Here is a 98,666-nt window from a genome sequence, read left to right on the forward strand (position 1 = left end):
GTGGTGCTCTACCACTCCTGCCACTAGTACTGTGCAGCACCAGTCACGCACGCTGACGGTAGGGCTGTGTTCGACCCCATTTCGCCGACGAGTAAGATGCCACCTCCGCGTGCTGAAAGAGAGTCGGTCCATTTGCCGCAGCGTCCCTCCTGACTTGCAGTTGCACTTGGGACGCTGCCTGGCCAAAGCTAGGTACTCTGGGGAAAGAGATAGTGCTGGTCGATGCGGGATGGGCACAGACAGCGGAGGGGGAGAGACCGAGAGGGTTCCTCCCCGCGCGTCATACCTGGCACTCTACTGAGCCTGAGGTCGTACGGCATCTGAGCTGAAGAGCATCTGTAACCCTTCTGCCATGGTTGGATGGGCGAGAATCGCGTCGAGGATCATGGTGTAGGGCTGCTTTGCCAGCATCGCAAGCTGAACAACAGACATGACCTCACCTGCGTGCATGCCGAACGCAGTGAAGCCGAGAATCGTATCGTCTTCAGCGACAAGGGCCTTCATAAAGCCACGCGGCTCGACGACAGCCTGGGCTCGCAAGACTGCTGACATCGGCACCTTGAAAAGCCGGTAGATCAAACCTCGTGATGCAGCTTCGCGTTCGCTCAGGCCCACTCTGGCGAGCTCCGGCTCAAGAAATAGACAGAAAGGCACCAGTCGGTCGGTCGTGACGCGAGCGCCACCAACTAGTTGTGCCCGGAATACGCGATAGTCATCCTTGCCGACATGCGTGAACTTTGGACTTCCTGCCACATCGCCCACTGCCCAGATTCCGGGAGCCGTTGTTTCCAGACTTTCGTTAACGCGTATGTACCCCTCTTCCGTTAACTCTACCCCTGCCTGCTCCAGGCCAAGTTCCTCAGTATTGGGGCGCCGACCGGCAGCAACAAGAATATGCGTGCCCTCGATCGTCTCTGTTTGACCATCTCTAACCACAACCATGTTGACGTGATCACCCGACCGGCCGTCGACTCGAACGACTCTAGAGTTTAGCGACATAACGATTCCCTCTTCTTCGAAAAGGGCAGCGATCGCTTCACTCACGTCCGGGTCTTCCTGATGCAACAAACGCCCGTGATGCTCGACGACCGTCACCGCGCTGCCGAGGCGACGCATGGCATGCGCGAACTCTAGGCCTACATAGCCCCCGCCAAAAATGATCAGGTGCTCTGGGAGATTCTCCAGCTCCAGCAGCTCAACATGAGTGAGGGGGTGGGACTCGCGCAATCCCGGGGTATCACCAACAAACGCGCGAGAGCCTGTCCCGATGAGAATGCGCTCACCTTGAAGCCTCCTTGTGGTGCCATCAGGCTGAGTGATCTCAACCGTTTTCGGCCCAGCGAAACGCCCCGTGCCAAGAATGAGCTCCGCGCCGGTCTTATTGAAGAGCTCGAGGTGGGCCTGAACCTGCTTCGCGACCATCGCCCGTTTGCGCTCGCGCACGCCAACCATGCTCACTGCGAAGTGTTCGGCAGACATGCCGAAGTCGACTAACTTCCTCGCATAGCCAGCAACCTGCGCACTGTAGATCACGTTTTTTGAAGGTAAGCAAGCGATGTTTGGGCACGCTCCGCCGATGTACTGGCGCTCGATCACCGCCACACGCTGGCCCCGGCTGGCGAACTCCCAAGCTGCCAGCTTGGATCCCTCGCCAGAGCCAAGAATGACTAGGTCGAATTGCTCGGTATTGCTCTCTTCGCTGGTTCCCATTCTGCTTTCCTCACGCATGTGCACTCGAGCAGCAAGTGCCGATGTCGCCGGTTTCCGATTCAACGCGAAAGCTCGTGTAGAGCCGCTCGCATCGGAGCCTCGCAGATGCCGCTTCGCTCCAAAGCAACTCACTCCGCTCGACCTCGAGAGCCTTGCACTCCATGCCTATGCGGATGAGTAATGGAACCCCTCGGGGTGAAAGTCAGACGCGCGACTCCTAGCGCTGTCATTGCAGCTGGTTGCATCTGCAAAGACGTGCATGTCCCGTGACACGTCCATTCGGTCGCAAGAACACGGACGGCCTTGATCGCCGTCCGTCGCTGATGTCCGAATCTGTTCGTGCCCTTCTGGAGGATGTTTGGATTGTTCTAGGCCACTACTTTGTCGTAGAACGAGTGAATATGCTCAGCGATGTAAGCCAGGCAGTCTTCCGTAGCGAAGTGACCGGCAGCTAACCGGTGCATTTCAGCCTTTGGTAGATCTTGCAAGTACGCCTCGCCGCCCTCGGGTGTGAAGAAGATATCTCCCTGCCCCCAGAAGATGATGGTCTTTGGCTGCTGCTTCTTCAAGAACTGCTGCCACTTGGGATACAAGGTGACATTGTTGCGATAGTCGTAAAAGAGATCAAGCTGGAGTTGACGCCCATGAGTCCGCTGCAACGTGTGGAAATAGTCCATGTTCCATGTGTCAGGACTGATGAGAGCGGGATTTGTGGAGCCCCCAAGATAGGTCGCTTTCACTGTGTCCAATGCAAGTAAACTCGCTGCCCCTTGCTCGGTCTCCTCATTACGGTCGACCCAGAGCGCATTCCGTAGACCGCCCCATGCAGCACTGAAGCCGATCTCGTAGGCGTTCGTGTTCTGGATTATCAACCACTCCAATGCGTTAGGATTCTTCGTCATGATCCGAAAGCCGACTGGGCCGCCATAGTCCTGGATGTAAAGGCCATACTGCTGAAAGCCTTTTGCCTTCAGAAAGGCCTCAGTAATTTCGGCCAGCTTGTCGAACGTGTAAGGAAAGACGGCTGGGTCGGGAGTGTCACTGTTTCCGAAGCCAGGGTAATCGGGCGCTATGACGTGAAAGCGAGAAGCGAGCGCCGGTATGAGCTCACGGAACTGGTGCGACGATGCCGGCCAGCCGTGCAGCAGAACGATCTTAGGACTGGAAGGATCGCCTGCTTCCCTGTAAGCGATGTTCAGACCGTCCACGGAGATCGAACCAAAGGTGACTGTGCTGGCGAGAAGAGCTGGAGTGTGAATAGCGCTCATAGAACCTCTTAACGTGCAGGGTGGCCGGACGTGTCGTCCGGCTTGTGTAGGGTTTCCCAGGTGATTGACTTCACTATGGCTGAAGTGGCGACGACGTTCGTCCTGCGTTGGGGTGGACGGTTAGAACACTCGGATGAGGCTCCAGTTCTCAATGCACTTGGAAGGCCCGCACCGACGCGCTGCTGGCGCCGGGGAACAATTCCACCAACTGCACAGCAGACCAGGCGTCTTTGTAGGTTGCATCAAGTCACTTTCGGCTGCCTTTAGCGAACTGCTGAGCCAATACCCTGCCGCGAATCATTGGACCACTCGTCAACCTGCGCACCTGAGGCGCCCAATCAGGATACGGATCGCGATACATCGATAAAAGTGAAAACTATAAATTGGAATGGTTACCTAGGCTCAACTGTCGCCTCTGCTGGAAACTTCCGAGCACTAGAGCCGGCCGAAGGCGCCTTGCCACATCATCATCTCCGCTTGCTCTCGGCGGCGCTTCGGGATAGTGGGCGAGGCGTTCATATCGTTCGTCTTTCTGGGGAGCAGTGACAATTCCTGAGTTGATCGCAGCCCGTCGCCCCGAGGATAAGTTGGGCACCCGAGAAGCCAAAAGAGGCGACGCCCTATGGGTCCTCGATGCATGGATGTTCGAAGTGACTGCAGAATCTCCTCCGGCGCATAGGAAGCTTCGAGTCTCTGGAGCAGATAAAGACAGATGCGTAACGCTCGACCGATATGTCCCCTTCACGAAATCCATGAGAGATGCATGCGCAGCTCTGCACAGGCGATCCTCGGTTCTTTGATCCCCTTTTAGAACGCATATACATAAGCACAACTTTAGGATTCTGCGAGAATTATGAACTTTTATTCCCGCCTCCCGTGGTTTAGCCTCGGCCCTGATATCAAGCACGCTGCATTGCGGGACTGTTGGGGGCAGGTCTGATGACCGGTGCCAGGAACGGCGGGAGTTCAGAGGGAGAAGCAATGACTTCACCAATAGATACGGTCCGCGAATTCTACGCGGCGATAGCAGCTGGCGACGTTGAAAAGATGACCGGACTGATGACAACAGACATCGAGTGGATCTCTGTCTTTGACTTCGACGTCCAGAGCAGGGGTCCTGACGAGGTGATGAGAAGGTCTTTGCTCCACTCATGCAAGAGGGGGAAAGCTTCTCGCCAGCTCCTTCGGAGTTTTATGCAGAGGGGTCGACCGTGGTGTCGTTGGGTCATTTCACATGTGTATACCGTGCCACCGGCAGACGTGCCGACTTGCCTTACGCGCATGTATGAAACGTCCAGAACGGGAAATCGAACGGCATCGCCAATACATTGATACGTTGGCGCTGGAAGAGATCAGACGCTCAAGCGCGTATGGCTCAGCCTCCCGACACAAGTAGCTTTCCTGATGAGATGTCTGCACCGCGGCATTGCTGGAAGAGAGGAAGGTCAGTGAATCGCATCCCACAATGCATGACGGCCGCGGCGCTCCTCACCAGCACTGCGCAGGGCCTCTCGCTGCCTTCGACCAACGCAACGACCTCGTTCCACAAAACGGTCGTGGATGGTGTTCAGGTCTTCTACAGGGAGGCCGGTCCGGTTGATGCCGCAACCATCCTGCTACTACACGGCTTTCCATCGTCATCACGCGAGTTCGATACGCTCATTCCCCTGCTTGCGGTCCACTATCATGTGATCGCCCCGGACTACCCTGGCTTCGGGCTGAGTGACTCACCCCCAGCCAGCGCCTACGTATATACGTTTGATCACCTGGCCCACACGATGAACGCCCTTCTGGACAAGCTCAGGATTTCGCGGTGCACGATGTATCTTCACGATTACGGAGCGCCCATCGGGTTCCGCATGATCATGGCGCGACCGGCGCGCTTGCAGAGGCTGATCGTGCAGAACGGCAACATTTATCGAGCCGGCCTTGGCGCCAAATGGGCAAAGATCGCGGAGTACTGGGCCGACCCGAAGGCTCATCCTGAGGTGCTGGATGCTTTCCTTTCCTACGAGGCCACCCGAGAGCGGCATGTCGCCGGTACAGCGCACCTGGAGCGTTATAACCCCGACACATGGAACGACGAGTACGCCAGTTTGTCGCGTCCCGGGCAGCGTGATGTCCAGGGAGTTCTACTCTACGACTACTGGACCAATTTAGCTTCTTACCCCAAATGGCAGAGTTGGCTTCGTGAGCATCAGCCGCCCACCCTGGTCGTCTGGGGCGAGAACGATCCGTCGTTTATAGCCGCCGGCGCGGAAGCCTTCCGGCAGGATTTGCCGGGCGCAAGCATCCATCGTTTACAAGCAGGCCACTTCGCTCTTGACGAGCAAACAGACCATATTGCTCAGACGATTCTTCAGTTCATGGCCGAACACCCACAGGAGTGCATCAGTCCCAGCCAAATGCCGTCACGGCCTGTGCGGCCTGCCGCTGGGCACATCCACCTATCTGGAACTCACTCGCACCTACCGTTGGAGTGAAGACAAAACATGACTGAGCCCGTTGAGACCGTGCGCAGTTTCTATCAGAAACTCAAGGCCGGGGATGCTCCCGGCGCCCTCGCATTGATGGCCCCAGACATCGAATGGATCACGATGTGGCACTACAAGGTGAATGGGCGCGGGCCGGAACGCGTAGCCGAAGGCCTGTTCAAGCCGTTAATGGCGGAATGGACCCGCTTTGCACTCGAGCCCACTGAGTTCATCGCCGACGGCGACACCGTCATTTCACTCGGTAATTTCACTGGCGTGCATGGGACGACGGGCAAGCGCGCAGACGCTCGCTATGCGCACGTCTGGACGGTTAAGGATGGCCTTGTAACACGCTTTCGCCAGTACATAGATACTTTGGCGATCGCCGAGGCACGACAGACATGAACCGGCCGCCCTTACCACCGTTCGACGAGCATACAGCGCCGCAAAAGGTGCGTGCGGCAGAAGATGCGTGGAACTCTCGAGATCCGGCGGCAGTTGTGCTCGCCTATACCCCGGACTGCCGCTGGAGAAACCGGACAAAGCTTCCCGTACGGCCGTGCAGAGATCGAAGCTTTTCTGATTCGCAAATGGCGGCGTGAACTTGACTACCGACTCATCAAGGAGCTCTGGGGCTCCGCAGAAACCGTATGGCTGTGCGCTTTGCTTATGAGTACCACGACGACGGCGGGCAGTGGTTCAGGGCTTACGGGATTGAGAATTGGCAATTCGATGCAGCAGGCCTGATGGAAGTGCGATGTGCCAGCATCAATGAACATCCGATCGCTGAAACGGAACGCAAGTTCCACTGGATGCTCGGCCGACGGCCCGAAGATCACCCTGGGCTGACCGATCTCGGCCTCTGACGTTTTCTGCGCTCACTCGGATCATGACCGGGAGGAGTGACGTGAGTCGTTTGCTCTACATACAGTCGTCGCCGCGGAGCACGCACTCGAAATCAAACCAGATTGCCCAAGCGTATTTATCTGCATCGCGAGAGAACAATCCAGATCTGAACGTTGATGTGCTCTCAGTTTGGAACACTGATCTACCCGTATTCGACGGCGATAAGGTTGGAGCAAAGATTGCCGTCATGCAGGGCAAGCAACCTACTGCGGCAGAGAAGACAGCTTGGGATCAGATTGTTGAGATTGCCAATCGTTTCATCGCGGCAGATCGGTACCTATTGGCCGTTCCCATGTGGAACGGCGGTATTCCTTATCCGCTCAAGCACTACATCGACGTGATCCATCAACCCGGCCTGCTTTGGGGCTTGCAGCCAAATTCGGGCTACTTCGGTTTGCTCAAGAACAAGCATGCGACGCTGGTCCTTACCGCAGGTGCTTACTCGCCTTCATCGCCTTCATCCGCTTTCGGTTTGGATCATCACTCTACCTATCTGCGGGCCTGGCTCAACCAAGCGGGTGTGACTGAAATTGACGAAGTGCGCTTCGAGCCGACGCTGCTTACCGCCGATCCAGCAGGCGACCTCGAGCGAGCGAAAGGTGAGGCCGTAGCTCTCGCAGCTGTTCACGGACGGTTCTAACGTAACCGGCAGTGATCATCCGATATCCGACGCGCAGGCTGACTTGAGCAAGTCCGGAGAGGGCCTGAGCGTCTCCAGTGCTTTGCGAGAGCGAAAGGCAAGAGAGCGGCCCCGGACGAGTCCGGGGCCGTTTGCCGCCTCGGTCATGCTGCCTTCTCTTTCGTAGGCCCCTCTTGCCCGTCCCGTTCCTGCCAACGGACTTCGGCTTGGCTGGTTCCTTTGCTCTTGAGTTGCAAGCCTTCGGAGCCGGCGGCTCGAAGACAGCGGCCGCTTGCGCCAGTAAATCCGGATCGTTCTCGCGCGGCGTGTCGGTATGCCCGGTGAAGACAAGGCGCAGTGCGAACTGCGTCAGCTTCCTCGTTCGGCAAGTCGGCGAGAGTAGAAACCAGAACCTCTTCTGCGGGTCTGCTGGTGGTTTCGTCCTCTGCGGCATAGAACGCCGAAGCCTCCTCAGCGAAGTCGTATGGGTCGAGGTTGATCAGAGCGGCGAGAAAGACGCGCAACTGCGGACCGGTAACGTCGCTGGGGCCTGTGCGAGGATGCGCTCGAAGGTGTCCTGCCGTACCTTGCGACCTTCTGCGCGGCGGGCTTGTTCGGCCTCGTACTCCAGCTACTGGCGTTCCCACTCGGCTCTGCGCTCCTGTTCGGGCCGCTGCTGTTCAGCTTCGCACTTGGCCATGCGTTGCGCGTGTTCTGCCTCCCGCTGCGCTGCTTCTTCTTCGGTCTCCTGCTCTGGTGCGGGCGCCATCACAGGCTGCGGTTGTTCATCTTCCTGCGCAATCCCGGCAGCCCCGCGGTGATCGTGGACGGGCAGTCGGGCTCGATGCATACAGTTGACGATTTCCGGCATGTTTGCCGAACACGATGATGGCGGGTCTGCTGTGAATGCACGGCGGCTCGGCATCCGGGTTGTCGGGCGTGTCGAGTTCCCAATACCGGTGTTTCTGCAACGCACCGGGACGCTGCTCCTTCGGTGCTCGCCACGCCGTCTCGATCATGACAATCTCGGGTCGGCGGCAATTTCGCGGCGATGCGGGCTGATACCTTGGCATGGAAACAGGGGGCGTCGAGGCATTATGTGGAATCAGGGCAACTGGCAAGTATTTCCGCCGGCTCGCCACCGCCAAGCTCATCGCCTGAAGCGTGGCAACTTCTTCGCCATACCAAGAAGAGTCAGTTGATAAGCTTTATACATGCAAACGAACAATGCCCGCTCCGTTGTCTTCCGGATTGTCGCGGTCATTTGTTCATTTTGGCTGGTGCGTATCTTGCAGTCGTAGTAGCACTCGGAGCGCTGAGTTTTTGGTACGTCCTTTGCTTTTGTGCTCTGCCGATGGGGGGCGTTCTCTGGGCCTGGCGACCCCGAATCGCAGCTGCCCTAAGCCTTGGCCCACTGATCGCCGTTGCCGCGTTACTTCCGTATCTGTCCGGGGTATGGCTCGCCTCTGGAATCACTGGCTTAGCGACTGCTCTGCTGTGCGTGATCATTACCGCAAAAAACGATCAGAGCGTACGTGTTGCCCTAGCGATTTCTCTGAGCTTTTCTGTGTGCATCCTTTCTTATCGACCGGCTCTTCACGAGTAAGGTATTGATCAGGTCGTACCAAGTGAATATCGCTTTGGACGGAAATGCTCCCTGGGGCACCGTAGACCCCGAATGGTCTGGTGATGTGAAGCCAATCGTTCTCTATTGTCGAGCGGGAGAGTCCTACTGCTACGTGGCGTTTAATTCCAATGAACTTCGCCACCAGCTAGCAAATAAAGACGGCAGAGCTGTCCAGATTTACCTTGGGCAGATGACGACGGAGAATCCCCAGCGCAATGTGATCGGCATTCGCGTGATGTACGAAGGCGGTGTCGGCCGTCCATCGCGCTCCGGCAATCGGCCGTGTCGTAAGGCTTGGCGGAAGGGCGGCTTTGTCGTCGATGAGTGCTAGTCCGCATCCGCTTTGAACCATCATTTGCATGTCCGCGGGCGTCGCTGCTAAGCAGCTCGCCTCAGGGCGAATCCCGATCTCAAGCAGCATTTCCATCAGCCGATGGTATGCAGCTGGATGATTCTCCGGATCCCGGAACACTTTCCGTCTGCCCGCCAGATCTGATGGCTGCACCTCGCGTGCAGCTGCCAGCAGATCGTTCGACTTCATGCAGACCACCAGTGGATCGGACGCGAGGTGCGAAACCACCCATTTCGGCCCCATGGCAGGTAAGTGCAGAATGGCTGCATCGAGCGAGTTCTCTTCCATCCTGGTCATGAGTCGGATCGATGACCACCGGTCATCTGCATCGGACTGTCCGGGAAGAGTCGAGCTACGAGTGACGTAAGGTTTCAACGGCACTCGGGTTGATAAAGGTCGATAAACCTATCCGAAGGACGGGCACCTCGCCCCTGTTCATCGCCCGTGCTACGTTCACCACCTCGTTCCGCAGGTCCAGTGCTTCCTGGGCGTAGGCGTACAGAATCTGACCTGCGGGCGTCAGACTGGTCCCTTCCCGACGGCGCACAAATGTCTGGACTCCAAGCCCTTCTTCGAGCGCGATAATCTGCTGACTCAGTGTCGGTTGAGCTAGAAAAACGCGCTCGGAAGCGCGTGTGAAGTTGGCCGTCTCCGCGATAGCCACGATGAACTTGAGCAGCCTAAATTCAAGAAGGTCAGACACGATTTGAGCCCCCAACGGGCGAGCTGATCCGCTCAGCCGCTCCCTGCACCGGCCATGTGGAAATCCGGTACAGACACGAGAGTCCCTTGCACAATCAAGACTGTCAATCGGGCACCCCTCGGTACCCGTCTGCTGACGCAACGCAAGGTCAGCCGTTGGAAACAGCAATGGTGTTATCGGTTCAAAGTCTTGGACAAGTACGCGAGAGCAAGGAGGCTTGTGGGAGAGTCAGAGCGAAAGAGTGATCAGCTTTGGAGAAGCACATGAGAGCTCAGCGAGCCTCAAGGGTGATGAGCGGCCCTTCCGTTGATCATGCTGGTGCGCGGTGTGAGTGACGGCTTGTGTCTGTGCACGGTCGGAGGGAGGCTATATGCCGGAGTTCAAGGACAACAGCGGAAAAAGCCATCGGCACGAATCAAGATTGCCCCAGAAGCCAAGCTCCTCGTGAGCCGAGAGGAGGCAGCGCAATTGCTTTCAATCAGCCAGCGTGGTCTCGACTACCTCATCGCAAACAAGCGGCTCGCTACCAGAAGAATCGGCGGACAGGTGTTGGTGCCGGTCGCGGCGCTTCGAAGTACGTGAATGGAGACCATCCCGAGCACATCGTCGCTTGAGGGCTCTTGGTCCTAGATGATGTGTCTGCGGCAGTGGCTGTTCTGGTGGATGTTCGCTTTCCACTTCGCTGCATCTCACTGCGACTGCCTGCAAACACGACCAAACGAGAAGCAGCGAGCGTCAGCAGGCGTCCGAAACGATTGCAAGCATGCATCTCAAAAACCGGGTCAACGTAGGTAGCTACTGCGCGATCCATTCGCTTGACCGCCGCCAGCTTGTCTCGATCTCCGGAACGCTGAGCAGTCCGTGCCCGTCCCGGCAGACGAGGTGAGTGCCATTGCTGTCCAGGAAATTCCAGGAGGGCCGTCCTACGCGCATTGGTGCGGAGAGCGATCGCAGACAGCGACGACAGCGCGTGTCTTGATCGTCGAAGCTCCAGCGCAACCCGAGTAAGGCGAAGATGGTACAGACCTGCGGCTGCAGGATCTCTGCTGTGAAGGGATGCGCGGCATACAGGAAGTGCGTGAGATCGAGACTGAGCAGGTACGCGAGGATCTGGAGCAGTACGAGCTTTCCGCTGAAGAAGAGATGTGCTCGCCAGCGGAGCCTCTGGGCATGTGGCGCCGCGTGTTCGGTCACCCGTGCGGCTATCGCGAACCCGACAATGGTGGTGAGCGTCGCCTCGACCAGAAAGCGGGACGACTGCACGACAAGGAATCTGAGCATCGCGTGCAGATCGCTGAAATAAGGGAGCAAGGGGACAAGTGCCGCGAAAGACAGGGCAGTCAGGGCCAGGAGGCAGAGCACTGCTGTGCCAGCAGAGGCTCGACGCCAACTCTCGTGGCGAAGCCAGACAGCATCGCGTATCAAGCCCGGATACAAATCGACGGCAGAATGCGCAGCGCCGGACCTGGGATGATGGCGGTGCCAGAGCTCAGCCTGCCAGCAACGGAGCCAGTCTGGCTGCTCACTCGCGGGCACGAGGGGAAGAACTGAATGCAGGAGAAAGCGATCCACGCGCGGCAGCGCCGAGGGCAAAGAACTGGTCATGCCTTCTTCTCCATCACGAGACGGGCGAGCAGGGGGTACCGTTCTGCGGCTCTTACAGCGAGCGCCTTACCGGAACTAGTGATGCGGTAATACCGACGAGCAGGCCGCGCTGCCTGTGTCGCCTCATCTTCGGGCTCCCAGTCGGATTGCGCCAGTCCGTCACGTTCCAGGCGGCGCAACGCGGGGTAGACGGTGCCACTGGGCAGACCGGTGACCTCCATGACCTCGAAGCCAAAACGGTAGCCGAGATTGAGGGCTCTTAGGATCAGCGCGGCTGTGTGCGAGAGACGAGGATTGGGATTCGACATCTGGCTATATAGTATGCTACCAGAGAGTAGAAGACTACATAGCCATGCTCGAACTTCGGAACGTCTCTAAGAGCTACCGCAGCATCCCCGCCGTCGACAATGTCAGCTTCCTGCTCAAGCCTGGCGAGGTACTGGGCTATCTGGGGCCGAACGGCGCGGGCAAGTCCACGACGGTCAAGATGGTCATCGGTATGATCCGACCCACCCGAGGCAAGGTTCTCTTCGAGGGTCATGACATCCATCAAGATCTTCCGAAGTATCGCTCCGCCCTGGGGTATGTGCCGGAAGAGGCTCAGGTGTACACGCATCTCTCCGGCCTGGAATACCTGCAACTTGTGGGCCGATTGCGCGGCATGCAGGAGAAGCGGCTTGGGGAGAAAGCCCGCACTCTGCTGCAGCTACTGTCGCTGGAACCAGCCCAGCATTCGCTGCTCTCCGAATATTCCAAAGGGATGAAGCAGCGTGTCCTGATCGCCTCCGCGCTGCTGCACGATCCGCAGATCCTGGTCTTCGACGAGCCATTGTCTGGTCTCGATGCGACCTCAGCGCGCCTGTTCAAAGATCTCGTCGCCCTGTTGGCGCGGGAGGGCAAGGCAGTCCTTTACATCTCTCACGTGCTCGAAGTGGTGGAGCGAGTCTGCGAACGAGTGATCGTCCTGTCGAAGGGGCATGTTGTCGCTGACGCGAGCCCGCAGGACCTGGTCCGCGTCATGGCCCTGCCGGATCTCGAGAGCGTCTTCGCGCAGCTTGTGCAACAGACAGACACGAGCCACGTCGCACAACAGATCGTGGACGCCATGCGAAGGTGATATGCGGGCATCCTTGCGAATCAGCAGAATTCTCCTATCGCACTTCTTTCGGAGATTCTTCGACAATGACACCTTGCACATCGATGGAGACACGACCACTACGATTGCTCGAGCGCTCGCGGTAGTGATCGCTCCGGGTCTGCTCGTGGCGTTCTTCCTGCAGACCCTGTATTCGGTGTCTCCGGGGCGGAGTCTTCTGGGACGAATGGAGGACCAGTACTTCTTCGTGCTGGAATCGTTCGTCGTCATGGCAGCGGTCGTGATCTTCCAATGGGAGATGCTGTTTCCGGATAGGATCGACCTCCTGGTGCTCACACCTCTCCCGCTGCAGCGGGGACAACTGCTCGCGTCCAAAGCCTCTGCACTTATTTGCTTCCTGTCGCTGTTTCTGTTTGCGACAAACGCCTTCGGTGCGCTCATCTACTCCGCCATCTGCCGTGCTCCGCTACCTCGGCAACTGCTTGCACACTCAATCGCGGTCGCGATGGCCGGGGTGTTCTCTTCCTGTGCTGTCCTTGCCATCGTTGGTGTCCTCCGTCTGTTGCTTTCAGACAGACTCTTCCGTCTCGCGACGCCAGCTCTTCAAGCGCTACTCACAACCGGTTTAGCTCTGCTTGTCATCCAGTACGCCCGCTACGGAGAGTCCATTGATGTGCTGCTCACCTCCGGGTCAAGCATGGCTGCGTGGGTGCCTACGCTGTGGTTCCTCGCCGTCTACGACCGGGTTCTCTACGGGAATTCAGTCCTGGCATCCGTCCCATCCTTGAGCGCCATCGCATGCCTTGCAACGGCCGCAAGCCTTATTCTCGTCATCCTTCTGTACCCGATGGCGTGGACGCGTATGCACAAGATGTCAGTCGAAGGAGTCACGAGCCGGCCAAGGCAGTCCTCTCCTCTTCCACAACGTCTCATTCATCTCACGATCAGGCGACCAGCAGAGAGAGCGATGTTCCACTTCATCGGACAGACGATCCGCAGGAGCGCTCGGTACCAGATTTACCTGGCGATGTACGGAGGCGCTGGCTTATCCCTCGCGACTGCCTGCGCCTTTGTCCTCAAGACATCTCGCACGAGCGTTGCCCCAGTGGTGTCTACCTTCGGCAAGCATGCGGTCGTGCCACTGCTGATCTTCTGGGCGACTGCTGGTATCTGCACGGCCTTCTCGTTTCCGACGACTCTGCCGGCCAGATGGGTGTTCAGAGTCTCTGGCGCCGACTCACGCGACCTGGTGAACGCGGGCTGGACATGGGCACTGGCCATCTCGTCACTCGTCTGGAGCTTGTATCTGTTCACGTTGGCAGGCGTTGGCTGGACGAAGCCTGCTCTCACTGTTCAGATTGTGTCTGGTGTGTGCCTAGGCATTCTTTCAAACGACGCGTTCTTCCTGTCGAGACGAGTTCCGCTGATCGAGCCGCGACTGCCCGGCCGCTCCAACTTCGTGCCGCTTCTGACGCTCTATGTCGGTATCCTGACGCCGGCCGTGTTCTTCGTCGTCTGGTGGCAAATGCGAATGGAACACAATCTATGGCTGCTGCTGCCGCTTCTCGCTGGAACCATCACTCTGCATGCCGCGTTCCGCCTGACCCGCAGAGCACCAATGGAGCAGGAAGAAGAGATGGAAGGCTATGAAGGTGAGTTCCAGTTGCTGAACCTGAGTTAGCTGTTGAGTGGCGGCACGCCGTGGTGCCTTCGCCCCGCTGAAGCCTTGGTCGGATTTCAAAATAGCGTAGAGAAAGCAAAGCGGGCTAGATCACTCGGCGCGCAAAGCCATGGCTGGATCGCGACGGATTGTTGTCAGTTGCGATTGGGGCCGTCGCGGGCATTGTCGTGGCGTTCGGATCAGGGCGAGTGGTGAGGAGTCTGCTCTTCGAGGTTAGCCCGTATGATCGGCTGCCGAGTGCGGGCGCCGTCGGTCTGCTGCTTGCGATAGGTGCGATCGCGTGTCTGCTGCCAGCCCACCGAGCGGCAGCAGTAGAACCGATGCGTGCGCTGCGAACGGAATAACATCGCGAGGCGAAGCTGATGGACACGCGACGCCACCCGCCAAGAGAAGGTTCTCCTCCGAATCCTTCCAGAAGGAAGCCAGGCGCCTATAGCATGAGCGTTAAAGAAGTGCGGCATCATACGAAGACGGCGCCCGCAATAACGACACGCGATCGAACGGACTGGCTCGCAACGCTGATGTAAACGAATTCGGATTTCGACGCATATTGGGGTTAGGGCGCAAATCCGCCCGATGCAGGTCGTAGAGGTTCGACTACGTTCCGGCACCACACAATAGTTCTCGGCGGGCGCGCCGAATCCACAAACTCCTTGAGCGCGTAGGCGGACATCTGCGCTGACCAGTTCTCGATCTTCCTGCATCCAGACATCTGGAGGGATGAAATCATCCGCACTGCACCAGAGCCTTGGTAAACCCTTCTACAGAACCGCTTGTCTGAAGGAGACAGCCGGAGCGTTTGAAAGGCAGTTGGATTCTGAATTGACCATGCAGACACCAGAAATCAAAACCGCGGGGCGATCCCGATTCAGTCTGTTTGTGTTTACAGTCGGATGCCTCATCTTCCTGTTCGTGCCTCTGCGCCATTTTCACGAGACGCTGTTGCGGGGTGTCGATTTCAAAACCGTCTACAGCAGTTCGAAGTGCCTGTTGGACCGGTGTGATCCTTACGACTCCCCTGCCCTGGTGAACGAATACGGCCGCGGCCAGGGTGATCGCTCTGCCGGAGCCGACCTGAGCGCGTTCGCCCGGTACCAGGCTCTCTATCCCCCCTCAACACTCTTCTGGATGCTGCCCTTCGCATCGCTACCCTTCCAGGTATCGCTGCTGCTGTGGATGCTCCTGAATGGTGCGGCCTTCGTGACAGCAGCGTCGCTGGTTGCACATCTGTGCCTGGAGAACGGCAACGCGCTCTCGCTCGTACTGCTTGGCCTGTTTGTCGCGACAAGCACACTGCTGCTCAGCACGGCCCAGCCCTCCGCGCTGGCAATCAGCCTATGCACGATTGGCGTGTGGTGCCTGCTCAAGGACCGGCGACCCCTCCTGGGTGTGGTCTGCTTCGCGCTCAGCCTCGCATTGAAGCCTCAACTCGGCGGTCTTGTCTCTCTCTACTTTCTGTTCGCCGGCGGCGTCGCTCGTCGCCGCGCTCTCCAGATTCTCGGCACGGCTGCCCTGCTCTGCGTGCCCGGTGTCCTCTGGATCTCCGTGATACCTGCAGCCGCCCATTGGCCGCAACACCTCGCGGCCAATATCGCGGGCAGTTCCGTTCCCGGCGCGATCAACGATCCCGGACCGACTAGCTATAACTCGCTACTCGTGACGGATCTGCAATCCGTCATCGCCGTGTTTGACAGCAATCGTGTGCAATACAACCTGATCGCGTGGGCGCTGGTAGGGAGTCTGCTGCTGGTGTGGGCGTTTGTTGCCGTGCGTGCTCAGCCCTCCCGAAAGAAAGATTTGCTCGGGGTCGCCACCATTGCTTGCCTGTCTCTCCTGCCGGTCTACCACCGACATTACGACGTCAGGCTGCTGCTGCTAACGTTCCCCGCGTGCGCGCTTCTCCTGCTCGAGGGTGGCGCTGCAGGGTGGGTTGCGGCGGCGGTGTCTCTGATGCTCATTGGCTGCTCGCACCCGAGCTTCATTCGCGACCATCTCCACCTTCACCAGGAAACCCTGGGGCACTGGTCGACGGTGTTCCTGCTTCGCACATCACCGCTGGTCGTCTCGGTTTGCGCACTTTTCTATCTGGCAATGTTTGTCAGGACGATGCGCGCACCGGCATCGGCTGACATCCACAACACTCCTTAGCGCTGGCAGTCCGTCAGCGGGCCGAAGCTTCAAGCTCGCGCGGAAAAGAGCCCGCATCGAGCGGCTCACCTGTTTCAGAGACTGTCTCAAACGACAGTGAGTCGTGCCGGATCTCAACGAGAATGAAATCACGCTGCGTGTCGACTGCAGCATCCTCATCGGGCGAGGGCCTCAGGTCGTGCTTTTCAAGCTTCCCTGAGTTGCCGCAGATGAAGAAGTGAATGCCCTGCTGCGGCTTCAGGCGCTCGTACATGTGCTCGTGGCCGGAGAAGACGACATTGACCTTGTACTGGACGAACAGCGGCATCAGGTGCGATCGCAGGTCCAGGTCCGGGCCATGCATCTTGCCGCTGTTGAACAGCGGGTGATGGAAGAAGCAGACCTTCCATCGCGCCTTGGAGTCATGCAGCTGCTGCTCCAGCCACGTCAGTTGCGCTGGGTCCATGTAGTTGCTGTCCAGCGCGAAGAACTGCACGTCATCCTGGATGAAGGTGTAGTAGCGGCTGTCGCCCATGTGGAAGGGCTGGTAGACGCGCTCGACGGTTGGGTTGTCGTGATTGCCCAGCGTGGCGTAGAAAGCCACCCCCGCGTTGAGCAGCGTCGCGTAGGGCTTCTCAAACTTGACCGCGAAATCCTTCTGCTTGTCGCCACCGTAGATGTTGTCGCCGAGCATGAGCACGAATCTGTAACCCACCCGTGCACGATAACGCTCCATCTGAGCGGCGACCTTGTATTCGGGTGGCTCTCCCGTCCCGGTGTCGCCAATGACGGCAAAGCGCACCGACCCCGGCTCGAGCGGCAGGCGAACCTGCGGCGGAGCGTCGCCGGAGCCAGCGGCAGCGCTGCCCAAGGCCAATGCAAGCAGCAGGAGGAGGCCACGACGCCGACATACGCTCAACGCGGACTCCCGCTGCCGGAGCTCAACGCACCCGGGAGATAGTCGATCACAGTATCGGCATCCTCATCGCGCAGCACCAGGCTGCTGCCGACAATCCGATACTCCATACCTCGAGGCAGTCGCGGGAGGTTCAGCAGGAGGCTCGGTGGCGTGGACTGCAGGGGCACATTGTCGGGATACTTCGCATCGATGGTGAGCGCGATGTCCGCAACAGGTTCTGCGTGCCGCAGGCTGGTGCGGATGCGCTTGCCCTGCGGCCCGTCGAGTGTGGTGGCCATCAACTGTGTAAACATGGCGGCGACATCAGGCGTGAATATCTGGCCCTGCTTGGCGCCAGTGCGCGCACTGCGTATGCCATTCGCGAGTTGCAGCCTCTGCTCGTGAATCTGGTGAACAGAGCGGCTCGGCTGGATGCGATCACGCAGATCGTGAGTCACGCTCAGGTAGTGCGTCACGTTCTCCTCGAAGTGTTGCAGCGGCGACGACTGGCCAGCGACAGCAAGCCATGCGAACAGCGCGACTGCCAATCCGCTAAGGCTTCGCAACCCGCTCTTCTTCCTGCGGCGCGACGAGTTGCTCAAGCGACTCCTGGATGACTTCTTTGACGGCCTTTTTCACGATCGACTTGGCTTCGTTCTGCACGAGTTCGGGATCGATCTTTTCCGGGTTCGCCTTCGCCAACTTGCTTACCACTTTATCGAGCGCAGGTTCGACCGCCTTCACAATCTTCTTTTTGGTTTTCGCGGGAAGCTCGACTGCAAGCGCTGCCGTGGGAAACTCTGCCTCAGCCACCTTCCAATCCTCTTCAAAGATGCGAATCATCTCCGACACCACGCTTCGGTCGCGCGCGATGATGCCTACTTCGCGGCGGGCATCCAGTTCCAATTGACGCAGGCTTTGGCTGCCAACGAAGGCCTGCTGTCCATCGCGCAAGATCGTGCGTGTGTGCAGGCGCATGCGTTCGAACTTGCGCACTTCAAGTCCCTTTGAACGTCGCGCTACACCTCCCAGGATGCGGACACGCACGCCATCCGCCTGACGCTGCTGCAAGAGACGAAGCATCTGCCGGTCCGAAACCTTCAGGTCGTAGATCAGCAGTTCGCTTTTCGCTCCGGCGATGAAGGCCGCCAGTACGTCGCGTGCATTCACCGGGCTGACGACCAGGTCCTCCAGTTCGCTCTTGTAGTTCTGCCGCTTGGTGTCTGCCTCGAAGAGGCGAATTGCTTCCTTCACCAGCGCGCGATTGCGCGTGATGATGCCGAAGCTGCGGCTACGCTCGATATCCAGGTGCGTCCAGTTGAAGCCCAGCAGGTACAAATCCTTGTGATCCACAATCATCATCTTGCCGTGATAGCGGACCAGGTCGTCCGCAGTGCGGGCCACCGTGATGCCACGTTCAAGAAAGCGCATCTCGAGCTCGCGCAGGTGATCTTCCCCACCACGATTCGTGAAGGCGATGAGCGCGTGCACGAACACGCCACGTTCCACCGCCTCGGCCAGCGCCTTCTCCACCTCTTTGCGGTCGAAGCGAAAGATGGCGATCTCGATCGACTTTTTCGCCTTCTGGATCCCCTTGAGGATGGGCCCAACGCCTGCACCGGGCTGGACGAGCAGTTTCATGCATTCACTCGATAATGGGTTGAGACTGGCCTGAACAACGGGAATGAGATGCTGCCTTGAGTTTTTCAGGTGCTTGCTTTCGGGAACTTACATCTAACGCGTTCATGTTCAAGCTGCCGTTCATGGCATTGTTTTCCGTTCTCCCCCTATTTGCACAACAGCAGCCGAAGAGCGTGCTGTGGCAAGCGCCCAGCTATGTTGCCACTCGCAACCTGACCTATGGGATAGGCGGTGAAGCCGATGCGCCGGCAGGCCGCGTGCAGTTCACGAAGGAAGATCGTCACGGCAACAGTCCGAAGTTCGACGCGCGCGACGAACAGGGACGCAAGTGGAAGGTGAAGCTTGGCACAGAGGCACGGAGCGAGACAGCGGCGACGCGCCTGCTCTGGTCCGTCGGCTACTTCACTGACGAGGACTATTACTTGCCGAGGCTCGATGTGGACGGGCTGCCCGAGCTCAAGCGCGGCAGGCAGTTTCAGCACGGCACCGAGGTTAGCGGAGCGCGTCTGGAGCTTGAGGCGAAGGGCGAGAAGCGCACTGATCACTGGCATTGGCGCAAAAATCCGTTCACTGGCACACGCGAGCTGAATGGGCTGCGAGTGATGATGTGTCTGGTGAACAACTGGGATCTGAAGGACGAGAACAACACCATCCGACCTGAGCCGAAGAAGGATACCGACGTGTATCTGGTGGGCGACCTGGGGGCGACCTTCGGCAAGCCGGGCCGGAGCTGGACCAGCGACATGTCGAAGGACAATCCGCAGGACTTCCAGCGCGCCAAGTTCATCACGAAAAAGACCGACAGCTATGTCGATTTCAACATCGCGCAGCATCCTCCGCTGCTGTACGCGTTGAATATCGTGAAGCCGTGGCGCTACTGGCAGTTCTATCGCCTGCGCTGGGTCGGCAAACACATTCCGCGGGAGGACGTGCGGTGGATCGCTTCCCTGCTGGGCCAGCTGTCTGATCAGCAAATGCACCAGGCATTCGAGTCTGCCGGCTATAACCCCGAGGAGACTGCCGCGCTGGTCGAGACGATCAAGACGCGCATCGCCCTGCTTCGGGACCTGTAAGTCAGGCGGTCGTCATCTCCGCCGGGAATTGTGATTCGCTGAGCGCCGCGTACACACCACCCAGTTGCATTAACTGATCGTGTGTACCGCGCTCAACGATGCCTCCATCCTGCACGACGAGAATCTGGTCCGCGCGGCGAACGGTTGCGAGGCGATGCGCGATCACGATGCAGGTCTTACCCTTGATCAGCCGCTCGATCGCCTCGAAGACCAGCTTCTCTGAAAGTGCATCGAGACCGGACGTCGGCTCGTCGAGGATGAGGATGGGCGAATTGCGAATGATCGCGCGCGCGATCGCCAACCGCTGCCGCTGACCACCGGAGAGTGTCATGCCGCGCTCGCCGATCTGCGTGTCATAGCCATCCGGCATCTGGTCGATAAACTCGCTGGCATTGGCCAGCTCCGCAGCGCGCACCACCTCGGCCCGCGTCGCATTTGGCTTTCCGTAGGCGATGTTCTCGGCAACTGTTGAGTGAAACAGGATGCAATCCTGGAGCACCCAGCTGATCTGGCCGCGCAGGGAAGCCTGCGTGAAGCGGCGAATGTCCGTGCCGTCGATCTTCACGACACCGTCTGTCGGATCGTAGAAGCGCGAGATCAGGTTGACGATTGTCGTTTTACCCGCGCCAGTCGGGCCGACGAGCGCAACCATGGTGCCCGGCTGGATCTCAAGCGAGACATCTTTCAGCACGGCCTGTTGATCTTCATACTGGAACGAGACCTGCTCGAGCTCGATGCGCCCCTGGAATGCTGGGGCCCGTCGCGCTCCGCGTAGATCCACAACTTCATTTCTCGCCTGCAGCACCTCGTTGATGCGCTCGTAGCCGACTGCCGCTTTCGAGTAGGAGTCTGTCATCTTCGAAAGGTCCTGCATCGGCTTGTACATCTTGCCGAGGTAGGCTAGGAACACGATCAGCGAACCGGTGGTGAGACTGCCCTGCAGCACCAGTCGCGCTCCGAACCAGAGCACCATGGCCGTGCCGATGGCCACGATCACCTGCACCATGGGCTGCAGCTTCGCCTTCAGTGCGCGTGCGCTGAGGGCGACCTCCACCGTCTCTTCGCTACGCGCCTCCAGCCGGCGCACTTCGTGCTCTTCGCGTGCAAAGGCCTTCACGATGCGCACGGAGGTGATCGCCTCTTCAAGCACGGAGACGACTTCACCTTCCTTCTTGCGTACAGCGCGCGAGGCCTTCTTGATGCTGCGCGTATAGCTGAAGACAATCAGGAACAGCACGGGCGCGACCGTGAGCGCGATCAGGGTGAAGCGCCAGTTCAGGTAAAGCATCACGGCGACCATGCCGCACAACGTGATGGCGTCGACGAGGCTGCTCAGCAGGCCGGAGGTGATGAAGGTCTGCACCGAATCGATGTCGTCGGTGATGCGGCTGATCAGATCGCCGGTCCGCACCTCGGTGTAAAAGGCAAGCGACATGCGCTGGATGTGCGCATAGAGCGTGCGGCGCAGGTCATGTGCGATCCACTGGCCGACACTGGTCGTCAGGTACTTCTCGCCATAGGTGCAGATCGCATCGAACACTGCGATGACGAGCACTGCGGCGCAGGCGATGTATAGGATCGACATCTTGCCCGAGCCCGCAACCAGGTGTGCGAGCGCGGGGGGCCAGATGGTGGCGTTCTTCGATCGAAGCACCTGGTCGAGGACGAGCTTGATCGGCCAGGGCTCAAGCAGGTTCGCGGCACCTTCGCCAATCACGGCGAGCAGGCCGAGCGAGAGCGCAGCCTTATGCGGCGCGAGAAGACGACGGAGCGTCAGCCGTTTTTGAGCGGCAGATTGCACGATCCTTGGATGCCGGCTTACGAGTAGCGGCGGACGGAATCGGCGCTATCTCGCAGGACCAAACGTCAGGCACAGCCCACTCGCCCGCGGCAGCGTAAGCCGGTACTCACCACCCTCCATTCGCCCCGGGTTTGCAATTGTCGTTATCTCGGCGCTGCGGCTGTCCAGGCCGGGCGCGCGCAGTGCCTGCACCTCGGCTGGCGCGCTCCCATTCGCAACCTTCAGGCGAAGATCTAGGTCGCGCGTGGCGTCCTTGTTGAGCAGCACGATGCGCGTCGCGCCACTGGGCAGCCGGCCGGCATAGCCGGTTGCGTCCACGCCGCCAGCCTGGAGCTGCGAGGTGAGCGTGTCCTGGTAGAGAGTGGCATCGCTGAGCAGGCCGGCAAACTTCAGTCCGTAGGCGACCGGCTCGAGCGTGTACTCCGAGCCAAAGGTCGCGATCGGTGTGTAGAAGGGGTGAGGATGCGTGGCGATCTCCGCTGGGGTCTTGCCCTCCTGCGCGAGCAGCGCATCACCGGGCAACGAGCCTCCGACAGAATTTGCGACGGACTTGCCCGTTCCCCCGTGCAGGTTCACGCCAGAGTAGTTGTTGCTCGCCAGCAGAAGCGCGTAGTCGGCGGCCCACAGCGCGGCGGCGAATACGTCGGACACGCCAGGCTTGCCCCCGCGATAGCAGGTGTTGCCCTCTGTCATCCGCACCCGCACGCCCATGCGGCGGGCGGCGCCGGTCGCCGTATCGGCCGTCCGTTGCACCTTGGCCATGGTCTCTGGTTTGAGCAGGTTGGGGATGCTCACCTCCGGGTTCGTCGCCGGGCCACCGAAGTAGTAGTGGTGCGACAGCGTGGTGAGGTGCGGCGGATTCTTGATCGAAGGCCAGAGATCCGCAATCTGCGGAAGCCAGTCCACCTGCGCCGCAACATCCGGGATGCCGAACTTCGCGTCAGGTACGCGAGCGGCGATCGCCCGTGCAATGCCAAGCCACTCCTCCAGGTACGTTTTCGGCGACCATGTCTTCGGATCACGCAGGTGGCGTGAGAACAGGTCAACCTCGTTGCCGATCTGGAAGTATTGCAGGCGCGAGCCCAGCGTCTTCGCGACGAACACGGCCTCGTCGGCCGCACGCTCCGGTGTATTCGTGCCCATACCGATGCCATACAGGCAGGTCCAGCCGGCGGCTTCGAGGAACGCGGCGAGGTTGCGGACGGCCTCTGGTGTAACCGCGTAGTACTTGGCCTGGGGCTCACCTTCGACCTCACGCGTCTTCGGGTGTTCAGGCTCTGGCGTGGCGGGTGTCGCCTGCCACCAGGCGAACTCGCTGGTGTTGCCGCCCAGCCGCAGCACGCCATTCGTAGCCAGGGCACGGCACTGCTCGATCAACCCGGTGTTCTGCGCTGAGAAAAACGAAGGATCCGTCAGTTGCTGTACTTCGTACGACAGGCCGATGAAGTCTGCCGGCATATGCGGTCCGTTGCCAGGCGCTGGCAGTCTGAGCGAGACCTGCTCGGTCTCGGCCGGAAGTTGGGTTGCGGCAAGTGACAGAGCGGCAGTGGCGAGAAAGGAGCGGCGAGTGATCGTGTCCATGGCGCTAGCCAGTGTACGCGCGAAGCGGCGCTGCCGGAGCGATCAAGGCCGTGTGGTCGCGCCTCCGCCGGAGTACAGCTGAAACGCGCCCCAATAGAGCGGTTTACGAAAGACGCCGCGCGAGTGCAGCATTTTGAGCTTCGCCGCGCGCAGAGCCGCGTCCGGTGGCTCTCCCTGCTGCAGTTGATCGTAGAGGCTGCCCATAAGCTGAGGCGTGGAGACGTCGCTGACATCCCACAACGCGCCGATCACGTTGCTTGCACCAGCACGAAGGAACGCCCAGGACAATCCCACCAATCCCTCACCGGCATAGCTGCGCACGCCGGAGCCCTGGCAGGCCGAGAGCGTCACCAGTTGTGCGTGGATGGGGCGGTTCAGGATCGCGCGCGCATCCAGCCTCTCCGCACTGCCGCCAACCTGCGGCCCGGCAGGAGGCGAAAGGATCACGGCCGATTCGAGCGGCGTGGATTCATTTGCAACCGCATGTGCAACGAAATGGATGTACCTGTATTGCGACGGTGCGGCACCAGCGTAAGCAGCCGGCGTGGCCTGTGCGCCGGTGAGCAGCAATCGAGCCGCTGGCTCGAAGTGCGCGGCTACGTCACGGACCTCTTCGGGCGCATTCGGCAAGGGCGACAAGGTTGCCGCGGTGTACACCGGATTGCCGATCAGCAACAGCTGCTTTGTATCGGCGGCTTTGTCAGCCGACGCGGCCCGGCTCAGCAGATCGAGCGAGGCGGCCTGTGTCAGCGTGACGTCCTCGATCCAATAATGGGTGGGCTGATCCTGCGTCAACAGCGTCTCGAAGTTGAGCCCGGAGAGCGCCTCGTCGGTAAGGACCGCCACGCGGGCGCCGTGCGGCAGCATGCGACGCGCGGGCGCAACCAGCGTGTCATAAAGCGCGCGAGCGGTCGTGTCCTGCTCCCCTGCGAGGTCATGCGCGGCAAGGATGCCGCGTCTGTGCCGCTCCAGCAGAGAGACTATCTCTGCCCGGGCGGGGAGCGTGTAAAGCTGCAGGTGGCCGCCGTCCACGGCCCATAACCAGGAGTGCTGCGAACCGAGCGCATAGACAAGCAGCGTGCTGTGCAGGCGACGCGCGAGGACGCGGGGGTCAATGGCAGGTGTGGCCTGTTTCCCCGCCGCCATGCGGAGTCCTTCCCGCAACGTCTCGGCACGTCCCTGGTCGAGCACATTCAGTGCCTCGCCGTCGCGATGCGCCGCGATCAGCGACTGTACGTAGTCGAGGTACAGATCGCGTCCCGTCGTGAAGAACGGTAACCGCGTGTCATCGCTGTGGAGCGATGCACGCTCGGCAAGGTAGGTGGCGATCGCCCGCCGGTACCACAGGCGAGCCGCGTCGGGGTCGTTTGCCTGCTGCGAAACCTGCGCCAGGCTGTGCTCTGCCTGCGAGCGCAGCGACGGCCACTGGGTGGCATCGTGGTCGATGGCGAGCAGCAGCTTGGTCGCTGACCGGGGATCCCCGCGGGCCGCCAGCCATTGCGCGTGCAGCAAGGAGGCCACCATGGAATCGAAGGTGTTGCCGCGCACTGAGGCAAGTTGGGCGGCCTCGGCGATGGGAGCCGCAGCCGCATTGAGATCGCCTGACTCAAGAAGCAGCGAGGCGAGCGCCACATCGAGATCGCCGATACGCTCGTTGTTCTGGAGGCTCCTGGCGAGCGCCAGTGCGCGGTTGTAGAACGACCGCGCCCGATCCAGGTTTCCGAGGCTGTGCTCGCACATCCCCAGATTGTTCAGCAACTGAACCTCGTCGATGGGGGACCCGATCCGCGCGGCTTCCTCGGCCGCCTGCTCGGTCTTGACTCGTGCCTGCTCCACATCGCCGATCTGGTACGCTGCCCAGCCGCTGTTGCCAAGCGACTTCTCCAGGAATTGCCGGGCACCCATCGATCGGGCCAGTGCAGAGGCCGCGTCTGAGTGCTCAAGCGCATCTTCGAAGTGCTCCTGTTCGAGCGCGACCTTCGAAAGATTCACCTCGGCACGCATCGCGAGGAACGGATCCTTGGCTTCGCGCGCTGCTTCAAGGCCACTGGCGAAGAACTTTTGCGCATCGTTCAAGTGCTCCGTCTCGAACGCGATCGACCCCCTCGCCTGCAGGAGATCCGCACGCACGTTAGGCATCGAATCAGCGCGATTGCGATCGCAGATGGCCTGGGCGGCGGCCACGCTCCGAGTCGCTTCCGCAGTCTTCTCCTGCAGCGCATAGCTGCTGGACAGAAGAATCAAGCGCTGCGCCTCGATCTGGTCTGGCAGACTGCCATAGGTCCAGCCCGTGAGCAGGGCGACCGCATCTGCCGGCTTGCCGCGGTAGAGAGAGACCCGCGCCTGTTCCAGGCGGAAGCGCGCGGCCCACGCTGGCTGCCTGTGCACAAAGGCCGCCTGCGCGCGCTCGGCCTCGGACTGGGCAGCCGCAAGATTTCCGGTAAGGAACAGAATCCGCAGCTCCTGATACTGCTCTTCGGGAGCTGGTATACGGCGACAACCAGCCCCGGCAAGCAGCAGGCAGAGCGCTAGGGAGCTCCAAGCCCATTGGTGTGTGCCGTGCTTACGGTGATCGTTCCATCGCCGATGCAGCCCATCTCGGCTCGCAGCATCGTCAGGCGGTACGTGCCCTGATCGAAGATCAGCTCCCCAAGAATGAGGTCGCCGAAGTCGGGCACGTGCACCACGTGGCCAAAGCTCATGTTGGGCTTTTGCACGGTGACCTGGTTCACCAGAGAGCAAAGCAGATATCCCCGTTCCTCGGATACCTGACCGGAAGCGAGCCACCCATAGCGATACGCTAGCCAGTCCGGCGCACCGGGGGCGTTGGTCATCCTGTTGCAGTGATCTGCTGCTCTGCGCAGCATTTCGGGGTGGCGCGACAAGCATATCGCAGGCTTCCCGGGTTCCTGCTGCACATTCAGCACGTCGAGGTTCACCTCGGCCTCAACCGGAACACCGTTCACGCGCAGGTTAACGAACTGCGATCCGGTGATCGCGACAGTGGGGACGTAGCCCTCCTGCGGATGCCTGGCCGAGAGTTGCGCAACGATCCGATCGGCCGTGACCACTTCCATGATGTTCAGGCCTTCGACTACGGCCGTGACCAGCGTGGTCCAGGGACCGGCCCCGGTCTCATCTGTGCCCGCCACATGTGTGTAGGACGTCGTCGTCGAGACGATGTGGTCGATGCCGAATCCGGCAGTGCGGGCAGTGCTGTAGCCGCCCGCCCCCGAGAGCGAAACCGAGGTCGGCGCTGTGATCATCTGCTGGTAGGGCTGCTTCAGTGTGCCGCCGATGGCGTTGGCGTCCGCGTGGTAGTGGAACACGCGCTGTTTCGTGGTCTTCATTGCTGCTCCCCGGACTAAGATCTAGTAGTGCGTAGCCCTGTCACTCTGGATCGTGATCTGGAAGGGGTACCGCGCTACCTCTGTCTCCGGCCCACCTGCTGCCGATTGCGCGCGAACCACCAGCGTGTTCAGCCCTGCGTGCACCTTGTCCACCGGCACACGCAGCGAGACCGTGTTCTCGACACGCGTGGTCGGCACCGGGATCGTCCACTCGGCCGCTCCTGTTGGCCCAAGCAGTGAACAGAGATAGATCGCCGTGCCCTCTCGGGCAGGGATGTCGACGGCCAGCACGATCGAGCCTGCGCCCGGAGCGACAATCGCGGGAACACCGTCGCCGCGCGCGTTCGCATTTGCGAGCACGAGCGTGTTCAGCAACTCGGGCGAGTCCAGCTGCGCGACCTGCCGATGCAGGTGGGGCAGCAGAACCGTGCTCTGGTACAGCATCACGAGGAGGGCAGCGGCCAGGGCAGGAACGACCACCCAGGGCCCGAACCGCCGGTTGCGCCAGGACGGGCTGGGCGCGGCAGCCGGTTCCTGGACCACGCGCCTGCCGGCGTCGAGAAGCATGCGGCCGGCTGCCAGATCCTCAGCACAAAGGGTGCACTCGAAGTAGTGCTCTTCAAAAGCAGTCCGCGTCTCCTCTGTCATCTCCTCGAGGAGATATCTCTCAACCGCCATCTCGCGGATCGCCTCGTCGTGCGTCATTCCTGCTCCCTTACGTGGATAGTGTCAGCACGAGCGGTTTCGTTTCCGCTGTGTTACAGCCGTCAACGGCGCACTGCTTCGCGTTTGTTGTATTGGTCCCGGAACGATTGCTTGGCGCGGTGCAGCAGGACCCGAATGTAATCGCGGCTCACGCCGAGTTCCCGGCAGACCTCGTCCTTCTCGCGCTCCTGCAGAAACATTGCCTGGAGGACGCGACGGTCCCGGTTGGGCAGTCCGGCCAGCACCTCACGCACCACCTGCACCGTTTCCGCGGTGATGACCTGGGTAAGCGCGTCCGGTCGCGGCTCCACAAAGCGTTCCGGGGCATGCTCGTCAAGCGGCTCGATGCGATCTGCCTTGCGGTACTGCTCCGACACCACGTTGTTGCAGATCGAGTTCACGACCGCGCCGAGGCGATCTGGCTGCCGTAGACCGCCATCACTGCGCAGCAGCGTCAGGCAACGGGCAAAGGTCTCCTGGCAGACATCATCGATGGCCTCGCTCGAATGGAAGCGGGAGCGCAGCTTGAGCCGGATGAGTTCGCGGAAGTACCGGAAGAAATGTGCCTCGGTCTCTTCGTCTCCCGAGCGGAGTCTCTCGACGTAAGCGTGATCAAACGTCTGGAAATCCAAGTGACCCCTGTCCTGAGCCCTTTGCGGAAAGTGCGACAAGTCTACACGTGGCTGTTTGCTGGCCGGGAGGCATTCGGTGACGGGCAATGCCATGCCGGGACGGCGCTACTCCTCACCAGAAAAACTTTGCCTGAAACGAAATCAGCGGCTGGATCACTACATGCACAGAACACGCAAAGTTCGAGGGCCTCGATGCGCAAGGCAGGTTGTTTATGACGCCTGACGCACCGGCTCGCGATCCACCGGAACGCTGCAGTCACTGGAACATCTCCCTGGGACGGTTGGGTATGGAAATCTCCGCAACAGAACGGAATGCTGGCAAAACACCTGTGGTTCCTGCCGCCACCCCGCCGGCACGCATGACGCTGTGCTCGCTTCGCATCGTGCCGGTGCGCAGCCCGCATTTCCAGGAACGGCGCTATGTGGTCGAGGTAAGCACCACCAGTCGGGCGCGCGAACTGCGGGTGTATCGCACGCTCGACCAGTTGCTGAATGCGGTCGAACAACTCGGCCTGCCAGAGATCGTGTTTCGGGATCTCACCAGCCAATTGCTTGAGACCGGCTCGTGCAACCTACTGAACATCCTGATCTGAGCACTTACCGCTGTCTCTGTGGGCGAAGGGGGCCCGGGTTATGTCCGAATCGATGATCGCTCTTCTTGTGACTGCCGCCTGCATCGGTCTGCTGATTGGGTGGGTTCCCTGCATCGACCGGCTCATGCGTTTCCGTCCCACTGGGGCGGAGCGCCGCGAATTCCAGCGTGCACCGCGAGAGCGGGTCATGGTCACGGACGAGGAGGTGCGGCAGCTGCTGCGGCGCAAGCCGTTCCTTCCCTATGCGGACATGGCTGCGACCACCCAGACTATGCGCGATCCCGCCCTGTTCACACCCTCCGAAACCGGTCCGAGACCCACGCGGAGCGATTCGCTCTGATACTCGTCTACCAGCGATAGATCTGCAGCTTGTCGGTGTAGATCGTCTCCGCACCGCTGGTCTTCAGCGCGCCGTCGATCTGGAAGTTCAGGAGCAGGACACCGTGCGCCCAGCCGAGGCTCAGCGCGGAGTTCCCCGTCGCATTCTGAAAGTCGGTGTAGACGCCGTCCACGCCGACCCAGTCGTAGGTCACGTTACCGGCGGCATCACGGTGGCTGGCGATCTGGATATGGCGCCAGGTGTTCGCCGCCCACTTCTGCGGATTGCAGGGGATGTTAGACGCGTACCAGTGCGTGCCGCCGTTCGCGACCTCTGTGTACTCCCAGGTCTTTGAATAGCTTGAGCACTGGGTGCCGAAGATGACCGTCCTGCCGTCGGCCAACACCTGGTTCATATCCATTTCTAAGTTGCCAAGTTGCGCCGGATCGGCGACGTAGACATACGCGTCGTAGATGAAATGCGTGGAAACGGTGTCGTTTGCGAAGGACAGGTGATAGATCTCCCCCCCGTATCCGGAGTAATTCATCGCGTATTGCCGCGCTGCGCCGTCGGGCGAAAGACCGGTGATGGGATAGACGGTAGAACCCTGCGAACTGCCCGGGGTCCCAGGGTCGTGATTCCACTGCCAATTCGGTGAAGCATCGAGAGCGCCGGAGGAGACGGCGTTCGCGGGAATGCGGGACGGTGCGACCGGCGTGACCGGAGGCGGCGCCACCAGCGCGACCGGCAGCGTTTTGCTCGCGCTAGAGTCAGCCGCACTGGTGGCGGTCACCGTGATTGTCGACGGGCTGGGCAGAGTTGGCGGCGGCGTATAGAGGCCAGACCCGGAGATCGCGCCATCCGCCAGCGTGCCACCCTGGACCCCGTTCACACTCCACACCACACTTTTGTTGGTCGAACCGCCCACGGTGGCACTGTACTGGGCCGTCTTGCCCAAGGTAACGCTGGCTGGCCCAGTGAGACTGATCGTGACCGGAACGGGCACCGGGGCGGCTGGTGGGGCTGGCGCTGGAGGAACGAGCACGACCGCGAGACTCTGGGACTTCGAGGAATCGGCAACGCTGGTTGCACCGATCTGCACCGTGCCCGGCTGGGGCAGCGTCTTGGGCGCGGTGTAGACCCCTGCGCTCGTGATGGTGCCGTAAGCTGCTGTGCCACCCTGATTGCCGTTCACCGTCCAGATCAGACCAGGATTCGAGCTGCCGGAGACCACAGCCGTGTACTTGGCTGTGGCGCCAAGCAGAACCGATGTCGATCCGGTGAGGGTGACGGTCACGGGCGGTGGAACAGGGGCCTGCACTGGTGCGGGCGCGACCACTGGCGTGATCAGGGCAACAGCGAGCGTCTGCGCCTTGGTCGCATCGGCGATGCTGGTCGCGGTGATCCGGATCTCCCCGGGCTGTGCCGTGCTCACTGGCGCAACGTAGAGGCCATCGCTGCCGATGGTGCCCACATCGGGACTGCCGCCAGGGATGCCGTTCACGCTCCACTGAACCGTCGTCTCGGATGTGCCAGTTACGTTGGCGGCATATTGCGAGCTGGTGCCCAGCGTCACGCTGGTCGGACCCGAGAGAGTCAGCGCGACCACTGGCGCGGCTATGGGAGGGGCAGCCGGCGCTACCAGGCCGACAGCGATGCTCTGCGACGTACTGCTGTCAGCGTGGCTCGTGGCGGTGATTGCGACGGTGCTTGCGCCCGGTGCAGCCTCGGGCGCTACATAGACGCCGGCTTCATCGATGGTGCCCGCAGCGGCCGAGCCGCCTCTGACTCCGTTGACGCTCCAGGCGACCTGCGTGTCACTGCTGCCGGTCACGGTTGCAGCGTACTGCTGACGAGTACCGAGGGTAACGCTGGCGGGCCCGCTCACCGCAATCGCGACTGAAGCAGTCGTGCTGGTGGTGCTGACGTTGGTCTCGCCAGTGGTCTTGGCTGCGTTCATGACAAGTCCGCAGCCCGACATTGAGAGCGCGAGTGTGGCGCTCAGGAGTGATGCGGCGAGAGTCCGGTGGAAGGAGCGCATGCGCTGTCCTCAGTTCGCAGAGGAATGGGCGAACATAGAGCGCGATCACGCGCACTACCGCAAGACCTGGACTGAGGAGAAAGCGCTACAGGAGACGAACCTCGAGCGTCTAACGCGCTACTGAGGGGCTGATCCGGTAGTCTTTTTGTAATGTGCGGAGTTCCGAAATGGCATTCCACTTCGGTCGCGCAAGATGGCTGGAACGGTATCTTGACGATGTCGGTGTAACTCGGCGTAGAGCTGCAGCAGAGAGGCTGCTGCTATTAGCGCCCTCGCATCGAGACGAGTTACTTAGGTGGCACTTGAGTGAGGACTCTGTCTCGGCCTGTTAGAGAAATGAGCCGCGAACCGGCCTCTGGCACCTCAGTGGCAGGACAAAGCGGGTTCGCCAGGATCGTATGGCGGATCCACCGGGGCGTTATGCGACAAAGCTGGCCGGGGACACAACCCCGGAGGCCGTCCCTGCTCTCTAAGTGGCGGAGCTAAGGTGTCCCTTGCCGCTGAGGCTGGAGCCCGCGGACTTTGCTGAACTGGAGTGACTTTCGTTTTCATGCTGCGCTTCTGCCCTCGTTTTTCGCATTCTTCGCCCGCAAGAGTGTCGCGCCTGGCTGCGCTGGCCAGTGTTGCCGTGACGCTTCTTGCCCTCGCGCCGCGGGCGCTCGCCGTGACGTGCACCACGCAGGCCGAGATGAAGGAGCCGCAGCGGACGGCACTGGTCGCTGCAGCGCGTTCACTAGCCACCAAGACGCAGGCCGGCGATGCGAATGCGGTGCAGGCAGCCACCATTCCCAGCGTGGCGGCACACTTCGACCGGCTCGCGGCCACCATCCAGTCGCTCGCTCCGGACCTGAAGGGCGCGACCCTGAACGTGACCTCAGTCTTTGACCTGGACGGCAAGGATCTGCAGGCGACCGATGACACGGCGCAGTTCTTCTGCGGCGAGGCAGCCAACGGACCGCATGTGATCTTCAACATTCCACGGCTGCCCGCCGGTCACTTCGCCTTTGTGATCGTCGAAGCCACCGGGGTGCCGAAGCCGCAGCGTCTATCCATGCTGCTTGAAGAGAGCGGCACCGCGGGCGCGTCCAACTGGCAGCTCGCGGGTTTCTTCCCGCGACCGCTGCTGGCCGCTGGCCACGATGGTCTGTGGTACTGGGAGAAGGCGCGCGACTACACCAAGGCGGGTCAGCCCTGGACAGCGTTCTTCTACTACCAGACGGCCATCTACCTGCTGTTGCCTGCCGACTTCGTCGACAGCAATCACTTCGACAAGCTGGTGCAGGAGCAGACGACCGCAACACCGCCGGGCCTGCCAGGCAGTCAGCCCATGACCGTGCAGGTGGACGGTACTCCTGTGTCCATCACCAACATTCACACGGACAGCAGCCTTGGCGGCTATGACCTGGTGGTGAACTACGACGCGGCAGACGTCAGCAACCCCGTGGCTGCCCGCGCTCACACGGTGGCGTTGATGAAGTCACTGCTGGCGCTGCACCCGGAGTGGAAGAACGCGTTCCACGGACTCTGGGTCTTTGCGCATGCACCCAATCAGCCGCCCTTCTCTCTCGAACTCGCGATGCCTGACATCGCGACGCAGTCATAATCATGCGGCGCACGTATTTGCTACTGACACTGCTTCCTATGCACTCGACTCACTCCATGCCGGAATCAAACAAGCGCGGCTCTGACCGAACGCGCCGCGCTCTTGCCTCTCTGCTTCTCCTCGCGTTTGCTATTGCTCCCGGGGCAGTTGGGACAGCCCATGCACAGGCCAACACACCGGCTCCGGCTGCGCCGGGTGCTGCTGCGACCACCACCTCGAGTCCTGCGGCCATGCCGCAGCGCGACCTCACCAAGCCCCAGACCCAGCCCAACCTCGCAGTCGATACCGACCCGATCCTCTCGCTCGATCCGGACGTGAAGCAGGCCGCTCCAGAAGCGGTGCAGATCGAAAGGGGCTCCGGCGACAAGGCCGGCGGCCAGAAGCAGGCGCAGGGATTCGTGCTGCGCGCGGACGTCGATGAGGTGCTGCTGAACTGCACGGTGATCGACGACAAGGGCCGGCTGGTGACTAACCTCGATCGCACCGACTTCAAGATCTATGAGGACGGCGCGCCACAGAGCATCAGTTCGTTCCAGCACCACGATGTGCCCGTCTCGCTTGGCATCCTGGTCGACAACTCGGGATCGATGCGCGACAAGCGATCCGCGATCAACGATGCGGCACTGCACCTGGTGCGTGCGTCCAATCCGGCCGACTCTGCCTTCGTTGTGAACTTTTCGGACCAGGCCTACATCGACCAGGAGTTCACGTCCGACATCGGGCAGTTGGAGCGCGGGCTGTCGCACATCGACTCGCGCGGCGGCACGGCCATGTATGACGCTGTCGTTGCATCGGCAAACGAAATGGCGCGACATGCCAAGCAGCAGAAGCAGGTGTTGCTTATCATTACGGACGGCGGCGACAACGCCTCCCGGCTGAACCTGGTGCAGGCAGTCCATCGCGTGCAGAGGCTCGAAGGCCCGGTGGTATACACAATCGGCCTGCTCTACGAAGACCTGACTAAGGAGGAGGAGGCGCGCGCGCGTCACGATCTCGAAACCCTTGCGCTCGAGACGGGCGGTGTCGCGTACTTCCCCAAGTCGCTCGATCAGGTGGATGACATTGCGGCGCAGGTGGCACGCGACATTCGCAACCAGTACACGCTCGGCTACCACTCGACCAAATCAGCCAGCCTGGGCGGCTATCGTACGGTGCATGTCGAAGCCGTGCAGGGCAAACACAGCCGTCTGGTCGTCCGCACCCGCAAGGGCTACTACCCGAAGCAGTTACAGGCATCGCAGACTGCGCAAGCCGCGACGCCGCAGGATCCGGCAGCAGCACAGCCAGCCGCTGCGAATCAACCACCAGCCCCTGCAGCCGCGCAGCCCTCGGCGGCAAAGCAGCCCACACCGCAGCCGTCTCCACATCCGTAGATCTGGAAACAAGAATCGAAACGCAATAAGGGGACGAGAATTCAATCTCGTCCCCCTTGTTGTTTATGTATCTGGCGCGTTACCAGATGCCTTTGTCGCTGCCAGTGACCTTCATGCCGACGAACGCGGCCGTTGCCAGCCAGGGCAGCAGGCCGAGCCGCGCGCTGTTGTTCAGATCGCCCTGCCGAATCAGCCCGCTCAGCTGGGTGCTATAGAGGGCGGCAGACTGCGGCAGGATCGGCACCCGCAGGAAGCCGCGCGCGTAGTAAGCCTCTGCGCCGCCGAATCGTGCAGCCGTGAGCACGGATTGTGGAAGGTCCAGCCCCACGCCGCGGTACTGCTTCACGTAGTCAGACACGATCACGAGATAGGTCGCCGTACCCTCCCAGATGCCCGCTGCACTCGCCGCCTGGTACAAGTCGTCATAGTTGATCGCGCCGGTCTCGATCAGCTCACCGGAATCCACGATGTCGCACAGGCGGAAGTAGAAGTGCCGGTACATGCGCTGCAGAGTCGAGATGAGCAGGCGATCGGAGACGGCGGGGACCCGGAACTCGTGTCCGTCAATCGTCACGGCGCGTGAGCGCTTGCCGATGCCGGCGGCAATGCGGGTCTGCTCGCCCGTCTGACCCAGACGGCCGACGTGAATCTCGACCGCCTCCGGCAGGCCGGGAATGACGAAGTTCCACTTGCGCGCGAGGCGATCGCCCCAGCTGCGCTCGGAGATCTCTGCGCCAAACTTGCTTTGCATCAGCGTAAGCACCTGCTGGGGCGTCGCACTGGTGTACAGGTCGAGATCGCTGCCGAGATCGGGCCAGTGGTCGAGCGACTTGATGACCGTCACCTCATACCCGGCCTCAGCGAAGCCGCGGCAGATGCCGTGCAGGTGGGGTACTGCATTCTGCGTGCGCGCCTGCTCGCGGGCGATCGCCTCGGCAGCCCAGGCGGCGCGTGTCGAGTCTCCCGCGCCGCGCGCCATCGTCTCGAAGACCTCCAGCCCGCGGATGATGACGTGATTCAGATCAGCCAGCGTGGCCAGGTCATCGAACTGCTCGCGCGTGAGGCGGGTGACCGTCGCCTCAAGATCCGCCAATGCGGCCGTGCCGACCACCGGGGGAAAGAGGAGGCGCGAAAGAAGAACCATGGAGTCACGGGTGGGAAATGGTTGAGCAGTCTGGGGCACGAGTGGAGTTCCTTACCTGGAGTGTGGGGGAGCTTGAGGCGTGGAGGCCGGCGGCACAGGCATGCTCGGCGGCGGCGGATTGGGTGTCGAGGCCGGTGGCTCGGCAGGTGGAGCGGTCTCGTCGCGGTGCTTCAATTCGAGCGACTCGGGCGCAGGCGGCTTGAGGTCGGGTGAGCGATCAGCCGCAGGAGCATTCGCATCCACCGGCGTGCCGTCACGATGCTTCAACTGAATGTCTTCGGGGCTCGGCTCGACGCCAGACTGGCGCTGCTCGCGCACGCGGTCGATCTCGCGCCCCACCAGGTCATCGCTGTCGCCAGCCACGGCGAGCAGGTGCTTGCCCTCCGCATCCGGGCGGCTTGCGAGACCAACGCGCGCGTTAGCATTCTCCGCGCTCTGGGCCTTGCGGTAGAAGAAATGCGCAGTCTCCGTGTCGCCATCGCGCTCAGCGACATAGCCGAGATTGTTCAGAGCGAAGGCGCTCTGCGGATCGAGCGAGTAGGCCTTCAGGAAATCCTGCCGCGCCTCGCTCCAGTCATTACGGTTCGTTGCCGACACACCCTTCACATTCAGCAGTGCTGCCTGGGCCTCGGGCGTCGTGGCGCTGCGCAGGCGCTTTTCCAGCTTCTGCGCACTCTGCGCAGCCATTTGATCCACCGGCTTGCCGCGCCAGGAGCGATCGAGCGTGACGACGATGGGCTCGGCGGAGTGCGACGCGGCGGCCGCCTGGTAGCTCTGCAGCGCGCCGTCATAATCGCCAGTGGTCTCCTTCGCAACGCCGAGATTGTTGAGCGTGAACGGATTCTTCGGATCGAGAGCGAGCGCCTTCTGAAGCAGCAGTGTGGCCTCGGTGGCGCGCCCATCCGAGAGCAGATGGATCGCCTCCACGTTCATGTGGTTCACGCGCATCGGCGCATCCTTGAGGTTGCTGACCGCATATTCGATCGGCTTGCCTTCAAGCTGCTTCATGTTCGCGCGATCGATAATGGCGGTGCTGCCCTGCTCCGATGCGAGTTGATAGAACTTGAGTGCGCGGTCGAGCTGTCCCTGCAACTCGGCGATGTAGCCCAGGTTGTTGAGCGTGAACGGATCAGCCGGGTCGTAGAGGTAAGCCTTGAGGAAGAGCGCCTCGGCCTTCTCATACTGCTGGTGGCGTACCGCGTCCACGCCCTCACGGTTGAGCCGCTGCACCATCGTGAGCTCGCTGCGCCGCGGAAGGGTGAAGCGAAGATCGCGCGCCCAGAGTGATGGCGCCACGCCTCCCAACATGGTGAAACCAGCGACAACCGCTGCGACCGCTAACCTTCGTGTACGCCCTGCTACCATCCTCAGTCACACCCTCTCGCAGTGGTTCAGTGCCCGCTCGCGCGAGCTGTCCTACTCAGCTTCTTCAAACGAATACTGCTTGGATGCAGACTCGGGCCTTTGTGGAGCCCCCTAAGTGCGGAACCAAGGGTAACCTTCCACCGCCGTCCCGCATCTCTCTGCGGGCACACACTGACTGGAGTCCTCTCTTCTATGGGTCTATTGCTGACCGTTACTCTGCTGGGCGGCCTTGCGCCTGCCCAGACTTCTGCCGCCACCCACGTTGAGCCGCCCAAGCCGGCCAGAACACACACGCGCCAGGATGACCTTCTTGCTGTTCCGTCCGGCAAGTCAACCGTGATTGGCGGCACCATCGCCGCAGTCGACCCCATCAGCGACCGGCTCACGCTCCGCGTCTACGGCTCGAAGCCCATGAAGGTCTTCTACGACGAGCGGACCGAGATCTATCGCGACGGAGCGAAGGTGAATCTGCGGGATCTTAAACCCAACCTGCGCGCCTCGGTCGAGACCATGCTCGACGGCACCACGGTGTTCGCGCGCAGCATCCACCTGCTGACGCAGGCGCCCGAAGGTGAAGCACGCGGACAGGTGGTGAGCTTCGATGCCGGTACACGGCAGCTCACGATTACAGAAGGGCTGTCACGGCAGTCGCTACGCCTGTCTGTTCCAGCCGAGGCGCACGTCATGCGTGAAGGCCAAGCGGCCACAAACGGCGCGACCAGCGCGACACCGAGCGATCTCGTCAAGGGAGCGCTGATCCGCGCAAGCTTTCGTTCGGACACCAAGGGCGGCGGCATTGCCGACCAGATCGCGATCCTTGCTCTTCCCGGCTCGACACTTACCTTCGAAGGAAACCTGGCTCACCTCGACCTGCACAGCAAAGTGCTGGTGGTAGCAGACGGAGCCGACGACCAGAGCTACAAAATCACCTTCGACCCGGCAAGCTTCCCGATCGCCAAGCAGTTGCATGAAGGCCAGCGCGTGAGGGTTAAAGCGGAGTTCGACGGCAGTGGCTACCAGGCCCGCGACATAGCAATCGAATAGCCACTGCGATTCGAATAGCGCTGCGATTCACGATGAGAGAACAGGCGAGTGCGTGCAGGCTGCACTCGCCTGTTCTGTTTGCGCGGCTACCAGGAACCGTTCTGCGGTGCGGAAACACAACAGCGCGCCGCGAGAGTGACGCGGCGCGCTGCTGATAGGACGAGCGTGGGAGCTACTGCATCGCGTCCGGCTTGCAGGGATCGTAACCCAGGGTTTGCGGCGTCACCGGAGCCGGCGGCGCGGGCGGTGTGGCCCACGGCGTCCCGGTGAAGTCGAAGAAGTCGAGCAGGTCAGGCTGCGCAGCATCGCGGGCCGTGAGTGGCGAGCTGGAGTCGCCAATGAAGCGCTTCTCGACGAAACGGATCACAGCGGTGTGGTCCATCGGGTAGTTGGAGACGTAGTGCTTGCGGGTGAAGGGCGAGATGACCATGTTCGGGACGCGGAAGCCAAGCTGAGCGGCGAAGCCCTGCGTGGCTGCAGCATCGCCCGAGTTGGCGCCCGGTGCGTCCGAACGCAGATCGCAGTTCGTCGTGGCCGGGGTTGTGGCGGGCACACATGGGCGGTAGCTGTCCGGGTTCACGGCAATACCGGAGATATCGGGCGCCGTGGCCTTGAACAGCGGGCTGAAGTCATTGGAGTGACCCGGCACCGGCGGAACGTGATCGTACGGACCGCCGCCCTCGTCATAGGCGAGGAAGAAGACCGAATCCTTCCAGGACGAGCTGCCCATGAGTGAATTGACGATGTTTGCGACCTGGGCCTGTCCGCTCAGAATCGACTGACCGGAGCCCGGGTGCTCGTCGCTCCTGCCGTAACCGGCTTCGATGAAGCCGAAGCTGGGCAACGTGCCGTTCTTCAGATCCGTGAAGTACTGGTCGATCGGCGCAATGTGGTTGGGATCGATACAGAACGAGTTCGAAGTATCGCCTACCGTGCTCGATGGCTTCGTGGAGCCCGTGCACTGCGCGTGGTTCGGATTACCGTACAGATACTGATACGAATACGACAGTGTGGAGAAACTGGTGGCCGGGTAGGCTGCGGTGCCGGTGCAGTCATCCTGGTTTGCGCAGAGCCCGTTGGTCACCGTGTAGTAGATCTTCCACGACACGCCAGCCTTGTCGAGCCGCGCGAAGATGTTGTCGATGTTGAGCTGCGGCAGCTTGTCATCCGAGCCCGGATCGTAGACCAGGCCCTGCGTGGTGCCGCCGGTGAAGGTAGCAATGCGGTTGGGGATGCTCTTGCTCGACATGGGCGAGAACCACCGGTTCGACACGGCGAACTGCGACGCCATGTAGTAGTAGTAGTTCAGGAAGCCCTGGTCGTAGTAGCCCATCACCCGTTGACCGGTGGTGTCGCTGAAGGTGCCCGAGCAGCTCTTGCTCGCGACGCAGCTCTTCGCGAATCCCTCCGCGTCGTGCACGAAGCCGTCCATCAGGATCGGCCGCGACGTAAGGAAGTCGTAGCGGTTCACATCGCCATAGCTTTCCAGCCAGGACGAGCTGACGTCGTCGATGCAGGTCGTCGCAAACTTAAAGGGCTTGTACGACGTGCCCTCGTCCGTCTGATTGCTGATGGTCTGCAGCTTGTCGTCGATGCCGTCGATGTCGTACTCCTTACCGTCGTCGCCGATGCTGAAGCCGTTCGATTTGCGATAGGGGTTCAACATCCCGAAGTAGTTATCAAAAGAGTGATTCTCCTGCAGCATGAAGAGCACGTGATCGACCGACTGGAGGCTTCCGGGAGCGTTGACGGTGACCGTCGCACTCGCCGTCGCATTGCCGCCCGCAGCGGTCGCGGTCGCCGTGTAGGTGGTGGTCGCCTTCGGTGTCACCGACTGGGTTCCGCCACTCGGCTGAAGGGTGTAGCTCGAGCCGTCCGACCCGGCGATCGTGACCTGCGTTGCATTGGTCGCCGTTACGGTGAGGCTGGACGCATTGCCGGAGGTGACCGAGGCGGGGCTCGCCGTGATCGCGACGGTGGCGTGCGCTGCCGCATTCACTGTGACGACAGTGCTTGCCGTCGCGGAGCCGCCCGGGCCGCTCGCCGTTGCCTGGTAGCTCGTCGTCGTGGTCGGGCTGACCGCCTGCGTGCCGCCGGCGCCGGGCAGCGTATAGGTGGTGCCGTCTGTTCCGGTGAGCACGACCTGCGTAGCGTTCGTCGCGGTCACGGTCAAGGTGGTGGAGCTGCCGTCATTGATCGTGCCGGGGTTCGAGGTGATCGTGACCGTGGGTACGGCTGGTGGTGGCGCAGCCGTCACCGTGACGACCGCGGTGGCCATTACGTTGCCGCCGGCTCCAGTGGCGCTCGCCGTGTAGGTCGTCGTGGTGGTAGGAGTGACAATCTGCGTACCGCCATTCGCCGCGATGTTGTAGCTCGACCCATCGGACCCGGTGATCACCAGCTTGGTTGCGTTCGTGGCGGCAACGGTCAGCGTCGAGCTCGTGCCGGCAACGATGGAGGTCGGATTTGCCGTGAGGGTTACGGTGGGGGCAGGTGGCGGGCCCTGTGCGTTGACCGTCACAATGACATTGGCGGAGGCGTTGCCACCCGTACCGGTGGCCTTGGCGGTGTAGGTGGTCGTCGCAGCCGGAGTGACGACCTGTGTGCCGCCGGTGGCCGCCAAAGTATATGTTGTGTTGTCCGAGCCGGTGACGGTCACCTGCGTCGCGTTTGCAGCGGAGATGGTGAGCGTCGACGAGCTGCCGGCATTCACGGTCATCGGAGCAGCAGAGATGGTGACCGTAGGCGCGGTGGGCGCGGGCGTCGACGACACGGTCACCGTGGCGGTTGCGGTGATGCTGCCGCCGGCGCCGGTGGCGGTTGCCGTGTAGGTCGTGGTCGCGGGGGGCGTGACCGATTGCGTGCCGCCAGTGGGAGACAGCGTGTAAGTGCTGCCATCCGAGCCAGTGAGAGCGACCTGCGTGGCATTGGTCGCGGTCACGGTGAGGGTTGAGGCGGCGCCTGGCGCGACCGAGGTGGGATTGGCGACGACAGTGACGGTCGGCGCACCCGCGGAGATTGCGGCAACCGTGACAGTGGTGGTCGCGGTGACCTGTTTACTAGCGCTGGTGGCGGTGGCCGTGTACACGGTGGTCGCCTTGGGAGAGACGCTCTGAGTGCCGCCGCTGGCGGACATGTTGTAGGTCGAGCCGTCCGAGCCGGTGACCATGACGGTGGTCGCCTTGGTTGCCACCACTGTCAGCATGGCGGAGCCGCCGGGCTGGATGCTGGTCGCACTCGTCGAGATGAGCACAGTGGGGACGGTGGTCGGATCCGCTCCCCTGTTCTCTGTGACGCCGCAACCTGCGATGGCCAGAAAGGCCAGGCTCAGCATCAGAACAACGCAGGTGGTTAGATAGCGGTAGGCTCTTGGCACAAGTGCGGTCGCGTTCATCTCTCGTATCCCTCCCAGTCAAGGTGAGCCAAGCGGCTCGAAGTGCAGCAAGGGTGAAACAGCGAGAGGTGACCGGCGCTCCCGTTCATGCGGGCTCGCCCTCGCCTTGTTCTCTCCGCGCCTTAGGCAGCAAGATGCGACGCAGTGCGGATACGTTCGTCTATGGTGTGGAAGCCGACCGTCGCCGACCGCCTTCCACACCCGTTTGTTTCCCCACATCAGCGCCTCTGCCGACTCAGACAAAGAGCGCTATTGAACCTCGTAGGACGCTTCTCCATCGATCCCAGGTGTCTGGTTTAGACGAGAGGATCGATCAGATCGACAGCCGGCGCCCTTTCTGTTGACTCAAGCCGATGCCGCTCGCCTGCTCTCTCGGGCAACGAGCCATCGGAGCGAGAGAAGAGAGCACGGAGCGGGACCGCCGACCGGCCCTGGGCTCCGCTGAGCTCCTTTTTGCGCATGTTCAGCTCAAACCAGCGGAGATAGTTGCGGACTACGCTGCCGATGGTCATTTCGAGACCCGCGACATAATTCTGTCGGCCCATGCTGCGCTGCAGCTCAGGCGAGCCGAGGACGCTGGTCAACTGGCTGGCCAGGTCCGAGGCATCGCCTACCTTATAGAAGCGAACGGCCATGTCTTCGTCTGCCGCCATGTCGCGGAAGTCGCCGATATCTGCGCACACAATGGGCACACCGTACTCGCAGGCCTGGTGTGCTGGGCCGCTCGACCCGGTCGCCGAGTCATAGGGCAGAACCAGGGCAGAGGTGGTGCGGAAGAGCTCGGGAATGTCCTCCTCAGCCACGTAACCCCGGAACTCGATGGGCAGGTGCGCCGGCTGAGCTTCGCGGATCGACTCCCAATACCCGGCGCGGGTGTGGTGATTGGCGCCGGCGATGATGAGTCGCGCATTCGGAATCTTTTTGAGCACCTCGGGGAAGGCCGCCATCAGGGTTTCGAGCCGTTTGTAGGTGCCCCAGTGGCCGATCGCAAGGATGCGATGATCCGGGTTACCGCGCCGAGTGAAATCGGGCGGCGTGGGGTTCGAGGCGAAGGTGCCGTGCCGCCCGAGCAGAACATTCTGCACCGAATACTTGTCGACCAGCACCTTCCGGTAGCCAGGCAGCAGCACGGAAACGGAGTTGGCCTTGAGCAGCGCCTTGGTCGTGATGTCGGTGCCGAGGCGGAAGATGCGCTCGTGCTTGACGCCCGCCGCCGCGAAGTCGACGTGCTCGATGACATGGTGCAGCGTGACGTGCGTGAAGAAGCCGGCAGCGCGCACCAGCGCAGGCGTCGAAAGACCGGCAAACGCCGCGACCGGATTTGCCGGCGTGCCAAAGCTCGAGAACACGAGATTGAACCAGACCACGTCCGGCTTCAGCCGCCGGATGGTCTGCAGCAACCGCCACGGCGTGGACATGCTGCCGAACTTCCAGCAGCGGATCACGTTGAAGCCCTCGAGCTCCGGCTGTTCGGTCACCTTGATGGTTTGGCCCGTTTCGTCGGTCGCGAACTCGTAATCGGTCAGTTCGTCGGCGAGGATCGTCAGTTCAACGTCTGGATGGCGCTCCAGCTCGCGGGCGATGTGAAAGGCATATTCGTTGAGCTGACGTCCGCTCGGAGGAAAGGTCGCGACTAAGCATATCTTCATAGTTCTTGCCTTCAAAACAGGCTAATGCTGAAGTAAGGTCTCAACTGTTGTGCGTGCGGCCCGGAGAAGTTGTAAAAAGTCTCCTCTTCGATGCCGGCTGAGAAGCGGATGGGATAGGCCAGCGGCACTTCCCTCCCCTGGTCGTTGAATTCACGCCGGAACGGCATGGCGTAGGACACGGCGACACCATTCTGAATCGCGTCGTAAACATGGAAGCCGCGTGTGTTGTTCCAGGCGCTGGACACCTGCACACGCCAGCTGGGAGCGGGTGAGAAGTCGACCACGCCGGCCGGTCGGAGCGCCTGCGCGATGCCGGAGCGCGTGTCGACCTTGCGCCATGCGCGCAGATCCTCGAGGACGGCGCGCACATTGACGGTTGTCCCAAAACGGCGGTTCAGCCCGATGTAGGACGAGGTGTAGTAGTTCTCGAACTTCTGCGGGTTGAACTGCTGATCGTTCGCCGCCCAGCCGGTGATCAGGCTGGTCTTGCCCCACGGCGCGCCGACACGGAAGTCGATGGCCCCGACCAGTCCACGCGAGTGCAGGTTCAGATCGGTGAATGGACCGGACTCGCGCAGCACATAGCCGCTGGCGGAGACGGCGTTAAAGAACGAGCTGGTTGACGCGTAGGTGAAGACGCGGAACAGGTTCTGGTTCAGCGCCTTGGGTGCGACCGCATCACGCCGGATCGTCGCCTGGACACCACTGTTGAACGTGATCACGTTGCGGCCGAAGTGCATGGTCGGGTTCAGCCCGAAGTTGAACGAGTAATCGGTCGTGTTGCGGTTGGAGATCGAATTCGTCGCCGGCACGAAGATCTGCCCGCGCGCGTTCCGTACCTGGAAGAAGCCGCTTGCCGTTGGCAGGCCGCTCAGGTGCAGGTGATAGGCGGCCGTCCCCTCCGTCTGGAGCGAGGAGCGCGGCGATGGCAAGAGAGCCGTATCCGTGATGGGCACCGGGGTGAGCGCGTCGAGCTTCGAGTCGAGCACATAGACGGTGGTGTCCTCGAAGATGCCGGAGACAGCAACGTCCGAGAGCAGACTGACGCGCGGTGTCACGCGGAGGCCCTCATCGGCGCCGGCCGCGAGCAGGTTCTGCTCGGCAGTCTGGTCTTCGCCCGCCGCATCTGCTGCCTGCGCGAATGCAGTCAGCGCCTGAGCGTTCTCATGCTGCTGGCGATAGACGTTGGCCTGCGTGAGCAGGAACTGGTAGTCAGGATCGGAGCCCGCCTCGCGCGAGATGCTGGCCAGTTCGCCCTGCGCACGCGCTGTGTCGCCGAGTGCGATGTAGTTGTTCGCCCGGCCAAGGCGCACGGTCTGCTCGGGTGCACCGGTGGCGAGAGCGCGATCGAGGTAATCCTGCGAGAGCTGGTAGTCGTGCAGGCTGCGGAACAGGTCGGCGACCTGGATCAGTTGCTCGCCGCTCGCAGGCACTGTCTCGCCGGCTTCGGCCTCCATCAGGCCGAGTGCGATCTGGCGGCGCGCCTCCTCGGCGTGCCCCTGATCGACCAGCAGGTGCGAAATCGCGAGTCGCACGCCGACGCGGTCGCTGCCCGGCAGCAGCAGCGCCTTGCGATACCGGCCGAGCGCACCGTTCTCATCGCCGATCCGGGTGAGCGCGGCGCCGGTCGAGAGGTAGATACCCGCTTCGCCCGAGACCTCCTGGTGCGGCTTCTTGGGCAGCATGGGCGCATAGCGCTCGGCGAGATCGACGTTGTGCATCGTCTGCTCGCGGTCGTTGAGCTCGGCGTAGCTGCGCGCCAGCAGCGCATAGGTATTGGCGTCCGTCGGGTTGTTCTTGGCGGCGATGTTCAGCTCGGTGATCGCGTCGCGATAGTTGCGCGCGGAGAAGAGCACACCGGCGAGCGCGGAGTGCACGGTTGCATCCTCAGGATTGAACTTGAGCGCGAGCCGGTACTCCGTCGCCGCCTTGGTGAGCTGGTGCCGCTGGCCCCAGGCGGTGCCGCGAATCAGGTGAAGCGCTTCGGAGTCGCCGAGCGACGCTTCGGCGAGTTGGGACTGCTTCAGCGCAAGCTGCGGCCGCTTCAGGTCGAGATCGGCGTAAGCGAGGCCCAGGTGGGCTTCCCCGTTGTTCGGCTCACGTTTGAGCGCTGCTTCGAAGTCTCGCGCCGCTGGTTCCGGCTCGCCGAGGTCGTGCAGCACGTAGCCGCGGTTGACATAGGCGGTCACGACATCGGGGTCGCGATCGAGCGCCTCGGTGAAGTCCTGCCGTGCCGCTTCGAGCTCGCCATTGTGCTTGTGCACGTACCCGGCGAGCAAGGGGATGTCCGGCTCCTTCTGGAGCACATCGTTATAGCGGGAGGTAAGGCGCAGCAGGTCGTCGTAGCGCTTCAGGTTCAGGTAGTCGTAGCCCAGATAAACGACGACGTCGCGATCCTTCGGCAGGTCCTGGATCACACGCTCCCCGCGTTCAGCCGACTGCTGGTAGTCGCCGCGGAAGGCAAGGTACCGCTCTTCCTCGCGGAGCACCTGCGGCTCGTCCTGCATGTCCGGCGTGACACGTTTCGCCCAGATCCCGGCCACATCGAGGGTATGCGCCTCAATGCCGGCGTTCATGCCGCCCGCCATGATGAGCGCGTTCTTCGGCGCCAGTTGATAGGCGTGGGTGTAGTTGGCCTCGGCACGGGCGAAGTCGCGGCGCGCGGTGTAGAGATCGCCCAGCGCCAGGTAGGGGACGTAGAAATTGGGATAGGTGTCGGCGAGCCGGTGGAAGTACCTCTCTGCATCCTGATCGCGGCCCGCGGCACGTGAGGCATAGCCGAGCGAGATGAGCGCGTAGCGATTCTTCGCGTCGACATCGAGAATGCGGTTGTAGGCGAGGATGGCCTGGTCCGGGTGCCCCTGCTTGACCAGCAGATCGCCGTCGAGCTGCAGGGTGGCCGGATCCTTCGGATTGATCGCGAGCGCCTCGTCCACATCCTGCTTGGCGCGGCCCAGGTCGCCCAGGTGCATTTCGATCGAAGAACGCAGGCGGAGAAGGGGCAGCCGCGCCGGTCCCTGTTCATCGAGCGCACCGATCTGGGTGTGGGCGATGTCGAGCTGCTCCCGGGAAGCGGCGGTCTGCTTCAACGACTGGTACAGCTCCGCCAGGTCCATGTGAATCTGGATGCCGTAAAGGGGCTCCTCGGCAGGCGGGGCGGGCAAAACAGTGAGCACTTTTCGGTACTCTCGTACCGCATCGGGAACCCGATCCTCGATCCGGGCGATCTCCCCGCGGATGGCGTGGAGCCGGTAATACTCGGGATCGAGCCGCTCGGCGCGGGTCAGGTAAGTACCTGCCCCGTCGATGGAGCCCGCGGCGACCTGGGCCTGGGCGGCGGAGAGCTGCAGCCCCAGATCCTTCGGGTCCCCATCGGCTGCCTTGCTGTAGAGCCGCGCTGCCTCGGAGAGCCGGCCAGTGAGCTGGTTGACGTACGCGAGTTCGGCGAGCACGTCGGGGTGCGGGTTGCGAATCGACTGAAGCGCCGTGATCGCGTCGGGGTAGTTGCCCGTTTCAATGTAGAAGCCAGCCAGCGAGCGTTCCACATCCGGATTGCCCGGAGCGCGGCGGCGCGCCAGGTCGAGGTAGTGATTGGCCTGATCGAATTGTTTGAGCCGCTGATACGCAATCGCGAGCAGCACCTCAGCGCGGGTGCTTGGCTCCTTTGCCTCGGCACGGCGGAAGTAATCGATCGCGCCGGTGGGATTGCCGCCCTTGAGGATCATCTCGCCAAGCAGCAGCGCATCATCGACGCGGCCCGGATCGGCGGCCAGCACCTCCCGGAGGAGCCGCTGCGCTTCATCGGTGCGGCCCATCAGGTTGTCGGTCTGCGCTAGGCCGGACATCGCATCCGCAGAGCCCGGCTTCAGGCGCAGTCCACGGCTGTAGGACTCGGCCGAGAGCGCGAGCTGCCCGTTCAGTCGTGCGGCATAGCCAAGCAGGATCCAGAGCTGCGGATCGTTGGGCGAGGCCTGCGCGGCGCGCTGCGCAAACACGACCGCCTCACCGCGCTTGCCCTGCTTGAGCGCGAGTTCGGCCGCACGGGCCAGTCGCGCGTCCTGAATGTTCGACCCCCAGCCCAGCGAGGGCTGAGTCGCCGGCGCCGGCTTGCCCGGGCGTGCCGGGGCGGGAGTCTTCTGCGACGGGCCACCAAGCTGGTACGTTTGCGCGTGTGCGAGCGCGGCGGTGGCGACAATAAAAAGAAGGCTGGCGCGACGGCTCCAGCGGGCAGATTTAGACTTCAAGGGAATCACCCAACAATGGCATATCCATAGAGCTTTGTAATATTGCGTTCCTTGGATGCGCCCTTCCGAGGAGGAGTTCGCTCCAAATCCACAAGTTTCCGTGATGCGATGCATCCCCGAAGCGACGTTTGCCCTCTGAGTAGAGGCAGTGCCCCTCCCCCGAGACCGTGAACCGACACTCCACCCAGGAGGCGGTTGCCCCGGCGCAAGGGGCAGGACCCGGGAAGCGACTGTTTCACTGCGCGCCTCGGACCAGCGGTTTTGCAATCCACTGGCCAATTTGACGTGATTTGGTGAGGAACCTTGGACAGAGCTAGTTCAATCGGGAGTTGGAAACGTCCAATCCCGCTCAGCCTGATTCTACTTACGGCCTGCCTGGTGCATCTGCCGTTGCTCCTGATGCGGCTGCCACTGCGCTCCTACGACACGAACTTTCACATCTTCTTCGCGTCGCATTACGTGCAGCACTGGTTCGATCCCTGGAATGTGAAGTGGTACGCGGGCTTCTCGCAGACCACGTATCCACCACTGCCTCAGCAGTGGATCGCTATGCTGTCGCACCTGATGGGGCTCGACATGGCCTACATGGCCGTGCAGTTCGTCTCCATTCTGCTACTTGCGGTTGGCATGTATCGCTTTGCACGTCTCTGGGTAGATGAGCGGCCGGCCTCGTTCGCTGCACTCGCTGCGGTTCTTGTCGGATCCGAGAGCTTCCTGGTGTACGCCGCCGGTCAGCTGTCGACCACATCAGCCGCCCCGATCTACCTCAATGCGCTGCCTTACCTCTACAGGTGGGTACGTTCGGGCAGCTGGCGATCGTTCTTCAAAGGGCTTGCTCTGTTTGCCGCAGCAGCCGCGGCCCACCACGCGACTCTGCTCTTCGGCTCCGTCTTCTTTGCAGCGCCCGTGCTGGTGCTGGCGTTCCTCGATCGTGATCCGGAGGAGCGCTCCTCAGTCGCTCCGTTCCTCCTGCGTACGGTCGCCATCGCGGTCACCGTCGGTGCCACGATCACCGTTGTGCTACTGCCCTTCTGGATTGCACTGATCAAGAATCCGGTCACACAGACCCCGATCCCGCACGCCAGCCGCGCGAATTACCTGCTCAGCCCGCATTGGGGCATGAATTACTTCGTCGTCCCCTATGGCGCGCTCATTCTGGCGCTGCCCTTCATCATCCTGCGCGGCTCGAGCGTGGTGCGTCTGCGTCCCCTGCTATTCGGCTTCTGGGTCGCCGCCCTGATCGGGGTTGGCGGGACTACGCCGGTGGGTCGCATCCTGCTGGGCCGCGCGTTTGAAGTGCTCACGATGGAGCGCTTCAGCTATTGGGCGACACTGCTCGCACTGCCCTTCGTCGGGCTGCTGGCGAGCGAGCTGATCGATCGCTTCCGCATCAAGGCAGTTGTCGGGTTGGCGCTGCTCGGGGTGCTGAGCTGCGCACTCGCCGTCGCCTGGCTCAGCTACTACCCGGCGGATGCCGCCGACTTCAAGGTGGACTCGGTGGCCGGGTGGCTCAATCGCGATGGCCATGATCGCTATCGCTATGTCACGCTCGGTTTCGGCAACAAGATCTCGCGCCTCGCGCTTGAGACGGACGCCAGCAGCGTCGACGGCGAGTGGAACTCTGGCCGTACGCTGCCAGAGTTGACCGCAAACGGCGCGGGCGTGCTGACCAACACAAAGTACTTCGGTCGTCCGGGTCTCGACGCCCTGCGCGCGATCCTTTATCACGCGGACCACTACGGCCTGAAGTGGGTGCTGGTGCGCGATCCTTATTACGATCCGCTCCTCACCTTTGCCGGCTTCCGGCGGGTGGACGATCTGGAAGACAAGACGATCGTGATCTGGAGCAAGGAAGGCGCGCCGCCTGCTACCCCGGTGAACACGCAACTGATTCCGCCGCACTGGCAGGGGCTGATGTGGGGCACGCTGCCGTTCGGCAGTAGCCTGCTCGCCATCCTGGTGCTGTTCCTGTTGCCGGAGCGCACGGCTCGCGAAGATCTGCGCGACAGCCGTATGGAAGAGCCGGTCGGCACCGAAATCGGAGCCGAGAAGGTGGCGCTATGAAGAGCGGACGTCTTCTCGCACTCTCGATCACCGTTGCGACGATCCTGCTGGTAGCCATCGGCACGCTCCATCCGAATGCATCGGCCGTGGCGCTCGCCGATGCCGGCACCTCGAGCCTGCTGCGGCCCTCCTCGACGCCCGAGGCGGCCGTCGACAACCTGGCGCGGGAGATCGGCCAGCTTCACTGGGCCCAGGCCTACAACAGCCTCGCCAATAAGGGCGAGTTCGCTGAAGCCGACCTGATTCGCGATGTGCAGGGCAGCCACCTCAGCCTGCGCAGCTATGCGACACTTGACCACTTCGACGTGCGTCCCATTCACGCCACAGCGACGGATGCCGATGTGCAACTGAACCTGCGCTGGTCGACCGTGGTCGGCAGCTTCACCGACAGCAAGACGCTGCACGTGGTTCGCGCAGGCGACCGCTGGGCGGCGGAGTGGCCGCTGGTGAAAGAGACACGACTGCCTCCACAGGTCATCCCGGTGAACTACCTGCGCTGGGACGTGATCTATCGTGGACCCGAGGATGACTGGGGCGCGCAGGATGTCGAGTCGCCGCATGTGCGGATCATCGATATGCATCCGGTCGAACGCGGCGATGGCGTGCTGATCATGGGCGAACTGCTCAATGAGGACGTGGTGCCTGCGTATGTTGCGGTGAAGGCGACGCTGGTGGGCAAGAACAAGGCCGTGCTCGGCACGGAGGACAGCTTCGACAAGATCAACCACGTGCTGCTGCCCAAGCAAGTGACACCGTTCCTGATGACCTTCCCCGGGATTGCGCTCGACCAGGTGGGCAGTGTACGGATGGAGCCGGCTTCATCGCTGATCGCGGCCTCGGCCGATCCAGTGATTGCGATCCAGGATCAGCAGTGGCATGCCGGCCCCGGTGCATCGCTGACCGGCAAGCTGCTCGACCAGGGTGGTCAGGTCGTCAATGTGGCACACGTGCTCGCGACGTTCTATGACCAGAACGGTCAACTGGTGTGGGTGGCGGACCACTACATGGATCGCGCGCTCATGCCGCAGACCCCAGCGGACTTCGCCATCACCGTGCCTCCGGACGTGGCGCGCCAGGTCAACAATGAACGCGTGATTGCGGCGTCCTACACGTCGGGTGGTTTGCAATGACCGGACGGCAGGCAGGGTTCGCTCTGATCGCATCGCTGGCTGCCGCGGCATTTGCGCATGCGCAAAGCACGTCGATGATGGTGCCGAAAGAGGTGGTTGCGGGCAAGCCGTTCACCATCCAGACCAGCGGAAGCGGCCCGGCGACGCTCTACATCACCGGGTTTGGACAGGCGCTGCGCCAGCCGGTGCAACTCGGTGAGCCGGCAGCAATTGCAGCTGACGCGCTGCACAATGCAGGCCGCTACGTCGCGCTGCTCTCGGCAGGCGGCACGGTGGAGAAAGCCACGCTCGACGTCACTCCGGGGCCGAAGGTCGCTCAGGTGAGTTTTCTGGCGAAGCCGTCGCGCCTGCCCGTTGGTTTGCACGGAGGAATCACGGGGGCCGTGTATCTCTTCGACTCGTATCAGAATCTAATCACGCAACCGGAGACGGTGGCCTTTCAACTGCGCGGTGGCTCTGGCGGTGGGCCTGCGCGTACGGCGACAACCCGCTATGGATCGGCCTGGACGCAGATGGACTCAGCAGCCAAAGAGGGTACGGTGCAGTTTGTGGCGCGCGCGGGGGACGTCGCCAGCACGCGCATCATCCAGGAGGTGCCGGGCGATCCTTGCGGACTGCATGTGAGCGCGCGGCCGGCGGCGGGGGACAAGGTTCAACTGCAAACCGATCCTCTGCGTGATTGCACGGGAAACCCCGTGCCGGACGGCACCATTGTGACCTTTACGGAAGCGTACGGGCCACGGCAGACGACAGTCGATGTGCCACTGAAGCACGGCATCGCGGAGACGGTGCTGCCCGCCTACCCGGGCGCGAAGATCTCCGCCGCTGCTGGCGTGGTGCTGGGTAACGAGATTCGCTGGGGGCGGCCATGATCGCCTGGAGCTCGCGCCGCGCATTCTTTCCTGTAATTGCCGGAGCCATTGTTCTGAGCGCCGGCTTCAGTGCCATTGCAGAGACACCGACCGTCAAGGTCGAACCATTTTCTCTGCAGGGTCCGCGTGAATTGAATGAACAGACGCGCGCCGCCGTGCTGCGGGACTACGTGGAATCGTGGCAGAGCCTTGCGGGCGCGTTTGAGAGCAACCGGCCGGCGTTGCTCGATCGCGACTTTGTGGGTACGGCGCGGGAGAAGCTGGGCGGTACCATCCGCGAGCAGACGGCTGCGGGACTGACCACGCGCTACGTCGATCATGCCCATGATGTACAGATTGTGTTTTATTCGCCCGAAGGGCTGTCGGTTGAGCTCATCGACACGGTGGATTACGACGTCGAAGTGCGCGACCAGGGCAAGCTCATCGGATCTGAACCGGTGCATGGCCGCTACACTGTGGTTATGACGCCGTCGGAAGTGCGCTGGAGAGTGCGGGTGTTCCAAGCCGACACCGGCGCGCAGTAAGAGCAAAGTTTGAGGCAACGGTTTCGCAAGAATCAGCCTCTTTGTTGTTGCAACAACTGAATTTTTCTTGCGGTGGGAAGTTGTGGGGATGGTTTCAGGGGAGGTGTCAATGATTTCTGTGGTTGTTCCTATCTATAACGAAGAAGAACTGGTCGAACGGTTCCACGAAGCGGTGTCGAATGCGATGGAGGGCATCGACGAGGATTGGGAAGTTGTCTATGTAAATGACGGTTCCCGGGATCGCTCGCTCGAGATTCTCAAAGGCCTGCAGATGGCCGATCCGCACGTCGTGGTCGTCGAACTATCTCGCAACTGGGGCCACATGGGCGCGATCTCTGCGGGTCTCGAGACGGCGCGCGGCGATGCCACCATCCTGATGGATGGCGACTTCCAGGACCCTCCCGAGGTGCTTCCGCAGCTGGTGGAAGCCTGGCGCGACGGCGCCGAGGTTGTGGTGGCTGTCCGCCGCAGCCGCCAGGAGAGCCGCAAGATGCTGGCCGCTCTCTTCCCGCTTTTCTACCGCGTGCTCGGGGCGATCTCAGATTATCCGATTCCGCTGAACGCCGGCATCTTCGGCCTGCTCAACCGCCAGGCGGTCGACTCCATCAATGCTCTGCGCGAGCGCAACCGCTACCTCCCCGGATTGCGCGCGTGGGTCGGCTATCGCAATGCAGTGGTCTACTACGATCGGCATGATCGCGCGGCCGGAGACGGCAAGCTTTCATTCGTCAGCCGGATCAAGTACGCCATGGACGCGATCTGCAGCTTCAGCTACAAGCCGCTGCGGCTTGCGTTCGCGCTGTCCTGCTTCTCGATGATGATCGCCGTCCTGCTGGGTCTTGGCACGATACTGACCAGCGGCTCGATAGGCACGATGACTCTGCTGCTGGCCGCGGCAGTCTTCGTAGTCGGCGCGATGATGCTGCTCTGCCTTGGCGTGCTCGGCGAATACCTGGGCCGTGTCTACGACGAGGTTCGGGCTCGTCCGCTGTCGCTGATCAGCCACGTCTACTCGGCCGAGCAGCCGGTGCGCGGCACACTCGAGGAGATGGAGCCTGCGGAGCGGTTCGGCGTGCGGGTCGCTTAGACGCATTCCGCTGCAAACGACCCTATCCCGTCCTCCTTCACGAAAAGCCGCGCCCGATGGGCGCGGCTTTTCTCTTTCCGGTGGCTGGAGTCCTGAAGTCTAGTGCAACTGCGGCAGTGCCGTGTTCCCAGGGCAGCCCGCCGGGCCTCCGGGCTCGATTGCCGTACCCTCTTCGTAGTCGTTCCAGGTCTCGATGAGCAGGTAGGGGCTGTAGTTCTGCGCAGAGGCATCGCGCCACAGCTTAAGCGTATCGGCAATGGTCTGACCGCAGCGCGCGGAGATGTGACGATTGAGTCCCCAGCCAGCCTTGCTGTCATCGAAGCTGGCCCATGCACCACCGATCGCCAGCTTGTCCGGATGTTTGCTTGCCATGGTGCCGTAGAACTCGCGCAGGTAGCTGTCGCCCCAGTGGCTTCCGTCCGCAGCCCAGCCGCCCTGGCCCGGGCTCACCCATGCGTAGTAGCCATCGATCGCCGGAGCATAGGCGTCGGGCGGGTACTCGTCGATCAGCACTGGCGGGTGCTCCCAGCGGTTCACGTCGGTGCGTACCCGATTCCAATCGATGTGGCGGCCCTTGGGAAAGATGAAGATGACGGGGCGCCCCTCAAAGGTGAGATACGCAGCACGTCCAGGCGCGTCGTTTGCCAGGTAGGTCTTATGGAAGAGCTTGAAGTCTTCGATCGCTTCGTCGGTGGCTCCATCCTCCTGGTCCGGCTCGTCGTACATCATGGCGATGTGAAAGTCCTGCCGCCCGGCTGCGCTCTGCATGAGGGCATAGCTGCGATCGATGAAGGGCTCGCGGTATCCGTACCAGTCCACAACAAAGCCCGAGATGCCCAGGCGCTTTGCCTGGTCGATCTGGTGGCGAATCACTGCCTCGTCATGCGAGGAGTAGTCGACCTTGATGTGCCGGGGATGGCCGAACCAGGCCTCGTAAACGGCGAGGGTCTGCGGGGGTGGCCCGGAGCGCCGCTGCGGCATCTCACTCGCGTGCGTTTGGGTGTGGAAACAACCTTGCAGAGCAGTCACGAACAAGAGGAAGAGGATCGGGAGCGTAGAGAGCATAGTTGGGGGTGTGTTTACAGTCTGTTGAATTTTCGGGCCTCCCAAAGACCGGGAGAGACATCTCAGTTGCAGCACAAAAGCCCTTTGATCCGCAGGCTGTTTGGGGCCAGCGACAGAGTCCGAGGGGATGTCCCGCGCCAGTTAGCGAACGGTTGCGCCTGTCGGCAGGCGCTGTGCTGAGTTGTGCTTGAAGAGGTGACATCTGACAACGTCGGTGAAAAGCAGTATGCCAGAGACGAAGACCCTGCAGGCGCGATTGCTCTCCGGGAGTCTGGTTCTTCTGCTGGGGTCCGGGCTCGCGGCCGCTCTGAACTTCATCTACAACATGGCTGTGGCCCGGTTCCTTGGGCCGGTCGCGTACGGCCATGCCACGGCCGTGTACACGCTGCTCATCCTGATCTCTGCTGTCACGCTTTCCTTCCAGATCGTTCCGGCCAAGGTGGTCGCGCAGCAGGGCACGGCGGCGGCCAAGGGAGCCGTGTACCGCGACTTCCATCGCGGTGCGTGGGCCGGTGGCATCGCCGTGGCCACGGCAATGGTGGTCTTTCGCACGACCATTGCGCACTATCTTCGTCTGCCCAGCCCGCTGCTGGTTGAACTCATCGCTCTCGGCGCGGCTGTTTACGTGCCGTTGGGGAGCCGGCGCGGTTACATCCAGGGCGCGCATGGGTTCCGTAAGCTATCCACCAACCTGGTCATCGAAGGCGTCGCGCGACTCGCCGGCTCCGTGCTGGCGATCTGGGCCGGATGGGGAGTCATTGGGGTCGTCGGCGCGAATACGGCAGCGATCGCGGTTGCGTACCTCGCCGCCATGCCAAAGCTGCCGCCGACTGTGCCGCACCAGCTCGGCTTGCGATATGCGCTGCGCGAATCCATGCAGGCGATTGTGTTCTTCGCCGGGCAGGTGCTGATCAACAACTGCGACATTGTCCTGGTAAAGCACTTTTTCACCCCGGCCATGGCTGGGCTGTATGCCGCGATCGCCATGGTAGGCCGCGTGATTTTTGCGTTCTCGCAAGCGGTGGTGAACAGCATGTTCCCGCTCGTCGCCGGTGTGGGCGACGAGGAGCGACGCGACCTCAAGGTCATCGCTACGTCGCTGCTGCTTGTTCTCTCGATTGGCTCGATCGTGGCATTGGTTCTCCGCCTAGCGCCGGCGTCCATCTGGGCATTGTTCTTCGGCCCGGGATTCACCGTGGCTGGCAAGTTCGGCCTGCCCTACCTGCTCTCGATGTACGCCATCACCACGACGATCTACTGCCTGAGCGTGGTCATGATCACCTACGAGATGTCGTACAAGATCGCGAACACCAGTTGGATCCAGCTCGGATTTGCGGGCGCGGTGGTGTTTGGAATCATCCTGTTTCACGGCTCGCTGCGGCAGGTCATTCTAGTGCAGCTGGTGTTGATGGCCGTCCTCTTCCTGTTCGTTGCGTTTCCCTTCCTGCTGGGTTCTCTGCTCAGCTCGCGCCGGGTCCGCTTCACCGGAACAGGGCGTCCACTGCGCATCCTGCAGCGTGTGCCCGAAGAAGAGGTCGTAGCGACGTTCCTGAAAAGTGAGTTCGACCGGCCCATCTACCATGAGTACCAAGACATGCTGGGCGACATCGTTCATCATCCCGACCTCAGCAATGCGGATGAAAACGCCAAGCGGCGCGCCCTGCTCTTTATTCGACATTTCGCGCTCTGGAAGGAGCTGCCACCGGATACGGAGTGGTACGAAGTCGAGATCCTCGATGCGGATCTGGATCGCATCCGCGTCTTTCCGCGTGCGCAGTGGCGCAAACTGGCACCGCGCTCATTCTGGATTCGGGAGGTTGCAGAGCGGATTCGCCGGCAGCAGGAAGTGAGCCCAGGTGCGTTCGAGGTGAAGCTCTCAGCGATCGGGTCGCGGCTTGCGGAGAATGACGATCTTGGTTCAGTGCTGCTGATTGGGGTGAACAATCGGGAGCCCTTGACCATCCTGGACGGCAATCACCGGCTGACCGCCTCCATGCTGACTGCCCCGCCGACCACACGAAGTCTGCGCTTCCTGTGTGGTCTTTCGCCGCACATGAACGAGTGCTGCTGGTACGCCACCAACCTTTCAACACTCTATCGATATGGCAGGAACGTCTTGAAGCACATCGTGCATGACCACGAAGCGGAATTAGAACGGCTCCTTCAGCGTGCCAGCTAACGATTTCCTGCATCTAAGCTGTAGCCTGCCGGAACGGCGTTCTTCTCCGCTGAGAGATGCGTCCGGGCCACGCAAACCGGAACGAACGGTCATCAGATAGGAGAGATATGACGACACGTCGTGTAGTGGTAGCAAAAATTCCAGACCGCGTCACCAACGAGAGTGCGCGGTCCTTCTGTGCCGAGGTGGAGGGATCGATGGAGGCGGACCGGCCTTGTCTGGTCCTGGACTGCTCCGCGATCACGCTCCTCGATCAGCGAACTACCTTTATGCTCGTGTGCTGTCTCGAGTCAGCGATGAAGCGCAACGGTGACGTGCGCCTGGCGGGTGTGTCGGCTGAATCGAAGGCGATGTTGGCCAGGATCAACATCCTGCGGCTGTTTGAGGATTTCGCCACCGTGGATGAGGCGATCAGCAGCTACGAGCGGCGTCCACTCGACCCGCTCTCCGAGACAGGAAGCTTCGAGAATGTCGCATCCGCACCGGAGTCGATCGCGTGAGTGTGACCTGCCGCCAAGACACGAAGAGAACGCTACGAGAAGCCTGCTTTCGCGCGACCGCGCTGTGCGTCCTGATGGGTCTCACCCTGCAGGCCACCACCCCAAATCTCGCTGCTCAGCAACCGACCCCGACGACACAGCAGGAGACGTCCCCCCAACAGCCTGCTCCTGCAGCGCCAACTCCTGCGATCACGGGCAATGCTGCACCGATGCCCGAGGCGCCGGATGCAAGTGTCGCACCGCCCGCGCCAACAAGCAGCAGCGCCGCCGAGCCGCAACAGAATCCTTCCGGGCAGTCTCCGGTAGGCACTGCGGCAGCTCCCGCTGAAAAGGGCGTCGGCATCGCAGCATCCCGACCCGCCGGGGCGGTAATCGCTCCCGCGAAGCAGAGGCGCACCCGCGCGCTGGCAGTGCGCGTCGGACTGCTGGTCGGCGCAGCTGTAGCCGTCGGAACCGTGGTGGGTCTGAGCGAAGCCAGCCCCAGCCGCCCACACTAATCCCGGAGCTCAAGTTATGACTAACTTCGATCGGCCAAAACCCTGCTTCGTCAGCTTCTCCGGCATGGATGGCGCTGGCAAGAGTACACAGATCGAGTATTTGCGCCGTGAGCTCAGCGAACGCGGGCTGCGTGTTTCGCTTGTAACGTTCTGGGATGATGTCGCCCGCCTGACGCAACTGCGTGAGGTCAGCGGGCACAAGCTGTTCGGCGGCGACAAAGGCGTGGGTTCGCCCGAGGCGCCAAAGAACCGCAGAGACAAAAACGTGCGCTCCTGGCCGATGTCGTTAGTGCGGTGCTTCCTCTACTTCGTGGACGCGGTTTCGTTGCGCTCTGTCGTCCGCCGCTCACTTCTTTCGAATGCTGATGTCGTCATCTTTGACCGCTACGCTTATGACGAACTCGTGAATCTGAACCTGCGCAATCCACTGGCTCGGCTCTACGCGCGATTGATTCTCGCATTTGTCCCTCGGCCAGATGTGAGCTACATCCTCGACGCGGACCCTGTGGCTGCGCGCGCGCGCAAGCCTGAGTACCCGGTGGAATTTCTTCACCTCTGTCGAGCGTCCTACGCTGCTCTTTCACGTGTCGCTGGTGGACTTACAGTTGTTTCGCCCATGCCTGTCGCGGATGTTCGACGGGAAGTTCTCGCTAAGATAGCACCGGTGCTGCCGGAAGTCATCAGCCTGGCTCGGTAATTGCTTCAGCTTTTCCCTCCCCCAGTTTTCGTATGACCAACACTCGACGAGCCGTTCACCCGTCGATGCAAAAGTTGCGCCTATGCTTTGTTCTTGAACGGGACCGCGCGACGCAGGCAATTTCTTATTGGTTGCCCTATAGGCAACTAAAGAAGTGGCTTTGTGCATTCTTACTCACCGCATTCGTTTGTTCACGGTCTGGGGCAAGGTCAATGAGGAAGTTCTGGTTCGCTCTCGCTATCGGTTTGCTATTTGCACTTCCTGGCTTTGCCAGCGTCACGGTGACTAGCCCTGCCGCTAGCTCCACGGTGACCTCTCCGGTTCACTACGTCGCCTCAGCCACGACATCGACCTGCGCCAGCGGCGTCGCGTCCATGGGCATTTACATCAACAACTCGCTCACTTACGTAGTAAATGGCACGTCGCTGAATACAAGTCTTACCTTCGCAAACGGGAGCTATGACACTGTCGTCGAGGAGTGGGACCACTGCGGTGGCGCGTCGTACGTGCACGTGCCGATCACAGTCTCGACGGGCACGAACCCCGGCGGGGGGGCGCCCGGGGTGACAGTTGCAACTCCGGCGCCGAACAGCACGGTGACATCGCCGGTGACTTACCAAGCGACGGCCAGTACGAACACTTGTGCCAGTGGCGTCGCGTCGATGGGCATTTACGTCAACAACAATCTGGTCTATGTCGTGAATGGCTCATCGCTGAACACGCAGCTTTCGCTCGCTCCAGGCGCTGAGCACACAGTGGTCGAAGAATGGGATCACTGCGGAGGCGCCGCTTACACCACGATCAATCTCACCGTTGCGAGCAGCACGACGACGGCTCCGACAGTGACAATCAGTGCGAGCCCTGCCTCGATCAATGCTGGCGCTAGCTCCACTCTGAGTGTCTCCGCCACCAACGCGAGCAGCGTGACCCTGACCGGCTCTGATGGAAGCAGCTACACACTGAGCGGAACCGGCGGCACACAAACGGTCACCCCGAGCACGACGACTACCTACACCGCGGACGCTTCGGGCTCAGGCGGCAGCGCAACTGCCAGCACGACCGTCACAGTGGCGGCGGCCAGCGGGCCGAACCCCATCAATCATGTGATCTTCATGCTGCAAGAGAATCACTCGTTCGATAACTACTTCGGCATGTTGAATCCTTATCGCTCAGCAAACGGATACACCGTGAGTGAGGATGGGCACACGTACACAGTCGATGGCATCGATGACAAATTGAATACAACGAACGTCACGGATGAAGGCGTGTCGATTCCGTTGTTCAAGTTGCGGAGCACCTGTGTGGACGACATGAGTTCGGCATGGCTCGAGAGCTATGGCGATGTGAACCGCTACAACTTCCTCACCTCCCGGCCCATTCTGATGGACGGTTTCGTCCACAACGCGGAAGGCTTCGCCAAGAACTGTAACGCGAGCGGCACCTGCTCGGGTGCGTTCACCGATACGGAAGGTAAGCGCGCAATGGGCTACTACGATCAGGGATTCCTGAACTACGACTACTATATGGCGTCGCAGTTTGCTGTGTCGGATCGCTGGTTCTCACCTGTGTCTAGCAAGAGCATCCCAAATCGCATCGCCACCTTCACGGGCGGCACGACTCAGGGCCTCGTCTTCGATCCCGGCACGAACGATCACCTGCCGCAGCTCGGGATTGAGACGATCTTCCAGGAGCTTGATAACGCAGGTGTGTCGTGGAAGATCTACTACTCCGCAACACAGGGCTTCTGCACTGCGGGGAGCGCGTGCGGTTCTGGCTCGAGTAATTATCCCGCAACAACATTCCTGACCTTCTCGTATGCCAACCGATACTTCTACGCGAACTCGTCCGGCGCGGCTTGCACCGGCACGACGAGAGCGTCAAGCGTGGTGGGTGATACGTCGAACTCCTTCTGCATCGATCCGAATCACATCGCACCGGTTGGGAACTATCTCAATGACGCGAAGAACGGCACATTGCCCAGCTTCAGCTTCATCGAGTCCGGGTCTGGGTTGAATGACGAGCATCCTGGCTCGGGCAATTCGGTGCTCACCGGTCAGTCTGAAGTGGCGAAGCTGGTCAACGCATTGATGACTAGCCCGTCCTGGAAAGACTCGGCCTTCTTCCTCGCCTATGACGAGGGAGGTGGCCCCTACGACCACGTGCCGCCGGTTGCCGGGCACTCCAACGACAAGACCAGCGCATCGTTTGGGACGCTGCCGGACATCTCGAGCATCGCAGTGAATGCCGACAGTTACCAGCCCTGCCTGCCCAGTGGCGGAACACCGACTGTGCACTGCGACCTCACGCCGTCACTCCCCGGCGCACACTCTGGAGATGCAACGACGGCCTACGGTTTCCGCGCTCAACTCGGCTTCCGCGTGCCCAACTTTGTCGTGTCCCCGTTCGCGCGGCGTCACTACGTGTCACACATTCCGATGGATCATACAGCCATCATCCGCTTCGTTGAGAACCGGTTTATCGGCAGCTCTGCACATCTGACTGCACGGGACGCAGCGCAGCCAAACCTGCTGGACTTCTTCGACTTCAACAACGCACCATGGGCGACCCCGCCGACGCCACCCGCGCCGGTTACGCCTGCCTCGCTGGGCTACAACTCCTGCACGCCCGCCAGTTTGTAACTGCTATTTGCACGACTGGCGCTTCAGGCCGGCTCATTGCCGGCCTGTTTCTTTCTGGAGCGTCGGATGTGTGCTGCTCACGAGCACTGCGGCCGAGACAGAGACCTGCGCAGACGGCGAAGGCGTCCCTATAGAACGCTGCAGTTTATTGTGCCTCGGGCCTGTGCGTGGGCCGCCCCGCTCTTGAGCAGGGCGGATTTACTTTCGATTCGGCGGCGGCGGCTGACTCTTTTGTGTCGCGGAGCCAGGTGCGACATCAGCGGCGACGTCTCGAGTAGCCTGAGCGGTCATTCCATGTCGGGGCATGCCACATCCAGGGCACGACTCCGTGATCTTCTTAATCTCCGCCCCACAGCAAGAGCAAAAGGCAGCCATATCCCATCCATCAGCGCTGAAGTACGGCAGCACATACCATCGCAGTTTTCCTGTTATGCGTACCGTTGATCTTTGGATTGCAACGCCTCGGCCGCCGATTCACTTTGTGCTGAAGGGTGCAGTCGTGAGCCCGCTGGAAAGCAGCGTGCCTACTTCCCTGATGGCAGCAACCATCCACGAGTGAGGTAGTCGCTGAGCGTAATCGTAATCAGTATAAGCAGCCAGAAGATGCCCACTGCCGCACTGACCCGCACGAGCTTCGAGTCGAAGAGCACCTCCATGAAGAAGAGCCCGATCAGCGCAGCCTTCGTTGAAGCGATTAGCACCGCGACCGGCAGACTGAGCCCGCCCAGGTCCACAAGTCCGAGCAGTGAGGTCAGCAGCGTGAGGCAGAGAAGGCCACCCCAGGTGAGCAGCAAGGTTCGCGTCCTGGTCTGGTGCATGCTCATTTCAAGTGAGCTCCCGGGATGTAGAAGATGGCGAAGAGAAAGACCCAGACGATATCGATGAAGTGCCAGTACAGACCAGCGACGGAGATGGGCGTGGAATAGTCGCCGTCCAAGGATCCGAAGAAGATGCGGTATCCCAACGTTCCCAGCAGGCCGAGCCCGATCATCATGTGTAGCGCATGCAGGCCGGTCATGATGAAGTAGAAGACGAAGAACATTTGCACGGGGCCAGCCATCTGCCCAGCTTCGTGGAAATTCAGTCCCGGTACCTTCGCATCGCGATAGTGCAGGTAGTACTCGGTAAACTTCATGCCGAGGAAGATGACGCCGAGCAGCATCGTTGTGATCAGCATTCCGAGGCAGCGGATCATACGGCCGACCTTAGCGCTCTCGACCGCAAGCGCCATGGTGAGACTGCTGCAGATCAGCGTGGCCGTATTCACCGCACCGATGAGGTACTCCATCTCGCTGCTTCCCTTCGTAAACTCGGAGGGGTACCAGACGCGATAAACTGTATAGGCCGTGAAGAGTGCTCCGAACAGCAACGCCTCCGTGAGTAGGAAGATCCACATGCCGAATGTGGCGGTGTCACGCTGCTGCTCCGGGTTGTTGAACTGCTCGCGTAAGGCGAGTTGAGGAGTGCTAGCCAAGACCGAGCTCCTCCTTTTGCGCTGCGAAGTCGTAGGCCTTCCAGGTCACCACTGGTGTCGCTTCGAAGTTGTGCTTCGGAGGCGGTGACGGTGTCTTCCATTCAAGGCCTGTTGTGCGCCATGGATTAGCCGGTGCCGGCGCACCGTACTTCCACGACCAGATCAGGTAGAGCAACGGAACCACATAACCGACGCCCAGAATCGATGCGCCTGCCGTGGACAACACGTTCAGGTCATGGAACTCCGGTGGGTAGGCAGCATAGCGACGCGGCATGCCGAGATACCCGAGCACGAATTGGGGGAAGAACGTCAGGTTGAACCCGATGAAGACAGTCAGCGCGCAGAGTTTGGCGATGAACTCCGGATACATCCTGCCGCTGATCTTGGGCCACCAGTAGTGGATGCCTCCAAGGAATGCCATCACGGATCCGCCGACCATGATGTAGTGGAAATGGGCGACCACGAAATACGTATCCGTCACATGCACGTCAAGCCCGAGCGCCGCGAGAAATAGTCCGGTCATACCGCCGATGGTGAACAGTCCCACAAAACCGATGGCGTAGAGCATCGGCGTGGAGAGTTCGATTGAGCCGCGGTACATCGTTGCTGTCCAGTTGAAGACCTTGATTGCGGAAGGCACGGCGACGAAGTAGCTGAGCAATGAGAAGGCCATGCCAGAATACAGCGACATGCCTGCCACAAACATGTGGTGGCCCCAGACCAAAAACGATAGAACCGCGAGCGCGACGCTCGAGTAAGCCACTGCCTTGTAGCCGAACAGCGGCTTGCGAGAGAAGGTCGGAATGATTTCACTGACGACCGCCATCGCTGGCAGCACCATGATGTAGACGGCTGGGTGCGAGTAGAACCAGAAGAGGTGCTGGAAGAGGATTGGATCGCCACCCAGGGCTGGGTCGAAAATACCGACTTTGGCTATGCGTTCAACAGCGACCATAAGCAGGGTGATGGCGAGAACCGGTGTGGCAAGCACCAGAATCACGCTCGTCGCATACATGGACCATATGAAGATGGGTAAGCGGAACCATGTGAGGCCGGGTGCGCGCATGCGGTGCACCGTAGCGATGAAGTTCAGCCCGGTCAGAATCGAAGAAAATCCGTTGATGAAGATGCCGATTGCCGCAGCCGTCACATAGGTGACCGAGTAGGTGGTGCTGAAGGGCGTGTAAAAGGTCCATCCGGTGTCTACGCCTCCGCGCGCCAAGGCGTAGATCGTGACCGTGCCGCCGAGCATGAACAGGTACCAGCTCAGCAGGTTGATGCGGGGAAATGCCAGATCTTTCGCGCCGATCACCAGAGGCAGCATGAAGTTCCCAAGCGTGTTCGGAATGGATGGGATCAGAAAGAACCACACCATAATGATCCCGTGCATGGTGAACAGCTTGTTGTAGGTCTCTGGATCTACGATCAATCCGTTAGGCGTTAGCAGTTGCAGGCGCATCAGTAGCGCAAAGGCGCCGCCTACAAAGAAAAAGAAGGTGATCGAGAAGACATAAAGCAGACCGATGCGCTTGTGGTCGGTGGTCAGCAGCCAGGACAGGATGCCAGTCTCTTCTTCGAGATAGTTCTTCTTCACATGGACCGCAAGCGCTTTCGTCACCATCAGTGCACCCCTGGCTTGATACCGTTCGGCTCCCGCGAACCGGCGGGTGGCGGTTCTGGATCATTCACGTACTCGGGCGAGCCTTGGGTGGCTCCCGTCGTGGGTGGAGCGGTGGGCTCAGAACCGATGGCCTTGATGTAGGCGATGAGCGCGATGACATCGTCCTCGGAGATCTGTCCCTGGTAGGTCGGCATCAGGTCCTGGTAGCCTTCGACAATCTGCGCCTTCGGCTCAAGGATCGACTGTCGCAAGTAGGTGTCATCTGCCTTCACTGCCCCGCCTCCGGCTAGACTGACGGTCTCGCCGTACAACCCGATCAGACTCGGTGCGCGCCCGTGACCCGAGTAGTGGTGGCAGTTGCTGCATGCGTACTGGTGGAAGAGCTTCTCTCCTGTAGAGGCCAGTGAGCCCTCGGCAGCGCCATGATCGAGCCACGCTCGGTATTCCTCGGGGGAGAGCGCGTAGATCCAGCCGGTCATCTGCGAATGGTTGGTGCCGCAGTACTCAGCGCAGAAGAGGTGATAGATGCCGGGCTTGGTCGCACGAAACCAGATCGTTGTGTAGCGCTTCGGCAGAACGTCCTGCTTGATGCGAAACGCGGGCACATAAAAGCTATGAATGACATCTTCCGAGATCATGTCGAGTCGGATGGAACGGCCTACTGGCACATGCAGTGTGTTGATCTCGCGCTGTCCGTCCATATGCTGCAGCTTCCACATCCACTGCTTGGCGACGACGTACACGTCTTCGGCATTGTCGGGTGGCCTTTCAATCTGGAAGTAGAGCTTCACGCCGTAATAGAACATGCCCATGAAGATCAGGAATGGCAGCACGATCCAGGTAACTTCGGCGGGTATGTTCAATGCGGTCTGGGCCGGTAGTTCATTCGGTGAGCGCCGGCGATATCTCCATGCCGAGTAGATAAGGAACGCGGCGATAGCGAACCCGACGGTGCCCGTGATCGCCACCATGACCCAGAAGAACAGGTTGTAGTTCGGGGCGATGGAGCTCTGGAAAACGATGGCGAGCAGCAGCATCAATGTGTCTCCCCAGGGTCCTTCGCACGATAACGGCGCAGGTCGGTACGAAAGAGGAGCGTGAAGCCAATCGCCATGAGAACGAGCGTCAGGATACCGGCCCCGTGCAGTAGGTTGAGCACGGTCGCGCCATACTTACCTGTCGTCGGGTCGTAGTGATAGCAGAACAGAAGCACCTCTGCCACTGGCGAACTGATACGGTGCTCGGATGACTCAACCAGACCGAGACGCAGGTCCTTGGGCTCGTATTCGACACCATAGAAGTAGCGTGACAGCTTGCCCTCAGGCGTAAGCAGCATGATGCCGCTGGCGTGCAGGAACATCTTTGTCGCCGGATCGTAGCGGTAGTGAAAGCCGATAGCATCCGTGAGCGCGTGAATGGATTCCGGTGACCCCGTCAGGAAGTGCCATCCCGCACTGGAGGCGTGGGGGCTGTAGTCCTGAACGTAGAACTGCTGCTTGGCAAGAGCCTCCTGCGGAGTCTCTGCCGGATTGAAGCTGAACGCGACAAACTCAAAGTCTTTACCGGGCTTGAGAGAGAGAGGTCGCAATCCTGCGATGACGCCGCTCAGGATCTGACTGCAGAGCATCGGGCAGGTGTAGTAGACCGGGACCAGCACCACCGGGCGTTTGCCGAAGTAGTCGCGCAGATGAACGGCTCTTCCGTGCTCATCCGTGAATGGCAGGTCGAGCGGGACTGCCGCATTCAGTCGCTGCGTGATGCCGATGTCGTGCAGTTGGCTCGGCAGCCGCGCGGGGCTGGGCGCGCCCGGCTGTGCCATGACCAGCATTGGTGTGCAGAGGACAACGAGCAACAGCCACTTCATCGCGGTTCCACCTGTGCGCGGCTTTCGAATCCCGTCAGCGGATCGCCCTGCCGCGGCATGTAGTAGAGATTCGGCGGAGGTGTCGGTGCCGGTGGAATGCCACGCTGTGCCGTCAACTCGATAGCTCGATCGATTGGGATGTTCACTGTTCCTTTCGTCCGATCTGCCCAGCTATAGGTGTGCAGGGCGTGATCCTCCGCTGCTCGCATTTCTGCCAGATCGTGCGGCGGGTCGCTTTGCAGACGCGGCTCTGGCGGCAGCTGACGGCCATAGGGTGCGGTCATCGCGTAGGGTCCGCGCACGGCGATTGCGCGCTCACGCGCGAAGCGATGAAACATGAGTAACAGGACGAGCCCCGCGGCACAGAGGAACGCGCCGATAGCAACTCCCGTCCACACCACGCCTTTGGCGTTGATGTCAGTGTGTTCGTAGCGGACTGTGTCCCGCTTCAGTTCCATGACGCGCCTCGCAAGCTCACCCGCCCTCGCTCGAGATCAGGCTGCATGCTTCAAAGCCTCCTTAAGATTGACCGCATGTTCCGGCAGCAACGGCCGCTGCCGCAGCTGCCAAAGAAATCCGCCGACCCAGAGACATCCAAAGCCCAAGGGCAGCACGAACTGCAACCAGTGCAGTTGCAGTCCCTGTGGATAGAGGTCGGGCATGACGACCCAGTACAGATTGACCAGCCGCATCACAAGCAGCAGTGCCACTACTCCGGTCAACAGGCCCGGCTTCTGCTTCAGGTTCTTCGAGAGCAGCAGCAGGAAGGGCACGATGAACTCAAGCAGGATCAGAGCGGCGCCGACTGCCTTCCACGATCCATGCCAACGCGCGAGATACCATGGAATCTCGCCCTTCAGATTGCCAGACCACACGATCAGTAACTGCGAAAAGGCAAAATAGGCCCAGAGCATCACAAACATGAGCAGGAGCTTGCCCAGGTCCGAGACGATCTTTGGGCTGGCGAAGCGCTGGAGCGGGCTGAAGCGGGCCAGTAGTGCGATCGAGCAGATCGCCAGGCTGATCGCCGTCATCCCCTCCCCCGCAACAAACAGGAAGCCCCACATCGTGGAGTACCAGTCGCTGAAGATCGACTCCGCCCAGTCCACGGATGAGAAGGTGACGGTGAACACGTAGAGGATCAGTCCGATGGGGCTGATGCGCTCAAACTTCTCCTGCTGACTTCCCTGTTCGTCCTCGCGTACCGACCAGCGATTCAGGATGTAGGTTAGCCCAATCCAGATGGCAAAGTAGAGCACCGCGCGGATGGTAAAGAAAGGGGCATTCATGTAGCCGGCGCGATGGCGAAGCACATCGTCAGCCGCCACAATCTGCGGATGTGACCAGGGATAGAGCGCATGCAAACCGAAGAGGAGTGGCACGAAAAGAACGGCAAGACCCGGAAGAGTACGCGTGGCCGCCTCGAAGATACGGCGTGTGACGACGCCCCAGGCTCCGCCAGTCATGTATTGCGTCATGAGCAGCCCGAGGGAACCGAGCGCGATGCCGAGGAAGAACAGGTAACTGACCAGATAGGAGCGGAAGAACTGTGCAGAGTTGAAGAGTCCGCCGATGCCCGCAAGTACCGCAAGGATGACGCCAGCCAGCAAGGCACGCCGCTCCCACAGACGCACTTGCTGCGTCAGCTCGGCACCGGGATCGAAGCGGTGGCTCATCGCACCTGCTCCAAGGCGGCGCGGTTCGCCGGCGGCACATCGGCTACGGTGGCGTTCCGGCTCAGTTGCAGCGCCCGGACATACGCAACAATCGCCCACCGATCCGATACATCAATCTGATTTTGGTAGCTCATCATGGCGCCGTATCCATGCGTGATGACCTGGAAGAGATAGCCTGGAGGCGCCTGGCGCAGGCGATCGCTGTGCAGGTTGGCCGGCCACTTCACGCCGCGGCGCGTGATCATGCCGTTGCCGTCACCGATGCGGCTGTGGCAAGGGCTGCAGTAGATGTTATAGCGCTCTTCCCCACGCAGCAGAACACCACGCGTCACCGGGACCGGGATTGTCTGCAGAAACTCGCCGTGCATCTCTCCGGTGTGGACCGGGTTCAAGAGGTCTAGTTCATCGCGAGCCACGGTGCCGGCCGGGACGGGCCGGGCGGAGCGGCCATTGGTGAAAAAGCGGCTCGCCTGCAGAGGCTGGTAGCGCGGCTGGTCCTGCATGTCGCGGCGACAGCCGCAGACCGCTGCAATCAGCAGAATGGACGCAAGCCCTGCTGCCCATTGATCGATTGCGCCGCTGTGCTGACCCTGTTTCAATTCAGTCACTCCTGATCGATCGTCCAGACGTTGAGAGAGCCGCGATCGACGAGTTGCCGGCGCGTCTGCTCGGCGGAGAAGAGCGGATCTGCCGCTTCGATACACAAGAAGAACCGATCGGAAGAGGCTCGCGCGAACCGCTTCAGGTTGAACACCGGGTGATGGAGCAGCGGCAATCCGGCAAGCCAGAGCGTGCCGAAGAAAGCCGCCAAGGCGGCAAACAGCACAGACAGCTCGAACATGATGGGGACAAAGGCGGGCCAACTGTTGAGAGGGCGTCCGCCGATGTTGGTTGGGTAGTCGATAACGGCTACGTAGAACTGCAGCGCCCATGCGGTAATGCAGCCGAGCACGCCGGCGGCCAGCACCATCTTCGGGATCGGATCTGTGCCAGGCACAATTTCATCCAGTTCCTTGAGCGGGTACGGCCCGTACACCTCGAAGCGCCGATACCCGTACTCGCGCAGGGAGCGCGCAGCCTGCACGACCTGATCCGGCGAATCGAATTCGCCGGCCATTCCGTAGATGGGGATCTCGATCACTTCTCGCTCCCACCACCCGGCTTCGAATAAGGCAGCAGCTCACGAACTTCAAAGATCGAGATCATGGGCAGGAACCGCACAAACAGCATGAAGCAGGTGACAAACAGCCCGACCGATCCGATCAGCAAGGCGTTGTCCCAGAAGGTCGCGACGAAATTCGCCCACGATGAGGGCAGGTAATCCCGGTGCAGTGACGTGACCACGATCATGTACCGCTCGAGCCACATGCCGTAGAGCACGACCGCGGCAACGGCGAACAGCCGCTTCGGGTTCAGCCGGACGCTGCGGAACCAGAGAGCCTGAGGGATGAGGACATTGCAGAGCAGGGTGCCCCAGTACGTCCAGGCGTGCGGACCGATGAGGCGGTTGTGCACCATCGCCATCTCGTACGGGTCGCCACCATACCAGGCAGTGAACGGCTCGATGACATAGGTGTAGGCGAGGATCAACCCCGTCGTCAGCATCATCTTGGCACAGTTATTGAGGTGGCGCTCAGTGATCAGGTTCTTGAGTCCGTAGACACTGCGCAGCGGGATGGCCAAAATCAGTACCATCGCGAATCCGGAGTAGATGGCGCCTGCCACAAAATATGGCGGGAAGATGGTCGAGTGCCACCCGGGCAGGATAGCGATCGTAAAATCGAAGCTGACCACCGTGTGTACCGAGAGTACGAGTGGTGTTGCCAGACCGGCAAGCAGCAGAGATGCCTTCTCGTGCCAACGCCAGTGACGTGATGCACCACGCCAGCCGAGCGAAAGAACGCCGTAGAACGCATAGCCAGTGCGACTCTTGGCGCGGTCGCGCAAGCTGGCGAGATCCGGAACCATGCCGAGATACCAGAACACCAGCGAAACGATGGCGTAGGTTGACACCGCAAAGACGTCCCACACCAGCGGGCTGCGAAACTGTGGCTGGATGTTCATCGTGTTCGGGTACGGCAGAAGCCAGTACAGCAGCCAGGGTCGGCCGAGGTGAAACACGGGAAACAGCCCGGCGCAGAGCACGGCGAAGATGGTCATTGCTTCTGCGAAGCGGTTGATGGAGTTGCGCCACCCCTGGTTGAGCAGCAGCAGGATCGCAGAGATGAGCGTGCCCGCGTGGCCGATGCCGATCCACCAGACAAAATCAGCGATGGCGTATCCCCAGGCGACCGGCACCTGGATACCGAAGATACCCACCCCGCGGTAAAACAGCCATGTGACCGACACAAAGAACAATATGGTGCCGATGACGCCGGTACCGAAGGTGACATACCAGAACACGGGCACCTTCCGAGTCAGCACGATCGATGTGATCTGGTCAGTGACCGAGCGGAAGGTCTGCCCCGCGGCAATGACGGGCAGCGTCGTTCCCGGCTCGGTGGGCCGTTGCGCTTCCTCTTGCAATGCCTGCGTGGTGGTCACGGCTCAGCCCTTCCTGATCTCGGGATTGGGATTGTCGAGTTCTGCCGTATAGGTGGTACGCGGACGCGTGTTGAGTTCGGCCAGCAGCGCGTAATCGAGCTTCTCTGCTTTCCGCGCAAGCACCTCGCTTCCCGTCTGGTTCAGATCGCCGAAGACGATCGCCCGTGTCGGGCACGCTTGCTGGCACGCAGTCTGCACTTCACCATCGTGGATCGATCGGTCGTCGACTTGCGCGCGTATCTCCGCCTCACGAATGCGTTGCACGCAGTAGGTGCACTTCTCCATAACTCCGCGGCTACGCACCGTCACGTCTGGATTGCGCTGCAGCTTGATCGATTCGGTCGTCCAGTCCTGGAACAGCACGAAATTGAATCGCCTGACTTTGTAAGGACAGTTATTGGAGCAATAGCGCGTTCCTACGCAGCGGTTGTAGACCATGTCGTTCAGGCCATCCACGCTGTGCTGTGTTGCCTGCACAGGACAGACAAGTTCGCACGGCGCGTCCTCGCATTGCATGCAGGGTACCGGCTGGTAGTACGCCTTCGGATTTGCCGGGTCACCCTCGTAGTAGGTATCCACGCGCAGCCAGTGCATGGCGCGCCGCTTCAGCACCTGGTCCTTGCCGACAACGGGAATGTTGTTCTCTGCCTGGCATGCCACCACGCACGCGTTGCAATTTACACACCGTGTCAGGTCGATGGACATGCCCCAGGCCCGACCTTCGTACTTCCACTTGGGATAGAGACTGAGCGCTTCCGACGGTGTCTTCGATTTCTTCTTCGCGAACTCGGGCTCGTGCCGGTAGTGCTCCACGCTGCTGTGCAGCACAATGTCTCGACCCTCCATAGTCTGCTGCAACTGCGTGGTCGCGAGTGGAAAGTCAACGTCCAGCTTTCGTAGCGTGACACCAGAACCGGACCACATCTGGTCCGAGTAGCGTAGGGGATACACATCGAAACCGGCGCCGTTTCCCGCACGACCCACGCTCCATCGTCCCCAGCCGAGGTGCACGGTCGCCGACTCATCCGGATGCCCGGGCAGCACCCAGATATCGCCCTCGACACTCTGGTCGCGATAGCGAAGCGCAACGCGATTCTGGCTGATCAGCCCCAGCCGTTTTGCAGTCGCCGGGCTGAGGTAGACAGCGTTATCCCACGTCAGCTTGGTCATCGGCTGCGGCAACTCTTGCAGCCAAGCATTGTTCGCATAGCGCCCGTCATAGAGATACGGATCCGCACGAAAGACGAGTTCCAGACCATTCACCACAGCCGGCGATGCAGTTGGCAGAGTGCTGATCTTCCATGCGGGTGTGATCGGCGGGAACGCCGTCTGCGGCACCATGCCATCGTGCAGCGCCTGGCGCCACCAGGACTCGAAGTCACTCGCGTTCGCCTGAGTCTTCCAGTAAGCGCGGACGATATCGTGACCAGAACGAGCAATAGGCGAGGTGAGCACGAGATCCAACACCTCGAGCTGCGACCGGCTCTCGTAGAGTGGCTCGATCATCGGCTGCAGCAGAGTCACCGTGCCATCGAACGCGCGCGCGTCCCCCCAGGTCTCCAGGAAGTGAGACTCGGGGGGACTCCACGTGCACTCCGCTGATGTTTCATCGTGGTGTTGAGTGACGTGAATCGACATCGCGACCTTGTGCAGGCGATCGCCAAACTTGAGATCGACAGGCGCGTCATACGCCGGATTGCCGCCAAGTATCAACAGGACGCTCACGGCACCGCGCTCCATGTCAGCGACGAGCGTGCGGATGGAAGCAATCTGATCGACCGGCTCAACCTCAATGGGGGCCGTGTACAGAACAGTTCTTCCGGCGTTGTCGAGCTTGCGGTTAATTGCGTGCGCCAGTGTGTGGACGGCCGCCGACTGATGCGAGCCGGCGATCACGATGGACGATCCGCTATGCGCGGCGAGATCGTGCGCCACCGCGGCGCACCAGGCCTGATGCGGTGTGGCGGAGTCAGCGCTGACTCCCTCGACTCCGAGCACGGCAGCGATCTGGCGCGCAACCTGCTCCACCTCCGCATACCGCACCGGCACACGATGATCCGCCTTGCCGCCGGTCGGGGTCATGGTGCTCTCGGCGACGTAGAGCCGATTCATATCCAGCCGGTCGCCCTGCACGCGTCGTTCGGCAAAGTCGTGCGCATAGCGGGTGGAGCGGTCGCCACACGCAAGGAAATCCGAGTCGAGCGACAGCACCACATCGGCCTTGCGGAAATTGTGAAGAGTATTCATCGGCTGGCCGAAGGCCGCTAGCGCGCTCTGGTAGGCGGAGTGCTCGCCAGCGGGCTCATACTGATGCCATTGCGCAGCGGGGAGTGCGTGCAGGACTGCGCGGATTTGCGCAGCCAGCACTGGTGAGGTGACCGCTCCGGTGAGGATGCGGAACCCTGCGCCATGTGCAGGCTGCAGCTGGCGTAGAGCTTGTGCAAACGCGAAGGCGAAGTTATCCCAGCTCTCCTCGTTCGCCTGGTGACGGATATTCTTCGCGCGATCCGGATCGTACAAATCCAGCACCGACGCCTGCGCGTGGACGGAGGTCGCGCCCAGGCTTGCCGGGTGATCTGGATTGCCTTCGATCTTTGTGGGCCGGCCAAGATGCGTCTCGACCAGCACGCCCTGTGCGGAGCCCGGCCCCGGAACGGCAGTCGCGTAGTACTTGGCAACGCCGGGTGTGATGTGCTCCGGTGCATCGACATACGGCAGAATCTTTTCAACGGGCTGACGCGTGCAGCCCATCAGCCCCGCGAGGCCAAACGATGCGGCACTCAGTTGCAGAAAACGGCGGCGATCAACCGTGCCGAGCAGCTCGCCATCGTCGTGCGGCTCAGGAAGAGGGTCGGCACCCGCGACCTGGGCCTGCCATTCCTCGAGGCTGCGCCACTGCGCCGCGTGCGATTGACGGGGCTGCAGCGGATTCGGTCCGTCGCTTAGCGATGACATGTAGAGCAGCTCGTCAGTCGTTGGATGTGGTACTCGCGCACGAGCTTTGCGCCCAGGCGCTTCTGGTCGGCCGGCTCGGTATACGTCATATCGAAGACAGCCTCTCGCGGCCGCACATATTTCTCAGGATGACGGTGACAATTGAGACACCAGCCCATGGTGAGTGGTGCAGATTGCCAGGTAAGTGGCATCTGGTCAACGCGGCCATGGCAGGTCTCGCACCCGACACCCTTGTGCACATGAATCGCATGGTTGAAGTAGACATAGCCGGGCAGATCGTCGACTCTAATCCATTCGAGAGAGCGGCCCGTGCGATAGCTCTGCCGTACCGGCTCGAGCACAGGCGCAACGGCCCACATCTGCGAGTGGCAGTTCATGCAGACCTTGGTGGGCGGAACGTTTGCGAAGGAGGAGCGCTCGACGGAGGTGTGGCAATAGCGGCAGTCGATGCCCAGCCCACCCACGTGATGCTTATGGCTAAACGGGACCGGCTGCTGGCGCGGCACGTCCTGCATAGTCTCGTACGGCGAGCGCACTATCATCCAACCCACCCACATCGTGACGCCGAGTCCTGCAACGACGAGCAGCAGCGATAACCGGATAATGGAGTTCGCTGCTCTAGGAAAAAACTGCGGCATGGGCTCCAGGTCCCGGCAGATCTCAGGCACTGCTCCGGAGGAACAGCTTTGTTCTCTGCGTGACTGCGGCTTCCGAAGGAACGTGCGTGGCGCACGCGCAAGGGCAATGCCGCCACACGATTATCTGAGTGGCGTCTCCAGGAAACTTTGAATTTCGTTGATGCCCCACTTAGTAGATGCTTGTGAAAGTTTCGTGAGATGGCTTCCGGATCATCAAATGTAACTTTGCGCGATGAGTACAGAAGAATCACATGGTGCTCACTCTTTCAGCTTCAGCGCGGTCTGCCAATCCTCGGCCGAACGCTTCCCGGCATGGACCCAGCCGTAACGCATACAAAGCGAGCCCACGATGCCGCACCATGCAGCAAGGCGACGCAGTCTTCGTCGCCTCGGTCGCACGGCGGCGAGCAGACGCAAGCTGAGAGCGATGGGTCCGGAGAGCACACCGGCCGTCTGAATCAGCACACCGCTCGAGTTTCGTTTCGCGGGGAGCACGTCGCGGTCGTGCGTACGCAGGAGATCGATTCCCTCCCACGACTCAAAGGCGACACTCAACAGTCCCAGCGCATTCAGAGCAGAACTCGTGCTGCTGCCGGTCAACTCGAGCACCCCGACGGCGGACTGTAGGCCGGACATGCCGAACTCACGCGGCAGAGAGTGCATCCTGTTGTTCCATACCGGAATGACCGTCGTGGCAAGCAGCACGCCGGTGTAGTTGTGGAAAGGCATGCCGAACAGCACGCTCCCAATGCGACCGGTACCGCGCATGAGACTCAACACCCAATGCGGCCCGGTCCATCGCTCGAGGATGTCCGCAGTTGCGGACGCACCAGCAAAGATCGAGAACGCAGAGAGCACCCAGGAGCCGACCGACATCGTGCTCTGCGGCTTGAACACGCGAAGCATGTGGAGGAACCGCGCAGGGCGGCCAAGATCCATCACCAGCAGCGCGGAAGAGAGGGCAGCGCCGCCGACGGCGAGCAATCGAGCTCGCTTCGCCAGCTCTCGATCGCCGCCGAGCAGATCAGCCAGCGAGCCGATAACGCCGAGCGCACCCGAAGCACCGCCAAGAAAAAAATAGAATGGGATTAGTTGCGTCCACTGCGGCTCCTTTAAGAGCGGCTGCTGGTAGTAGCCGGTTTCGGGGGATGCAATGGGCAGCGGCGATCCTGCGGGACGAATGCCCGGAAGCGCCACGCGCCCTTTCTCCTCTGCTTGCTTCCGTATGGCGTCCAGCCTGCGCTCGCGTCCATCCGCCTCGATAGTCGGCCCTGCCGCTGCTCCGCTCATGCCCGTCTCCCCTCGGAGTTGCGCCACACCAGGAACGATGCCGCGACGCCCGCGACCATCGCTGCTGCCTCCCATGCGGCGGACTTCCATGCAGCGCGCAGATAGACGGTCGGCACCTCGGGCTGCGGTGGCAGGTTGTAAGTCTCGGGCTCGCCACGGATCAGGAACAGCGCATGAATGCCGCGCACGCTGGTGTTCGTTGGGTCATAGAGCTGCGCGTCATCCATCCCACGGTCGTGCAGGATTTCCAACCGGCGGCCTGCCTCGGCGCGGATGTTATCCAGCGTGCCGAACTTGATCGACTCCGTGGGACACGCCTTGGCGCATGCGGGGACAAGACCAGCTTTTTGGCGATCCGTGCAGAAGGTGCATTTAAACGCGCGCCCGTCGTCCTCATTCTTCTGCACGACACCGAACGGGCAGGAGACCACACAGTACGCACAGCCGTTACAGATATCTGGCTGGAGAAAGACGCCGCCGAATTCGGTACGCACCAGAGCGCCCGTCGGGCATGCCTCCAGACATCCTGCCACCTCGCAGTGCTTGCAGACGTCGGACGAGAACTCCCAGGAGACATGTTTCGCCGCATTGCCACCAACGCCGGGCTCGGGTGTACCCTCGACGAATTTCACATGGCGCCAGCTCGAGTGGCCCAAGGCCATCGTGTTGTCATAGGAGAGCCCAGAGAACTCCATGACGTCGGCATCGATCCCATTCCACTCCTTGCAGGCCACCTCGCACGCCTTGCAGCCGATGCAAAGCGTGGAGTCAGTCAGGAAGGCAGTCGTCTCGCCCGGCGCAATGCCCGTGTGCTCCAGATGCGCGCTCATGCCCGCTCCTTCTTCAACCGCTCGAATTCTTCGAGCGCGGCTTTCCCTGCCTTACGCCGCCCCTTCACCACGTTGCACACCAGGCTTTTCGTCTCCATGATGCGCACGTTTGGCTCCTCCGAGATGACCAGCAAATCGTTCACCACATCGCCCTTCGCCATGCCCTTCCAGCCCCAGTGATACGGCAGCCCGACCTGGTGGACTGTTCTGCCGTCGATCTGCAGCGGCAGCATGCGCGCTGTGACCAGCGCCCGTGCGGAGACCAGACCGCGCGGCGTGTACAACGTGACCCAGTCACGATGCTCGACGTTAAGTATCTGAGCCAGTTCAGGCGAGATCTCCGTGAAGAGCTCTGGCTGCAGTTCAGCCAGATGGCTGAGCCCGCGCGACATGCCGCCGGCCGTGTGGTGCTCGGTGAGCCGATAGGTCGTCAACACGTACGGATACCGCGGATCGTCTGGCGACTTGGCGTACGGATTGCTCGGACGCTCCTTCTTGTCTGCCGGCGGATTGTCCTGGTGCGCGGGATAGAGCTGGTTGCGTACCGGCGACTCGAGCGGTTCGAAGTGCGCAGGCAGCGGACCATCCTTCAGGCCGCTGCTGACGAAGAGCCAGCCCCTTCCATCCGGATGCATGCCAAACGGCTTGTCCCCGTCGAGCGCCTCAAGGCCGCCCTTCTCCGGCTCGGCCTTGTGATCGGGAGGCATCGTCTTTTTGAAATCGCTGTTGTCCAGGCCGGTCCAGCTGCCCTTTTCCGCGTCCCACCACAGCAGCTTCTTGCGTTCGCTCCAGGGCGTGCCATCCGGCTTCGCCGAGGCACGGTTATAGAGGATGCGCACGTCCTTGGGCCACGAGAACCCCCAGCCGTGTCCCAGTTCGTCCTTCGACTCGCGCATGTTCGCCATGTTTTTGCCGGACTGGGGCATCATGCCGCTGTAGATCCAGCAGCCGCACGCGGTCGAGCCATCCGGCTTCAGCTCCTCGTAGTCCTTCAACAGCTGCTTGCTTTGCCACTTGTAGCCGTTGATCTCTGCGACCACTGCCTCTGCATTTGGCTCGGCAATCCGGCCATGCGTCGGCAGATCCCAGGTGAGTGCATTCATCGCTGCATTCCGCGGCGTCTGCTCACGAGCAGCTTTCTGCTTCAGCAACTGACCGAGATGGTAGGTGAACCAGGTCTCGCTGCGGGCATCACCGGGCGGCTCGATCGCCTGGTTGTGCCACTGCAGCAGCCGCTGCGTGTTGGTGAAGCTGCCGCTCTTCTCTGCCTGACCAGCAGCCGGCATCAGGAACACTTCCGTGCCGATCTTTGTCGGGTCGAGTTCGCCTCGCTCGACTTCCGGAGAATCCTTCCAGAACGACGCGGTCTCCGTCTCGACCATGTCGCGCACGACCATCCACTTCAGGTTTTTGAGCGCGGAGCGCTGCAGCCTTCCGTTCGGCGCGCCTACGGCCGGATTCTGGCCCATCACGAACAGGCCGTCCAGCTTGCCGTCCTCCATGTCGAGCCAGTAGCCAAGCTCCGAGTGATCGCCGGTCACGCGGGGCAGGAAGTGGAAGCCCCAATCGTTGTCGGCCGTGGCCGCATCGCCATACCAGGCCCGCAGCAAGCTGACAAAGTAGGACTCGAAGTTCGACCAGACACCCGCGACGGTCTTGTGCTTGTTGACGAACTTCTCGAGTGTCGTTGAGTCATCCTCGAAGAAGGGCATCGGCATGTAGCCGGGAAGGATGTCGTAGAGAGTCGGGATATCGGTCGAGCCCTGTATCGAGGCGTGCCCACGCAGCGCGAGAATGCCGCCACCAGGCCGGCCCATGTTTCCGAGCAGCAGTTGCAGGATCGCTGCTGAGCGAATGATCTGCACACCAGTCGAATGCTGCGTCCAGCCCACCGCGTAGCAGATGCACGCCGTCTTATCCGGACCCGAGGCTGCTGCCAGCGTCTCCGCCAACTCAAGGAAGACGTGCTTCGGCACACCGCAGGACTGCTCGATCAGCTCCGGCGTATACCGCGCGAAGTGCCGTCGCAGGACCTGGAAGACGCAGCGCGGGTTCTGCAGCGTCTCGTCCGTGATGTATTGATGGGTGTTCCCCGCCTCGCCGCCACGATCTTTGGCGTGGCCGCCGCCCGCTGGATTGTGGCCAGTGGTGTGCGGCTCCTTTGGTGTAGAGCCCTCATAGAGCCAGGTCTCCGGGCTGTACATCTTCTTCTCCGCGTCCCACCCGGAGAAGAGCCCGTCACCATCCTCGCTGTCGCGATAGTCCTCACGCAGGATGGTCGAAGCGTTTGTGTAGTGGAGGACGTACTCCTTGAAGTAGCGCTCGTTCTCGAGCATGTAGCGGATCAATCCGCCCAGCAGCAGGATATCCGTGCCGGCACGCAGGGGCACCCACATATCCGCACTTGCCGAGGTCCGCGTAAATCGCGGATCCACATGGATGACCTTGCAGCCGCGTTCCCGCGCTTCGACCACCCACTGAAAGCCAACCGGATGCTGCTCCGCCATCGAGGAGCCAATGATCATGATGGCGTCAGAGTCAGCGAGTGACTGCTGTGCCGTCGTCGCGCCGCCGCGTCCCACCGAGGTACCCAGACCGGGCACCGTTGAGCTGTGTCATATTCGGGCTTGATTGCTGACGCAGACCATCCCGAGCCCACCTGTGAACAGCTTCTTCAGCAGGTAGTTCTCCTCGTTGTCGAGCGTCGCGCCGCCGAGATGAGCCAGGGCCTTCGTCTGCATGAGCGAGTGGCCCTCTTCAGTCTCCTGGAAGCTGCGCTCGCGCGTGTCCCAGACGCGGTCGGCAATCATCTGCATCGCCTTATCCAGTTCCAGATCTTCCCACTCGGTCGCGAAGGGGCGCCGGTAGCGCACCTTCGTCAGGCGGCCTGGATGAGTATGCAATTGGTAGGTATTCGCGCCCTTGGGACAGAGGTGACCTCGAGAGATTGGCGACTTGGGGTCGCCCTCGATCGAGACCAGCTTTCCTTCTTTGTGATAGACCAGCTGACCGCAGCCGACGGCGCAATAGGGACAGATCGAATGTGCAACCTCGCAGCCGTCTGTCTTCGGTTTCAGATCTCGAGTTCGGTCGCTCCAGGATTCAGAACCGTTTCCATTCGCTCCAGTTCGCAGTTGGCGAACGAGCGGCCAGCGAGCAAGTAGCTCCCCAAGCATCCGCATCTCCATCTGTGGGAGCGTTCTCTCTCCCAACATTGTTCTGATGCACGACCAATCGCGAATGTTTGTCTCCGCGAAGTCGAACGTGGACTTCAGACCACGATTCGCGTCTCCCCGGCTCGTCTGGTCAGGTGCATCTGGTCGAGGTGTTCGAGCAGCGGGATCGCGTGCTTGCGTGTCAGGCCGCTCAACGATTTAAAGCGAGCTACGTCGAGCGACTGCCCGCGATACTGCCGGATCTGGATATATAGTGATTCGAGCGCAGCGAAATGGGTGAAGGCCGTATCATCGCCCATCCGAATCAAGCGGCGCGCGCGCAGCAGGCGTGTGACCGCGTCCCGCATCGCAGGCGCGTCCACCTTGAGTTGAGCGGCCACCTGCTGGGTCGACGGGGACGCGAGCCCGGCTGCTCGATACATCTCCTCTACGGCCTGCATCAACTGCTGCGTGCGGTCCGGCACTGCCGCAGCAGTTGCCACGCGGACCGTCTCACCCGCGATCGCAACACGCTGGGTGCCTTGGAGGCGCTTGAGCACCAGCTCTACCGTGCCTGGATCGCACCGCAGCCTCGAGATCAGCGTCGCGCGCGTTGCGCCATCGGATGAGCAGGCGCGCAGCTCACGCATCAACAGATCTTCCAATCGTGCCAATGCGTCCTTCGCAATCAGCTTTTCAGTGAGAGCTCCCTCTGAGCCGACACGCAGGACGGCTCCGCTATCGAGCTGACCGCGAAGCCTGCGGCGCAGCGCGACCGCGGTGCAGCCGGTTTCGCGGACAAGTGAGGCGATGGAGAGACCGTTGTTGCCGCAGCGCTCAATACGCAATCGCACTCGCTCGAGTTCGTCCGCGTGAGACAACTGCTCCAGCCAGTTTCGGCGTGCGGCTTTCGGCTGACGCAGCAGCGGATGAGCATCCAGCACGCGGCCACCACCAATCGTCGCCGCAGGTGAGCATTGTCGCAGCACGAACGCGTCACCCGGAACCAGAACCAGCGGCTGCGATAAGCGGAGTCTTGCCAGTCGCGATCCTCCCTCTGCTTCGTCCCCATCAGCATAGAGCAGCACCGTGGCCATCACTTCCGACGCAAACGCATGCAGGCGAACTCGCGAGCGATGCCGCAGCGGAGCTGTGTCGCGCAACATTGTGAGCTGCACATCGATGACGTGCACGGAATCGAGCGTGCCTTCCGGAACCAGCACGTCTCCGCGATGCAGCTCGTCTACTTCGACTCCGCTCAGATTGCACGCCACGCGCGAGGGGGCCACGACGCATTCACGCCCTGTGCGATGTACTTGCACGCCACGCACCCGCAGCGTCCGTCCGGATGACACGTGGAGGAGCTTGTCTCCGCTTGCGATGACGCCTGCCTGCAGCGTGCCGGTCACCACAGTTCCGAAGCCACGGACTGTGAAGGCGCGGTCGACAGGCAGACGGGTGACGCGCGCACTTCCCTTCTCCTCGGTACGCAGCGCTACCGCTGCAAGTGCGCGGCGTAGTTCGTCGAGACCCTCGCCGCTCTTCACGGAAACGGGAATCAACGGCGCTGATTTGAGGAAGGTGTGCTGCACGAGCTGGCGCACCTGGTCGCAGGCATGGCGACGCTGCTCCGCGCTCACCAGATCGCACTTACTGAGCGCGATGACCCCTCGCCGGATTCCGAGCAAGCTGCAAATGGCGAGGTGTTCCTCCGTTTGCGGCTGCACACCTGCATCCGCAGCGACCACCAGCAGCGCTGCGTCGATACCAGTAGCGCCCGCCAGCATGTTGCGTACGAACGCGTGGTGCCCGGGCACGTCGACGAGGTCAATGAGCAGTCGTCCGCCGTGGCTGTCCGGCAGCTCCAGCGCTGCGAAGCCGAGATCGATGGTGATGCCCCGGTGCTTCTCCTCCGGCAGACGATCCGTGTCCGTGCCGGTCAACGCGTAGACAAGCGCGGTCTTTCCATGATCGATGTGACCAGCGGTTCCGACCACGACCGAGCGGGAGCGCTCAATCTCCGGTGTGTCGTCATGGATTTCTTTCGGTGCTTTCATCCTGGTTCTGAATGTGCCAACGGGCCTGGAGACTCAGGCTCGCAGAGACTCTGACGAATGGCCGCAATAGCGATAGGTTCCTCAACCTCGGCAACGGTCCGCAGGTCCAGCAGCACCTGTCCGTCCCGGATGCGCGTCACAATGGGCGGCTCACCCGTGCGCAGGCGCGCAGACAAGTCCGCGTCCGATATCGATACGTGTCGCAGTGCGACCGCATAGCTGGGCAGTGTCGCGCCCGGGGTGGTGCCACCGCCGACGACGCTCGACGTCGGGACGATCTCTGCCTCCAGCTCCGGCGTTTGCACGGCTGCTGCGAATCGTTTGCAGCGTTGTCCAACCTGCTCTGCTGAAAGGCTCAGCATCCGGATTACCGGAACAGAGAGCTCATCGCTCAAGTAATCAAGCAGCGTGCCCTCGAGCGCCGCATACGTGAGCTTGTCTGCCCGGAATGCCCGATAGAACGGATTGCTTCTCATGCCTTCTATATAGGAGGAGCGGCCCAGCAGCAGACCACATTGCGGTCCGCCGAGCAGCTTGTCTCCACTAGCCGTCACTAGTGCTGCACCGCTCTGAATGGCAGCCGGCCAATTGGACTCCTCGCGAATGCCATACCCTTCGAGTGCTACCGCACAGCCGGTTCCCTGGTCCTCAAACACCGGGACGCCGGCACGTTCGCCAAGCGCGACGAGCTCCGCCAGTGATGGCTGCTCGGTGAAGCCATCCATGCGGAAGTTCGATCGGTGCACACGCAGCAGCAGCCGCGTCGCCGGCGTGATCGCAGCGGCGTAATCAGCAACGCGCGTGCGGTTCGTCGTGCCGACCTCGCGCAGCGTGGCGCCAGATTTATCGAGAATCTCCGGGATGCGAAACCCGCCACCGATCTCGACCAATTCCCCACGCGAGACGATGACCTCACCGCCTTCGGCTAGCGTGTTCAGTGCTAGATACATGGCAGCTGCGCAATTGTTCACGATCAGGGCTGCGTGGTCTTCGAGTGCGGCATTCTCTCCAAGCCTTACGCGAAGAAAGCGCAGGATCAGGTCTTCGACCGCGCCGGCCCGTTCTCCACGCTCGCCGCTTGCGAGATCGTACTCAAGATTGCAATAGCCTTGAGCGACTGCCGCAATGCGCTCAAGAGCACGCTTGCTCAATGGCGCCCGTCCCAGATTCGTTTGCAGCAACACTCCGCTGGCATTGATTACGCGGCGGAGAGAGGGCGAGCGGGCCACTTCCAAATCGGCTGCAATGGCGTCGGGCATGGCTGCGAGCGCCGCATTCAACTGGTCGGCGTTGAACTCGTCGTCTCCGCGCTCACTCGCTTGCAATCGGGAGCGCAACTCCGTGACCCTACGCCGGGTCGCATCGACGACCAGTTGCCTTGGCGCAGTCTGGAGCAGCTTCCGCATCGCAGGCAGATCTAAAAACGCGCCGACCTGGGGCAACCGCGAATAGAGCAGCCGGGCCCGATCAGACCGGGCAGTGCTGGTGAACGCGCATGACGCAGCGTCCGTGCCGCTCGACACGACTCCCATGCATCCCATAGATGCGGCGTCCCCGGCTTGTGTTCCCCGCCACGCTTGGGACAGCTCTCTCGGGGAAGCGCCTGGGATCCGGTGATCCTCCCGGTCTTCAAAACCGGCGGTCGTCCGCTTGGGCAACGGTGTGTTCGACTCACACGCGCTTCCGCCAATTCCCCACCCCTGATCGAACCCTGTAGGAATCCTGATCGACGCCGTTCAGGCGCATTTCCGCGATTGCACAAGCCACTCGCCCGCGGGTCGTTGGCTGCCCTGTGCAGCACTACGTCAACAAACGCTTCTTCTCTCGCCGGGCGTTTCCATGCTCACCGCTGTCCCTGTGCCACTGGAGATAGAGTGTTTCGGATTGACATCGGCAGGGCATCCGATGAGAATTCCGGACACGCCACAGATTTGATTTCAACAAATGTTGCAAAGCGCTACGAAGCCCAGCAACCCCGAGGTGTGTGATGGCAAGGTACCTGCCCATTCGTCCTGACAGAATCGCGATTCTCGCGCTCACCTCGCTTCTGCTCGCTCCCGCCCACGGCCAGATCGCTGGCCGTGGCGCCATTTCAGGGGCTGTCCGGGATCCCTCCGGGGCACTCGTGCCCGGTGCTTCTGTGCAGGCGCGGAACACGGCTACCAACGAAACGCGCCGTGTCACCTCCACCTCCAAGGGTGACTACACGTTGCCCCTGCTCGAGCCGGGACGGTACGAGCTGACCATCACAAAGGAAGGCTTCAGCCCGGCAACGCTGACCGGCATCTCCGTCAACGTCACAGAAGTGACGACCATCGATGCACAGCTGGCGATCGGCCCCGCGCAAGGCACAGTTCGCGTCGAGGGCACGGGCCAACTGCTGCAGACCGAATCCAGCACTCTGGGTCAGGTTGTCACCAGCCAGATGGTGGAGAACCTGCCGCTGGTCACGCGGAACTACACTCAGATCATCGACCTCTCGCCCGGCGTATCTGCGGATGTGACAAATGCCGGAGAACTTGGCAGGGGCGGGGGCGGCACAGGCGCGGTCGTCGCAGCGGGCAGCAGCAATTCAGACAACAACTTTCAAATGGACGGCGTCCAGATCAACGATCTGCAGGCCAGCGGCGGCTTCAGCGGTGGTGTGGCGATCCCGAATCCGGACACCATCCAGGAATTCAAAGTGCAGACAAGCCAGTACGACGCCTCCTATGGCCGTAATGCTGGCGCCAACGTCGACATCGTGACCAAGACGGGCGGGAACAGCTTTCACGGATCGGTGTGGGAGTTCTTCCGCAACGAGGCATTGAATGCGAACGACTACTTCCTGAAGCAGCAGGGACAGCCGCGTCCGGTCCTGCGGCAGAACCAGCCCGGGTTTACCTTTGGCGGTCCGATCCGCCGCGACAAGCTGTTCTTTTTCACGTCCTACCAGTCGACGCGCCAGCAAAACGGAGTCGACGCAGCATGCTCCACTTCGTTCAACACCCCGCCACTTACGAATGATCGTTCGGCCGGCGCGTTGGACCTCTTGTTTGCAGGCCAGCCCACATTCACTCAGGAACTGGGTCTGCCGGGTGGCTCGACCGTACTGCCGGACGGATCGAACATCAGCCCGCAGGCTCTGGCGTTGTTCAATGCGAAATTGGCCAACGGAAACTACCTGATTCCGACACCGCAGCGCATCGATACCACGCTTCCGTTTGCGGGCCAGGGAATCACCACGCTGAGCAGCCCCTGCACATTCAACGAAGATCAGTTCATGACGAACGCCGACTGGAATCAGTCGGCACGCGACCAGTGGCAGGCGCGCTTCTTCTTCGCCAACAGCGAGGAGCTCGTGAGCTTCCCGGCTTCCAACCTGGGGGGTGCCACCGCGCCCGGATTTCCGCAGGAGACGCCAAATCACTACCGGAATCTGTCACTGCTCGAGAACCATATCTTCCGCCCCAACCTGCTGAATCAGGCGGAGTTCGGCTTTCACCGCACCTGGGTCTACACATTGCAGAAGGAGGCTTTCTCATACTCGCAGATCGGCGCGCAGGTGCCCGCATTTGATGACACGCTCCCTGCGATCGAGGTGCTGGGCGGACCGACGCTGGGCGGCAACGGACAGGATGTCCTGCTTGCACAGAACACATTTGATTACCAGGACACCGTCTCCTGGACATTCGGCGCGCATGCGCTGCGCTTCGGCGGAAGTGTTAGCCGGGCGCAGGATAACCTTGCGAACTTCCGCTTTCTTGGCGGGCTGATCTTCGGGACCTATCCCGACCTGCTGCTGGGGCAAAGCGCGGAGCAGAACGGCACGCCATTCAGCAACATTTATGCATCGGTCGACCTGCCTGCACTCTTTCCTCGCAAGTTCCGCCAACTGGACGTCAGCGGATACGCGCAGGACGACTACAAGGTCACCCGCAACCTGACGCTGAACCTCGGCTTCCGTTTCGAACGAATTGGGGGCATTTCCGACGCGCTGGGACGCACGGGAAACTTCGATATCGGGCGAGCAGACCCGGATGCGCCAGACAGTGGCTCGCTGCGCGGCTTTGTGGTGGCGTCCAACTTCCGGGGCAGCCTGCCGGCCGGTGTAACTCGCTCTTCGAGCAAGCTTGGAATACAAGGCATCGGCCAGAACACAATCAATCCGCGGGTAGGATTTGCATGGCAGCTGCCAGGGCAGGATCGAGTCGTGCTGCGCGGCGGCTATGGCGTGTATCACTCCACCCCAACCGGCCAGGCGAACCTCCAGTTGCTGACCAATCCTCCTTTTGGCGAGATCCGGCAGGTGGTGGGCCCGGATAATGGCGGCGCTGACTTTGCCACTCCCATTGCACCATTCAGCGGCAGCTTCCCGCAGTTCACTCCCTATTCGCCGTCCACTTCGCTCGGTTTGTTCACGTATGCGCAGAACTTTCGGCCCGCAGTGATCCAGCACTACGACCTGAACACGCAGGTCAAGCTCTCGGAGCGGACAGTTCTCGAGGTCGGCTACCTCGGAACGCGAGGCCAGCACCTCACCATTCAACGGCTCCCCAATCAGGCATTGTCGGCCAGTCCGGAAACGCCGATTCGGGGACAAACGGACGTCAATCTCAGCAATGTGGCGCTCCGTGTGCCGATCGAGGGTCTGTCCACCTCTTCCTTTGTGCAGGCCCAGTCGTCAGGCGCCTCCTGGTACAACGGACTGCTGACGAACCTGACGCAGCGCTTCAAGGACGGTTCGCAGTATCAGATTGCATACACATGGTCGCGGTATCTGGCCGACTCGCTCACTGCTTCCACCGGCATCACCGGCGTTGTGAACGGCGGTGCTCTCCTCGGTGATCAGAATCACCCACGCACGAACTACGGCTCCGATTATTTCAACCGACCACATCGCTTCATCGCCAACTTTGTCTACCAGATCCCGACACCGTTTCGCCCGACTTCAGGCGTAGGCGAAGCGTTGGGCGGCTGGCGGCTGGCTGGCGTTGTCACGGTTCAAGCTGGTCACTTTCTCTATGTGAGCAGCACGAATGCATTCAACGCCTACGGCATCTCCGGTACGGAAGGAGACTTTGCCGAACTCGCGCCGAACTGCACAAATGCCCAGGTGCTGACGTCCGGGTCTGTCAAGCACAAGCTGAACAACTACCTGGACGCGAACTGCTTCACGAGCTATCCGGTAATCGGCGACGATGGGCTGGCAACCGGGTTCGGCAACACGCGCCCGGGGATCGCGCGCGGACCGGCGCAGAACAACACTGATCTCGCGCTGATCAAAGCGTTTCCGTTCTCACTGCGGCACGAGCAGGCGAACGCGGAGTTCCGCGTTGAGACCTTCAACACATTCAACACGCCGCAGTTCGCGGATCCGGTGCTGGCGCAGGATGCGCCCAACTTCGGCGTGATCAATCGGACAGCAGTCAGTCCGCGCATCATGCAACTCGCTCTGAAGTTGAGCTTTTAGACGTACCCGGCGACCGCAGCCTTAGCCTTCCAGACTTCCTCGCGCACCATGTGCTGCGCGAGAAAGTCTGTATCGATGTCAAAGCCGAGTCCCACACCCTGCGGAACTGGAATGGTTCCATCCGGGCGCACGGTCACCTCGGGTGTGATCAGATCGCGTTCCCAGTAGCGCTGACTGGCCGAGACGTCCCCTGGCAACGTGAATCCCGGCAGGGCGGACATCGCGATATTGTGCGCGCGTCCGACACCCGACTCGAGCATACCGCCGCACCAGACCGGAATGTTAGTTTCCAGGCAGAACTGCTGGATGCGCTTGGCTTCCGTGTGCCCCGAGACGCGCCCGAGCTTGATGTTGATCACGCGGCAGGCGCCGAGCCCGACGGCGGCCTGCGCGTCTCTCAATCCATGGATACACTCGTCCAGGCAGATCGCTGTTTTGAGCTGCGGCTGCAACAGCGAGTGCTGATAGATCTCATTCCAAGCGAGTGGCTGCTCGATGTAGTCGAGCGCGAACTCATCCAGCGCCTGCAATGTGGGCAGATCCTGAAGCGTGTATGCCGAGTTCGCATCCACCGTGAGCGCGATCGAAGGGTACCGCTGCCGCACAGCAGCGACCACCTTCACATCACTTCCGGGCTTGATCTTGAGCTTGATACGCCGATAGCCTGCGGCCAGTTCACGCTCGATCTTCTCAAGCAGAGCGGACGTATCCCTGTGAATGCCCAGCGAGACGCCACTTTCGATTGACGCGCGTGTGCCGCCCAACACCTGGCTCAATGGCGATTGAAGCCGGAGCGCATGCGCGTGCCACGCCGCATTTTCGACGGCGGCCTTCGCCATCTCGTGGCCGCGCACCGGCTCCATCCACGCCACCAGCTCTTCCGGATGGCTGAAGCTGCGCCCCATGACCAGCGGGCTCAGGAACTCACGGAGCACGAGCCACGCCGTATCAACCGTCTCGGCGTTATAGAAGGGCTGCTCAGCTGCGGTCACCTCTCCCCAGCCGGAACCTTCGTCTGTAATTATCTCGACGAGAAGGATGCGTCGGTCGTGAGTGACGCCAAAGCTCGTTTCGAAAGGCGCGATGAGCCGCATCCCTATTTCGCGGGCGTGAATTGCTTGAATTCTCATAGCACCTCGAGGATGTAGTACTCCGGCTCTTCGCCGCTGACGAAGCCTGTCACCACGTAGCCTTGGGCGAAAGCTGTTTGGAATTCATGAGCGATCCTGGACTGTTGAGCCGCGCTTGCCCGTTCTTCAACCATCGGCAGCTCGATTCGAACACTGCTGTTGCGGGGCACGTAGACAGTCCCGCTCAGGACGGCCTCTACGCGGGGACTGGCCAGCTCCCACTCCACTAGCAGCCGATCCGTCGGCAGGGCACCGTGGAGCACACTGCTGCTGAAGCCATACAGATTGGGCAGATATGTGCGCGCGAGCGCTCCCAGGCGCACCAGGTTGACGTGAGCGTTGCGCGATTGCAGCGGGTCGAAGGTCCATTGGATGATCTCGACGCCTTCAGCGAGGGCTGCGTCCCGCTGGGCCAGCTTCAAGGTGCGCCCGACCCCGCGATTCTGGTACTCCGGTAGTACGCCAAGTCGATGAGAGTGCAGCCGCCCGGGTTCCGCCGTTCTGAACGAAAGGGCGAGACCGATCAGGGTCTCGCCGTCGAACGCACCAAGGAGTTGGCCCACGAATCGTTGAGCGATGACCAGCATGGCACGTGAATCGACGTCCACGTCCGTGTAGCCCCAGATCCTGCGTTGCAGCTCAACCGCCGCATCGAGATGCTTTCCCTGACTGAGCGGCCCAACGAGCACGCCTCCAGACGCAACTTGCATGGGTCCTCCGCGCTTGTGATCCAGGGTGCCACCCGTCTGGTACAAACGTTGCAGAATGCTGGACTGCACTTGCCGCCGTGGTCACTTTAGGGAACCTTCAGCTCGAGTGTCAATCGCTGACTCCGCTGACCACCCAACTCGCGCGCCCTTCGAATGCAGTGACGCTTGACAGCGCGGAACGCAGCGACGAGACTGGGCGGACTTTCGACTTTCCGCAACGAATGTTGATATTGGCACGTATATGCCGCTCCGAGATTGTGGTTCACTCCTCCTACGGGAAAAGCAGGGCCGAATGGGGGAACGCATGACACGAAGCAAAGAGGTTCGCGCTGGCCGGAGCACGTCGCGAGGCATCATTGAATGGTGCCTGCTGGCGACCGCCATGATGTTTCTGGTTCGTCCTGCGGGTGCTGCGTCGTTCACGCTGGACCAGGTTCTGAACACGCCCTTCCCATCAGAGCTTACGGCCGCAGCGCACGCGTCCACCGTAGCGTGGCTGTCGACACAGCGTGGGGAAAGGAACATCTGGGTTGCGGCAGGGCCAGACTTCGTGCCCCGGCAGGTCACGCATTACGCAGGCGACGACGGGCAGCCAATTGCATCGGTTCGCCTGACCCCGGATGGAGGCACGGTGCTGTTCGTGCGTGGGAGTGAACTGAACGCAGCCGGTGCCTCTGCCAATCCTCATTCCTTGCCGGACGCGCCGAAGCAGCAGATATGGGCCGTGCCAGCAATCGGTGGCGAGCCACGACGCCTGGGCTATCTGGGCTGTACGCACGAGGGTTGCGAGAACCTTGTCATCTCGCCCGATGGGAAGTATGTCGCCTGGGTGGCGAAGCACACGCTCACCGTCGCTGCCGTGTCCGGCCAGGGCGAGCCATCACGCGTGAGCGATGAACGCGGAGAGCCCGGGGCACCCGTCTGGTCGCCCAACGGCGACGCGCTCGCATATACCGTCGATCGCGGCGATCATGCCTTTATCGCCGTTGCGAGCATGACCGCTGGACGCGTCAAGGACATGGCATACGTTGCGCCATCAGTCGACCGCGACCTGGAGCCGCGCTGGTCACCCGATGGAAAGCACCTCGCATTCCTGCGTACTCCGGGTCGGATGAACCATCAGCCTCTTATCCCGCCGCGGCCGACTTTATGGAGTGTGTGGGTCGCAGATGCAGATACTCGGAATGCTCATGAGCTTTGGCGTAGCGGCACGGGTTCCCGCGATTCCCTGCCTAACTTTTATTCAACATCGTTCGTCTACGCAGCCGGCAACCGCATCGTTTTTGACTCTGAGCAGGATGGCTGGGGCCATCTCTACTCGCTGGATGCGGAGAAAGGCGGCTCGCCTGTCCTGCTGACGCCCGGCGACTTCGAGATCGAGGACGTGTCACTCAGCGCCGACAAACGCAGCGTGCTCTACTCATCGAACCAGGACGATCTCGACCGACGCCATCTTTGGCGCGTGCCTGCGACCGGCGGCAAGCCGGAAGCGCTTACGCATGGCGACACAATCGAGTGGACGCCGCTCGAAACAACGGATAAGTCCGCCGTGCTTTGTCTGGGATCGAGCGCAACCACACCAGCACTCGTCTATCGAGTGCAGAATGGTGAGCGTACCGCGCTGACGTCCGCACAATTGCCAAAGGACTTCCCGGAGACGCAGCTTGTTATTCCGAAGTCCGTTCTCTTCAAGAGCGATGACGGGCTATCGATTCACGGTCAGCTGTTCACGCCACGGGAGGGCTCGAAGCCCGGGCCTGCATTGACTTTTGTTCACGGTGGTCCGCCACGGCAGATGATGCTTGGCTTCCACTACATGGATTATTACCACTTCGCCTACGCGATGAATCAGTATCTCGCCAGTCAAGGCTTCACTGTCCTGTCAGTGAATTACCGTTTGGGCGTGATGTATGGGCACGACTTCCGCGAGGCGGCGCATGCGGGTTGGCGGGGCTCGTCCGAATACAACGACGTGCTCGCCGGAGCGCATTATCTGCAGACCTTGCCTGGTGTGGATGCGAAGCGCATTGGGATCTGGGGCGGCTCGTATGGCGGGTTGCTCACTGCGCTGGCTCTGGCACGGAACTCCGATCTATTCGCAGCCGGAGTCGACTTCCACGGCGTGCACGACTGGAGCACGATTTTGGTCGATGACCTGCCGGGTGCGGCGAGCGCTCCGGACTACCAGGCCGCCCTCAAGCTGGCATGGGAGTCCTCACCCGATGCTGCGATCGAACACTGGAAGTCGCCGGTACTGCTGATCCAGGGCGATGACGACCGCAACGTGCCGTTCAATCAGATGGTCGATGTGGTGCAGCGCCTGCGCGAACACCACGTCCCGTTCCAGCAGGTGGTCTATCCGGATGAGATTCACGGATTCCTGCTCTACCGACATTTTCTCGACGGCTATCAGCGAACCGCGGACTTCTTTTTGGAACACCTGGGAGGGGCCGCGAGCCCAGGAGCGCAGCAGTAAAGCAGAACTCGTCGACTGCCGGCGCCCCTTCCTTCGTTGACAGTGTGACCAATGCTGAATGATGCTGCGTCAGTATGAACGGCAGCTCTGGCAGAAAGAAGGACGCTTCGCCGGTTCCCGTCAACGTCCGCATGAAGGAACTCACGCCAAGGCGGCGCGAGCTCATCCGGCCGGTCATCGAGAATCCGCGCGAGTTTGTGCTGCTGAGCGTGCGAGCCGCAGCTGCCCGGCTGCAAACCGATCCCGCCACCATGGTGCGTGTGGTGCAGCGGATGGGGTTTGAGAACTATCGGGCTTTCCAGAACTACCTGCACGATCTTTCGATTGCAAATGCCACGTCACTCGAAGGGATGGAGCAGAACTCCAAGGCCAGTATCCCGGATTACCTGGATGCGATGATCCAGCAGGACATCAAGAATCTGAACGCGGTGCGTGCAACGCTCGATGCGGACCGGCTGGCAGCCGTGGCACGCCGCATACATTCGGCAAAGCGCATTCTCCTGCTGGGCGGTGATCTGGCTCAGACGCTGGTGCAGTACTTCGAACACCACCTCGCGATCATTGGGCTGCCGGTTTTGGAGGCCACCACACCCGGTCGCAGCCTCCACATCACGCGCGCGATTGGGAAGGGCGATCTGGTGATCGCGATCAGCTTTCGTCGCGGCTTACGCCAAACAGTCGAAGGCATGCAACGAGCCCGCAAAAACGGCGCCTATACACTCGGCATCACCGGCACGCATCTCTCGCCGATCGCTCGTCTCTCCAACGAATACTTCGTTGCGCCGGTCGAGAGCAGTTCCTTCATCGACTCCTACGTCGCCCCCACTGCACTGGTGAACACCCTGCTGGTCGCATGCGCCAACTACAACCGCGAGGCCAGCCTGAGCTTCCTTCGCGAGGCTGCACAGGAACAACGCACCGGCTTCCGCTGGTTCGAATCCGAATAAGCTCCGGCGACGGTCCACCAGGCGAGTAGCAGCTAGCGCGCGGGCACGGCCTGCGGTTGCACCGCGTCGCTCGCGTACCGAACAGGCCACCTGACGACCAGCAGTACGGCCGTGACCGCGACGGTGATCGCGAGTCCAAAGCCGAATTCAGTGGTGATGTAAAGCGCTCTGCCGACAGGCCGCGTCATAGGGTCGAAGACAGCCTGCACAAACAGGTTGTGACTGGCGTGCAGAATGGCGCAGGGCCACAGGCTGCCGGACTGAAGACGGAACCAGCCCATTACAAAGGCCATTGCGATCACCATGGCAGTGAAGCAAGCGAGCGCGTACAGCTTTGGGGTTCCGGAGTTATAGTCGGCCAGCAACAGCGCAGGATAGTGCCACACCGCCCAGATGCAGCCGCTCATGAGGCATCCGCCGGCAAAGCCGAACCGCTGCACAAGCCGCGGCAGCAGAAAGCCTCGCCAGCCGATCTCCTCACCTAAGGCAGAAGCCAGCGTGCGGACCACGCCGATGGTGGCCAGAGTAGCGAGCGCCAGGACGGCAGAGGTGTTCGGCATCTGCGGGAAGCCATAGGAGCGTGCCGCCGCGGCCACGAAGTCTGAGACGCCTGACGAGTGTGGCACTGCCAGCCAGCACGCCACATACACCGGTAGAGCGTAGAAGAGTGGCAGAAGATAGGCCAGCGCGTTCGGGCGGGAGGGCCACCGCCAGCCAAGATCGGCGAGATCGATTCCAAGCAGCAGGCACGTGGCAAAAGCTGCCAGTGCGGGCATCCACATCAGCAGACCAACGATCAGTCCGCTTCCAACGCTGAGTGAGTGCGCGTGCACGATGAGTACATACGGAGCGCTGCTCAGAGCCGCAACTAGCACGATGAACGTTAGAAGTGGAGAAAGCCTGCCATGCATAGACGGCAGAGTACGCGCTCGCAACACATGTTGCACGCTGATTCTCTCGCGGTGACCGGCAATTCGGATTGCCTTCGGAAGATCTAATCATGCACCCCACGGGCAACGGTGCCCAGCAGCTATAGATCATCACCGAGCCCGCATGTTTCGTGAGGATGAGCGTCGGCCTGGCGTGGACCTCCCGCTTGACAGCGGCATTCGATCGGCAGAGACTGTCGCCATCTGAATTAGACTTGCAACGTATGTTGCATTGCAGGCTGCTTTCGCCTACAGACCCCCTGGATGGAGAACTGGCTTGACTGGAGAACGGTCCCTTCGCGTGCTGTCGAAGTTGGTTGTTTTGGTAGGGGTACTCTGCGGCGCTTCGCAGGCGCAGGCACCGCACACTCACCCGCTCTCTCCCCCTGCCACACCCAGTCCATCGTCGCCCTTGCCGCAATCAGGTTCTTCGCAACATGCGTTGACTCCGGAGGACCTCGGGGCATTTCTGGATGGCATGGTTCCGCCCGCCCTCAAGCGCGAGGACATAGCCGGAGCGGTCGTGATCGTCGTTAAGGACGGTAAAGTCTTCTACCAGAACGGCTACGGCTACGCGGATGTGAAGAAGCAGACTCCGGTCACGCCGGAGACACTCTTCCGGCCCGGATCCGTATCGAAGCTCTTCACCTGGACTGCGGTGATGCAACTGGTGCAGGCGGGCAAGATCGACCTCCACGCCGATATCAACCAATACCTGGACTTTAAGATCCCGGCGACTTATCCGCAGCCGATCACGATGTGGAACCTCATGACCCATACGCCCGGGTTTGAGGAGGCCATGAAAGATCTGATCACGCCGGGTGGCAAGCCCATCCCGATCCGCGAGTACCTGGTGGATCACATGCCAAAGCGCGTCTATCCGCCAGGGGTGACACCGGCCTACTCGAATTACGGAGCCACACTAGCTGGCTACATCGTGGGGCGTGTCTCCGGCATGCCTTTCGATGACTACGTGGAGCGCAATGTCTTTGCGCCGCTCGGCATGACGCACTCAAGCTTTCGGCAGCCCTTGCCTGCTGCATTGCAACCATGGATGTCCCCTGGCTACGCCTTGGGCTCCGGGGATGCCAAGCTGTTCGAGACGATCTCGGCCGAGCCCGCTGGCAGTTCCACTGTGTCTGCGCCAGACATGGCGCACTTCATGATGGCGCACCTGCAGGGCGGTGAATATAACGGCGCCCGGATTCTGAGCACAGCCACGACAGAGCTGATGCATTCTCCACAGTTCGCTGTCGATCCGGCCCTGCCACATATGGCGCTCGGTTTTTACGAGGAGACGCGCAACGGACATCGCATCATCGGCCACGCCGGAGATACGCAGTACTTCCATAGTGACCTGCACCTCATTCCCGACCAGAATCTCGGATTCTTCATCTCGTTGAATAGCTCCGGCCGTGGCGAGGTCAGCTCGCGGACAGAGGTCTTCAATGCTTTCCTGAACCGATATTTCCCCTACCAGGCCTCGGCGGCCGCGGCGCAACCGAATGCGGCGAAAGATGCGGAGCTGGTCAGCGGCGAGTACACTACCAGCCGCCGACCCGTGACCACGATTTTCAGCTTCCTTACCTTCCTTTCGAACATGAAGGTCACTCCCAAGCAGGACGGCAGCATCACCGTAGACGAGCTCAAAAACCCGGACCAGCTGCCAAAGACGTTTGTCGAAATTGCGCCCCTGCTCTACCGCGAGAAGAACGGCCAGGACAAGGTAGGTTTCACGCGAGATGCCGAGAACCGATTAGTCCTGTCCATGGACTTCCCGTTTATGGTCTTCACGAAGGCATCTCTGACTGACTCGAAGGGGTTCAACTACTTCCTGCTCGGACTCATCGTCGCGGTTGCCGTACTCGCATTGCTCTGGTGGCCACTCTCGGTTTGGGTGCGCCGTCACTATCAGCGCCCCCTGGTTCTGACAAGACGAGAGCACCTCCTGCGCGTGGTAATACGGCTGGTGTTGCTGCTGGAGGTCTGCTACTTGCTGGGATGGGCGTTGATTATGAGTAGCTCCGGCGGAGAGCCGCTGCTCGCCTCAAGCATGGATCCAGCGCTCCGGGTGCTGCAGATGATCGGCTGGCTTGGGTCGCTGGGGACGCTGGTGATTCTGTATGCGGTCGTGGAGCTGTGGCGTGTCCGGAATGAATGGTGGCTGTCCCGCGCCGGCAATGTTGCGATCGCCCTTGCGGCTATCTCGTTCTCATGGATGCTGCTGCATTGGCACCTGCTGAACTTCAGCCTTAGATATTAGGTGAGCGAACCATAACCGATGAACTGGCGGGAGCCAATGTGCTTCCGCCAGTTTTACGCTAGATTCATTCCACACCTATGACGATGATCTCAAAATGCTGGATGATCTGGACACGAGCAAACGGACCGTGTCTGCTCGGCGGCTTGCTCGCCGTGGTGCCCTGCTTTACTGCAGCGGCCTGTGCGCAGGCTCCCGCTGCATCCACGCCCTCGACTAAGCAGCAGAGCCAATACTCTGTGGAAGAAGTGATGATCCCGATGCGCGATGGTGTGCATCTGCAAACCGTCATCATCCGCAGAAGGGGCCAGACCGGCCCCTTGCCGATTCTCCTCACCAGAACACCCTACGGCATTCCCAGTCAGAGCGAGTTCGACGAAGCGGCTGCGAAGAACGGCGCCGATTGGGTTCCCACAGCGTGGAAGGAGCTCGCAGGCGACGGGTACATCTTCGTCGAGCAGAATCTGCGGGGACGTTTCAAGTCCGAGGGCGTATTCCAGCTGACATCGCAATACGATCCGAAGAACCCGAACCAGCCAAATGAGACGAACGACGCTTACGACACGATCGACTGGCTGGTGAAAAACCTGCCGAACAACACCGGCAAGGTTGGGGTTTTTGGCATTTCATACAGCGGACTCACGGCAGGGCTGACCTTGCTCCATCCGCATCCCGCGCTAAAGGCCATCAGCGAGCAGGCTTCGCCTGTCGATCAGTGGATGAACGATGACATGCATCGGTACGGCGCACTGCGTGAAAGCTATGCATTCGAATACTCCGTGTTGGAGCAGGCCGACAAGAACAAAAACACCGACTTCGACTTCGATACGTACGACACCTACGATTGGTATCTGAGACTGGGTCCGCTCACAAACGCCAATGCGAAATATCTGCATGGCACCATTCCGTTCTGGAATGAGGTGATGGCACATCCGGATTACGACTCCTTCTGGAAGAAGGAGGCCTGGGTGAACCAGTTGCACAGCTCGACCGTGCCGAACTTGAACGTCGCCGGGTTCTGGGATCAAGAGGATCCGTGGGGACCTTGGCAGATCTTCCGTCACGCAGGCGAACAGGATCCTGAACATACCAACCTGATAGTCGCCGGACCGTGGTTTCACGGAGAGTGGGCAATGCCGGAGGGAGACCACATCGGCATCGTGCCCTTCGGTGGGCACAAAACCTCGCTCGAATTCCGGCAGACAATCGAAGCGCCGTTCTTCCGCTACTACCTGCACGGAGAGGGCCAGAAACCCACGTGGCAGGCGACCACCTTCCAGACGGGCTCAAACACCTGGCACACCTACGTGTCGTGGCCGCCCAAGGAAAGCAAGCCGACCAATCTTTACTTCCATGCTGACGGAACGCTCTCCTTCGATCCGCCCCAGGGAGGCGCGAGCGAGTACCGCGAGTACACGTCCGACCAGGCAAATCCGGTGCCATATCGGCAACGGCCTATCTCGCCAACCTACCCGCTTCCTGACTGGCGCACGTGGCAGGCGGCTGACCAGCGTTTTGTGGATCACCGGCCGGATGTGCTCAGCTTCGTGAGCACACCACTCGATCAAGATCTCACCGTCACGGGAACGATTGCTGCCGAACTCTACGCCTCCACATCGGGCACAGACTCTGACTTCATCGTGAAACTGATCGACGTCTATCCGCAGTCGGGACAGCCTGCCGCGGAGGGCACGGCGGAGGGCTCTTACGCAGACTCAATGAATGGCTATGAGCTGCCGATCGCGATGGAGGTGCGCCGTGGACGTTATCTCCACAGCTTCGAGCATGCGCAAGGGCTCACACCCGACAAGCCGGAACGCTGGCCCGTTCCCCTGCGCGACCATGACCATGTCTTCCTGAAGGGACATCGCGTCATGGTGCAGGTGCAATCCACCTGGTTTCCAGTGATCGATCGCAACCCGCAGACCTTTGTACCCAGCATCTATCAGGCAAAGGCGGCGGACTATGTCGCCGCCCGTCAGCGTGTCTATTGCTCGGGTTCGATGCCGTCGCACCTGACTTTGCCGGTCGCGCCATGAGGGGAACGGTCTAGAGATATCGCGATCACTTCTTTGCGACGATCTCGACCGAGCCCGTCCGGCGCAGGATGTTCACACCCACGGAGTCAGCGTAGCGCTCAAATCGTAGGTCCAATCGCGAAGAACCGATCATCAGATTCTTGATTTCGACCCACTGCAGGCTTTCGGGGAGCGCCGCGTAAGTGCTGGTCACTCGCGAGTTCTTGGCATCCACGTCAAGGCCGAGGCAAGCCTGCAATGCCATGAATACCGAGCCGGCGGCCCACGCCTGGGGTGAGCACGCCACCGGGTAGAGCGTGGGGCCCTTGCCTGGCCGCCGATCAAATCCGCAGATCAGCTCCGGCAGGCGATGCAAATCGACAAACAGCGAGAGATCCAAAAGTCCGCTGAGAATTTCTACGGCGACACGCTTTTCGCGGGTGTCTCTCGTGCCGAGCGCCATCAACGCGTTATCGTGCGGCCACACCGATCCATTGTGATAGGACATCGGATTGTAACGGCGCTCATCCGTCGCAATGGTGCGCAGTCCCCAGCCGGTAGAGAACTGCGGCGAAACAAGCGACTCCAATGTGCGCGTAGTCTGTGCAGAGGAGGCAATACCGGAAAACAGGCACTGCCCGGCATTTGAGCTGCGCACACGGCATTGGCGTTTTTCGCCATCCAGCGCCAGCGCAAACATGCCCAGTTCATCGCACCAGAACGCCTCAGAGAACTTCTTGCGCAGCTCTCGCGCCTGTTTATCCAGCTGGGTCGACAGATCGGAATGTCCCAGGTCCTTAGCCACCTGTGCGATGCCACGCTTGGCGGAAAAAACATATCCCTGCACCTCGCAGAGCGCGATGGGACCGGTCGCGAGCGTGCCGTCGTGATGAAAAACGGAATCCTGCGAATCCTTCCAACCCTGCTGCAGCAGGCCGGAGTCGGTCTTTCGCGCATACTCCACGAATCCGTCACCGTCGCTGTCACCACAGCGGTCGATCCAATCGAGCGCCGCAAGGATGTTTGGCCAGATGCTGCGCAAGAACTCACTGTCTGCGGTGCGATGGTAGTAGGCTGCGGCGAGCATCACGAACAGCGGCGTGGAATCGACGCTGCCGTAGTACATCCCGAACGGCACCTCGCGCAGTCGAGCCATCTCGCCCTTGCGCATCTCATGCAGGATCTTGCCCGGTTCCGCATCACGCTCCGGATCGAAGCTGGTAGCCTGCGTTGCCGCGAGGTACGACAGAACACCCTTCGCGACATCGGGTGACATCCACAGCAGCTCGAGTGCGGTGATAATGCCGTCCCGACCGAAGACGGTGCTGAACCAGGGCACACCGGCATAGGGGTACGGGCCATGCTCTGTATGCGCGATCAGCATGTTCAGATCTGCACGTGACCGATTCAGCCAGTCATTGAACTGCTCGTTGGACGTGTAGATGTCCACGGCTGCAACAGAGGCATCCTGCAATTCCTTCTGAACACGCAGCAACGCCTCATCGAACCCGACCGTGGGTACCGCCGAAGCATCACGCTGGCAGATCACCTCCATCGAGAACTCGGTTTCCTGTTGAGGTTCCAGCTTGATATCAACACGGATGGACCCGCGCTCCGACGTGCTCGGCACCCCGACGCAGCGAATGTGTGTACGACGAATGACGCCGTCCAGTCCCTGATACGAAAGCACAATTCCGCCGGGCTCGATCTCCTCCGGGAGTATCTTCCCGCGATGCTCGCGCTTCTGTCCGCGAACCTCGAAGATGTCCGCGAAATCGGCCTCAAGATGGAAGGTGAGGTCCACATCGACAGCGACGTCTCCAAAGTTGTGCACCTTGATGCGATCGAAACAAGTGCCCTCGGCCAGGAACTGCGCCCGGTAGAGATGCACCGTGCCGCGCATCAACTCCTCACCCGAGGGCAGCGTGAGGTTTGGATTGGTAAGGTCCACGCCAAGCATCACGTTGTCTTCGCGCGTTCCGGAGCTCAGCAGCAGAGGCTTGTGTCCACAGATCCGCATCTCGAATCGGGAGAGGTGCCGAGTCTCATTGTGGAAGAGGCCCTGCTCTCCCGATCCAATCGGGAGAATTTCTCCATACCGATCAAACACAGCAAATGTGTCGTTGTGCAACAGGACCAGCGTGCGGCCGGCGGCAAGCGACGAATCCGCACGAATATAAAACTGGCTGCCAACTTCGATGACGTCCTTAAGGTGGTCGTCCTTCACCTGATGGGGGGATGCCAATAGTCTCTCCGCGGTTAGGTGGTCGATGAGAGGGATTCGCCGGAAGCGAAGCTCGGCTTGCGGTCAAGGATAGTCGAGAAGAGCTTCAGGTAATCGGCGGCCATCCGGCGAGCGCTGAAGCGCTCTTCGAATACACGCCGGATGAGACGCCGGTCGAGTGTGGAAATGCACATGGCGGCGTCGGCGGCTCCGTCCATACTGTCAATGATGAAGCCGGTGACCCCGTGATCGATGACCTCAGGAACAGAGCCGCTGTTATAGGCAATCACTGGAGTGCCACACGCCATGGCCTCCGTCATCACCAGGCCGAAAGGCTCTTCCCAGTCAATCAGCATCAGCAGAGCGCGAGCGTTCCCCAGGAACTCCGACTTCTCCCGTTCGCTGATCTCGCCGACGAACTCGATCAGGGGATCATCCATGAGGTGCTTGATCTCCGATTCATAGTACTCGCGGTCTGCACCATCAATCTTCGCCGCGATCTTCAAGGGAGTTCCCATACGCTTTGCGAGTTCGATCGCGCGAT

74 protein-coding genes, 1 tRNA gene and 1 pseudogene are annotated in these 98,666 nt (G+C 61.2%); 32 read left to right on the forward strand and 44 right to left on the reverse strand.

Annotated elements, in window-relative coordinates:
* Positions 1-294: 294 nt before the first annotated feature.
* Positions 295-1,710, reverse strand: a complete 1,416-nt coding sequence (locus AC5IJH_RS07365) for a dihydrolipoyl dehydrogenase family protein (protein WP_491902166.1) — start codon at positions 1,708-1,710, stop codon at positions 295-297.
* A 368-nt stretch (positions 1,711-2,078) separates the two neighbouring features.
* Positions 2,079-2,978: an alpha/beta fold hydrolase gene (locus AC5IJH_RS07370; RefSeq protein WP_491902167.1), complete on the reverse strand. Its 900-nt coding sequence runs from the start codon at positions 2,976-2,978 to the stop codon at positions 2,079-2,081.
* A 1,469-nt stretch (positions 2,979-4,447) separates the two neighbouring features.
* Here AC5IJH_RS07370 and AC5IJH_RS07375 point away from each other — a divergent pair.
* From AC5IJH_RS07375 to AC5IJH_RS07390, 4 genes and pseudogenes are all read left to right on the forward strand, one after another.
* On the forward strand, positions 4,448-5,461 hold the full coding sequence (locus tag AC5IJH_RS07375; RefSeq protein WP_491902238.1) for an alpha/beta fold hydrolase: 1,014 nt from the start codon (positions 4,448-4,450) through the stop codon (positions 5,459-5,461).
* 9 nt (positions 5,462-5,470) lie between these two features.
* Positions 5,471-5,857: a nuclear transport factor 2 family protein gene (locus tag AC5IJH_RS07380; RefSeq protein WP_491902168.1), complete on the forward strand. Its 387-nt coding sequence runs from the start codon at positions 5,471-5,473 to the stop codon at positions 5,855-5,857.
* Positions 5,854-6,318 (forward strand): annotated as a pseudogene (locus AC5IJH_RS07385) (nuclear transport factor 2 family protein). The gene AC5IJH_RS07380 and the pseudogene AC5IJH_RS07385 overlap by 4 nt, the downstream one beginning before the upstream one ends.
* Positions 6,319-6,359: 41 nt before the next feature.
* Entirely contained in the window at positions 6,360-6,998 is a 639-nt protein-coding gene (locus AC5IJH_RS07390; RefSeq protein ID WP_491902169.1) for an FMN-dependent NADH-azoreductase, read from the forward strand.
* 610 nt (positions 6,999-7,608) lie between these two features.
* On the opposite strand, the gene AC5IJH_RS07395 is transcribed toward AC5IJH_RS07390, so the two are convergent.
* The 3 genes from AC5IJH_RS07395 to AC5IJH_RS07405 all read right to left on the reverse strand — a co-directional run bounded on the left by AC5IJH_RS07395 (position 7,609) and on the right by AC5IJH_RS07405 (position 9,659).
* Positions 7,609-7,827 (reverse strand): hypothetical protein, encoded by a 219-nt coding sequence (locus AC5IJH_RS07395; protein ID WP_491902170.1) that lies wholly within the window; start codon positions 7,825-7,827, stop codon positions 7,609-7,611.
* A 922-nt stretch (positions 7,828-8,749) separates the two neighbouring features.
* Complete coding sequence (locus AC5IJH_RS07400) at positions 8,750-9,253, reverse strand: LysR substrate-binding domain-containing protein (protein ID WP_491902239.1); 504 nt, start codon at positions 9,251-9,253, stop codon at positions 8,750-8,752.
* A gap of 55 nt (positions 9,254-9,308) precedes the next feature.
* On the reverse strand, positions 9,309-9,659 hold the full coding sequence (locus AC5IJH_RS07405; RefSeq protein WP_491902171.1) for a LysR family transcriptional regulator: 351 nt from the start codon (positions 9,657-9,659) through the stop codon (positions 9,309-9,311).
* A 1,056-nt stretch (positions 9,660-10,715) separates the two neighbouring features.
* On the opposite strand from AC5IJH_RS07405, the gene AC5IJH_RS07410 reads away from it, so the two are divergent.
* Entirely contained in the window at positions 10,716-11,210 is a 495-nt protein-coding gene (locus AC5IJH_RS07410; protein ID WP_491902172.1) for a hypothetical protein, read from the forward strand.
* A gap of 50 nt (positions 11,211-11,260) precedes the next feature.
* Here the strand turns inward: AC5IJH_RS07410 and AC5IJH_RS07415 are convergent, their stop codons facing one another.
* Complete coding sequence (locus AC5IJH_RS07415; protein ID WP_491902173.1) at positions 11,261-11,572, reverse strand: PadR family transcriptional regulator; 312 nt, start codon at positions 11,570-11,572, stop codon at positions 11,261-11,263.
* A 44-nt stretch (positions 11,573-11,616) separates the two neighbouring features.
* Here AC5IJH_RS07415 and AC5IJH_RS07420 point away from each other — a divergent pair, with 44 nt between their 5' ends.
* The 3 genes from AC5IJH_RS07420 (at position 11,617) to AC5IJH_RS07430 (ending at position 16,189) form a co-directional block, all read left to right on the forward strand.
* On the forward strand, positions 11,617-12,381 hold the full coding sequence (locus tag AC5IJH_RS07420; RefSeq protein WP_491902174.1) for an ABC transporter ATP-binding protein: 765 nt from the start codon (positions 11,617-11,619) through the stop codon (positions 12,379-12,381).
* Positions 12,382-12,454: 73 nt separating this feature from the next.
* On the forward strand, positions 12,455-14,041 hold the full coding sequence (locus AC5IJH_RS07425; protein ID WP_491902175.1) for a hypothetical protein: 1,587 nt from the start codon (positions 12,455-12,457) through the stop codon (positions 14,039-14,041).
* Positions 14,042-14,920: 879 nt separating this feature from the next.
* Positions 14,921-16,189: a glycosyltransferase family 87 protein gene (locus tag AC5IJH_RS07430; RefSeq protein ID WP_491902176.1), complete on the forward strand. Its 1,269-nt coding sequence runs from the start codon at positions 14,921-14,923 to the stop codon at positions 16,187-16,189.
* A gap of 13 nt (positions 16,190-16,202) precedes the next feature.
* On the opposite strand, the gene AC5IJH_RS07435 is transcribed toward AC5IJH_RS07430, so the two are convergent.
* From AC5IJH_RS07435 to AC5IJH_RS07445, 3 genes are read right to left on the reverse strand one after another with little or no spacing between them, the layout of a single operon-like run.
* The gene (locus AC5IJH_RS07435) at positions 16,203-17,087 is read right to left on the reverse strand and encodes a metallophosphoesterase (RefSeq protein ID WP_491902177.1); all 885 of its coding nucleotides are present in this window, start codon (positions 17,085-17,087) and stop codon (positions 16,203-16,205) included.
* The gene (locus tag AC5IJH_RS07440; protein ID WP_491902178.1) at positions 17,084-17,668 is read right to left on the reverse strand and encodes a hypothetical protein; all 585 of its coding nucleotides are present in this window, start codon (positions 17,666-17,668) and stop codon (positions 17,084-17,086) included. The genes AC5IJH_RS07435 and AC5IJH_RS07440 overlap by 4 nt, the downstream gene beginning before the upstream one ends.
* Positions 17,619-18,707, reverse strand: a complete 1,089-nt coding sequence (locus AC5IJH_RS07445) for a phospholipase D-like domain-containing protein (protein ID WP_491902179.1) — start codon at positions 18,705-18,707, stop codon at positions 17,619-17,621. The genes AC5IJH_RS07440 and AC5IJH_RS07445 overlap by 50 nt, the downstream gene beginning before the upstream one ends.
* 122 nt (positions 18,708-18,829) lie before the next feature.
* Between AC5IJH_RS07445 and AC5IJH_RS07450 the strand changes: the two genes are divergently transcribed.
* Positions 18,830-19,780, forward strand: coding sequence for a hypothetical protein (locus tag AC5IJH_RS07450; RefSeq protein ID WP_491902180.1), 951 nt, complete (start codon positions 18,830-18,832; stop codon positions 19,778-19,780).
* Position 19,781: 1 nt separating this feature from the next.
* Here AC5IJH_RS07450 and AC5IJH_RS07455 read toward each other — a convergent pair whose 3' ends face one another.
* Genes AC5IJH_RS07455 through AC5IJH_RS07465 form a run of 3 tightly spaced genes read right to left on the reverse strand, consistent with a single transcriptional unit; the run spans position 19,782 to position 25,550 of the window.
* On the reverse strand, positions 19,782-21,581 hold the full coding sequence (locus AC5IJH_RS07455; RefSeq protein ID WP_491902181.1) for an ABC transporter ATP-binding protein: 1,800 nt from the start codon (positions 21,579-21,581) through the stop codon (positions 19,782-19,784).
* A 45-nt stretch (positions 21,582-21,626) separates the two neighbouring features.
* On the reverse strand, positions 21,627-23,162 hold the full coding sequence (locus AC5IJH_RS07460; protein WP_491902182.1) for a hypothetical protein: 1,536 nt from the start codon (positions 23,160-23,162) through the stop codon (positions 21,627-21,629).
* A gap of 42 nt (positions 23,163-23,204) precedes the next feature.
* Entirely contained in the window at positions 23,205-25,550 is a 2,346-nt protein-coding gene (locus tag AC5IJH_RS07465) for a CHAT domain-containing protein (RefSeq protein WP_491902183.1), read from the reverse strand.
* Between AC5IJH_RS07465 and AC5IJH_RS07470 the strand changes: the two genes are divergently transcribed.
* Positions 25,545-25,694 carry a hypothetical protein gene (locus tag AC5IJH_RS07470; RefSeq protein WP_491902184.1) on the forward strand — a complete coding sequence of 50 codons (150 nt, stop codon included), beginning with the start codon at positions 25,545-25,547 and terminating at the stop codon, positions 25,692-25,694. The genes AC5IJH_RS07465 and AC5IJH_RS07470 overlap by 6 nt on opposite strands.
* Here AC5IJH_RS07470 and AC5IJH_RS07475 read toward each other — a convergent pair.
* The 3 genes from AC5IJH_RS07475 to AC5IJH_RS07485 all read right to left on the reverse strand — a co-directional run bounded on the left by AC5IJH_RS07475 (position 25,691) and on the right by AC5IJH_RS07485 (position 27,849).
* Complete coding sequence (locus tag AC5IJH_RS07475; protein WP_491902185.1) at positions 25,691-26,512, reverse strand: choice-of-anchor P family protein; 822 nt, start codon at positions 26,510-26,512, stop codon at positions 25,691-25,693. The genes AC5IJH_RS07470 and AC5IJH_RS07475 overlap by 4 nt on opposite strands.
* A gap of 21 nt (positions 26,513-26,533) precedes the next feature.
* A complete protein-coding gene (locus tag AC5IJH_RS07480) occupies positions 26,534-27,217 on the reverse strand; it encodes an anti-sigma factor (RefSeq protein ID WP_491902186.1) in 684 nt (227 codons plus the stop codon).
* Positions 27,218-27,279: 62 nt separating this feature from the next.
* Entirely contained in the window at positions 27,280-27,849 is a 570-nt protein-coding gene (locus AC5IJH_RS07485; protein WP_491902187.1) for an RNA polymerase sigma factor, read from the reverse strand.
* A gap of 287 nt (positions 27,850-28,136) precedes the next feature.
* Between AC5IJH_RS07485 and AC5IJH_RS07490 the strand changes: the two genes are divergently transcribed.
* Entirely contained in the window at positions 28,137-28,442 is a 306-nt protein-coding gene (locus AC5IJH_RS07490; protein ID WP_491902188.1) for a hypothetical protein, read from the forward strand.
* Between the two features lie 40 nt (positions 28,443-28,482).
* Positions 28,483-28,782: a hypothetical protein gene (locus AC5IJH_RS07495; RefSeq protein ID WP_491902189.1), complete on the forward strand. Its 300-nt coding sequence runs from the start codon at positions 28,483-28,485 to the stop codon at positions 28,780-28,782.
* A gap of 7 nt (positions 28,783-28,789) precedes the next feature.
* Here the strand turns inward: AC5IJH_RS07495 and AC5IJH_RS07500 are convergent, their stop codons facing one another.
* Positions 28,790-30,721: a hypothetical protein gene (locus AC5IJH_RS07500; RefSeq protein WP_491902190.1), complete on the reverse strand. Its 1,932-nt coding sequence runs from the start codon at positions 30,719-30,721 to the stop codon at positions 28,790-28,792.
* A 79-nt stretch (positions 30,722-30,800) separates the two neighbouring features.
* Here AC5IJH_RS07500 and AC5IJH_RS07505 point away from each other — a divergent pair, with 79 nt between their 5' ends.
* The 3 genes from AC5IJH_RS07505 (at position 30,801) to AC5IJH_RS07515 (ending at position 33,778) form a co-directional block, all read left to right on the forward strand.
* Complete coding sequence (locus AC5IJH_RS07505) at positions 30,801-30,926, forward strand: hypothetical protein (protein ID WP_491902191.1); 126 nt, start codon at positions 30,801-30,803, stop codon at positions 30,924-30,926.
* A 504-nt stretch (positions 30,927-31,430) separates the two neighbouring features.
* Entirely contained in the window at positions 31,431-32,405 is a 975-nt protein-coding gene (locus tag AC5IJH_RS07510) for a hypothetical protein (RefSeq protein WP_491902192.1), read from the forward strand.
* 56 nt (positions 32,406-32,461) lie between these two features.
* Positions 32,462-33,778 carry a VWA domain-containing protein gene (locus AC5IJH_RS07515; RefSeq protein ID WP_491902193.1) on the forward strand — a complete coding sequence of 439 codons (1,317 nt, stop codon included), beginning with the start codon at positions 32,462-32,464 and terminating at the stop codon, positions 33,776-33,778.
* 79 nt (positions 33,779-33,857) lie between these two features.
* Here the strand turns inward: AC5IJH_RS07515 and AC5IJH_RS07520 are convergent, their stop codons facing one another.
* Together AC5IJH_RS07520 and AC5IJH_RS07525 are read right to left on the reverse strand one after the other, a co-directional pair.
* Entirely contained in the window at positions 33,858-34,922 is a 1,065-nt protein-coding gene (locus tag AC5IJH_RS07520) for a hypothetical protein (protein ID WP_491902194.1), read from the reverse strand.
* Positions 34,923-34,973: 51 nt separating this feature from the next.
* Complete coding sequence (locus tag AC5IJH_RS07525) at positions 34,974-36,218, reverse strand: tetratricopeptide repeat protein (RefSeq protein ID WP_491902195.1); 1,245 nt, start codon at positions 36,216-36,218, stop codon at positions 34,974-34,976.
* Between the two features lie 261 nt (positions 36,219-36,479).
* Between AC5IJH_RS07525 and AC5IJH_RS07530 the strand changes: the two genes are divergently transcribed.
* On the forward strand, positions 36,480-37,331 hold the full coding sequence (locus AC5IJH_RS07530; RefSeq protein ID WP_491902196.1) for a hypothetical protein: 852 nt from the start codon (positions 36,480-36,482) through the stop codon (positions 37,329-37,331).
* Between the two features lie 172 nt (positions 37,332-37,503).
* Here AC5IJH_RS07530 and AC5IJH_RS07535 read toward each other — a convergent pair whose 3' ends face one another.
* The 3 genes from AC5IJH_RS07535 to AC5IJH_RS07545 all read right to left on the reverse strand — a co-directional run bounded on the left by AC5IJH_RS07535 (position 37,504) and on the right by AC5IJH_RS07545 (position 46,618).
* A complete protein-coding gene (locus tag AC5IJH_RS07535) occupies positions 37,504-40,725 on the reverse strand; it encodes an alkaline phosphatase family protein (RefSeq protein WP_491902197.1) in 3,222 nt (1,073 codons plus the stop codon).
* Between the two features lie 296 nt (positions 40,726-41,021).
* On the reverse strand, positions 41,022-42,374 hold the full coding sequence (locus AC5IJH_RS07540) for a glycosyltransferase (protein ID WP_491902198.1): 1,353 nt from the start codon (positions 42,372-42,374) through the stop codon (positions 41,022-41,024).
* An 11-nt stretch (positions 42,375-42,385) separates the two neighbouring features.
* On the reverse strand, positions 42,386-46,618 hold the full coding sequence (locus tag AC5IJH_RS07545; protein ID WP_491902199.1) for a tetratricopeptide repeat protein: 4,233 nt from the start codon (positions 46,616-46,618) through the stop codon (positions 42,386-42,388).
* Between the two features lie 378 nt (positions 46,619-46,996).
* Between AC5IJH_RS07545 and AC5IJH_RS07550 the strand changes: the two genes are divergently transcribed.
* From AC5IJH_RS07550 to AC5IJH_RS07570, 5 genes are all read left to right on the forward strand, one after another.
* The gene (locus AC5IJH_RS07550; protein WP_491902200.1) at positions 46,997-48,682 is read left to right on the forward strand and encodes a hypothetical protein; all 1,686 of its coding nucleotides are present in this window, start codon (positions 46,997-46,999) and stop codon (positions 48,680-48,682) included.
* A complete protein-coding gene (locus tag AC5IJH_RS07555; RefSeq protein ID WP_491902201.1) occupies positions 48,679-49,812 on the forward strand; it encodes a hypothetical protein in 1,134 nt (377 codons plus the stop codon). The genes AC5IJH_RS07550 and AC5IJH_RS07555 overlap by 4 nt, the downstream gene beginning before the upstream one ends.
* Positions 49,809-50,684 carry a hypothetical protein gene (locus AC5IJH_RS07560; RefSeq protein WP_491902202.1) on the forward strand — a complete coding sequence of 292 codons (876 nt, stop codon included), beginning with the start codon at positions 49,809-49,811 and terminating at the stop codon, positions 50,682-50,684. Before AC5IJH_RS07555 ends, AC5IJH_RS07560 begins: the two co-directional genes overlap by 4 nt.
* Positions 50,681-51,208 carry a hypothetical protein gene (locus tag AC5IJH_RS07565; RefSeq protein WP_491902203.1) on the forward strand — a complete coding sequence of 176 codons (528 nt, stop codon included), beginning with the start codon at positions 50,681-50,683 and terminating at the stop codon, positions 51,206-51,208. The genes AC5IJH_RS07560 and AC5IJH_RS07565 overlap by 4 nt, the downstream gene beginning before the upstream one ends.
* A gap of 109 nt (positions 51,209-51,317) precedes the next feature.
* Positions 51,318-52,295 (forward strand): glycosyltransferase family 2 protein, encoded by a 978-nt coding sequence (locus tag AC5IJH_RS07570; protein WP_491902204.1) that lies wholly within the window; start codon positions 51,318-51,320, stop codon positions 52,293-52,295.
* Between the two features lie 99 nt (positions 52,296-52,394).
* Here AC5IJH_RS07570 and AC5IJH_RS07575 read toward each other — a convergent pair whose 3' ends face one another.
* Entirely contained in the window at positions 52,395-53,360 is a 966-nt protein-coding gene (locus AC5IJH_RS07575) for a glycoside hydrolase family 71/99 protein (protein ID WP_491902205.1), read from the reverse strand.
* A 226-nt stretch (positions 53,361-53,586) separates the two neighbouring features.
* Here AC5IJH_RS07575 and AC5IJH_RS07580 point away from each other — a divergent pair, with 226 nt between their 5' ends.
* The 5 genes from AC5IJH_RS07580 to AC5IJH_RS07600 all read left to right on the forward strand — a co-directional run bounded on the left by AC5IJH_RS07580 (position 53,587) and on the right by AC5IJH_RS07600 (position 59,872).
* On the forward strand, positions 53,587-55,539 hold the full coding sequence (locus AC5IJH_RS07580) for a lipopolysaccharide biosynthesis protein (RefSeq protein WP_491902206.1): 1,953 nt from the start codon (positions 53,587-53,589) through the stop codon (positions 55,537-55,539).
* Between the two features lie 107 nt (positions 55,540-55,646).
* Positions 55,647-56,039: an STAS domain-containing protein gene (locus AC5IJH_RS07585; protein WP_491902207.1), complete on the forward strand. Its 393-nt coding sequence runs from the start codon at positions 55,647-55,649 to the stop codon at positions 56,037-56,039.
* Between the two features lie 74 nt (positions 56,040-56,113).
* The gene (locus tag AC5IJH_RS07590; RefSeq protein ID WP_491902208.1) at positions 56,114-56,536 is read left to right on the forward strand and encodes a hypothetical protein; all 423 of its coding nucleotides are present in this window, start codon (positions 56,114-56,116) and stop codon (positions 56,534-56,536) included.
* A 16-nt stretch (positions 56,537-56,552) separates the two neighbouring features.
* Positions 56,553-57,233 (forward strand): dTMP kinase, encoded by a 681-nt coding sequence (locus tag AC5IJH_RS07595; protein WP_491902209.1) that lies wholly within the window; start codon positions 56,553-56,555, stop codon positions 57,231-57,233.
* A gap of 308 nt (positions 57,234-57,541) precedes the next feature.
* Positions 57,542-59,872 carry an alkaline phosphatase family protein gene (locus tag AC5IJH_RS07600; RefSeq protein ID WP_491902210.1) on the forward strand — a complete coding sequence of 777 codons (2,331 nt, stop codon included), beginning with the start codon at positions 57,542-57,544 and terminating at the stop codon, positions 59,870-59,872.
* A gap of 524 nt (positions 59,873-60,396) precedes the next feature.
* Here AC5IJH_RS07600 and AC5IJH_RS07605 read toward each other — a convergent pair.
* The 17 genes from AC5IJH_RS07605 to selA form a co-directional block, all read right to left on the reverse strand.
* Positions 60,397-60,690: a cytochrome C oxidase subunit IV family protein gene (locus AC5IJH_RS07605; RefSeq protein WP_491902211.1), complete on the reverse strand. Its 294-nt coding sequence runs from the start codon at positions 60,688-60,690 to the stop codon at positions 60,397-60,399.
* Positions 60,691-60,692: 2 nt separating this feature from the next.
* The gene (locus AC5IJH_RS07610) at positions 60,693-61,346 is read right to left on the reverse strand and encodes a cytochrome c oxidase subunit 3 (RefSeq protein ID WP_491902212.1); all 654 of its coding nucleotides are present in this window, start codon (positions 61,344-61,346) and stop codon (positions 60,693-60,695) included.
* On the reverse strand, positions 61,339-62,967 hold the full coding sequence (gene ctaD / locus AC5IJH_RS07615; RefSeq protein ID WP_491902213.1) for a cytochrome c oxidase subunit I: 1,629 nt from the start codon (positions 62,965-62,967) through the stop codon (positions 61,339-61,341). Before ctaD ends, AC5IJH_RS07610 begins: the two co-directional genes overlap by 8 nt.
* Positions 62,967-64,004: a cytochrome c oxidase subunit II gene (gene coxB, locus AC5IJH_RS07620; protein ID WP_491902214.1), complete on the reverse strand. Its 1,038-nt coding sequence runs from the start codon at positions 64,002-64,004 to the stop codon at positions 62,967-62,969. The genes ctaD and coxB overlap by 1 nt, the downstream gene beginning before the upstream one ends.
* Complete coding sequence (locus AC5IJH_RS07625; protein ID WP_491902215.1) at positions 64,004-64,831, reverse strand: SCO family protein; 828 nt, start codon at positions 64,829-64,831, stop codon at positions 64,004-64,006. The genes coxB and AC5IJH_RS07625 overlap by 1 nt, the downstream gene beginning before the upstream one ends.
* Positions 64,828-65,289 carry a hypothetical protein gene (locus AC5IJH_RS07630; protein ID WP_491902216.1) on the reverse strand — a complete coding sequence of 154 codons (462 nt, stop codon included), beginning with the start codon at positions 65,287-65,289 and terminating at the stop codon, positions 64,828-64,830. Before AC5IJH_RS07630 ends, AC5IJH_RS07625 begins: the two co-directional genes overlap by 4 nt.
* A gap of 36 nt (positions 65,290-65,325) precedes the next feature.
* Complete coding sequence (locus AC5IJH_RS07635) at positions 65,326-66,507, reverse strand: hypothetical protein (protein WP_491902217.1); 1,182 nt, start codon at positions 66,505-66,507, stop codon at positions 65,326-65,328.
* The gene (locus AC5IJH_RS07640) at positions 66,504-67,106 is read right to left on the reverse strand and encodes a c-type cytochrome (protein ID WP_491902218.1); all 603 of its coding nucleotides are present in this window, start codon (positions 67,104-67,106) and stop codon (positions 66,504-66,506) included. Before AC5IJH_RS07640 ends, AC5IJH_RS07635 begins: the two co-directional genes overlap by 4 nt.
* Positions 67,107-67,111: 5 nt before the next feature.
* A complete protein-coding gene (locus tag AC5IJH_RS07645; protein ID WP_491902219.1) occupies positions 67,112-67,648 on the reverse strand; it encodes a DUF3341 domain-containing protein in 537 nt (178 codons plus the stop codon).
* Positions 67,645-69,051 carry an NrfD/PsrC family molybdoenzyme membrane anchor subunit gene (nrfD, locus tag AC5IJH_RS07650; protein ID WP_491902220.1) on the reverse strand — a complete coding sequence of 469 codons (1,407 nt, stop codon included), beginning with the start codon at positions 69,049-69,051 and terminating at the stop codon, positions 67,645-67,647. The genes AC5IJH_RS07645 and nrfD (AC5IJH_RS07650) overlap by 4 nt, the downstream gene beginning before the upstream one ends.
* Before the next feature lie 3 nt (positions 69,052-69,054).
* Positions 69,055-72,006 carry a 4Fe-4S dicluster domain-containing protein gene (locus AC5IJH_RS07655; RefSeq protein ID WP_491902221.1) on the reverse strand — a complete coding sequence of 984 codons (2,952 nt, stop codon included), beginning with the start codon at positions 72,004-72,006 and terminating at the stop codon, positions 69,055-69,057.
* The gene (locus tag AC5IJH_RS07660) at positions 71,994-72,644 is read right to left on the reverse strand and encodes a cytochrome c3 family protein (protein ID WP_491902222.1); all 651 of its coding nucleotides are present in this window, start codon (positions 72,642-72,644) and stop codon (positions 71,994-71,996) included. Before AC5IJH_RS07660 ends, AC5IJH_RS07655 begins: the two co-directional genes overlap by 13 nt.
* A gap of 258 nt (positions 72,645-72,902) precedes the next feature.
* Positions 72,903-73,934: an NrfD/PsrC family molybdoenzyme membrane anchor subunit gene (gene nrfD / locus AC5IJH_RS07665; RefSeq protein ID WP_491902223.1), complete on the reverse strand. Its 1,032-nt coding sequence runs from the start codon at positions 73,932-73,934 to the stop codon at positions 72,903-72,905.
* Positions 73,931-74,764 (reverse strand): 4Fe-4S dicluster domain-containing protein, encoded by an 834-nt coding sequence (locus AC5IJH_RS07670; protein WP_491902224.1) that lies wholly within the window; start codon positions 74,762-74,764, stop codon positions 73,931-73,933. Before AC5IJH_RS07670 ends, nrfD (AC5IJH_RS07665) begins: the two co-directional genes overlap by 4 nt.
* Positions 74,761-77,952, reverse strand: coding sequence for a formate dehydrogenase (fdh, locus tag AC5IJH_RS07675; protein ID WP_491902225.1), 3,192 nt, complete (start codon positions 77,950-77,952; stop codon positions 74,761-74,763). The genes AC5IJH_RS07670 and fdh overlap by 4 nt, the downstream gene beginning before the upstream one ends.
* 83 nt (positions 77,953-78,035) lie before the next feature.
* Positions 78,036-79,976 carry a selenocysteine-specific translation elongation factor gene (gene selB / locus AC5IJH_RS07680; protein ID WP_491902226.1) on the reverse strand — a complete coding sequence of 647 codons (1,941 nt, stop codon included), beginning with the start codon at positions 79,974-79,976 and terminating at the stop codon, positions 78,036-78,038.
* On the reverse strand, positions 79,973-81,517 hold the full coding sequence (selA, locus tag AC5IJH_RS07685) for an L-seryl-tRNA(Sec) selenium transferase (protein WP_491902227.1): 1,545 nt from the start codon (positions 81,515-81,517) through the stop codon (positions 79,973-79,975). The genes selB and selA overlap by 4 nt, the downstream gene beginning before the upstream one ends.
* A 54-nt stretch (positions 81,518-81,571) precedes the next feature.
* On the opposite strand from selA, the gene AC5IJH_RS07690 reads away from it, so the two are divergent.
* A tRNA-Sec gene (locus AC5IJH_RS07690) sits at positions 81,572-81,665 on the forward strand.
* A 298-nt stretch (positions 81,666-81,963) separates the two neighbouring features.
* Positions 81,964-85,428, forward strand: a complete 3,465-nt coding sequence (locus AC5IJH_RS07695; RefSeq protein WP_491902228.1) for a carboxypeptidase-like regulatory domain-containing protein — start codon at positions 81,964-81,966, stop codon at positions 85,426-85,428.
* Here AC5IJH_RS07695 and menC read toward each other — a convergent pair.
* Positions 85,425-86,558: an o-succinylbenzoate synthase gene (gene menC, locus AC5IJH_RS07700; RefSeq protein ID WP_491902229.1), complete on the reverse strand. Its 1,134-nt coding sequence runs from the start codon at positions 86,556-86,558 to the stop codon at positions 85,425-85,427. The genes AC5IJH_RS07695 and menC overlap by 4 nt on opposite strands.
* Positions 86,555-87,268 carry a GNAT family N-acetyltransferase gene (locus AC5IJH_RS07705; protein WP_491902230.1) on the reverse strand — a complete coding sequence of 238 codons (714 nt, stop codon included), beginning with the start codon at positions 87,266-87,268 and terminating at the stop codon, positions 86,555-86,557. The genes menC and AC5IJH_RS07705 overlap by 4 nt, the downstream gene beginning before the upstream one ends.
* Positions 87,269-87,572: 304 nt before the next feature.
* On the opposite strand from AC5IJH_RS07705, the gene AC5IJH_RS07710 reads away from it, so the two are divergent.
* Together AC5IJH_RS07710 and AC5IJH_RS07715 are read left to right on the forward strand one after the other, a co-directional pair.
* Positions 87,573-89,744, forward strand: a complete 2,172-nt coding sequence (locus tag AC5IJH_RS07710) for a S9 family peptidase (RefSeq protein ID WP_491902231.1) — start codon at positions 87,573-87,575, stop codon at positions 89,742-89,744.
* Between the two features lie 74 nt (positions 89,745-89,818).
* Positions 89,819-90,691, forward strand: coding sequence for a MurR/RpiR family transcriptional regulator (locus AC5IJH_RS07715; protein ID WP_491902232.1), 873 nt, complete (start codon positions 89,819-89,821; stop codon positions 90,689-90,691).
* Between the two features lie 32 nt (positions 90,692-90,723).
* On the opposite strand, the gene AC5IJH_RS07720 is transcribed toward AC5IJH_RS07715, so the two are convergent.
* Positions 90,724-91,566: a CPBP family intramembrane glutamic endopeptidase gene (locus tag AC5IJH_RS07720; protein ID WP_491902233.1), complete on the reverse strand. Its 843-nt coding sequence runs from the start codon at positions 91,564-91,566 to the stop codon at positions 90,724-90,726.
* Positions 91,567-92,098: 532 nt separating this feature from the next.
* Here AC5IJH_RS07720 and AC5IJH_RS07725 point away from each other — a divergent pair.
* Both AC5IJH_RS07725 and AC5IJH_RS07730 read left to right on the forward strand, forming a co-directional pair.
* A complete protein-coding gene (locus AC5IJH_RS07725) occupies positions 92,099-93,883 on the forward strand; it encodes a serine hydrolase domain-containing protein (protein WP_491902234.1) in 1,785 nt (594 codons plus the stop codon).
* Between the two features lie 101 nt (positions 93,884-93,984).
* On the forward strand, positions 93,985-95,919 hold the full coding sequence (locus AC5IJH_RS07730) for a CocE/NonD family hydrolase (RefSeq protein WP_491902235.1): 1,935 nt from the start codon (positions 93,985-93,987) through the stop codon (positions 95,917-95,919).
* A gap of 25 nt (positions 95,920-95,944) precedes the next feature.
* On the opposite strand, the gene AC5IJH_RS07735 is transcribed toward AC5IJH_RS07730, so the two are convergent.
* Positions 95,945-98,143 (reverse strand): amylo-alpha-1,6-glucosidase, encoded by a 2,199-nt coding sequence (locus AC5IJH_RS07735; protein ID WP_491902236.1) that lies wholly within the window; start codon positions 98,141-98,143, stop codon positions 95,945-95,947.
* A 14-nt stretch (positions 98,144-98,157) separates the two neighbouring features.
* A partial coding sequence (locus AC5IJH_RS07740; RefSeq protein ID WP_491902237.1) for a glycosyltransferase occupies positions 98,158-98,666 on the reverse strand: 509 nt, incomplete at its 5' end.

Origin of the sequence: Candidatus Dedyshia acidiphila (genome assembly GCF_051025295.1) — a bacterium.
GTDB lineage: Bacteria > Acidobacteriota > Terriglobia > Terriglobales > Acidobacteriaceae > KBS-83.

Coding starts and splice junctions, on each gene's coding strand:
- AC5IJH_RS07420 (WP_491902174.1), top strand. CDS start 11,617: ATGCTCGAACTTCGGAACGTCTCTAAGAGCTACCGCAGCATCCCCGCC.
- AC5IJH_RS07495 (WP_491902189.1), top strand. CDS start 28,483: ATGTCCGAATCGATGATCGCTCTTCTTGTGACTGCCGCCTGCATCGGT.
- menC (WP_491902229.1), bottom strand. CDS start 86,558: ATGAGAATTCAAGCAATTCACGCCCGCGAAATAGGGATGCGGCTCATC.
- AC5IJH_RS07580 (WP_491902206.1), top strand. CDS start 53,587: ATGCCAGAGACGAAGACCCTGCAGGCGCGATTGCTCTCCGGGAGTCTG.
- AC5IJH_RS07595 (WP_491902209.1), top strand. CDS start 56,553: ATGACTAACTTCGATCGGCCAAAACCCTGCTTCGTCAGCTTCTCCGGC.
- AC5IJH_RS07625 (WP_491902215.1), bottom strand. CDS start 64,831: ATGAAGTGGCTGTTGCTCGTTGTCCTCTGCACACCAATGCTGGTCATG.
- ctaD (WP_491902213.1), bottom strand. CDS start 62,967: ATGGTGACGAAAGCGCTTGCGGTCCATGTGAAGAAGAACTATCTCGAA.
- selB (WP_491902226.1), bottom strand. CDS start 79,976: ATGAAAGCACCGAAAGAAATCCATGACGACACACCGGAGATTGAGCGC.
- AC5IJH_RS07490 (WP_491902188.1), top strand. CDS start 28,137: ATGGAAATCTCCGCAACAGAACGGAATGCTGGCAAAACACCTGTGGTT.
- AC5IJH_RS07710 (WP_491902231.1), top strand. CDS start 87,573: ATGACACGAAGCAAAGAGGTTCGCGCTGGCCGGAGCACGTCGCGAGGC.
- AC5IJH_RS07520 (WP_491902194.1), bottom strand. CDS start 34,922: ATGGTTCTTCTTTCGCGCCTCCTCTTTCCCCCGGTGGTCGGCACGGCC.
- AC5IJH_RS07725 (WP_491902234.1), top strand. CDS start 92,099: ATGGTTCCGCCCGCCCTCAAGCGCGAGGACATAGCCGGAGCGGTCGTG.
- AC5IJH_RS07635 (WP_491902217.1), bottom strand. CDS start 66,507: ATGAGCCACCGCTTCGATCCCGGTGCCGAGCTGACGCAGCAAGTGCGT.
- AC5IJH_RS07460 (WP_491902182.1), bottom strand. CDS start 23,162: ATGGACACGATCACTCGCCGCTCCTTTCTCGCCACTGCCGCTCTGTCA.
- AC5IJH_RS07530 (WP_491902196.1), top strand. CDS start 36,480: ATGGGTCTATTGCTGACCGTTACTCTGCTGGGCGGCCTTGCGCCTGCC.
- AC5IJH_RS07480 (WP_491902186.1), bottom strand. CDS start 27,217: ATGACGCACGACGAGGCGATCCGCGAGATGGCGGTTGAGAGATATCTC.
- selA (WP_491902227.1), bottom strand. CDS start 81,517: ATGGGATGCATGGGAGTCGTGTCGAGCGGCACGGACGCTGCGTCATGC.
- AC5IJH_RS07410 (WP_491902172.1), top strand. CDS start 10,716: ATGCGCGGCATACAGGAAGTGCGTGAGATCGAGACTGAGCAGGTACGC.
- AC5IJH_RS07590 (WP_491902208.1), top strand. CDS start 56,114: ATGGGTCTCACCCTGCAGGCCACCACCCCAAATCTCGCTGCTCAGCAA.
- AC5IJH_RS07585 (WP_491902207.1), top strand. CDS start 55,647: ATGACGACACGTCGTGTAGTGGTAGCAAAAATTCCAGACCGCGTCACC.
- AC5IJH_RS07535 (WP_491902197.1), bottom strand. CDS start 40,725: ATGAACGCGACCGCACTTGTGCCAAGAGCCTACCGCTATCTAACCACC.
- AC5IJH_RS07570 (WP_491902204.1), top strand. CDS start 51,318: ATGATTTCTGTGGTTGTTCCTATCTATAACGAAGAAGAACTGGTCGAA.
- AC5IJH_RS07475 (WP_491902185.1), bottom strand. CDS start 26,512: ATGAAGACCACGAAACAGCGCGTGTTCCACTACCACGCGGACGCCAAC.
- AC5IJH_RS07630 (WP_491902216.1), bottom strand. CDS start 65,289: ATGGAACTGAAGCGGGACACAGTCCGCTACGAACACACTGACATCAAC.
- AC5IJH_RS07660 (WP_491902222.1), bottom strand. CDS start 72,644: ATGCCGCAGTTTTTTCCTAGAGCAGCGAACTCCATTATCCGGTTATCG.
- AC5IJH_RS07370 (WP_491902167.1), bottom strand. CDS start 2,978: ATGAGCGCTATTCACACTCCAGCTCTTCTCGCCAGCACAGTCACCTTT.
- AC5IJH_RS07560 (WP_491902202.1), top strand. CDS start 49,809: ATGACCGGACGGCAGGCAGGGTTCGCTCTGATCGCATCGCTGGCTGCC.
- AC5IJH_RS07730 (WP_491902235.1), top strand. CDS start 93,985: ATGATCTGGACACGAGCAAACGGACCGTGTCTGCTCGGCGGCTTGCTC.
- AC5IJH_RS07565 (WP_491902203.1), top strand. CDS start 50,681: ATGATCGCCTGGAGCTCGCGCCGCGCATTCTTTCCTGTAATTGCCGGA.
- AC5IJH_RS07400 (WP_491902239.1), bottom strand. CDS start 9,253: ATGACCAGGATGGAAGAGAACTCGCTCGATGCAGCCATTCTGCACTTA.
- AC5IJH_RS07555 (WP_491902201.1), top strand. CDS start 48,679: ATGAAGAGCGGACGTCTTCTCGCACTCTCGATCACCGTTGCGACGATC.
- AC5IJH_RS07715 (WP_491902232.1), top strand. CDS start 89,819: ATGAACGGCAGCTCTGGCAGAAAGAAGGACGCTTCGCCGGTTCCCGTC.
- AC5IJH_RS07695 (WP_491902228.1), top strand. CDS start 81,964: ATGGCAAGGTACCTGCCCATTCGTCCTGACAGAATCGCGATTCTCGCG.
- AC5IJH_RS07505 (WP_491902191.1), top strand. CDS start 30,801: ATGCGCTGTCCTCAGTTCGCAGAGGAATGGGCGAACATAGAGCGCGAT.
- AC5IJH_RS07515 (WP_491902193.1), top strand. CDS start 32,462: ATGCCGGAATCAAACAAGCGCGGCTCTGACCGAACGCGCCGCGCTCTT.
- AC5IJH_RS07605 (WP_491902211.1), bottom strand. CDS start 60,690: ATGCACCAGACCAGGACGCGAACCTTGCTGCTCACCTGGGGTGGCCTT.
- AC5IJH_RS07445 (WP_491902179.1), bottom strand. CDS start 18,707: ATGAAACTGCTCGTCCAGCCCGGTGCAGGCGTTGGGCCCATCCTCAAG.
- AC5IJH_RS07365 (WP_491902166.1), bottom strand. CDS start 1,710: ATGGGAACCAGCGAAGAGAGCAATACCGAGCAATTCGACCTAGTCATT.
- AC5IJH_RS07395 (WP_491902170.1), bottom strand. CDS start 7,827: ATGCATCGAGCCCGACTGCCCGTCCACGATCACCGCGGGGCTGCCGGG.
- AC5IJH_RS07655 (WP_491902221.1), bottom strand. CDS start 72,006: ATGTCATCGCTAAGCGACGGACCGAATCCGCTGCAGCCCCGTCAATCG.
- AC5IJH_RS07705 (WP_491902230.1), bottom strand. CDS start 87,268: ATGCAAGTTGCGTCTGGAGGCGTGCTCGTTGGGCCGCTCAGTCAGGGA.
- AC5IJH_RS07375 (WP_491902238.1), top strand. CDS start 4,448: ATGACGGCCGCGGCGCTCCTCACCAGCACTGCGCAGGGCCTCTCGCTG.
- coxB (WP_491902214.1), bottom strand. CDS start 64,004: ATGCTGCTGCTCGCCATCGTTTTCCAGAGCTCCATCGCCCCGAACTAC.
- AC5IJH_RS07500 (WP_491902190.1), bottom strand. CDS start 30,721: ATGAACGCAGCCAAGACCACTGGCGAGACCAACGTCAGCACCACCAGC.
- AC5IJH_RS07670 (WP_491902224.1), bottom strand. CDS start 74,764: ATGAGCGCGCATCTGGAGCACACGGGCATTGCGCCGGGCGAGACGACT.
- AC5IJH_RS07575 (WP_491902205.1), bottom strand. CDS start 53,360: ATGCTCTCTACGCTCCCGATCCTCTTCCTCTTGTTCGTGACTGCTCTG.
- AC5IJH_RS07540 (WP_491902198.1), bottom strand. CDS start 42,374: ATGAAGATATGCTTAGTCGCGACCTTTCCTCCGAGCGGACGTCAGCTC.
- AC5IJH_RS07415 (WP_491902173.1), bottom strand. CDS start 11,572: ATGTCGAATCCCAATCCTCGTCTCTCGCACACAGCCGCGCTGATCCTA.
- nrfD (WP_491902223.1), bottom strand. CDS start 73,934: ATGAGCGGAGCAGCGGCAGGGCCGACTATCGAGGCGGATGGACGCGAG.
- AC5IJH_RS07450 (WP_491902180.1), top strand. CDS start 18,830: ATGGCATTGTTTTCCGTTCTCCCCCTATTTGCACAACAGCAGCCGAAG.
- AC5IJH_RS07380 (WP_491902168.1), top strand. CDS start 5,471: ATGACTGAGCCCGTTGAGACCGTGCGCAGTTTCTATCAGAAACTCAAG.